The organism is uncultured Roseobacter sp. (assembly GCF_947492555.1).
GTDB lineage: Bacteria > Pseudomonadota > Alphaproteobacteria > Rhodobacterales > Rhodobacteraceae > Roseobacter.
The window spans coordinates 109,313-224,655 of the sequence record NZ_CANLNE010000001.1 but is presented as its reverse complement, the minus strand read 5'-3'; the positions used below and the strand labels follow the sequence as shown (position 1 = coordinate 224,655).

The window sequence follows — 115,343 nt, the reverse complement described above, 5'->3', positions numbered from 1 at the left end:
CGGCGCTGAATACCACGGCTTCAGTCGACCAAACGTCACCTCCACCTCTTTTCGGTATCTTGCAACGAATTGTTTTGCATCTTCCGATAGGGTCTTTCCGTCGGTGCCAAAAGACTGCTCAAGTTGCTCCGGCGGAAACTGCGATAGTTCGGTGCGGATCTGCTTCGACATTTCGTCGCGTTTTGCAAACAAGCGCGACATCCGCACTTTGTATTCATCACCCATTGGCGGGATTTCCGGTTCGTTCGGGCCAATGAACAGACCTCCGCCAATTTGCGTGAGTATTCAGAGAAAGCGAGCAACTTGTTCTGATTTGTCCATAATTCATGTGTCGTTGTTCAATGTCGGATCAACTTGACCTTAGTTCATCAACATATCCAGCCCACCAGTTTGAAAGTCTCATCCGCTCGTCCCAATGTGCGCCTCGTGCATACGCCCTGCGCACTTCGTTGCGTTCCTCATGTGCCAAAGCACGTTCGATTGCGTCGGGGTTCCAAAGGCCGCTTTCGTTGGCCAATGTTGAAAAAGGTGGCGGGGAATCCGTGAGCCGTCATTTCGTTGCCGGAATACCCCATGCGCCGGAGTGCCGCGTTCATGGTGTTTTCGCTCATCGGTCGGTGCCATGAGCGCAGGGAGGGGAAGAACTATTCGCTTGCGCCGGTCAGAGGGCGCAATTCATCAAGCAACTTGATCGCTTGATCCGCAAGAGGGACAAAGTGATCGCGGCGCATCTTCATTTTGCCAGCAGGGATGGCCCATACTTTTTCTGTTTCGTCGAACTCGCTCCATTTGGCATGCCGCAACTCTCCGGGGCGCTGGGCAAGTAACGCCAGAAGTTGAAGAGCAATGCGCGTTGTCGTCTGACCATCAAAGACGTCGATTTCACGCAAGAGTGCACCGAATGCTGTCGGATCCGTTATCGCGGAACGATGCTGGCGGGTTGGTCGGATCAGAGCATCGCGCAACGCATAGGTTGGGTCGGTTTCCGCAAGGCCACTTGCAACCGCATAGCGGAACACAGACCCAATGCGCGCGCGCAAGCGGTGCGCGGTCTCGTAGTTGCCCTTCGCTTCGACCTTTCGCAGAACTCGCAGGATCATCGGCGCGGTTATCGCAGTGATGGGTTTCTTCCCAAAATCGCGGTTGGCGAGCTTCAGATGATAAGCGGTTTTGTCGAGCGTGGCTTTTGACTTTCCTTCTTTGCGCTGCTTGGCCAAGAAGGCTGCACCTATCTTTTCGAAGGTTTGGCCACTGGCTTCCGCGCGACGCAGTTTTTCTTCCTGCTTCAGTTCTGATGGATCAAGGCCAGCGGCAAGGTTTGTTCGGGCGGCGTCCCGCAACTCACGGGCCTTGCTCAGGCCGACGGCAGGGTAGTCGCCGAACACAATGAGCTTTTCCTTACCGTCGATGCGGTACTTGAACCGCCATGACTTTGAGCCACTGACTTTGACCAGCACGAAAAGACCATCGAAGTCGCTTACTTTGTACGGCTTTGACTTGGATTTCAGGTTTCGAATCTTGGCGTCACTCAGAGGCATCTGGGGGTACGCTCCGCATCACGGGTTTCAGCGTACCCCCAAAATGACCCCCAATCTGGGGGTACGTCAGCGGACTGCAAAAAACTCAACTGGACAAACACTTTCATGAAACCCCTTATATACAGGGCCGAAATGGATGTCACTGGACTTTAAAATATGGTGAAATGGTGCCCCCACACGGACTCGAACCGCGGACCTACTGATTACAAATCAGTTGCTCTACCAGCTGAGCTATAGGGGCACTGCGCGGTCGTTTAGTCAGTTTGAGCGCGTCGCGCAAGAGGGGAAATGCGCCTTTGTTTGCGTTTGAACCCCAACGTTTCCCAAGCTAGTTTGACACCACGCAAATGCAATCGCGCGGAGCTTTATGCAACTGGTTTTTCACACGGGCGCACACTTCACTGAAGAAGAGCGACTCATGAAGTGTCTTTTGAAAAACAAGGAAGCTTTCGGAACGCGCGGCGTGGTTGTCCCGGGACCTGGCAAATATCGCAGATTACTGCGCGACACCATGGACGCTATGGACATCAGTGAACCGGCTGAAAACGCAAGGGAAATTCTGCTGGATGCCATATTGGACCACGCAAGCGCCGAGCGCGTTGTCATGTCGAACGGGCGATTTTTTGGCCCCGGCCGCCTGGCGGTACGGCGGGGGTTGATCTACCCGAAGGCCTCGAAACGAATGGTTCAGATGGCCCAGATATTTGAAACTGACCAGATCGAGCTCTTCATGGGGCTGCGCAACCCTGCGACCTTTTTGCCAGAAGCCTATCGGCGATCTTCGAAAGAGGGCCTTGCGGATTTCATGGGCGGGGTGGATCCGCGGGCGGTACGGTGGTCGGATACGCTGCTGCGGATACGGGAAGCGGTGCCAAAGATATCGATCACGGTGTGGTGCAATGAAGATGCCCCGCTGATCTGGCCAGAGATTCTCCGCGAGATTGGGGGGATGGATCACTGCGACGGTATAGAAGGGGAGTATGATCTCCTAAGCGAGATTATGGCACCCGAAGGCATGACCCGTTTTCTGGCCTATCTCGAAAAACATCCGACCATGACCGAAATTCAAAAGCGTCGCGTCATGGTGGCGTTTCTGGACAAGTTCGCAATCGAAGAGGCCATAGAGGAGGAGTTGGACATGCCCGGCTGGACAGAAGAACTGGTGGCCGAAATGACCCAGACCTACGACGAGGATGTTTTCGCCATCGCACGCATTCCGGGCGTGCAATTGATTTCCCCTTAGCCGACCCGGGTTACAATTCGACAGCAAGGCCGGTTTGCGCCGACTGTTGGGCCGCCATACCCAGTTCCACGGCGCGGAGACCATCTTCAAAGGTGACATCCGGCGTGTGCGACACGCCCCGGACCACATCCAGAAACCGCTGATGCTGATAAAAGGTGGACCCGTTGTGATCGCCTGCCGCCAGCAGTGCCGGGTCGACTGGAACAGCACGCATTTCAGGATGTTTGGGGGCGCGGGGGCTGATTTCCAGGATCGGCGTGGGCGCGGGTCCAAGGTCGTCCGGCCAGAAGCGGGTGGGGCCGGGAACGAAGGCTTCTATCTTTCCGGATGGGCCTATTGCCGCGATGGTTTCCTGATAGCGTGCGCCTTCGGCAAACATGCACAACTCCAGCATCGCACGGGCGCCACAGGCGAAATCGACGATCACGAACCCGTTGTCGAGGATGTCCGGCGTGGCCCCGTCATAGGTTTCTTCAAGGTGGTTCACGGATTGGCTGGCGCTGGCCATGACGCGGATCGGGTCACTGCCGATCATCAGGCGCATCAGGTCGAAGAAGTGGCAGCACTTCTCGACAAAGGTGCCGCCGGTCTGATGGTTGAACCGGTTCCAGTTGCCGACTTTCTGCAGGAAGGGGAAGCGATGTTCGCGGATGCTCAGCATCCTGATGCCGCCGGTGACGGTTTCGACATCGTCGAGCAAGGCGGCAATAGGCGGCATATACCGGTATTCCATGGCGACCCAGATCGGCGCGGGGTAGGCCGCCGCGATCTCCTTAAGGCGCGGGATGTCGGCAGGATTGGTCAGCAGCGGTTTTTCGACCAGCAGGGGCAGGGGATTGCGCGCCGCGATCTCTGCCATCTGATCGGCATGGCAGTGGTTCGGGCTGGTGACCACCAGACAGTCGAGCGCGCTTTCGGCCAGCAGGTCGTCCAGTGTCTCGGCAAAACGGGCGTTTGGCGCGAGGTCGGCGGCGACGGCGCGCATGGCAGCGTCCGGTTCATAGATCACCGTAACTGCGGTATCCGGCAAGAGGGCTATGTTTTTCAGATGCTCCTGGCCCATCATGCCGCACCCGATCATGCCATAGCGCGTTGTCTGTCCCATTTTTCTTCCTTACTTCAACCGCTGTACGTAGACAGATTTGTCCGTATCGAACCATGTACGGGAAAATTCAATAGGGTACGCGTCCGCGGCCCAGCTAAAGCGTTCGATGTAGCCGCAGGGCGTGCCTGCCGGGCCAAACCCGTCTGGCGTCCACGCGGGCAGGGCGCTGATGCTCACCCGATCCTCGGCGCGGGTGATCCAGAAATTCAGCTCTGACAGGTAGGTCTGATAGAGGGAATCACCCAGCATCTGGGGTGTCAGCACGCCCGCGCTGGCGTCGAGCCAGATTTCCTCCACGGCGATTGCTACATCATTGAGGTACCGTCTGCGGCGGATGCGTGTGGCCTGCGTGCTGCTGCCAAACGCAGGCAAATCCCGCGGCTTGTGCATGACGTCGACCTGCAGCACATCAGCCGTCGGCAGGCCGCCGCCCGACAGCAGCTCCAGCCGGAACATGGCATAGACGCCCATGGGTTTGCGCGGTTTGCGCACGTAGTTGCCGGACCCTTGCACACGATCCAGCAGCCCCTTTCTGTCCAGCTCCGCAAGTGCTTTGCGCAAGGTGCCGATGGAGGCACCCAGCGCCACGGCCATCTCGCGTTCGGGCGGCAGGCGTTCGCCATCAAGCAAGCGGCCCGCGTCGATGTCGCGGATCAGCAATTCGGTCAGCTGAATGTATTTTGGCAGCGCGGTGCTGCGGGAGGGTGGGTGCGTCATTCTCTCGGGCCGTATCGACATCAAAAATTGATACACCATTGATCTACTATTTTGACGGTGCTATTCAAGACAGAAATCACCGCTGCCTGACAAAGGGAATTCTATGACCGTTGTGCCCGTCACCTCCGCCGATCTCGATGCGGCCGAAGTCTCGTGGTTTTCCGCGCTGTGCTCGGATGACTACCAGTTTCTGGGTGTGCCGGAGGGCGATCTGCGCTCAAGCTGGGCGCATTGTTCGGACATTGTGAAGACGGCCGAGGCGCAGGGTTTCCGCAACATTCTTTGTCCGTCGTCTTATCAGGTCGGGCAGGACACGTTGAGTTTCGTGGCGGGCTGCGCGCCGATCACGTCTAAAATCAATCTGCTGGCCGCCGTGCGTTGCGGCGAGATGCAGCCCATCATGCTGGCGCGCACCATCGCGACACTCGATCACATGCTGGAAGGGCGGCTGACGGTGAACATCATCAGCTCGGATTTCCCGGGCGAGAAGGCGGATAGCAACTATCGCTATCAGCGATCCCGCGAAGTGGTGGAGATTCTCAAACAGGCCTGGACCCGAGATGAGATCAACTACGAAGGCGAGGTCTACAATTTTACCGGCCTGACCACCGATCCAGTCAAACCCTATCAGACCGGCGGGCCGCTGCTGTACTTCGGGGGTTACTCTCCTGCAGCGCTCGATCTCTGTGCGGAGCATTGCGACGTTTACCTGATGTGGCCCGAGCCCAAGGACGCTATTGCCGGGCGGATGCAGGCCGTTCATGAACGAGCAGCCGAGAAAGGCCGAACATTGGATTACGGGCTGCGCGTGCATATGATCGTGCGCGATACCGAGGCCGAGGCCAAGGAATACGCCGACTACATCGTCTCCAAGCTGGATGATGACTACGGGCGCAAGATCCGCGAACGGGCGCTCGATGCCACGTCGCTGGGCGTGTCTCACCAATCGAAGAACCGCGATATTGCCGATGAGTTCGGTTACGTCGAACCGCACCTCTGGACAGGAGTGGGCCGGGCGCGCTCGGGTTGTGGCGCGGCGTTGGTGGGCTCTGCCGATCAGGTGCTCTCGGAGATCGAAGCCTATCAGAAGATGGGCATCCGCGCGTTTATCTTCTCGGGCTATCCCCACATCGACGAGGCCGAACACTTCGGTCGCCTTGTGATGCCGCATCTGAAAACCTGTTCTATGCCCGAGGCCTATGGCCGCGTGCCGCAGAGCGCGCCGCTCACCCCTCTTGCCGCCGGAGACCGTCGCTGATGGACCGTGTTACCCTTTCAGACACCGTTGAGTTCAGCCGCATCGTCTATGGCATGTGGCGCTTGGCGGATGACGACGATACCTCGCCCGCGCATGTGCGGGCCAAGATTGACGCCTGCCTTGCGCAGGGTATCACCACGATGGATCAGGCCGACATCTATGGCGGCTACGCTGCCGAAGAGGTGCTGGGTGCGGCGCTCAAGGAAAGCCCCGGCCTGCGTGACCAGCTCGAGATTGTGACAAAATGCGACATCGTCGCGCCCTTCGGTAAGTATGCGGACCGGCGGGTTAAATACTATGACACCTCGGCGGCGCATATTCAGGCGAGCGTCGAGGCCTCTCTTAGCTACATGGGGATCGAGCAGATAGACCTGCTGCTGATCCACCGCCCCGACCCGATGATGGATGCGGCTGAGACCGGCGGCGCGCTGGATGCGCTGATCCAGAGCGGCAAGATCAAGGCAGCGGGTGTGTCGAACTTCCGCCCGTGGGACTGGGACCTGCTGCAATCGGCGATGACCAACCCGCTGGTCACCAACCAGATCGAGATCAGCCTCGCCGCCCGCGATTGCTTTACCAACGGCGATCTGGCGCATCTGCAGCAGCATCACATCAGCCCGATGGCCTGGTCGCCGCTGGGCGGCGGCAGCCTGATGACCGACGACAGTGCCGTCGCGCAAAAGATGGATGCCCTCGCGCAGGCACAGGGCGTCGATCGCGCCGCTGTCGCCGTGGCGTGGCTGCTAGCCCATCCGGCGGGCATCCTGCCGGTCATGGGCACCAACACCCTGTCGCGCATCGCCACATTCAGCGATGCGTTCAAGGTCGAGATGGACCGCCAGACGTGGTTCGAACTCTACGAGGCCGCAAACGGTCAGGAGGTGCCATGATGGCGGATGGAACACGGACACTGGCCCGGTTGAACAGCTTCATGCCGGGTCCGGACACGCAGAGACAGTTTCGCTCGGCCCTCGGGCAGTTCGGCACCGGGGTCACGGTGGTCACCGCGCAGACGCCGACCGGTCCCATCGGGATGACCGCGAATTCCTTCTCCAGCGTCTCCATGGAGCCGCCCCTGGTGCTGTGGTGCCCGGCGAAATCCTCCAGCCGCTATGCCCATTTCATCGCCGCCAAGCATTTTGCGGTCCATGTCATGGGGATCGAGCACGAAGAGATCGCCATGGGTTTCGCCAAATCCGGGCAGGCCTTTGACGGGCTCGATGTGACGCTCAATGCCGAAGGTGTGCCGCTGCTGGGCGATTGTCTTGCCCGCTTCGAATGCACCACCCACCAGATCCACGACGCGGGCGACCATTCGATTGTTCTGGGCCGCGTGCGCTCAGCTGCGTTCCGGGAGGGGGACGCGCTGATTTTTTGCCAAGGCCGGTTCAGACGGTTTGACAATCAGGCCTAAAAGGCCAACCAATGGAGCGTGTGGGGAAAACCCGCACGTCGTGACCCGGAATACCCGGGCACAAGGGAGGAGGCTCCGGAATGGGAGCATTGCTGGCGGTGATGACACCGCTCAGGCTGGTCAATGAGGCCGTGCTCAAACTGGGCAGGGGTCTCGGCGTGGTGGCAGTGGCTCTTATGGTCACGGCGATCCTCATTCAGGTGTTCTATCGTTACGTGCTGAACAATGCGCTGCCCTGGCCAGACGAGGCGGCGCGGTTCTGCATGTTGTGGATGACCGGTCTGATGGCGCCCACAGCCTTTCGTCGTGGCGGGTTTGTGGCGATCGACACGGTCGTGCGGTTGCTGCCCGCGCGGATCGGGGCGCTGATCTCGCTTCTTCTTCTGTTTGTCAGCCTCGGGGTTCTGATCGTCGCGATGCAGATCGGCTGGTCTGAAGTGACCGGTTTTGCAGGGAAATTCACGACTGCCTCGCTCTATCTGCCAACGGATCTGAGCTTTGAGGCGTGGTTCCGCGTACCGCGCAGCTGGATGATGGCCTCGCTGCTTTTTGGTGTGATCATGTTGATCTCGGTGAACATCGAGCTGATCCTGCGCGCGTTCGTCAAGATGATGGGCGGGGCAGATGCACTGCCACCCATTGCGCTCGAAGAACAAGTGGGGGCTGAATAATGCTGGTCTGGTTCCTTCCGCTGTTTCTGCTGTTCTTGATGATCGGTCTGCCGGTGTTCTTTGGCCTTCTGGCCGCGCCCGGTATCCTGCTCTGGCTGAACGGGCAGGAGCGCGACATCACGCTGCTTTATCGCAATCTCTACAACGGGATGGACAGCTTCCCGCTGATGGCGATCCCTTTCTTTATGCTTGCGGGCGAGCTGATGAACCGGGGCGGCATCACCATGCGGTTGGTCGAGTTTTCCCAGGCGATGATGGGCCATTTCCGGGGCGGCCTGGCGCATGTGAATATCCTGTCGTCGATGCTCTTTGCCGGGCTGTCGGGGTCGGCGGTGGCCGACACCTCGGCGCTGGGGTCGATGTTGATCCCCGCGATGGAAAAACAAGGCTACACCCGCCGCTTTGCCGCCGCCATCACGGCGGCCAGTTCGGTGATCGGGCCGATCATTCCGCCCTCGGGCATCATGATCATTTATGCCTATGTGATGGGCGAGAGCGTCGCGGCGCTGTTCCTTGCGGGGATTGTGCCGGGGGTTATGGTAGGCCTCGGTCTGATGCTGATGGTGAAATTCCAGGCGGATAAATACGACTTCCCGGTCGCCACGAAAAAGCATTCCTGGGGTGAACGCGGGCAGGCGAGCCTCAAGGCGTTCTTCCCGCTGCTGACGCCGGTGATCATCCTTGGTGGCATCCTCGCGGGGGTCTTTACGCCCACAGAAGCGGCGGCGGTGGCAGTGGCCTATGCGCTGGTCATTGGACTGTTTGTCATGCGCACGCTCAAGCTCAGCGACCTGCCGGATGTGCTGAACCGCGCAGGGATCACCTCTGCCGTGGTGCTGCTGTTGGTGGGGGCCGCGATGGCCTTCAAGACAGTCGTGAGCCTCAGCCACGCGCCCGAGACCATGGCCGAATTCGTCCTCAGCCTGACCAGCAACCCGCTGATCCTGCTGTTCCTGATCAACCTGCTGCTCTTCATCGTCGGCATGTTTCTCGATGCGGGCCCCGCGATCATCATCCTCGGCCCCATCCTTGGCCCGATCTTCGTGAGCCTCGGGGTCGATCCGATCCACTTTGCGATCATCATGAGCGTGAACCTGACCGTCGGCCTCGCGACACCGCCCATGGGGTTGGTGCTCTTTGTCGCCTCATCGGTCTCGGGCGAACGGGTCGAGACCATCTCCAAGGCGATCCTGCCGTTTCTGGCGGTTGAGATCCTCGTGATTTTCTTAATTACCTACATACCCGCCATATCCATGACGGTTCCGCGTCTGACGGGTTTTGCAAACTAAACGACATCCAATGGGAGGAAAAACATGATCAAAAATACCCTGAAATCGCTGACCGTGGCGGCGATGCTTGCGGGCACCGCGATGGCGGCGGCGGCGCAGGACTACACGCTGCGCGCAACGGCCAACTCAAATGAGAACGACGAGGATTACGATGGCCTTGTGGTCTTCAAGAACTACGTCGAGGCGGCCTCGAATGGCGCCATCGCGGTAGAGCTTTTCATCGGCACGCAACTTTGTGGCAACGGCGCGGAATGCCTGCAGGGTGTGGCCGATGGCACCGTCGATATTTTTGTGTCCACGTCCGGCGGCGCCTCGGGGATCTTCCCCTACGTACAGGTGCTCGATCTGCCCTATCTGATGGCCGACGACCGGATTGCCGAGCATGTTCTCTCGGGCGATTTTACCCGGAAAATGCGTGACATGGCGCTGGAAGATTCTGGCGACTCGATCCGCCTGATGACCATCGGCAACACAGGCGGATGGCGCAACTTTGCCAACACCAAGCGCCGCATCGCAGAGCCGTCGGATATGGAAGGCCTGAAGATCCGCACCGTCGTCGCCGACCTGCCGCAGGAACTGGTAAAAGCCTTGGGCGCGGCCCCCACGCCGATCCCATGGCCCGAGCTTTTCACCTCCTTCCAGACCGGTGTGGTTGAGGGTTCCAAGAACGGGATCACCGACATCATGGGCATGAAATTCCCGGATGCTGGCCTGAAATACGTCACGCTGGATGGCCACGCCTACATGGGCGCGCTCTGGTGGATGAACAACGCGCGTTTCACCGAGATGCCGGAAGACATGCGCCGCGTGGTGGTTGACGGTTTCTATGCACTGCAGCAGGCGACCTTTGCCTCGCCCAAGCGCAAATCCATCGAGGCGTATGAGCAGTTCGTGGCCGAAGGTGGGGACCTCTACGTGCCAACGCCCGAGCAGAAAGCTGCCTTCAAGGAAGGCGCTGCCCCGGTGTTCGACTGGTTCAAAGGCAACGTAGGCCGTGGCGAAGAGATTTTTGACGCGCTGGCCGCAGCCGTGGCCGAAGCCGAAGAAGAGATTGGGGCCGCCCGCGCCGCCGATCTTAACTGATACTCACAAAAGTCGGAGAAGGCCCGCACATCTGGGCCTTCTCCCTCTGCTTCATTGTTCCAAAAATATGCCCGGCGGTGCGGTCCTGTGCAGGTGCCACGATTGCGGTGCCAAACGTCAGGCGATCCTTACCGGAACGGATACATCCAAACCTTGTAGTCACCCACGAGAACATGCGCTTTTTCGATCTCCTCAGCGGTCATCTTCTTGACGACTTCCTCAAGGCTGATCGCAGCATCCGGGTCACCCCCAATCGCGGACAGCGTGTACCACATGTAGGCCCGCACCAGGTCAGGCGCAGGCATCCCGCGCCCAACTTCATAGTACCAGCCGACCCCGGACTGCGCTCCCGGATGTCCCTTCATCGCCGACCGCAGGTACCAGTCAAACGCCCGGATATCGTCACGGGGCACACCAAGGCCCATGGCATACATGACACCCATCAACTCCTCGGCATCCGCATTCCCGGACCGCGCGGCGGGCCAGAGCGCCTCGTAGGCCTCCTCAAAGCGGCCCTCTTCCATCATGTCGCGCGCCTCTTCGATTTCCGCAAAGACTGGGGACGCAAGAAACGCAAGCACAAGACATATGGCGCGCATGGGGTTCTTCTCTCCTGTTTCGCAACCGCCGCATTCGCGGGGGATTTGCCGCCGCCTCTGACGGCGACCGACTTTCCGGACTTCGACCGGGGTCAGGCCGCTCTGGGCCACTCCTTGTTCTACGATACCATCCTGTCGGGCAACCGGAATATCTCCTGTGCGCATTGTCACCACCCGGATTTTGGCACGGGGGACGGGCTTTCGCTTGGGATCGGAGAAGGCGGGCAGGGTCTGGGACCCGAGCGCACCCCCGGCATCGGCCTGTCCCGCATCGCCAAGCGCATCCCGCGCAATGCGCCGGGGCTGTGGAACCTCGGCGCGCGCGATCTGACGGTGATGTTTCACGACGGGCGGTTGAGCACGTCCGGTCTCTTTGGCAACGGTTTCAACTCTCCGGCGGAGGAGTGGCTGCCACAGGGGCTCAACTCCTTGCTGGCCGCGCAGGCGCTGTTTCCGTTGGTGGCGCAGTTCGAGATGGCGGGCAACCCGGGTGAGAACGAAGTGATCGGCGCGGTGCATGACCGGATCGACAACGCCTGGCCGATCCTGGCCAAACGGGTGCGTACGGAAACTGACTACGGCGCGCGCTTTGTCGCCGCGTTCGATCACATCGAGACACCGGAAGAGGTGACGATCGTCGAGATTGCCAACGCGCTGGCGGCCTTCATGACCATCGAATGGACCAGCATCGACAGCCCCTTTGATCAGTATCTCGCCGGGGACAGTGCCGCGCTGACGATGGACCAGAGGGCGGGCATGGATCTTTTCTACGGCAAGGCGGCGTGCAGCACGTGCCACGCCGGGGCGCTCATGAGTGATCAGGAATTCCATGCGCTGGGGCTGCCTGCCTTTGGGCCCGGCCGGACACGGGTCTTTGACCCCTATGCGCGTGACGTCGGGCGGATGGGCGAGAGCAATCGCCTCGAGGATGCCTATGCCTTCCGCACGCCGATGCTGCGCAATGTGGCGCTCACCGCGCCTTATGGGCACAACGGGGCCTATGCGACGCTGGAGCAGATGGTGCGTCATCATCTTGATCCGGCGGCGATGCGCGCCACGTGGCAACCGGTGGACGCAGCACTGCCAAAGGTGCCCTGGCTGGCGGCAACCGACTTCATCATCCAGTCGGACAGGCGCGAGATGGCGCGTCAGGCGCAGGTTGTACCGGCGCGTGGGCCCGACCTCAACGACATCGAAATTGCTCAGATCGTTGCGTTTCTGGAGAGCCTGACCGGCACATCGGTCGATACCCCGCCCTTCGGCGTGCCCGTGTGGTTCACGCCTTAAGCGCGTCGGCCAGCGCGTGATAAGACGCTTTCGGCGTCCGCTCCAAGGTCTCGAAATCCACATGGATCAGGCCAAAGCGTTTCTCGTACCCCAGCGCCCATTCGTAATTGTCCATCAGCGACCAGAAGGTGTAGCCCGCCAGCGGCACGCCTTCGGCCATCGCCTGCCGTGCCGCGGCGATATGGGCGTTCAGATAGTCGATGCGCGCCTGATCCGGCACGCCGACCTCATCCGGGTTGGCCATGCCGTTTTCGGTGACGTAGAGCGGCAGGCCCTGGGTGTAGGTCTCATGCACCCAGGTCAGGAAGTGATGCAGGCCTTTGGGAAAGATTTCCCATCCCATCTGCGTTTTCGGCAGGGGGCCGTCGACCTCCTCATGCGCGGGCCAGGGGCCGTCCACCGGCGCGATGCGCTTGCAGGTGTAGTAATTCAGCCCGCACCAATCCAGAGGTTGGCCGATCAGGTCGAAATCCTCTTCCCAACCCTTTGGCATATGGGGGGCGAGACCTTCCATCACGTCGCCGGGGTAGGCGCCCTTGAAGAGCCCCTCTAGGAAAAACCGGTTGTAATAGCCGTCATAAAGCTGTGCCGCCGCCGCCGCTTCGGGCGTGTCATCCACAGGGTGCGCATATTCGAAATTGCACACGGCCCCGAGGTTCTTCATCCCCAGCGCGCGCATCGCCTGAATGGCGCGGCCATGGCCCGTGAGCACGTGATGCATCGCATGGGCGGTGGCGCGAATGTCGCGGAGACCGGGCGCGTGATGGCCCATGAAATGCGACAGCCAGCCGACACACCACGGCTCGTTGATCGGGGCTGCGCTGAACACCCGGTCGCCGATGCGCTTCATGATGACGGTGGTGTAGTCCGCCAGCCAGTGCGAGATGTCCGGATTGCGCCAGCCGCCCAGATCGGCGAGCGGCACGGGCAGTTCCCAGTGGTACAGCGTCACCATCGGGTTCAGGCCCCGCGCCAGCAGCCCGTCGACCAGCCGGTCGTAGAAGTCCAGACCTTCCTCATTCGGCGTGCCACGACCCTCTGGCAGCACCCGCGCCCAGCTCGTGGAAAACCGATAGGCATCCAGCCCCAGCGCCTGCATCAGGTCAAGGTCTTCTTCCATCCGGTGATAGTGATCGCAGGCGATATCGCCATGCTCGGCCCGCACCACGTTGCCCGGCGTCGCGGCGAATGTGTCCCAATGGGTCTTCCCCGCCCCGCCAAAGCTATGACCTTCGATCTGGTAGCTTGAGGTGGCCGCGGCAAATTGGAAATCCACCGGGAAGTCCGATCTTTTGAAATCCATCTTATCTTCCTTTGGGGCAGGGGCCGGTAGAGCCGCCTATGATGAGTTCCGCGTCCCAGAGCTCTGTTGCCATGCCTTGTTGTGGTATCTTGATCTGGTCAATCAATAATTCTGCGCACCGGCGACCGGCTGCCCGCACCGACGAGCGCATCGCCGTGAAAACAGGCGTCGTTCGCCCGTTGGGAAGGTAGGAGATATCATCGTCGAAACACAGGATCGAGATGTCCCGTCCCATCACAAGGCCACGCTCTTCAATCGCGCGTCTGACACCAAGGGCGGATACGATGGAAGAGGCAACAAAAGCGGTGGGCGGTTCCGTGCTGTCCAGCATATCATGCGCGGAGGCATAGCCGTGGGGCTCGCTCATCTCGCCGGAGCGCATCAGGGCGGTCTCGGGTGTTATGCCTGCTGCTGTCAACGCCGCCAGATATCCGTCGCGCCGCCGCTGCGCAAAATCCATCCGTTCTTCGCCATTTATCAACCCGATACGGCGGTGATCAAGGTCCAGCAAATGGGCGGTGCCGGTTTCGATTGCGCGTTTGTTGTTCACGTCCAGCCATGAATAGGGCGTTGTCACCTCGGAGGCGCGCCCGTGCACAAGGAACGGGATGTCCAGATTGGAAAGAAAGGAAATCCGCGGATCATCGCGGGCAGGCGAGTGCACGATGATGCCATCGACTGCGCCCTTTTCGGCAACCCCCTGGTAAGCGTTGAGTTCATCCTCGTCCCGGACCAGCGAAAGGCTCATGCTATAGCCGTGCTGGGCGTAAATCTCCCCGGCACCGGCGATGAAATCCGCAAATACGATGTTCACCATTTCGTTCTGTTTTGAGAAGGGGATGATGTGCCCGATGGACATCGACCGACCTGTCGCCAGCGTTTGCGCCCGGATGTTGGGACGGTAGTTGAATTTGGCCGCCGCCGCTGCGACCCGCTTGCGGGTTTCCTCATTAACTTCCGGGTACCCGTTCAGCGCGCGGCTGACCGTGGTCTGGGACAGGTTCAGCCGTTCTGAAAGCTCGCGTAGATTCATAAGACCTGCAGTTTCATTTTTACTCTCAAACAGATCACAGCCTAGGCAGCCTGCTTCCGCAGGTCAAAGCGGAAACGTCGGGAAGAGGTGCCCACTCGGCTCAGAGCATTGAAAACTTGTCCAGAAACCCAACCGCGAGTTGACACATTTGACACCTTCCTCCAATTTTCAGACATCCAAAGCGCTTTGAAGTGATTCTTTGCGCCCAAAAAATGGTCAAGACGATGTCGAAACAGGCATTGCAACGGGAGGAACTCATGAAGGCACGTTTTTACGCGGGTGCTGCGGCACTGGCTCTTTTCGCTGGGACGGCCCATGCGGATGGGCACCAGCCCTTTGCCGTGGGCGAGGGCGATTTCAGCTGGGACAGCTACACTGAATTCGCTGACAAATACGACCTGAGCGGTCAGACGGTCGAGATCACCGGCCCCTGGACCGGCGATGAAAAGGAAAAGGTGGACAAGGCGTTTGCCTATTTTACCAGCGCCACGGGGGCCACGGTCAATTACTCCGGTTCTGACAGCTTTGAGCAGGACATCGTGATTTCCGCGCGCTCCGGCTCCGCGCCGAACCTCGCCGTCTTTCCGCAACCCGGCCTCGCCGCTGATATGGCCAGCCAGGGGCTGCTGACGCCGCTGCCCGATGGCATGTCCGACTGGGTGCGTGACAACTACGCGGCCGGTCAGTCCTGGGTCGATCTGGGCACCTATGCGGACCAGAACGGCGACGACCAGATGTACGGCATCTTTTACCGGGTCGATGTGAAATCTCTGGTCTGGTACTCGCCCGAAGCTTTTGACGAGGCGGGCTATGACATTCCCGAAACCATGGAAGAGCTGAAAGAGCTCACCGATCTGATCGTGGAAGAGGGCGGCACACCCTGGTGCATCGGTCTGGGATCCGGAGCTGCGACCGGCTGGCCGGCGACCGACTGGGTCGAAGAGATGATGCTGCGCACGCAGGCGCCTGAGGATTACGACGCCTGGGTGGCCAATGAGATGAAGTTCGACGACCCCAAGGTCATCGCGGCCATTGAGGAATTCGGTGCTTTTGCCCGCAACGATGATTACGTCGATGGCGGGGCCTCCGCGGTTGCCAACACCGACTTCCGCGACAGCCCGGCAGGTCTCTTCTCGATCCCGCCAAAATGCTACATGCACCGTCAGGCCTCCTTCATTCCGGCCTTCTTCCCGGAAGGGACAACCGTGGGCGACGATGTAGATTTCTTCTACTTCCCGGCCTATGCGGAAAAAGACCTGGGCAAGCCGGTGCTGGGCGCGGGCACGCTTTTCGCCATCACCAACCCGTCCGAAGCTGCCAACGCCTTCGTCGAGTTCCTGAAGACACCTATCGCACATGAACTGTGGATGGCGCAGGGTGGTTTCCTGACGGCCCATGCGGGCGTGAACACCGAGATGTATCTTGAGGACAGCCTCAAGGCGCAGGGCGACATTCTGCTGAATGCGACCACCTTCCGCTTTGATGCCTCCGACCTGATGCCGGGTGAGATCGGCGCGGGCGCCTTCTGGACCGGTATGGTGGATTACACCACCGGGGCCAGTGCCGAAGAGGTTGCCAAAGGCATTCAGGACCGCTGGGACACCATCCAGTAAGGCTCTTGCACATGGGTCCGGCGGTGTGTGCCGCCGGACCAAACCCGCACATGCGTCTTGGGAGGGATCGCCATGTCACCGCTGCTCCAGGGAATTATCACCGTTATCGTCGGGGTCGGCGGCTGCGTCGGCTATTTCTTCCTGTCCAACCTGATCCTTGACAAGGTCATCTTTCCGCCGCGCGCGGACAATCCGGGCCAGAACATCAACCGCGCCAATCTGGTGCGCCCGTGGCTGTTCCTGTTTCCGGCGATGGCCGCCCTGGGGCTCTATCTGGTCTACCCGGTGGTGGGCTCGTTCTACCGCTCGCTCTACAACCGCTCCGGCGACGAATTCATCGGCTTTGGCAACTACACGACCATGTTCGCTGACGATGGCTTTCAGATTGCTTTCTTCAACAACATGCTTTGGGTGCTCGTTGTGCCCGCAGCGGCAACCTTTCTCGGGCTGCTGGTGGCGCAGCTCACTGACCGGCTGAAATGGGGCAATATCGCCAAATCGCTGATCTTCATGCCGATGGCGATCTCCTTTGTGGGGGCTTCGCTGATCTGGAAATTCGTCTACGCCAACAATGCCGACATCGGGCTGATCAATGCGATCCGCGACTTCTTTGGCGCCTCCGAACCGCTTGACGTGCTGCAGGTGCGTTTCTGGAACAACTTCTTCCTGATGTTCATTCTGGTCTGGATCCAGACCGGTTTTGCCATGGTGATCCTCTCCGCCGCGCTGCGTGGCATTCCGGAAGAGACCATCGAGGCGGCGATCATTGACGGGGCCAACCCGTTTCAGGTCTTCTTCAAGATCAAGGTGCCGCAGATCATGGGCACTATCGTCGTTGTCTGGACCACGATCACCATCCTCGTGCTCAAGGTTTTCGACATCGTCTACACCATGACAGGGGGCAACTTCGGCACTGACATCCTGCCCAGTTACATGATGTCTTACATGTTCCGCGATGACGGGCGCGCCACGGCGGTGGCCTTCATCATCATGATCGTGGTGTTGCCGGTGATGATCTGGAACATCCGGCAGGCAAGGGCGGAGATGAGATAATGGACAATATCGCAGGCACAAAGTCTTCGCTCAGCTGGGCCGTCAACCTCTCGGTGATCTTCCTGGTGGTGCTCTGGCTCATCCCGACCGTCGGGCTGCTGGTGTCCTCCTTCCGGGACCGGGACCAGATTTCCGCCTCCGGCTGGTGGCTGTCGCCCTTCGCCGTGGAGCAGAACTTTCAGGCCAAGATCCCCGCCGGAGAAGTCCGGCAGGATGGGGAGTTCTTCGTCATCGAGGGCAACATCTTCTCGGGTGGCGAAGGCGAGGTGATCCGCTTTGGTGGCGCGCGCTCCAACCCAACGGTAGCGGCTGCTGGAGAAACAGCCGAACTGACCCGCGACAGATCCCTGACCGTGCAGGAGAATGGAGATTTCGTCTATCGCTCTCCGGCAGAGATCAAACGCGATCCGAGCGTCTATTACTCGACCGCGACGCCGCCGGATTTCTCGCTGGATAACTACCAGACGATTCTCTTTTCCAACAATATGGACATCGCCTTCATCAACACGCTGACGGTCACGATCCCCGCGACCATTATCCCCATCCTGATCGCGGCCTTTGCGGCTTATGCGCTGGCGTGGATGGACTTTGCGGGCAGGGGGTTGCTGATCGCGATGGTTGTCGGCCTCTTGGTGGTGCCCCTGCAACTGGCCCTCGTGCCGCTTTTGCAGTTCCACAACAAGATTGGCATCGGCCAAAGCTTCCTTGGCATCTGGATGGCGCATACCGGCTTCGGGTTACCGCTCGCGATCTACCTCTTGCGCAACTACATGGTCGGTCTGCCGCGCGACATTATTGAAAGCGCCAAGGTCGACGGGGCCACGGATTTTCAGGTCTTCACCAAGATCGTGCTGCCGCTGAGCTTCCCCGCATTGGCGTCTTTCGCGATCTTCCAGTTCCTCTGGACGTGGAATGATCTGCTGGTGGCCAAGGTTTTCCTGCCGTCGAATTCGGAAAGCTGGGTGATGACGGTCAAGATCGCTGATGATCTTTTGGGCTCACGCGGTGGCGATTGGGGTATTCTGGCCTCGGCGGCCTTCATCTCGATTGCCGTGCCGCTCATCGTCTTCTTTACAATGCAACGCTATCTGGTGCGCGGTCTGCTGGCCGGCTCCGTGAAATAGAAAGTTCAACAAGAATGACAAAGATGGAACACCATCTGCACCTGCCCGTGATCGACAAGGACTGGTGGCGTGGCGCGGTGATCTACCAGATCTACCCGCGCAGCTTTCAGGACAGCAACGGCGATGGGATCGGTGATCTGATCGGCATTTCGCAACGCATGAGCTACATCGCTTCTCTGGGGGTGGATGCGATCTGGATTTCACCCTTCTTCACCTCGCCGATGAAGGATTTCGGCTATGACGTGAGTGACTATTGCGACGTCGATCCGATGTTTGGCAGCCTCGCGGATTTCGACGTGGTGGTCGAGGCCGCGCATCAGCACGGGCTGAAGGTGATGATCGATCTGGTGCTGAGCCACACCTCGGATCAGCACCCGTGGTTCGTGGAAAGCCAGTCCGACCGCACGAATTCCAAGGCCGATTGGTATGTCTGGTCCGACCCTAAACCCGACGGCACCCCGCCCAACAACTGGTTGTCGATCTTCGGCGGGCCCGCGTGGCAATGGGATCCGGGGCGCGAGCAGTATTACCTGCACAACTTCCTGGTGGAGCAGCCCGACCTGAATTTCCACAACGAAGACGTGCAGAACGCGATTCTTGCCACCACGCGCTTTTGGCTGGATCGGGGCGTCGATGGCTTCCGCCTCGATACGATCAATTTCTACTATGCCGACAAGGAATTGCGCGACAACCCGGCGCTGCCGCCGGAGCGGCGCAACGCCAATATCGCGCCATCGGTGAACCCCTACAATCATCAGGAACACGTCCATTCCAAAAACCAGCCGGAGAATGTCGAATTCCTGAAACGGTTCCGGGCGCTGCTGGACGAATACCCCGCCGCCGCCTGTGTGGGCGAGGTCGGTGACGCGCAGCGGGGGCTTGAGCTCTTGGGGGAATACACCAAGGGCACCGACCGGGTGCACATGTGTTACGCCTTCGAGTTCCTCGCCAAGACGCCGCTGGATGCCACGCGTGTGGCCCAGGTTTTCGATGAGTTGGGTCGCGTGGCCAAACACGGCTGGCCCTGCTGGGCGTTTTCCAATCACGACGTGATGCGCCATGCGACCCGCTGGGATCTGCCGCCGGCGGCGCAGCGCATGTTCGCGACGCTGATCATGTGCCTGCGCGGGTCGGTTTGCCTGTATCAGGGCGAAGAGCTTGGGCTGCCGGAGGCAGACGTGGCTTTTGAGGACCTGCAAGACCCCTATGGCAAGCAGTTCTGGCCGGAGTTCAAGGGCCGCGACGGCTGCCGCACGCCGATGGTCTGGGAGCAGTCAAACCAGAACGGTGGCTTCTCCGAAGGGTTCCCGTGGCTGCCGGTCAGTCATGATCACCTCAACCGGTCGGTTGGGGTGCAAGAGGACGACCCGACGTCGATCCTGCACCACTATCGCCGGGCAATTGCCTTCCGCAAGGAGCACCCCTCGCTGATCAAGGGGGAGCATGGCGGTGTCTTTGCCTATGGCGATATTCTGCAATTTACCCGGACACATGGGGACGAGACGCTGTTTTGCGCTTTCAACCTGTCGGACACGCCGTCGCTGCACGGGATGCCGCCGGGCGACTGGAGCACAATAGGGCATGAGTTGGGCGGGGCCACCCCGTCACCGGATTTCAAACTACACCTGGGGCCGTGGCAAGTCTGCCTGGCCATCAAACAGGGTTAACCCGCGTCTTGGGAGGGACAAGGATATGGCCAATCTGAAACTGACGGATGTGGGCAAGGCCTATGGCGGCAACGTCGAGGTGCTCAAGCACATCGATCTGGACATCACCACGGGCGAGTTGATCGTCTTTGTCGGGCCGTCCGGCTGCGGCAAGTCGACCCTGCTGCGCATGATCGCGGGGCTGGAGAAGATCACCGCGGGTGAGCTGACCATCGACGGCGACCGTATGAACGACGTGCCCCCTGCACAGCGCGGTATCGCGATGGTCTTCCAGTCCTATGCGCTTTACCCGCATATGACCGTGCGCGACAACATGGCCTTTGCGCTGAAGCTGGCCAAGAAATCCCCGCAGGAGATCGACGAGGCGGTGGGCCGCGCGGCCAAGGTGCTGCAACTCGATGAATACCTGGACCGTCTGCCCAAGGCGCTCTCGGGCGGGCAGCGGCAGCGGGTGGCCATCGGCCGCTCCATCGTGCGTGACCCCAAGGTCTACCTCTTTGACGAACCGCTCTCGAACCTCGATGCCTCCCTGCGGGTGGCCACGCGGATCGAGATCGCGCAGCTCAAGGAGAGCATGCCGAATTCCACCATGATCTACGTGACCCACGACCAGGTGGAGGCGATGACGCTGGCCAGCCGCATCGTGGTGCTGGCCAACAAGGGCATTGCACAGGTGGGAAGCCCGCTGGAGCTCTACGAGAAGCCCGAGAATGAGTTCGTGGCGCAGTTCATCGGCTCTCCGGCGATGAACCTGCTGGCGGGTGAGATCGTGGAAACCGGTGAGGTCACCACCGTCTCCTGTCCGGAAGGGGGCGGCACCTTCCAGTCGAATGTACCGACGCAGCCTTCGGATAAGGGCATGAAGATCAACGTCGGCATTCGGCCCGAAGACATGATTGCCACCGATGGCGACAACTATGCCTTCGCCGACAAGGTCACCATTGTCGAAGCTCTGGGCGAGGTCACGCAACTGTACTTCGAAGCCCCGAGCTCTAGCCGGGACACGGACACGGTGATTGCCAAACTGGCCGGGATTCACACCAATATGCGCGGCCAGACCCTGAAATTGACCGCGGACCCGTCCAAAGTGCATCTTTTTGCCAATGGTAAGTCACTGCTTTATCGGACGTGACGGTTAGAATCCGCTCAATTTCGCCCGATCCGGCGACGTCCTGACAGGAAGATTTTTGCTCCTGCGCCGAGAAATGCAAATTTGCAGGGGCTTTTGGTAGATTGCCGGATTTACAGGTGATCCCCGCTGGCATTAGTGTCTGAGATGCCGGGGGTGAAAGGAAGATGTCTTGGTAGTGAGTTACAGCACACTGTTGATCCTGTTGTGCCTTTTACAAGTAAAACACATGCTGGCGGATTACTTCCTTCAGACAAAGATGATGCTGGATGGACGCGGGCAATACCTGCACCTTGGGCGGTTCCTGCATGCGGGCGTGCATGCCGTCGGATCGGTTGCGGCGTTTGCCTTGGTGGGCACGCCATTCGCCTTCATCATTCCCGTCGTGTTGCTGGAATGGGCTGTACACTTCCACATTGACTGGTGGAAAGGGCGCCATACTGAAGATTTGAAACTGACACCGGCGGATGCCGCCTATTGGCGTGCGTCGGGTGTGGATCAGGCTCTGCACCAGCTCACGTATGTCGGTATGATCTGGCTCTGGCTGATGGCCGCGGCTGCACCCTAACGGTTGCGCAGCGGAAAATTGCATCGAGCCACGCACCTGCAAATGCGGTCGGTTGCACGGCAGCTTTGGTCGCTCGTCACCGGTAAAACCCTGACAGATTGCTTTTTTGACCGAGTTGGTTAACGTAAGGTCATTGGTTTTAGTATTTTGTACGCGGGTGCGGGGGGCATGATCTTGAAACGAATGCGCAATTTTGTCTGTGCAGGTCTGGCTGTCTCGGTACTTGCCGGAACGGTTTCCGCCGAAGCTTTGTCTGACGCGGTGCGTTTTGCTGTCACCACGAACCCGACCATCAAGGCCTCGCAGGCTGAAATGCGTGCCTCGGCCTATGAGCTGATCCAATTGCGGGGCGAGTATGAACCGCGAGTGACCCTGTCAGGTGAAACCGGCTGGCAGCGGGTGAGTGACCCGAATTCCCTGTCCGTTTCGGACAATGACAACACCAAGGCTCGCAATCAGCTGGGGGTGCGGGCGGAACTGGTGCTGTTTGACGGGTTTCGGCGCGCCAATCTTGTCTATGCAAACGCGGCGCGCGTGGACGGTAGTATTTTCCGTCTGCTGGACGCATCCGAGACCATGGCTCTGAACGCCACCGAAGCCTACATTGATGTGCACAGGCACCGGCAATTGTTGACTGTGGCCGAGCGTAACGTCGCCAAACATGAGGAAATCGGGGCCCGCGTGCGGGACCTTGTGGAAGGTGGGCGTCTGCCGTTCAGTGACGAACTGACAATTGATGACAGGGTCCGCTCTGCTCAACTGGCACAGCTTGATGTGGAACGTGCACTGCGGGATGCAAATGCTCGTTATCAAAGGGTAATTGGCCGTCTACCAAGCGGTGCCATGAGCGTTCCACTGGCCAAGGCTCCGTCGTCCCTTGCGCAGCTTTCCAACACCGCCGAACGCAACAGTTATCGTGTTCAATTTGCCCGTACGCAGATCGATCAGACGCGCTTTCAGTCCGAAGTGACGCTCTCGGACCGCTACCCGGAATTGTCGCTGAATACCGGCGTCGTGCGCGATATCAATCGCAACGGCGTTTCCGGCACGCGCACGGATGAGACGGTGGGCATCGGACTGCGCTGGACGATTTATCAGGGTGGTCGACAGGCGGAACGGCGCGCGTTGGCCGAACGCAACAGCCGCGCGATGGCACTTCAGGCCGTCGCCGTGCGGGACGTGCGTGAACTGGCCGCCCGCACATGGAACTCCTACCGGACAAATGCCGACCGGGTGACACAGCTCAACGATCAGCTCCGCATCAACAGGCTGATCGTCGAGGTCTACGGTGACGAATTTCTGGCGGCAAAGCGCACCTTGCTGGACCTGCTGGAAGTCGAACGCGCCCGGTTCAACGTGGAGTTCGAAGCGGTTGGGGCGCGGGCCGGGCTTGCCTTCAGCACCTACCGTGCGCTGGCTGCACAAAGCCTGTTGGCGGCGCACTTTGGATTGGCCAAGGCCGATATTGCCCTGGAGCCGAGGTTTCAGGACCGCGTGAAGGGTAATCCAACCGCGATTTTCAACGTCGCGATCGAGCCGCTCGAATGAGATTGCAGGGCGGCACGGAGGCCGGTGCCGTACCGCTGCGCCCTGCGGGGGCCGACATGCCACCGAAGGATGGCGCTGCGCCGGATATGGCGATGATTGAATGGCTGGCGCGGGCTTTTGACCAACCGTTCTCGGCGGATGCTGTGCAGGCACGGCTTTCGCACGGGACCGCGCTCTCGAATCCGCACGACCTTGCCCGCGCGCTGGAGGCCATCGGGCTGGCATCCCGGCTTGTATTGCGCGACCCTACGGCGGTTGACGCGATTGCGCTGCCGTTTCTGGTTTGGCGCAAATCCGGGCAACCGCTGATCGTTCAAGACATAAGTGAAGGCGGCAAGACCGCACGCGTGGTCGATCCGGCGCAGGGCATCCTGGAGCAGGAAATTCCGTTGCGTAAGCTGCGCAAGGACATCCGCCCGGAGCTGATGATGGTCACCCGCAGCGCCGACCGGGCAGGGGCGATGCTGTCGCCCGACACCGCGCGGGACGGCCCGCGACCCGGGCATTGGTTCTGGGCGCCGGTGCGGGCAAACACGGGGAACTGGGCGCAGATTCTCGTCGCCGCTTTCCTGCTCAATCTGATGACGCTGGCGCTGCCGCTTTTTGTCATGAACGTTTATGACAAGGTGATCCCCAACCTCGCCTATGTGACGCTCTGGACGCTGGCCATCGGGGTCGGGATTGCGCTGCTGCTTGATCTGGTGATGCGCACGATCCGCGCGAATATCCTTGAAAACATTGGCCGGCGCGTGGATCTGAAAGTGGCGGCCACGTTGTTTCGGCAGGCGATGAATACCCGGCTGCTGGACCGCCCCGGCGGGGCGGCGGGCATCGCCAGCACGATCCGCGATTTCGAAGTCGTGCGCGAATTCTTTGCCTCCGCCACCTTTGTCGCGCTGATTGATCTGCTGTTCATTGGGATATTTGTGGCGGCGCTCTACCTCATCGTCGGGCCGATTGCGCTGGTGCCTTTGCTTGCCGTTCCCGTGGTCTTGTTGATCGCCATTGCTGCGCAATTGCCGCTGGGTCGCAGCGCGGGGCGCGCGCAGCAAATGGCCACGAAACGCCACGTGGTGCTGGTGGAGTCGCTGGCCGGGATTGAAACCATCAAGAGCCTGAACGCCGAACCCCTGATGCAGCGTGAGTGGGAAGCGGCGGTCGCGGCCTCCTCGCGGATCAACGGCCGCACCAAATTCTGGTCCAACGTCGCGACCAACGGCACGATGTTGGTGCAGCAACTGGTGTCGGTCCTGATCATCGTCTGGGGCGTTTTTCTGGTCTCGGACGGCGTAATCACCGTGGGCGGGTTGATCGCGGCGAACATCCTCGCTGGCCGGGTGCTGGCCCCCCTGGGCACCATCGCGCAGACGATTTTCCGCGCACAATATGCGTTTAAATCGCTGGCGGCGCTGAACCGGTTCATGGCGTTGCCGGTAGAACAAGGCTCTGCCGTGAAGAGTAACGCGCATGTCAAAGAGGGCGCGCTTGCGCTGGACACAGTGTCGCTCACCTATCCGAATGCTGCGCGCCCGGCGCTGAAAGACCTTAGCTTTACCGTGGCACCGGGGGAGTGCGTTGCCTTGCTGGGCCGGGTCGGGTCCGGCAAGACCACGGCGGGTAAGGTGCTGGCGGGGTTGCTTCGGCCCGACAGCGGCAAGGTGCTGGTGGACGGGATCGCCTTGTCGCAATACGAGCCTGCAGAGCTGCGCCGCGGCATCGGTTATCTGCCTCAAATTCCGGAACTTTTCACCGGCACCCTGCGGGAGAACCTTGTGATCGGCCAGCAGAATGCCAGTGATGAAGAGATTGCACGGGCGCTCTATTTCGCGGCGATGGATGAGTTTCTCGCTGAAGCGCCGGAAGGGCTCGACATGTTCATCGGCGAGCAGGGCAAGCATTTGTCGGGGGGGCAAAAGCAGGGCGTGGCGCTGGCCCGCCTGTTGCTGCGCCGCCCCAAGACGCTGTTTCTGGACGAACCGACCAACGCCATGGACCAGCGTATGCAGACGTTGATCATCGACCGACTGGCAGAGCTGAACAAGACAGGCGTTGGCATGGTCATCTGCACGCATCGGCAATCACTGGCCGCCATGGCAGAGCGGTTGATCGTGATGGATCAGGGGCGTGCCGTGCTGGATGGTCCGCGCAACGATGTATTGAACAAACTGCGGGCCATGGGTGCCGCGCGGGCAAAGGGGTAGTGGATGTTCGGCAACCGCATCGAAGATGAATTTGCCAATAACATCTCGGGCGCGCGCGCGGCTGTGCGCGATGGTGGTCCCTGGCGTCTGTTGTTGGCGATTGCTTTTGGCCTGGGTGCCTTTCTGCTCTGGGCGGCCACCTACAAGATTGAAGAGACGGCGCGCGCCTCGGGCCGCGTGATCCCCTCACAACAGGTGCAGGTGGTACAGAGCCTCGAGGGCGGCATCGTGCGTGACATCACGGTGCGCGAAGGCGATATCGTGGCTCCTGGGGACGTTCTGATGCGGATCGACGACACGCGTTTCGATGCCGAACGCGGGGAGTTGTTGGAGCGGGAAGCGGCAATTCTCGCTGAAGCCGCGCGGCTGACGGCGGAGGCGCAATTCGCGGCGGAACTTGATTTTCCGGCGCTGCTGCAAGGTCGTGCTCCTTTGGCCGTCGCGGCCGAGCAGGAGGTTTTCCTGTCCCGCCGTGAACAGCTCAAACGCGAACTACAGGTGCTGGAGGCACAGCTGCTGCAACGCCGGGGGGAGTTGAGCGAAATCAGGGCGCTGCGCGAAAGAACGGAAGGTATAATTGCGCCGCTGAGCGCGGAGATTGCCCTCACGCAGGACATGTTCGACCGCGGATTGGTGCCGCAGATCGAACTGCTGCGGTTGCAGTCGAAATTAGCTGAGCTCAACGGAGATATGGCGGTCAGCCGGGCGTCGGAACCGCGCATGCAGGCAGCAATTGCCGAGGCGGAAAACCAGATTGATGCCGCGCGCTCTGCCTATGTGCTGTCGGCGCGCCAGCGGTTGGCGATCCTGCAGTTGGAACTGGCGGTGGTGCAGGAAACCCTGCGCAGCGCCAATGACCGCGTCACCCGCGCACAGCTGCGCGCACCGGTGCGCGGGACGATTAACCGGGTGAATGCCACGACCATTGGTGCTGTGGTACAACCCGGCGCGCCTCTCGTGGAGATTGTGCCGATCGACGACAGTCTGCTGATCGAGGCGGACCTGGGCCCACGTGACATTGCCTTTGTCAGCCCGGGCGAGCCTGCGTCGGTGAAAATCTCTGCCTATGACTACGTGATTTATGGCGCGCTGGAGGGCGAGGTTGTGCGCATCGGCGCGGATACGATTGCCACCGAAGATGGGGCGGAGTTCTTCCGGGTGATCGTGCGCACCACAAAGTCCTACCTTGGGACCGAGGACAAACCACTGCCGATTACGCCGGGGATGATCGCCTCGGTCGATATCCAGACGGGGCAAAAGACCGTGCTGTCCTATCTGGCCAAACCGATCCTGCGCGCGCAGGCAGAGGCGCTGCGCGAACGCTGATCACTTGCGGGTTGACGAGAACACGCCATCCCAATCGGCGCCCGGCGGGTCGGCACGCAGATCGGTAATGCGTGTCGCGTACATGTCCAGATAGTCCTGCAGCGAAATATCCAACGCGGCAAGGGATGTGCGGACCTTTGCAAGGCGGGCTTCGGCCTGATCCCAGTTCTGGGCGCGATACGCAGCCAGCATGTCCTTGTTTATCGCCCAAAGCTGCTGAAACTGCGGGTCCTGTCGCAGGGCTTCGTCCCCCAGCAGGGCGTAGATCGTTTCCGGTACCTCCTTGCCCACGACGCGGATCACATCCAGTTCCAGCACCGCAAATTCATTCATGACTTCGCGCGCCGTGGCCTGTCCCAGAATAATCGCCGCCCCGTAGTAGCGCGATTGCCCTTCGAGCCGGGAGGCCACGTTCACCGGGTCCCCGAGGGCGGTGTAGTCGAACCGCGTGTCGCTGCCCATGTTGCCGACCACGCATTGACCGGTATTGATGCCGATCCCGACGTTGATCTTATGCACCGAGACCCAGGGCCGCCGTTTTTCGGTGCGCTGACGTTTTTGACCGACACGTTTGCGTTTCTGTGCTCTGAGCCGCTCTTTGTTGAAGCTCTGCACATCGGCGATCATTTTCAGGGCGGCGCGGCAGGCAGCGCGCGGGTGGTCGTGATTGTCCAGCGGCGCGTTCCAGAAGGCCATCACCGCGTCGCCCATGAATTTATCAATGGTGCCTTTCTGCTCCATGATGGCGTTGGACAGGATGGTCAGGAAGCGGTTCATCAAACCGGTCAGGGCCTCGGGGTCGTCGCGGAATTCCTCTGCAATCGCCGTGAACCCGCGCACATCGCTGAAGAGCAGGGTCAACTGTCGCGATTCACCGCCCAATGTCAGGCTGCCCTGATTGCGGCTGAGCTGATCCACCAGATCGGGCGAGACATACTGGCCAAAGGCGCTGCGGATTTCGCGGCGTTTCCGCTCTTCGCGCAGATAGTTCACAGTAGAAATCAGCATAACCGCCGTCGTTACGGCGACCACGGGGAAAGAGGGGTCGAGCAGGATGCGCTTGTCGTAAAAGAGATAGTAGGAGACCGCGACATAGCCGCCCAGCAGCAGCACGGACGAGGAAATGAGCAGCCGCGCGGAGAGGGCGGGCGCGAAGATGATGACCAAAAGGCAGAGGATCAGCGTTGTCACCAGTTCGACGGCGATGGTGTAATTCGGCCGGATCAGCAGGGTCTTGGCCATGATGTTTTCAAGCACCTGCGCATGTATCTCGACCCCGGCCATGGCGACACCCAGCGGGGTGGCGCGGAAGTCTTCCAGCCCGATGGCAGAGGTGCCGACCAGTACCAGATGCCCTGCCAATCGCCCGTCGGGCACCCGATCCCGGAGCAGGTCGGCAGCAGAGATATAGCGGCTCTGCGCGGAAGGGGTCAGGTAGGGCCAGACCGTGCCGTCCCGCGCGGTTGGGATCAGTTGGCGGGCCAGGACAACCCCCTCGATCCCCGCATCATTCGTGCGCACGGCAAAAGGATCGCCCCCCGTCGCCACGCGCAACAGCTCCGGTGTGAGACCAAGACGGATCTGGCCCTGCACACTCATCACCAGAGGCACGCGCCGATACACGCCGTCGGCATCAGGCCGGGTTGCGAACATCCCGCGGCCTGCGGCATTGGCTTCGAGCGCCGGCAGGTTTTGGACGATGTCGGGGAATTTCATCAGGTAGGGCATCGGATCGGGGCCGATGAGCGCGTGGGCTGCATCCGCCATTTCGCGCTTTTCCGCCCGGTTGCCCGCCACGTTACGCACGCTGGTCTGACCGACGATTACCCGGGCCCCGGCAAAGGCCTGCGCCAGCTTGGTGTCGTTGTCCGGTAACTGAGCCAGCCGCGTTGCAAGATCCCCGGGCATGTCGGGATTGTCTTCGGCGATTTGCGCGGGCGACAGTCTGTCCGGTTCGGAAAAGATGATGTCGAAACCGATGGCCACGGCGCCTTGTGCCGTCGCGCGGGTGACCAGTTCGGCGATGTAGCTGCGCGGCCACGGCCATTGCCCGATCTCCTCGATGCTGCGGTCATCCACATCCAGAATGGCCACGGGCATCGGCGTCAGATCGCGGGGTTTGGACTGGTGGTAAAAATCGAACGAGGCGTTGCGCAGCGTTGCCAGGGCGTGCGGGTCACCGATACGGATGATGAGGCCGAAAAACAGCCCCACCAGGGCGATCACGCGGACCCATCCAACCCATTTCGAAAACCACTGGTTCATCTCGGGGACCACCTGCCCGGTGCCAACAAACTACACAAACCGTGCAGGGCAGACCGGCGCTCCCGGTTGCTGTGCCCATACTGACCGAATCGGCAAATGGATCAAGCCGGGCAACAACCAGCGATTGTTCGCACTATGGGGATAATCAAGGATTTTCTTAACCGTCGGCAAGAATATGACATTTTTCAGGCCTAAAATGGGCAAAATGTGGTGTGGATCACATACGGCTGCGCATTTTTCGGTTAATCATCGGTTAACTTAACTTTTTTTGAGGGTGGTGTGGTGTCCCTGTTCCACGAGGCACAAAATGAAGACCCGGATGAGGTAGTTACCCTATGGGGTGACACTTCTGGGGTGGTCGCCGTGCCGGACAGCGCTCTTCTTTTCAATGGCGATTTCTTCCGGGTCGGGCCGGACCTTTACATCGCAAATGACGGGGCGGCGAATTTCCGCGTACCGGACTATTTTCGGCAATCCAAGGCTGCAGATCTTCACGATCCCAACGGGGCCGTGCTGCGCGGCGATCTGGTTGAACTGCTTGCTGGCCCGTTGGCACCCGGCCAATACGCGCAGGTTGGTAACGCTGCGGCGGCCAGCCCAATCGGACAGGTCGAGACGGTAGAGGGTGCCACATCGGTCCAGCGCGTCGATGGCACGGTTGAGGCCCTGCAGGTGGGCTCGAAAATCTACCAGAACGATGTGATTGCCACGTCCGACGATGCCGCTGTTTCGGTCACCTTTGTGGATGGCACAATCTTCACACTGGCGGCCGCGTCCCGCATGGTGATCGACGAACTGATTTATGATCCCGGCGCAACGGATAACTCGGGCAGCTTCAGCCTGATCCAGGGCAGTTTTGTCTTCATTGCGGGGCAGGTCGCCAAAACCGGCGGCATGGATGTGAATACGCCGTCCTCGACGATGGGCATTCGCGGCACAACCGTGGTGGTTCAGGTCGGAACGGTAAATGGCGTCGACACCACCGAGGTGACCCTCACCAACGACCCTGACGGGGACACCGGGCGGGTGGAGCTTCGTGATATCGAGGGCAACCTCGTTGCTTTGATCGACCAGACCAACACCAAGTGGATTGTCTCTGCTGCAACAGGTGAAACCCGCGAGGTTGACCGCACGTTACAGGATGACGCCGAGGATAATCTGCTGATCGCCGAGGCCTTTGCGGCCTTCCGTTCCGCGGTGTCTCGTGTTGATGCTGGCGACACCTTCGTCTCCCTGTCGGATACAGGTGGTGGCGGCATTGGCACAGAGTCTCAAGGGCAGTCGCCCACCGATCTGGAAGTGGATTCCATCGATGAGCCCGGTGCCGTCGAGGCCCCGCCCGAAGTGGATGACCAGGAAGGCGAAGACAGCGAAACCTTTGACGAAGGGCTGCTCGTGCCGGATGAGGATGCCCCGGTGGTTGTGGTCAGCGGCCCGGAGGACGCAGGCGAGGAGGACGCCATCAGCGGCGACATCGTGGTGCCGGGAAGCACCGCAGCCACGGTTTTCACACTCTCCAGCGGCCCGTCAAACGGCGATGTCGCGGTCGCCACTGATGGTCAGTTCGACTATGTGCCCGATCCGAACTTCAATGGCACCGACAGTTTCACATACACAGCGACCGATCCGGACGGGCAAGCGGTACAAGGCACCGTGATCGTGCGGGTCCTGCCCGTGAACGATCTCCCCCAGGCGGAAGATGGAACGGCGACGGTTGTCGAGGACGGCATTGTCACGGGCATTATTATCGCCAGCGATATCGACGGTGACGTCCTGAGCTATGCCATCGGCGCGACACCTGACAACGGGGAGGTCTTGCTCTTTCCCGATGGGACTTATTCCTATCGGCCTGATGTGAATTTTGAGGGTACTGACAGTTTCAGCGTTGTCGTCTCTGACCCTTCGGGTGAGACTGCGGAGGCAACGATCAGCGTCACCATATCCGGCGAAAACGATGCGCCGATCATCACGACAGCAATCGGCGCGAATTTCGGCAGTGTGGTGGAAGGTGATGAGCAGGCCGACACCGGCGGTCAGCTGAGTGCGGATGACCCCGAGGATAATGCCGTCACATGGAGCGGCACCTCCACAGCCCTTTTCGGCGTTTTTGCGATTTCCGGCACCGGCGCCTGGACCTATGTTTTGAACAACGATGCCGCCGACAGCATCTCCGAGGGTGAAACTGTCGTCGAAACCTTTACGGCTGTTGCTACGGATGAATTCGGAGCGACAGTTACACAAACCGTCGAGGTGACACTGACGGGCACAAACGACGCGCCGACCGTCACGCGCAATACCGTGTTCGAGATCGATCAGGATGGGGTGCTGACCAACCAGCTGACGGCCACGGATGTGGACAGCAGCGGCCCGTTGAGTTTCGCCCTGGGCGACGACGGCCCGGACAACGGCACTGTCACGGTCAACGCAGATGGCAGTTTCACATACACGCCCAATGCGGGTTTTCTGGGCGCGGACCGCTTTAGCTACACGGTCACGGACGCGCAGGGCGGTGTTTCGACCGGTCGGGTCACGGCGGCCGTCGAAAGCACGTCTGGCGGCGAAGGAGACCAGTCGGTCACCCTATCTCTCAACGTGGATGCAACCGCCGAAACAGCGGCGGGTGCCGTGGCCATTGATGCGCAATCGGTGGAGGCGCAATCGGTCAATCTGGTCATCGCCATGGATAGTTCCGGCAGTATCGGGTCGGCGGATTGGGCCGTGCAGCGCGCGGCGGTGAAAGATGCCGTGGCGCTGCTGAGCGATCAGTTCGACGGGTCGACAACTTCCGTCGATGTTCAGATCATCACCTACTCGGGAATTACCTCCACCATCGGGCCGTTCGATCTGCAAGATCCGGACTTGCCATCGGAAATTCTCGCACTTCCTTTTCTGGGCGGCGCCACGGCCTGGAACTTGGCGCTGGATGAGGCCAATGACTTTCTGACCGGGCAGCCGGCCGGAGAAGCCAATTTTCTCCTCTTCATCACCGATGGCGTGCCGTCGAATGGTGCGTGGCGTGAGTCTCTGGAGGCCTTGACCAACCCGCCCGGAGGGGCCTTCACCGTGGACATCGCGGCCTTTGGCATTGGCGATGACTACAATCCGACCTTTCTGCAGGAGATCGATCCCGACCCGGCCCTTCTGCTGACTGCCGACGACCTCGCGGCGGCGTTGACGCAAACACCCGTCTTTGCGCCCACGCTGATCTCGCTCGATGTCTCGCTCGAGGCTGACGGCGCGGATCCGGTCACCATCGCCACGCAAGACAGCGATGCATTGATCGTCGAAGGGATCGACTACGAACTGCCGCTTGCCAGTATCGAAAACATCGAAATGCTGCTGGGTGAGAGCAACCGGATCAGCGTGACCGCGCGCTTTGATCTGGATGGGGATGACAGCACCGCCGAGATCGAGCTCTTTTCCAGCGATGTGATTGGCAAGGCGGATACGGCGCAGAGTACCGCTGGCCTCGAGGCGGCGGACCTGCTCTTTGGCAGCGATCTGGCGGATGATATCGCAGGCGGCGCCGGTAGTGACCTGATCCTCGGGTTTGACGGGGCGGACACACTGGATGGTGGTGCCGATGCGGATATCGTGCTGGCGGGGGGTGGTGATGATGTGTTGCGCGTCTCCGAAGCGCCGACGGCAGGTGTTGATCTGCTGGACGGCGGTGCCGGGCGCGACGTGCTTGAAATCGATGTTGGGGGCAATCTGACGGAGGATCTGATCCCGTCGCTGGAGATCAGGGATATCGAAGCCATCGACATGGAGAACGGCCAGGCCAACAGCTTGGAAATCACGCTGGAGGATGTCATCGATATGTCCTCGACCAGCGACAGCCAGTTGGAAGCCTTGCTGGACGCGGCCCTGCCCGAAAGTGCCGTGATCTACGGCGATGCGACCGACAGTCTGACGCTGGTTTCGGGCCCGGCAGGCGGGTTCCAGAAGGTATCTGACACGCCGGTGGAGGACGGCAACGGCAACACGCTGGACATCTATGCCTATGTCGAGGGCGGTAACGTGCTGGCCACGCTGGGCGTTGACAGCGATATCGACGTCTCGGGCGCCGTGCCGGTGGGCTGACGCCGACGGATTGATGTCACTCCAATTCCTGAAACAACTCAGGCATCGGCCATTTCCTTGCGCGCTATCGCCGCGCTGAACTGCCGTTCCTGCTCTGCTCCCCATGCCGCGACGGAGTATTTGCCGACCACGCGGCGCAGTTCCTTCATCCGGTCGCGCCGTTCCTTTTCCGGCATCTCCAGCGCCTGCAGGATCGCCTGATCCATGGAGCGGTGCGAGAACGGGTTGGTGATGACGGCCGAGTTCAATTCCACCGCCGCCCCGGCAAATTCGGAGAGCACAAGCACCCCGTCACCGTCCGTGCGCGCGGCCACGAATTCCTTGCAGACAAGGTTCATGCCATCGACCAGTGGCGTGATCCAGGCCACATCCGCCGCCAGATAGTATTTGATCAGATCGTCAAAGGGGATCGCCCGCGAAATCAGGGCTATCGGCTGCCAGTCGAGCGTGCCGTAGCGCCCGTTGATGCGCCCGGCGGTCTCTTCGATCCCGGTCTGGGTCAGCGCATAGGCGGACATGTTGCGGTTCGCGCTCACCGAGACATGCATCAGTTTGACCTTGCCGCGCAGGTCGGGGTTGTCCGCCAGCACGCGCTCAAAGCTTTCCAGCTGGTCGACGCCGCCCTTGGTGTAATCGGTGCGCCCCACGGAAAGGATCAGGCGGCGATGTCCCTGTCCCTTGCGGATTTCCCTGGCATCCGCCTGTACCTGCGGGTCGGTGGCGCGCTCTTCGATGAAATCCACGGCGACCCCGACGCTGGCAGAGCTGACCGCAACCTGCCGCCCCTCGAAAGACAGCAGGGTCGGGGCCGATCGTTCGCTGAGCGCGGTACCGTCCGAAACGAGTTCTGCCGCCACCGTTTCCCGTTTCACCACGTCCACGTCAAAGAGGCTGCGCGCGACCGAGACGAAATTCGCGGCGTAGCGCGGAATGTGAAAGCCCACGATGTCACATTCCAGCAGGCTTTTCACGATTTCACGCCGCCACGGCAGCACGTTGAACATATCCGCCGCCGGGAAGGGCGTGTGGTGGAAAAACGAGATGGTGACGTCGGAGCGCAGCTGCCGCAGGTAGCCGGGCACGAGCCAGAGATTGTAGTCATGTATCCAGACCCGCGCGCCCTGCGCCGCCTCGCGCGCGGTGGCTTCGGCAAAGGCCCAGTTCACTTCGCGAAAGGTGGGCCAGTCCACGGGGTCGTAGTTAAACTTTTCCTTGAAGCTGTGCAGGATCGGCCAGAAGGCTTCTTTTGATGACACGTGATAAAAGCTGCTGACCTGTTCGTGGGTCAGCGGCAGGCGGGATACGGAATAGGTGCCATGGGCATCGCTGATCTCCACCACTTTTTCGAAGTCCGGATTGGCCGGGTCGTCCGCCAGTTTCCAGGCGATCCATGAGGCGTGCTCTGCGGTGCCGAAAAAACTCTTGAGCGTGGGGACAATACCGTTGGGGCTCTTGTTTTCACGCAGGACCGTTTGGCCGTTTTCCTCCACTTCCTCATAGGGTTGGCGGTGGTAGACGATCACGAGATCAGACGGCATGGATCAGACCCTTTCCGGAGTTGGGTGCAAATCAAAATGGGCGATAGCCTCGAAGATGCCCGCAGTGCCGATGCCGTCCGCGCGGTAGATATGGGCGGCGTCGGACAGGGCGCGTAGCAGGGGCGGTTCGGAGCCGCCGACGGCGACGGCGGGCGTGCCCGCGACCAGCATGGACAGATCGTTCAGGGTATCGCCGGCAGCCAGCACCTGGGCTTGCGGGATGTTCAGATGATCGAGCAGACGCAGCAGAGAGGGGCCCTTGCTGACGCCCTGGGGCAGCACGTCAAAGAACCGGTTGTCCGAAATCAGTACGTCAAAGCCCATCGCCTCGACCTTTTTGGTCGTTGCGGGGTCGAACTGATCCGGATCGTAATCATAGCTCACGCGGTAGCGGAACTCTGTGGGTTGCAAGGTCAGTCCCGGCGCGTTCTCCAGTGTCGACTTGACCGTATCGCCGCTGTTTTGCCAGCGCTCTGCAATCTGGGCTTCCAGATCCGCAATCGGCACGATGGTTCGGTCCGCTGTGACATTTGCAATCGTTGTGCCGACATCGCCAATCACATATTCGGGCCATGGCACGTCACCGCTGCCACAAAGCTGGTGAATGAAGGCCGGGTCGCGTCCGCTGACAAAGACCAATCCGACAGACGCGCGATGCGCTTCGATCCAGTCGTAGAGGGCCTGCCGGTCTGCCGAACTGCCGCCAAGGAAGGTGCCATCAAGGTCCGTGGCCAGCACGAATTGCCGCTCGGAAAGGGTGTTATTCACTGCGCGTCTCCTCGGGTTTTTGAACTTGGGAGACCGCCTTGCCAATGAAATTCGGGATATTTGAGAACAATGCTGCAGCGTTCGTCATCGACAGCAGCCACCGGCGCTGCCCGCGATGGTCCTGTACGGGCGCGGATATCATGCAGGAGGCAGGGCAAATTTTCACGCGGGCGTTCGCTCGCCAAGGCGATCCGGCGGGCATTTTTTTTGACACGTTAAATAGCATTGCCGTGTCAGGTAACGGGATTGTGCCCGGCTTCAACCCCATGGTCCATTTGCGACATCGATGCGGCGGCTTTTTTGCTGGAATGCTTAAAAAATAGGCAAATACTCGGGATTTGGTGCGTGGAATTCCACCAAATCCAGAAGGTGCGTACAAGTGCCACCCGTCATATGACTTTAAGAAAAAGACACAGCATATTGATTAACATAGATTTCATGGTGATTTAACTAGGTTTCGCAGTAACATTCAAATCCGACCCAAGCGGAGCCGTGGTGCTTTTCGATGTCGACCATCGTAGATGTCGTTTTTGACACTTTGCAGTCCCGGTAACGGTAGCCCCGATCCAACAGCATACTGATGCAGGGCGCTTGGGTCGTAAAATACCTCGGGTTTTCCCGCTCAAGCGGCGCACCGGTCACCTGTCCATTTGCAGATCGCAGTCTATTTCCGTTAGAACGAGCAAAAGAGGTAGTTCACGCATCCACGAAACGCTGCCGTTGTGGATGATATGGACGCACCGATCAGGGGGAAATTGTGCAGGTAACCATTATGGGCAGGGGTCTTCCGGGTCGTGGTCTTGTCAGTGCGATCAGTCTGGCCGCACTTATGTCGCAGCCCGCGCAGGCGCTGGATGTGACCTTGCAGGGCGCGTTGGGTGATGATCTGCGCGGCGATCTCGAAGGCGGCTCGCTGCTGATCGAACAGGAGTTATCCGAGACAGACGTTTCCCCACAGGAAATCGTCTCCATTGCACAGGCGGATTACAAGCGCCTGCTCGCCGTGCTCTATGACTACGGATATTATGGCGCGGTCATTCGCATCATGCTGGACGGGCGCGAGGCATCCTCGATCAAATCCGTGGCACCGCCCAGCAGCGTGTCGCGGGCCGAGATCGCGATTACACCCGGAAATCAATTTCGTTTTGGGACGGCGGAGATTGGCCCGCTGGCACCCGGTACCACCTTGCCGGATGGGTTTCGATCCGGTGAAACAGCCCGGCTGAGCCTGCTGCGCGAAGCCGCCGGTGCCGCCACGGACGGCTGGCGCGATGTGGGCCATGCCAAGGCTGAGCTTGAAAGCCAGCGCGTCACTGCACGGCACAGCGACGCAATGCTGAACGCAAAGCTGCGCGTCGACCCAGGGCCCAAGCTGCGTTTTGGGGCGCTGAGCGTGCAGGGCAATGAGGCGGTGCGCACGGAACGCATTCTCGAGATCGCCGGGTTGCCCGTGGGCACCACATATTCACCACAGGAGTTGGAACAGGCTGCCGCCCGTTTGCGGCGCACCGGCACCTTCAGTTCCGTCGCAATGATCGAGGCGCAGGAGCCCGGGCCGGGCGACACCCTCGCGATCACCGCGCGCGTGGCCGAAGAAAAACCGCGCCGGTTCGGCTTTGGCGGTGAAATCTCGACCGTGGAGGGGTTGTCCGTCAGCACGTTCTGGATTCACCGCAACCTCTTTGGCGGTGCAGAGCGGCTGCGTCTGGACGCAGAGATCGAGGGGATCGGTGGCGATACCGGTGGGACGGACTTTTTGTTGCGTGCGCTCTACCAGCGCCCTGCCACCTTCAATGAAGACACCGGCCTCTACGTGCTGGGCGAGATTGAGCAGCAGGACGAGATCAACTTTTTCTCGCGCCAGGGCACTATAGGTGCAGGCATCGAACGGATCGCATCGGACCAGCGCAGTTACCGCTTTGGGCTGGCGGTCCGGCGCGCGACCACCCGCGACGCCTTTGGGGAAAACGACTACACGCTGCTGCTCGCGCCGGCGGGCGCGACCTTTGACTACCGCGACCGGGTGCTGGATGCGCGGCGCGGCTATTTTCTGGATGCGGAGGTGGCCCCGTTTCTGGCGGCCTCGGGCGCGGACAACGGGCTGCTGACAAAAGTCGATTTGCGCGGTTACCGGACATTCGGCGAGGCGCGTCCCACAACCATTGCCCTGCGTGGGCAGCTTGGGTCGCTGATCGGGCCGACGCTCTCCGTGGCACCGGCTGATTTCCTGTTCTATTCCGGCGGCAGTGACACGGTGCGTGGCCATGAATACCAATCGCTTGGCGTCGATCTGGGGGGTGGCCAGACTGTCGGGGGCCGGTCCTTCCTTGGGCTCTCCGCCGAGATACGTATGCGCACGGCTGGCAGCCTGGGGTATGTCGGGTTTCTGGACGTGGGCTACATCGGCGAGGAAGTTTTCCCCGACGGGTCCGGCGAATGGCACAGCGGGGCAGGCGTGGGCCTGCGGTATGCCACGCCCATCGGGCCCATCCGGCTGGACCTGGCGGTGCCTACATCAGGCGACGACGAGGGGTCGGCGTTCCAGGTTTACATCGGCATAGGGCAGGCATTCTGATGCGGGTTTGGGTAAAATTGCTGGCCGTTCTTCTATTGCTCTGGGGCGTTACTCATGCGCAGGCGCAGAGCGATGAGGATGACGGCGGCTTTCTGACCCGCACGCTCGAAGACCTGCTCTCAGGCGCGGGGCGCGAGGTCAACATCGAAGGCTTTGCCGGGGCGCTGAGCTCCGAGGCGTCTTTTGACCGCATGACAATTGCCGATGATCAGGGCATCTGGCTGACACTCGAAGACGTGAAGCTGAACTGGAGCAGGCTGGCCCTGCTGCGCGGACGGCTTGAAGTGGACAACCTGAGCGCTGCCGTGCTGGACTTGCCGCGCTTGCCGGAGGTCGAGGAAACAACGGAAGTGCCCGCCGCCGAGGCCACCGAGTTTGCGCTGCCGGACCTGCCGGTGTCGGTGAACATCCAGCAGTTTGAGGTTTCCCGTATCGCTCTGGGGGAACCGGTTCTCGGCGCCGCCGCCGTTCTGGATGTCAAGGCCAGCGCGCGGTTGGATGACGCGGGCGCCTTTGTCGATCTGACGGCAAACCGGGTGGACAACACGGCGGGCACCTATGTGGTGCAGGGCAGTTTTGCGCGGGAGACGTCAAAGATTTCGGTGCAGATGGAACTGGACGAAGCTGCGGGCGGGCTGGTGGGGCGGGTGATGAACCTGCCGGGGCAGCCCTCTATCGATCTGACCGTGGCCGGCACCGGACCGCTGGATGATTTCACCGCCGATATCGCGCTGGCCACCGACGGGCAGGACCGTGTCGCGGGGCAGGTGGTGTTGAGTACGCTGCCGGTTGAGGTCGAGGGCGCTGTGCCCGACCGCCGCGTGCGGGCTAACCTTGGCGGCGATATCACCGCCCTGGTCGCACCGCAGTCGCGGGATTTCTTCGGCACCGACGTGCGGATCGCGGCGGATGCGGTTTTGGCCGCTGATGGCGCCGTTGATGTCTCAGACTTCAGCCTTGATGCGCAGTCGGCCCAGTTGAGCGGCGCGGTGCGGCTCAACAGTGAGGCCTGGCCGGTGTTCATAGACATCAATGGACAGATCGCGCGGTCTGATCAGCGGTCCGTTGTCTTGCCCGGATCGGATGTGGAAACCACGGTGCAGGCTGTGACGCTGAGCGTGGATTTCGATGCCGCGGATGGTGATGCGTTTCGGGGTGATTTCGACATCGTGGACCTTGAACGCCAGGACGTCCGTTTCGCCGAGGCCGCATTGGTGCTTGATGGGACGCTGGAAAGTGCCGCGGGCACAGTCGGTCGGTTTCTGGGCGATCTTGACCTGACGACGGAAGGGCTGGAATTGTCCGATCCGCAGGCTGCACAGGCATTGGGGCAGGACCTGCAGGGCAGGGCCAATATCGACTATGTCGAAGGCCAGCCAATCCGGATTACCGGTCTGGAACTCAGGGGCGAAGACTATGGCTTGAGGGGCGATGTGATCATCGACGGGCTGGCGGGCGGTTTCCCGACCGAGCTGGACCTGAGTGTGCAGGCCCGGGAGCTGGCGCGCTTTGCCGGGATATCCGGTCAGCCGCTGACGGGCGGCGCGCAGTTGGACATCCAAGGGAACGTCACGCCCCTCAGCAGCATGTTTGACCTCGCGATCCGGGGCACAACCAACGATCTGACAGTGGGCATTCCGCAGGCGGATGCGGTGCTGGCGGGCGAAACGGCGCTGACCCTGCAGGCGCGGCGCGATGTGTCGGGGACCTTTGTTGAGGATCTGATCCTGCGCAATGATGCGCTCGACGTGGCCGGTGATTTTGAACTGCGCACGGATGACAGCGTCGTCTCCGCCCGCGCGACCCTCAGCGATATCGCATTGGTGCTGCCGCAATATCAGGGGCCGGTCAGTGTGGTGGCCGACGCCACACAGGACAGCCTTGGCTGGCAGGTCGATCTGACGGCGGATGCGCCTTATGACAGCGCGCTCAGCGTCAAGGGGCGTGCGACCGGGCCGCAAACCGACGTGGTTTTTGATCTTTCCGTGCCTGAGGTCAAACCGCTGGTGCCCACCGTGCAGGGACCGCTCAAGGCCGCCGGACGCATCTGGCTGACGGATCAAGGCTATAACGTGGATGTGGATGCGGGCGGGCCCTACCAATCGGATGTCAGCGTCGCGGGGCTCGCCACCGGGCCAGATGCCGCCGTCACCTTCTCCGCAGCACTCCCGGACATCAGCGTTTTTGTGCCCAACATCCGGGGTCCGTTCTCCATTGCCGGGGATGCAGATCGCACCACCGGCGGCTGGCAGATCGATACGGTTGCTCAAGGACCCGCAGGGACGGATGCCACGATCGCGGGGCTTGTGCGGGAAGACGGCACACTCGACCTCGATGTTGCGGGCGCGCTGCCTTTGGGATTATCGGAACCATTTCTGGCGCCGCGCAGCCTGCAGGGACAGGCACGGTTTGACCTGGCCGTGAATGGGGCGCCTGCGCTTGGCTCTGTTTCCGGGCGTATCACGACAGACGGCGCCAGCTTTGCCGCACCCAATCTGCGGCTTGCGTTGACCGATCTTGACACAACCCTTGATCTGGCGGGCGGGTCGCTGCGCATCGACGCGCAAAGTGCCGTTGAAAGCGGTGGCAACATGGTGGCGTCCGGCTTTCTGAACCTGACAAACCTGTCCACTGATCTGCTGGTGACCCTGAACAGCGTTGGCTTTGTCGACCCACGCCTGTTTTCCACCGTGCTGGATGGTGCGGTTGCCGTTACGGGTCCGTTGGACGGCGGCGCCCGGATTGCCGGGGAAATCAACGTGGGCGAGACCCTTGTAACCGTGCCGTCCTCCGGATTGACCAGTATTGGCGAAATCCCCGACATCACCCATGTGGGCGCGCCGGTGGCGGTGACCCTCACCCGTGACCGCGCAGGGGTGATCCCCAAGCCGCAGTCTGCCGGCGCGTCCGGCGCAGCGGCGTACCGCCTTGGCATTCAGATCAATGCGCCGCGCAGGATTTTCGTGCGTGGACGCGGCATTGATGCGGAACTGGGCGGCGGGCTGGAGATTACCGGGACCACGGCGCGGGTAATCTCCGCCGGTCAATTCGATCTGGTGCGCGGGCGGCTCGATATCCTTGGTAAACGGTTCGATCTGGTCGAAGGATCTATCCAGTTTCAGGGGGATCTTGTGCCCTACATTCGCTTCGTGACCTCCTCGAGTACGGAAAACGGCACCGCCGGGATCGTGCTGGACGGACCGGCGTCGACGCCGGATGTGTCCTTTGTTTCAACGCCCGATGCGCCCCAGGATCAGGTGCTGGCGCAACTGCTCTTCGGGCGCAATATTGACGAGATATCGGCTTTTCAGGCGCTGCAATTGGCGAATGCGGTGGCCGAGCTGGCCGGGCGGCAGGGGTCCGATGTCATTGGCAATCTCAGAGAGGGTTTCGGTCTGGATGATTTCGACGTGACCACCACCGATGACGGCGAGGCGGCGGTGCGGGCGGGCAAATACATCTCCGACAACATCTACACGGATGTGACCACGGGCGGCGGGGAGACGGAATTGTCGATCAACCTTGAATTGACCGAATCTCTGAAAGCCAAGGGCACGCTGGAGCAGGACGGGAATACCGCCCTGGGCATCTTCTTTGAGCGGGATTACTGATCTGGCGCTGTGGAACCCGGTGTGAACTGGCCAAACCGCCCCCGATCGAACAGCAGCCCCGGTGCTTCAGATGTGCCCTGCGCCACGTGGCGCACTTCGCCCACGATCAGCGAGTGATCGCCCGCCGGATGCACCGCATGGGTCGTGCAGAAAAACGCGGCAAGACATCCTGCGAGATGCGGGGTGCCCAGCGGGCCTGCCTCCCACACCAGTGTTTCGAACCCCTCCCCGCTGCTTGCGAAATGGTGGGCGAGGTCGAGCTGATCAGCCCCCAGGACATGAATGCAAAAGCTGTCTGCCCCGGTGAAGGCGTCGTGACGGCGGGAGGATACTGCGGGCGACCACAGCACCAGCGGTGGGGATAGCGAGACAGAAGAGAATGAATTCGCCGTCATCCCGAGCGGCCCCGTGGGCGTCTGCGTTGTGATCACCGTCACACCGGTGCCGTAGCAGCCGAAAGCACGCCGGAGGTCCTGCAGGCGGTCGGGATCGGGGGAAAACAGCGCCGTATCAGAGGGCATTCGGGCGTCCGCTGGCCTTGCTTGTTTCAGAATGGATCATCGCACCTCGCCCGGTCAGTCTTGAGAGGCCATGTATGGCATGAACCGCGCAGGGCAAGGCCGCCAGTGACGCCCCCCCGGCGAAGGCCGGTACGCGCGGTACCGGCCCATCGGGTCCGTTGGCTTCAGCCTTTGTTCATCCGGTTTTCGATCAAATCCTCGACCACCGAGGGATCGGCCAGCGTGGACGTGTCGCCCAGGGCACCGAAATCATCCTCGGCAATCTTGCGCAGAATACGCCGCATGATCTTGCCCGAGCGGGTCTTGGGCAGACCCGGCGCCCATTGGATGAGATCGGGGCTGGCAATCGGACCAATCTCCGTACGGACCCAAGTGCGCAACTCCTTGCGCAGCTCCTCGGTAGGTTCCTCGCCGCTCATCAGGGTGACGTAGCAGTAAATACCCTGGCCCTTGATATCATGCGGATAGCCGACCACCGCCGCCTCGGCCACTTTGGCATGCGCCACCAGCGCGCTTTCCACCTCTGCGGTGCCCATCCGGTGGCCGGAGACGTTGATCACGTCATCGACCCGGCCGGTGATCCAGTAATCGCCATCCGCATCGCGTTTGCAGCCGTCGCCGGTAAAGTAGTAGCCTTTGTAATCGGCGAAATAGGTCTTCTCGAACCGCGCGTGATCGCCCCAGACCGACCGCATCTGCCCGGGCCAGCTGTCGGCGATGCACAGCACCCCTTCGACGTCATTGCCCTCAATCACCTCGCCGGTTGTCGGCTCCAGCACAACCGGCTTGATCCCGAAGAAAGGCTTCATAGCGGAGCCCGGTTTCATCGCATGGGCGCCGGGCAGGGGGGTCATCAGGTGCCCGCCGGTTTCCGTCTGCCACCAGGTGTCCACGATGGGGCATTTGCCCTTGCCCACGACGTCGTTGTACCAGTTCCAGGCTTCGGGGTTGATCGGTTCGCCTACGGTGCCCAGCAGCTTGAGGCTGCTCAGATCGCAGGCCTCGACAAACTGGTTGCCCTGACCCATCAGCGCGCGGATCGCGGTGGGGGCGGTGTAAAACTGGTTCACCTTGTGCTTTTCACAGACCTGCCAGAAGCGGCTGGCATCGGGGTAGGTGGGCACGCCCTCGAACATCAGCGTGGTGGCCCCGTTGGCAAGCGGCCCGTAGACGATATAGCTGTGCCCGGTGACCCAGCCGACATCCGCCGTGCACCAGTAGATATCACCATCGTGGTAATCGAAGGTGATTTCATGTGTCATTGCCGCATAGACGAGGTAGCCGCCGGTGGTGTGCACCACGCCCTTCGGCTGCCCGGTCGAGCCGGAGGTGTAGAGGATGAACAGCGGGTCCTCCGCCCCCATTTCTTCGGGGGCGCAGTCCCCGGACGCCTCGGCGGCCAGCGCGTTATAGTCGAAATCGCGCCCGTCAATCCACGTGGTCTGGCCCCCGGTGCGCTTGACCACCAACAGCTTCACATCGTCCGCCGTGTGCAGCAGCGCCTGATCCGCGTTGGATTTCAGCGGTGTGTCGCGCCCGCCGCGCGGCGCGTGGTCGGCGGTGATCACCACCTTGGCGTCGGAACCGTTTACGCGCGCCGCCAGCGCATCCGGTGAAAACCCGGCAAAAACAATCGAATGGATGGCGCCGATGCGGGCACAGGCGAGCATAGCATAAGCCGCCTCCGGGATCATAGGCATGTAGATGATCACCCGGTCCCCCTTGCTGACGCCGAGGTCTTTCAGCACATTCGCCATCTTGCAGACCGCACTGTGCAGTTCGCTGTAAGTGATGTGCATCGCCTCGTCGTCGGGGCTGTCGGGTTCCCAGATGATCGCGGTCTGATCGCCGCGTGTCGCCAGATGCCGATCGACACAATTCGCAGAGACGTTCAGCGTGCCATCGGCAAACCAGTTGATGGAGACATTGCCCAGCGTGTAGTCGACATCCTTGACCTGGGTGAAGGGTTTCATCCAGTCGACACGCGCCGCTTCCTTGCGCCAGAAAGCCTCCGGATCCTTGACCGATGCCGCGTACATGGCCGCGTAGCTGTCGGCGTCCACATGGGCGTTGGCGGCCATATCGGGCGATGGCGGATAGGTTTTGGCGGCTGTGGCGGTGTCGGACATGAAGGCTCCTCCCTTGGGTCGTAACAGTGCGAAAGAACGGCATGCGGGTGCGTCCGCCCGCGTGGTCCGTCCTCTCCTCCGAGGCGGATCATAGCGTGATCGGAAAAGAAGGGAATAAGCTTCGGAAACACGAGGTTTTTGAAGCCTGCGTTTTTCAAGGCCCAAGGTACGACTTGCAATTCGAGGCGTCAGCGCGTCAGTTTCGAGCGTCGTTCGCCCGGAATGCGGCATGCTTGTGTATCGGACGCAAGTCACCGGACACGCTGGTTTGTCCCCGAGAGCCTGTGTGGTGTTGAAAGCTGCCCAATTTGCCAGAATCGATGGGGAAGGGCCCGGCGGGCATTCTGTGCTTGGCAGCCAGCGCCAGCTTGGGTAGCCTCGCCCTAATCGTACCCCATGTGAGGTGCGTAAAAAGGGAGAAACACATGAACAAATATCTGTCCGGCGCCGCCGTCGCCGCCATCAGCTTTGCTTTCGTCTCGGAGGCCGCCGCCACGGAATGGAACGTATCCGTCTGGGGCAAGCGCCGCGCCTTTACCGAGCACGTTGAAAAACTAGCTGAACTTGTGTCCGAAAAGACAAACGGTGAGTTCACCATGAACATCAGCTATGGTGGCCTGTCGAAAAATCGCGAAAACCTCGATGGCATCTCCATCGGGGCCTTTGAGATGGCGCAGTTCTGCGCGGGCTACCACCGCGACAAGAACCGCGTAATCACCGTGCTGGAACTGCCGTTCCTGGGCGTTGAGAACCTGGAACAGGAGGTTGCCGTCTCTTCGGCCGTTTACGCACACCCCGCCGCGACCGAGGAAATGGCGCAGTGGAATGCGAAACTGCTGATGACCTCGCCCATGCCGCAATACAACATCGTCGGCACCGGCGAGCCGCGGGATGAACTGGCCGAGTTTGACGGCATGCGGGTGCGCGCCACTGGCGGGCTCGGTGAAGCGTTCAAGGCGGTAGGGGGCGTGCCCACATCCGTGACGGCGACCGAGGCCTATCAGGCGATGGAAGGCGGCGTTGTCGATACCGTGGCCTTTGCCCAGCACGCGCATCTGAGCTTCGGCACGATCAACCAGGCGGATTGGTGGACGGCCAACCTCAACCCAGGCACCGTGAACTGCCCGGTGGTGGTGAACATCGACGCCTATGAATCCCTGAGCGATGCGGAACGCGAAGCGCTCGACAGTTCCGTCTCCGAAGCGCTGGATCACTACCTTGCCAACTACGGCGAATTGCTCAAGCGCTGGGATTCCGTGCTGGAAGAGAAGGGCGTGCAGAAGGTCGATATCGCACCGGAAGTGATCGAGGAATTCCGCGCCAAGGCCGCAGACCCGATCCGCGATCAGTGGATCAAGGACATGGAAGCGCAGGGCCTGCCGGGCCAGGAGCTCTATGATCTGGTCGTGACGACGCTCGAAGAAGCCAAAGGCGGCAGCTGATATGATCGGGCCGCGCCTTCGGGGGCGGCCCCACCTATAACAACCGGGGGGCAGAGCGATGGCGGGATCCGCTGCGGTGCTCGAAGATTCCAGTCTGCTGAGCCGACTGGATCGTACACTTTTACCAATCGAACGATTTTGCGCACTGCTGAGCGGGCTGGCGATTTTCTCGCTGATGTTCCTGGCGGCCTATTCGGTCACCGGGCGCAAATTCTTTGCCTCGCCGCTGGCGGGCTACGTGGATTACATCGAAGCGGCCATGCCGATCATCGCGATCATGGGCGTGTCCTACGTGCAGCGGGACGGCACCCATGTGCGCATGGATATGCTGGTCAGCGCTTTGCGCGGGCGGGTGCTGTGGTTTTTCGAGCTGATCTCCGTTCTGTTGATCCTCGTGCTGATCGTGGCGCTGACATGGGGCGCCTGGGATCATTTTGACCGCTCCTTCGACTGTGCGCGCCCTTTGTGCAGCCGCGACAGCTCCATCGATATCGGCCTGCCGATCTGGCCCTCGAAGCTTGTAGTGCCCATTGCCTTTGGTGTGCTGTGCCTGCGGCTTTTGCTGCAGGCCTGGGGCTATGGGCGGGCGCTGGTGCTGGGGCTTGAAAGCCCCGTGGCGGTGCCGCTGAACCTCTCCGTGGCCGAACAGGCGCGGCTCGAGGCCGAAGCGCTGGATGGGGCGGATTGATGGAACCCATTGAAATCGGATTGTGGGTCAGCGGTGGCCTTCTGGTCTTTGTCGTCCTCGGCATGCGCGTGGCTTTCGCGGCAGGGTTGGCTGGGTTTGTCGGGCTTGTCTGGTTGCGTTGGAACGGGTTTGACTACGACCCGGAACGGTTCTGGAAAGCGGTCGAGATCAGCGTGAAAATCGCAGGCCTCACCCCGCATTCCAAAGTCTCCGCACAGGTGCTGAGCCTGATCCCGGTCTTCATCCTAATCGGCTATCTGGCTTATTACGCCAAGCTCACGACAGCCCTCTTTGTCGCGGCAAAACGCTGGATCGCCTGGGTGCCGGGGGGGCTGGCCGTCTCCACAGTCTTTGCCACGGCGGGGTTTGCGGCGGTCTCGGGCGCGTCAGTTGCAACGGCGGCGGTCTTTGCGCGCATCGCCATCCCGGAGATGCTCAAGATCGGCTACAATAAGCAGTTCGCAGCCGGTGTCGTGGCGGCGGGCGGCACACTGGCCTCGCTGATCCCACCCTCGGCAATCCTCGTGATCTACGCGATCATCGTGGAACAGGACGTGGGCAAACTGCTGCTGGCGGGATTCCTGCCCGGCATGTTTTCCGCCGTGGTCTATGCCACCCTGATCATCGGCATCGCCGTGATTTTCAAAACCGTGGGCCCCCCCGTCGGCGGGTTCTCCTGGCGCGAACGCTTTGAAGCGCTGCCCCCCGCGCTGCCCATTCTGGCGGTGGTCGTGATCATCATCTTCTTTGTCTACAATCCCTTTGGCGATGCCTGGGGCACCCCGACCGAAGGCGGCGCCATCGGGGCCTTCATCATCTTCCTGATGGCGCTTTATCGGGGCATGCGGTGGGCTCAGCTCAAGGACGCCCTGCTGGACACCGCCAAGCTGACCGTCATGATCTTTTCCATCATCTGGGGGGTGCTGATCTACGTGCGGTTCCTGGGCTTTGCCGAACTGCCGGAGGCCTTTGCCGATTGGATCACCTCGCTGGAAATGTCGCCGATGCTGATCCTGGTCTGCATCCTGCTGGCCTACGCGGTGCTGGGCATGTTCATGGATGCCATCGGCATGCTGCTGTTGACACTGCCCGTGGTCTACCCCGCGGTGATGGCTTTGAATGGCGGCGAGTTCGTCAGCGCGGCAGACAGTGCCTTTGGCATGTCGGGGCCGATGTGCGCGATCTGGTTTGGTATTCTGGTGGTCAAGATGGCGGAGTTCTGTCTGATCACGCCGCCTATTGGTCTCAACTGTTTCGTGGTGGCGGGCGTACGCGATGACCTGACCGTGCAGGATGTGTTCAAAGGCGTGACACCCTTCTTCGTGGCGGATGCGGTGACCATTGCGCTGTTGGTCGCCTTCCCGGGCATCGTGCTCTTCCTGCCCGCGCTGGCCGGTTAATAGGGTAGGCCCACGTAGTTTTCGGCAAGGGCTTTCTGCGCGGCATCGCTGCTGCGCAGGAATTCCAGTTCGGCACGTTGCATGCGCAGATCAAACTCGGACTGGTCAGGGTAGCGGTGCATGAGCGAAGAGAACCACCAGCTGAACCGCTCGGCCTTCCACACCCGCGCCAGCGCCTTTTCCGAATACTGATCCAGCCCCTCGTCCGTTTTGTCGAGGTAGTGCTGGCACAATCCGGTAAAGAGGTAATGCACATCCGAGGCGGCAGTGTTGAGGCCCTTGGCCCCGGTGGGCGGCACGATATGGGCGGCATCGCCGCAGAGAAAGAGCCGCCCCCAGCGCATCGGTTCGGTCACGAAAGACCGCAGGGGGGCAATGGATTTCTCGATTGAGGGGCCGGTAATCAGCTGCGCCGCCTGATCCTGCGGGATGCGGCGTTTCAGCTCCTGCCAGAAGGCGTCATCCGACCAGTCCTGCGGTTTGTCCGCCATGCTGCATTGGATATAGTAGCGCGACAGCTGGTCGTTGCGCATGGAGCAGAGGGCAAAGCCGCGCTCCGAATTGGCGTAGATGATCTCATCGTTCACGGGCGGCGTTTCACTCAGCACACCCAGCCAGCCAAAGGGATAGACCTTTTCGAATTCGCGCCGCGACGTCTGTGGAATGGAATTGCGGCTGACGCCGTGAAACCCGTCACAGCCGGCGATAAAGTCGCAGTCGATGCGGCGTTCCTGGCCCCCGACCGTGTAGGTGACATAAGGCGCATCGCGATCGGCGTCGTGGATGGTAACGCCCTCCACCTCAAATTCGATCTGTCCGCCATGGGCTTCGCGGGCGGCATAGAGATCCTGTGTCACTTCGGTCTGGCCATAGACCATGACCGAGGTGCCGGTGTGTTTTTGAAAATCGATGCGAAAGAGCGTGTTATCATAGGAGATCAGCGTGCCATGATGGGCGATACCCTTGGCCTTCATGCGGGTGTCGACCCCGGCCTCGGCCATCAGCGCCATCATCCCTTGTTCCAGCACGCCCGCGCGGATGCGGCCCAGTACGTGGTCGCGGGTCTGGCGTTCCAGCACAATACTGTCGATCCCCTTGGTATAGAGCAGCTGTGACAGCAAGAGCCCTGACGGCCCGCCACCGATGATGACAACCTGTGTACGCATGATCCCGGTTCCTCTCCCCCGCGTCGCACAGGATAGAGGAGCATCAGACAATGGCAAATGGGGAGAGGGGGAAAACGGCACCGCGCCGCGGCGTTTTCTTCAGGAGGCTTTGCTGTCGGAGCTGCTGTCGAATATCTTGAGCATCTCTTCGCGGTTCATCGGACGACCAAAGTAAAAACCCTGCACGGAATCACAGCGTTCCGATCGCAGGAAGGTCAACTCATCCTCAATCTCAACGCCCTCGGCCAGAACCGGGATTTTAAGCGCGGCCCCCAAGAGCAGGGTCGACCGCACGATGGCGGCACGCTGCTGATCCAGGTGCACATTCTGGACAAAGCTGCGATCAATCTTGATCTTGTCGAAAGGGAAGGTCTGTAAGGTTGCGAGCGAGGAGTAGCCGGTGCCAAAGTCGTCCATCGCAATGCGAATGCCCATTTCCTTGAGGCCGTGCATCACTCTTAGCGTGTGGGCCTGATCGTCGATGATGCTGGCTTCGGTCACCTCCAGTTCCAGCCGTTCCGGTGGCAGGCGGCTCTCGAACAGGATGTCAGACACATGTTCCAGGAAGGAGGGTTGTACCAGTTGCTGTGGGGCCACGTTGACGGCGATGCTGTAGGGCTTCGGCCACTGCGACGCCTCGAAACATGCCGTCCGCAAGACCCAGAGCCCGATCTGGCGGATCAGGCCAGTCTCTTCCGCGATAGGAATGAATTCACCGGGCGAAACACGCCCCTTTGTCGGGTGGTTCCAGCGCAACAAGACCTCGAAGCCGACAGGTGCCAAGGACTGGATGTCATTTTGCAGCTGGTAGGCCAGTTCGAACTCACCGTTGGCACAGGCCTGACGTAAATCACTGATCATGACCTTCTTTTCACGGCTCTGCTGGTCCATTTCCGCGTTGTAGTGGCAAATATGGCGCTCGGGCTCCATCTTGGCGCGGTACATGGCAAGATCGGACTTATGCAGCAGGTCATGGAGCTCCCGACCGTCTTCGATGGTCGAGGCAATGCCGATGGAGGCTCCGATCATGACAGAGGCCTGATCGATGTTGATCGGTTCGACCACCAGGGCATGCAGTCTTTCGGCAAAGGCGGTCACCTGATCAAGGCGGCGAAAGCCGCGCTTGAGGGCAACGAATTCATCGCCTCCTGCGCGGGCCACGAACTCATCCGACTGAAGCGCCTGCGACAGGCGTTTTCCCACCGTTGACAGGACGGTATCGCCCGCCGTGTGGCCATAGACGTCATTCACCTCCTTGAAGAGGTTCAGGTCAATGGTCAGAACGGCGGCGCGTTCCGTCTCGTTCTGATCCAATCGCGCGGAAAACTGGGTCATCTTCTGGTTCAGATGCATCCGGTTCGGCAGACCGGTGAGCGGGTCATGCAGAGCCGCGCGTTGCAACTGATCGCGCGCTTCATCTTCGATGTTGGTTTCAATGCTGACGGAGGCGAAACCAACCAGCAAGACCACGGCCATTACCCCCATGATGATGATCCCCAGCGTCTCATCCGAGACGACCTGCGGTGGGACCTGATAGAGAGGGCTCAATTCGATGGTGATCGCACTCATGCCCGTGAAATGCATGGCGCAGATCGCGAGGACCATCAGCAGAGAGCCCCCAAGCCAGCAATACCGTGTCACCGGAAAAACCACGCGGTGATAGGCGCCTGAACCCAGTACCGCGCCAAGCAGGACCGAAACCGCAACGGCGGACTGTTGCCAGATGATCGATCCCGGCAAGAGATACGCGGACATCCCGATGTAATGCATCGCTGACACGGTGAGACCAAAGACGGCACCGGCGATCAGTGTGTAGACCCCCGCGGGCGCGTAGGCGAGAATGCCATTTGCCACCAGCAGCCCGAGTACAGCCACCAGCAACGACAGCCCGGTTGCGACGGGTTCGTAGCCATGTTCGTACCCCGGATCATAGGCCAGCATTGCGATGAAATGTGTCGACCAGATTGTCGAGCCGGCAATCAGGCTGCTAAGAGCCAGCTGAACCGCCTTACGTGGCCCTTGGGAGTTGATCAGCCGCCGCGCCAGCAGGATAGACAGGCAACTGCCGATGACGCAAATGAATGCGGCAAGCGCAACCAACCCGTGGTTATGTTCCTGAGTAAGGCATTCAATAAAGCGGTTCATCGTCGTCCTGGCGCTCGCCGAAGCATGGATGCGACGGGATCACACGGAACCGGTAAACACATTGATACGATAGCGGAAAATAAGCCGGAGCATTTAGTTCATATTGCGTCTAATTCCGCGTGTCGTGGTGCAGCTTGCTGTCTTCGGGTGCCTCGGCCCGGTCTTCCATGCCATAGTCGCGGATGACGCTGGCAATGCGCAAACGGTAGCCGTCGAAGATGCCGTCGCGACCCGCGCTTTGCGCCGCGCGATGCGCGCTCAGCCTGCGCCAGCGGGCAATGGCGTCTTCGTCCTCAAAGAAGGACAGCGACAGGATTTTCTTTGGATCGGTCAGGCTTTGGAAACGCTCCACGGAGATAAATCCTTCGACCTCATCGATCATCGGACGCATTTTCGCCGCGATATCCAGGTAGTCTTCCTTGCGCCCGTCGGCGGGTTCCACTTCGAAAATAACGGCAATCACGTGGGCTCTCCATGTGGCGCTGAGGCCAGTGTCAAAAAGGTTCGGTCTTCGCGCAGCAGGAATTTTTCCGACTGGGCAAAGGCGTAGTTCTCGCACCCCAGTGGATCGTCCGCAAGCCGCGCGCGATACTCCTCATAGGCGGCAAGGCTGGGGATGTTGTAAAGGCCATAAGCCAGGGTTGATGATCCTTCATGCGGCGCAAAATATCCAATCAGATCGGCGCCACAGCGCGGGATCGCCTGGCCCCAGTTGCGCGCGTATCTGATAAAATGGTCACGTTTGGTCGGGTCAATCTGATAGCGAATGATGCAGGTCAGCATGTCAATCTCCTTTGATGCACATCTGTGTCATACAGAATTGATTATCGCAGATGGTTCGATTAGGGTCGAACTATGAAAGAAGGACCGGATATCGCCCGTGTGGCCGCGCTGATCGGAGATCCAGCACGCGCCAATATGCTGACCGCGCTGATGACCGGCAAGGCGTTGACGGCCACGGAACTGGCGGCAGAGGCGGGCGTCACCAGCCAGACGGCCAGCACGCATCTGGCCAAGCTGGACGGCGGCAACCTGCTGCGCGTGCGTAAACAGGGGCGGCACAAGTATTTCTCGCTGGCGACGGATGATGTCGCCGCGGTCTTGGAAGGGTTGATGGGGCTCGCGGCCAAGAGCGGCCATTTGCGCACCCGCACCGGACCCCGAGATGCATCGCTGCGCAAGGCGCGGGTCTGTTACAATCATCTTGCCGGTGACATGGGCATCCGGATGTTCGACAGCTTTCACGGGCGTGGATTTCTGGTGCTGGAGGGCGAGGCATTGCGGCTCACCTCCGAGGGCGCGGAGTTCGTGGCAGGGTTCGGGATTGATCTGGACAAGCTGACCGCGCAGAAATCGCCGTTGTGCAAGGAGTGTCTGGATTGGAGCGCGCGGCGCTCTCACCTTGCGGGCAGCCTGGGGCGGGCATTGCTGTCGCGGATTGAAACCCTGGGCTGGGCCAAACGGGATCCGGACAGCCGCGCGGTGATCTTCACGCAGCGGGGAGAGGCCGCCTTTGCAAGGCAACTCGCGGTTGCCACGGTTTGATCTCTCGGCCTGTGTTTCGACGCGGCAAGCTTGCACGGTCTGCGTGACAGGGGCGTTGGCCTGCCAGATGAATGGAGCAGGTCGGCGACCACCCCGCAGACGACAATGACCTCTTTTCCCGCACGTAGGCTCTCTGTTGCGCCGACGATTAGTTGGGCAATTTCTCTATTTTCTCAAAGTATTAGAACGCTGCGTGTGCAGAGTGTTTTCATGCTTTGCTCGCACCGTGTCTGTTTTTCGCCTGGTTGCCTACATAGTCACTGAAGCTTTTGAGTGTTTCATCCAAATGAACTGAGCTTATGCCACGCTGTCTCCGAGGTCGGCCCTGAGTCCAAAACGGACTTGCGCCAAGTGCGCTGCAAGCGGTGTTATGCAGGGCATGCTTCTGTCCCGGGGTCATGTGCCGCTTTGTCGGTGGAGACCGCAGCGATTAAAATGACCAATAGGGATGCAAGCGTCGACCGTGCGCTTTTGCACCCCGGGCTGCTTTTCCTCGACACAGGAAAAGAACGGCGTTCCACAGTAGCGGGCGCAGATTTGTTGCGGTCACTCACTTTCCCTGGCGAGGAAACCGCCAACAAGCAAGTTGAACACCTCCGGCATTTCAAGGTGCACCGCGTGCGCACAGTTCGGCACGACGGCGAGGTTCGATCGAGGGATCGTCTCCCAAAGCTGGTGCGCTTGTTGCCATTGATAGGTGCGATCCCCGTCTCCCCACAGGACAAGTGTTTCGGGGGTGATGGAGGGCAAGAAATCATCCCCCCGCCACGCTTGCATGGCATCCAGACCCGCCTGAATGGCGTCTGGAGAGGCGTTTTCGGCAATGGCGGCGCAGCTTTCAAAGGCGGGGTCCTGTTGGTGGTCGAGAAACCATGTTGCCGTGATCCGGCGCGCGGTGGCCTGTGCGCCATCCGCCAGCGCACGGGCTTTGCTTTGTTCGATTGTTTCAAAACGGCCCGGCAAGACACCGATGGCGCCCGTGCCATATAGAACAAGGCGATCGATATTGTCCTGATCCTTGCGCGTCATTTCCTGTACGATCATGCCGCCCATGGAATGGCCCAGCAGGTGATATCGTTTGATGCCGTTGCGCCGAAGTTCGCCAATCACCCAATCGGCAAAGGCGGAAATGGAGTGAAGGACCGGCAGATGCCGGTTCGCGCCAAAGCCGGGCAGGTCAGGTGCGAAGACGTTGTAGCGATCTCCAAAATGGGCCGCCTGCGCGTCCCACTGTGCGCTGCCGCCCATGAACCCATGGACCAGCACCAGCGTTTTCACTTGCGCTGGCCCTGCACAATCCGGTCAAGGATCATGGCGCAGAACAGGATGGCAAACCCGGCCAGGATGCCCTGTCCGACATTGGCATATTGCAGCGCCTCAAGCACATCCTCGCCCAGGCCCTTGGCCCCGATGAGCGATGCGACGACAACCATGGCGAGCGACAACATGATGGTCTGGTTGACCCCGGCCCGGATCGACGGGCCCGCCAGGGGCAAGTCGACGCGGCTCAGCAGGTACCATTTGTTCGCACCAAACGAGATTGCGGCCTCGCGCACGCTCTCAGGGACACCCCGCAGGCCCAGAACGGTCAGGCGCACCACAGGTGTGCCGCCGAAAATCATCGTCACAATAACGGCCGCGGGCTTGCCAACCCCAAAGAACGCAATAACCGGGACCATGAAGACAAAAGCGGGCATGGTTTGCATAAAGTCCATAATGGGTTGGATAAAGGCGTAAAACCGTGGCCGGTGCGCGGCGAACATCCCCAGCGGAATGCCGATCACGATCGACAGACACGCCGCAGTACCAAGAAGGGCCAGCGTGGTCATTGCGGCCTCCCAAAAGCCCAAGAGGCCCATATATGCCAAGAAGGCGCCGGAATAGATCGCAGTGCGGATGCCGGCCGTCAGCCACGTCAACAGCACAATGAGGCTTGCGATCACGATCCAAGGGGTTTGCACCAATATCACTTCAAGAGCGTCAAGAATGGAGCGGATACCTATGGTCAGCCCATCAAAGAACGCCTCGCTGTTGCGCACGCAGAACGCGATCAGTTCCTCGACCCACGCGATGCCCGTGCGGCGGATGTCGGGGTCGGTCGGGAATTCGCTGAGAACGGTGTACCGCCCCGGAAAACTGTAGTGGACCATTGCCACGACCACGATAACCACCATAAAGGCCGCGCTGAAAACGATCTGATCCACCGGCAGACCGGAGCGTATAGTACGGTCCGACAGCCATTCCGAAAACCGCGCTTCAAGCGCCCAGTTGGCCGTCACCGCCTGCACGGCCTTGACGAGGGCCAGGATCACAATGCCCGTCAGCACAATGCTCGGACCTTGCTGGGCCAACGCCTCGGCTTCGGCGCGTATGCCGCCGATATTGGCCTCAAGCCCGTCGACTGCGCGCTGAAAGGCGTCCACCCTGTCCGATCCGCTCTCGATGGCGGCGGCCAGTTGTTGGCGACGCAGATCCAGCGTGCCTTCGATTGATGCGATGCGCGCCATGGCGTCTGAAGCCAGATCGCCAAACAGGCCCCGTGCAATCTGAACGAATGCGACGGCCTCGATGACCAAAAAGACCAGGGCCCAAGACCACAGTCCCCGCGCGCCAAACCAGATGGGACCAAAAAGCCCCGCCATGGTGTTGAACGTCGGCGTAAAGCGGGCAGAGGCGCCGACCTTATCGAAGTTTGCGATGTAATAGTCCGGACTGGTGCGCACAAAGGTGCGGATGTTTTCCTTGCGCTCTTCAGCGTAAGCAACGGCCGCTGCACTTTCTGTATCTTCCAGCGGATTGACCTCTTCGTCTCTCATGACATTTCCGTCCCTTCGACTACGGTGCGCAAAAGATCAGCCCGTGTAATGACACCGACATCGGCGCCATCGTGCTTTACCAAAATCGGTTTGTCGTCATTTATGGCCAGCGTAATGAGGTTGCTGAGGGTTTCGGTGCCCGCCACACCGGGCGCATCCGATGGCACTGTGCCACCCTTGGATTTGAAGGCATCCAACGGCTGCATGACAGCATCTGCATGCACCACCTTGAGCCGCGATATCCCCGCCACAAAGTCGGCCACGTAGTCGTCTGCCGGGTGCATCACAATGTCCTCGGCTGTGCCCATCTGTACCATCTTACCGTCCCGCATGATCGCAATGCGGTCGCCGATGCGCACTGCTTCATCAAGGTCATGGGTGATGAACACAGTTGTTTTCTTGAGGATCTTGGACAGGCGAATGAATTCATCCTGCAACTGCCGTCGGATCAGCGGATCAAGCGCCGAAAAAGGCTCGTCCATAAGCAAAACATCAGGGTTTGCGGCCAGAGCACGCGCCAGCCCAACCCTTTGTTGCATCCCGCCTGACAGCTCGTGGGCGAATTTGGCGCCCCATGCGCCAAGCTCAACGATATCAAGGATCGCTGCGGCCTGACGCATCCGCTCGTTCTTGGCGATCTGCCGGATTTCAAGCGGCATGGCCACATTGTCCAGCACAGACCTGTGCGGCATCAGCGCGAAGTTCTGGAACACCATCCCGATCTTCTGATTGCGGAACTGCTGAAGCTCACGTGGACCCAATGCCATGACATCGGTGCCCTGGATCTCGATCTTTCCGGCCGTCGGCTCCAACAAGCGGTTAAAGTGTCGGACAAGTGTGGATTTTCCGCTGCCTGACAGGCCCATGATGCAAAAAATCTCACCACGGTTCACAGACAAACTGACATCAGCCACACCTACGACTGCGTTGAATTCCTTCAAGACTTCCGGCTTGGTAAGCCCCCGATCGCGGATCGCCTTCAGCGCTTCCTCGGGGCGGGCGCCGAAAATCTTCCAGACGTTTGAAATCTCAATGACTGTTTCGTGGTTCATACCAGATAACGCTCCATCGCCGCAGTCGGTGCCCTTGTTGGGGGGGGCAGGTCGCGCGGGGACCCCCGCGCGCACCGTTGTCAAATAGGGTTTCGGATCACAGACCCAACCAGGCGTCGACACGCTCGGGGTTGGCTTCAACCCACTCACGCGCAACCTCAGCAGGATCACGGCCTTTGCCGCTGATCTCAAAGGCAAAGCTGCTGACATCATCGGCGGTCAGTGCAAAGTTGCTGAAGAAATCAGCGATGGCTGGCGACCGGTCCGGCAGGGTGTTGGACCATGCGATCTGGACTTCTTTCAGTGCGTCCTTGGTGGCCACGTTGGATTTTTCAAACCAGTCCGCATCATCGGACGGCTGAACCATCACGTATTTGGCCGGATCGAATGTCGGCTCGGTCAGCATTTCCACGTCAAACATGAACCAGACGGCATGGGGCTTGTAGCAATAAAAGGCATAGCCTTCGCCCTTGGCGATGGAGTCCTTGATGCGCGCTGTCTTCACACTTTCTTCGGCGCGGATGGGCTCGATAAAGTCCATCAGACCGTAGTCGCGGGTCTTGACCTCGTTCACGTTCGCAGAGGCCCAGCCCGGCGCACCGATCCACATCTCGCCTTTGCCATTGCCGTCGCTGTCCATCAACGCGGCAACGTCCGGGCGTCCCAGATCGGTAATATCGGAAATGTCGTTAGCTGCAGCAAAATCCTTGGAGACGCAGAAGCCCTGATTGCCCTCATAGGGGTTGGACGACAACGTCACGGTGCCAGCCTCATCCACGTATTTCTTGGTAAAGCTTTCCTGGTTTGGCAGCCAGACGTCGGGGTGTACATCGATGTCGCCCTTGCCCTGGTCCATGGCCTGGAAAATCGTGGCGTTGTTGCCGGGCACATATTCGACGGTGCCGCCGATGCGCATCTCAACAACAGCTCCCAGCAGGTGGGCGATGGCTTGCGCGCCTGTCCAGGTCGGGACGCCGATCTTGACGCTTTCAGCGAATGCTGGCGTGCACAGTGCGCTGATCAGAGCAGCTGACAGTACGTTGGATTTAAGTGACATAGGTGGTCTCCTTGTTGGTCTTTTCTTGGTTTTTACTCTTTGTAGCCGGGCAAACCGAACGTATCGGGATACCCAAATAATGCAGCGCTTCCGCCGGTATGCAAGAAAACAACATTGTCCATACCGTCGAAATATCCCTTCTGGACTTGGTCGATCAGACCATCCAGCCCTTTTCCGGAATAGACCGGGTCAAACAACAGGCCTTCGGTTTGCGCCAGTAACTTCAGCGCGCCAATCATACCATCCGTCGGCAGACCATATCCCGGCCCCACGTAGTCGCAATTGGCCCGCACGGCGCTGCGCTGAATTATCTGGCCGGTGCCAAGATGGTCGGCTGTCTTCTGAGCAAGATCAAACACCATCTGCTCCTGCTTTTCCTGAGGCGCGCGCACACCGATGCCCAGTAGATGTATATCACTCTGGATCGCGGCCAGCCCGGTCACCAGGCCTGCCTGTGTGCCGGAACTGCCAGTGGCGTGCACCAGGGCGTCTATACGCAACCCTGTGCCCGCCGCCTGTTCGGCTAATTCACGTGCGCAATTCACATAGCCCAAAGCCCCGATGGCGTTTGATCCACCGCCCGGAATAACATAGGGCGTCCTGCCCTCAGCCAGCAGCGTCTCGGCCAGGGCCTGCATTTCGGCGTTCATGTCAGTGCCGCCGCCGCGTTTGGAAATGGTTGCACCGTGCAGTTGGTCGAGCAGGACATTGCCGTTCAGAATGTAGCTCGGGTCATTTGACCCGGTGCGGTCTTCCAGCAGGATGTGACACTCCATGCCCAGCTTGGCCGCAGCGGCCGTTGTCTGGCGTGCATGGTTGGATTGCGTCGCCCCTTGCGTGATGATCGTATCGGCACCATGCTTTTGCGCATCCGCCATCAGGTATTCCAGCTTGCGGGTCTTGTTGCCGCCAGACGAAAGCCCGGTGCAATCATCTCTTTTCACCCACAGGCGCGGTCCACCCAGTTTTTCACTCAGCCGGTCCATCGGCTCAAGAGGTGTTGGAAAATGCCCGAGGCGCACTTTGGGAAACCTGGCCATCGCAATCGCAAGTTCCTTGCAAAGGCTTGTCGTCAATTCTGGAAAGACCCGCGCCTTTTGCTCAATCGTCTGATCGGTTTCAGTCACGCTTGTTCTCCTGCTCAAACAGTTAAGACAGAGGATCACCAATAGACTGGCCCAAAAATAATGCTTTTTTCTTGGCCTGCCCATACATAGGCTTTGGGCAAGGGGCCACACGCGATAGATGCGCAATGGTTTGACGGCGCTCTGGTGCTCCTGAACGAACGTGATCTGACCCGTGCCGCCGCACGCCGGAACAGTAATCAGCCTGCGTTTTCAAGGCGCATTTGCAGTCTTGAAGAGTGGCTCGGTTTGAATGTCGTGGACCGGCGAAGCAACCGCATCGACATCCGCGCGTTCGTCACCCGCAATCGCGCGTTGCGCACAGAAATTACGCATTTTGATCTGGCCAGTTCTACCATTTCCATCGCCGCGCAGCGCGCACCGATATTTTCGATTTTTCAGATAGGGCGCTGCACGCAAAAACCGGTCTGCCGACGCTGAAGCTTCGCATGCGCGCAGGCAATTTAAGCGACTGTACCTTGATGTTCTTGTGCGGCGATACGTCCTTGTTGCGGTGCTAGACGTCAGAAGCTCAGGGGTCTTTGCGTTTCAGTTGAAGCTCAATGCGGACAAGAGCGTGTTGAGCGCAGAGATAAAGGGTTAGGCTTCAAGCGGACGGGCGCAAGAGCGGGGCGCAATAGACCCGGTTACACAAACCGAAATGCCATTTGCCGAGGACGTCAGAGGCCGCAAGCAACCACACATGCGCTTGCATGCCTTTCGCGACCTTGCACACATCGGCTATATGAAGGTCGACGAGGCGGCTAAAGGTTTTGAGGTGGGAAACGGACGACCTGTTCGGTGCCCACCCTTGATCCACCCGGGTTTCCGCCTGGCGGGCCCAGCGATGGGTGTCGTCGCGGCGGAGGAAAGTCTCGCTCGCGTGGCGGCCCTTTCACCTGATCTGGACCCGGTAGACACCGGAAGGGAGTTTGGTAGTGAAAGCCATTTTTGTGTGTGCTGTGTGTGCAAGGAATCGTCGCAGACGGGCAAATTCGGGGGTATTGGGGTGCATTCCAGCGTATCAGCATCCGCCGCCAACAGTTTGAAAGTACAAAGATGGAAATAAATCAACACACTAGGCTGTCGATTGCCCCCATGATGGATTGGACAGATCGGCACTGCCGCTATCTGCACCGCCTGCTGAGCACGCGCACGCTGCTTTACACGGAAATGGTGACGTCTGCGGCGCTGGTGCGCGGGCAGGCGTTGCACCTGCTGGAGTATTCGCAAGCCGAACACCCGGTGGCGCTGCAGCTTGGTGGGTCTGATCCGAAGGAATTGGCCATCGCGGCGCGGTTGGGGGCCGAGGCTGGTTATTGCGAGATCAACCTGAACGTCGGCTGCCCGTCGGACCGGGTCCAGTCTGGCTGTTTCGGGGCGGTGCTGATGGAACAACCGGCGCTGGTGGCGAAGTGCTTTGCCGCCATGCAGCAGGCTGTGTCTGTCCCGGTGACGGTGAAATGCCGGATCGGCGTGGACGATCAGGTGCCCGAGGAGGTTCTGCCCGAATTTCTGGCACGCATTGTCGGTGCGGGCTGCGAACGGGTCAGCATCCATGCCCGCAAGGCGTGGCTGCAGGGGCTGAGCCCCAAGGAAAACCGCGATATTCCCCCTCTGGACTACGATCTGGTGATGCGCATGAAGGGGCTGTTCCCGAACCTGCACATCTCGATCAACGGCGGCATTACATCACTCGATCAGGCAGAAGCGTTTCTGGAGGCGGGGCTGGACGGTGTGATGATCGGGCGCGCGGCCTATCATGACCCGGCTGCGATTCTCTGCGCGGCCGATCCGCGTATCTTTGGCACCGGCACGGTCACCCGACCCGAGGACGCAATCACCCAGATGCTGCCCTATATCGAGGGGCATCTGACGGCGGGCGGCAAGCTGGGGCAGATCACGCGGCACATGCTGGGGCTCTTCACCGGGCGGCCTGGCGCGCGGATGTGGCGGCGCGTCCTGTCGGAAGGCGCGCATCGCCCCGGTGCGGGACCGGAACTGGTGCTTGAGGCGCTGCAGCAGATCGTGTCGCGCGACGACTTGCAACAGGTCGGCTGATCGCGCAGAACACCCCGATGCAAGACCCCATCCTTCTGCTCCAGATGCTTGTGCTGCTCCTTGTGATCGGGGCCTTTGCCGGTGTGCTCGCAGGCCTGCTGGGCGTCGGCGGCGGAATCGTGCTTGTGCCTGCGTTTTTCTATGCGTTCCAGACGCTTGGCTATGCAGGGCCAGAGCTGATGCAGCTCTGTGTGGCGACGTCGCTGTCGACGATACTGGTTACCTCCACCCGCTCGGTGCTGAGCCACAACAAGAAAGGCGCCGTGGATTGGGCGATCCTGCGGGCCTGGGCGCCGGGCATCATGCTGGGCGCGCTGATCGGGATGCTGATCGTGGCGCAGCTGCGCACGGTAGCTCTGCAGTTCATCTTTGGGGCGCTGGCGATGACAGTGGGTCTTTACATGGCCTTCGGGCGGTCGGAGTGGCGGTTGGGTGCTGCAATGCCGAGCGGTCTGTTGCGGCTCCTCTTGTCGCCCTTTGTCGGCTTTCTCTCTGTTTTGATGGGCGTGGGCGGGGGCAGTTTTGGCGTGCCGCTGATGAGCCTTTTCGCCGTGCCGATTCACCGGGCCGTGGCGACGGCTGCAGGTTTTGGCCTGCTGATCGCCCTCCCGTCGGTTGCGGGCTTCCTGTTCCTGCCCATGGCTGCAGACACACGTCCACCTGCCACGCTGGGGTCGATCAATCTCATTGCCTTTGGCATCACCATTTCGATGACCTTACTGACAGCCCCTCTGGGCGCGCGTCTTGCCCACGCGCTTGACCCCAAACCGCTCCGGCGCGTCTTTGCGGTGTTCCTGTTGCTGGTGGCCGCGAATATGATCCGCAAGGCCGCTGGATGGTAGAGGGTTTTTTCACCAGAGGGTGGGCCGTTTTCCCGTCCGAACCTGCGGTGACGGAGTGGGCGGGTCACGCCGCAGTTCATGCACAGAAGGCCGTCCAGAACCCTGAAAATAAACATCTATTGCAATGCGAAGATACATGGTTTGTCGGGCTGGATGCCTTGCCGAATGACGCCGCGGGCCGTGTCGCTGGTAGCGCTCCGCTCAGTGGTGCTGCGGTTGATTTTGCAACAGAACACTGTGGTGGCTGGCCTGCCTTGCATCGCGCGCAGCTTTCCGTGGTCTACCCGGGCTATCCACGTCCTCGCGAAGGGGAGAGCGATGCAGGCTTTCGCTACAGGCGCGACCGGGATGCCGCCCATGTGGACGGGATCATCGGTGTGGGAACCCCCAAGCGGCGCTTTGTGCAGGAACCCCACGGCTTTGTTCTGGGCGTGCCCCTAACGCAGGCTGACCCGGAGGCCGCGCCGCTGGTGGTCTGGGAAGGCAGCCATCGCATCCTGAAAAACGCCCTGCAGCAGGCGATGCAGGGGCAGGCGGACGGCCTCCTGTCCGAGGTCGATGTAACCGAGATTTATCAATCCACCCGGCGGGAGATCTTTGCCACCTGTCCACGCATTCTGCTGCCGGGTCCGGTGGGCTCCGTCAGCTTGTTGCACCGGATGACCCTGCACGGCGTTGCGCCCTGGGCCGAGGGCGCAGGCGCGGCCCCCGAGGGTCGGATGATCGCGTATTTCCGCCCGGAACTGGCGGGCGGTGTCGCGGCATGGCTGACGGACCCCTGACATGTATCAAGCCATTGCACCTGCTGCATCGCTGCCATGTGCGCCCATCGTTCGACCCCCCTTGGCAAGGCCGCGCCCAGCACTTATACGCGCAGCCTGATCCCCCCTCAGGAGCCCCACAAAATGGTTGGCAGCGCAAATCTCAATATCATGATCAAAGCCGCCCGCCGCGCCGGGCGTTCGCTGGTCAAGGACTTCCGCGAAGTGGAGAACCTTCAGGTCTCCATGAAAGGCGCGGGAGACTTCGTCAGCCGGGCGGATATCAACGCCGAAAAGATCATCAAGGAAGACCTGATGGGCGCCCGTCCGACTTATGGCTGGCTGGGCGAAGAGGGGGGCGGCGAAGAGGGGCAGGACCCCACGCGACGCTGGATCGTCGATCCGCTGGATGGCACCACCAACTTCCTGCACGGCCTGCCGCATTGGGCGGTTTCCATCGCGCTGGAGCACAAGGGCCAGATTGTCGCGGGTGTGGTCTTCGATCCGGCCAAGGACGAGATGTTCTTTGCCGAAAAGGGCACCGGCGCCTGGATGAACGAAAGCCGCCTGCGTGTTTCCGGCCGCATCAAGATGATCGAGGGGCTGTTCTCAACCGGGTTGCCCTTTGGCGGTCGGTCCGATCTGCCCGATACGCTGAAAGAGATGGCGCGGGTTGCCCCGGCCTGTTCCGGTGTGCGGCGCTGGGGTGCGGCAGCGCTGGATCTCGCCTATGTGGCGGCGGGCCGCTATGACGGGTACTGGGAACGGCGGCTCAATGCGTGGGACATCGCGGCGGGGCTTGTGATCGTGCGCGAGGCCGGGGGGTTGGCAGAACCGATCGATCCGGCAGGCAATATCGTCGAGGACGGCAGTATCATCTGCGCCAACGAGGCGCTCTTTTCACCGCTGGCGAAACTGGTGCGCGGCTGATCAGGTCCAGGGGCCCCTGCCTTTGCCGGGGCGGCGCCTGCTGATTTTTGGAATGCTGCTTCTGGCCACTCTATAGCGCGCCTCGGGGTGCGGTGGGTGGCCATCGGTCCGGGTCCAGAACGCAGGCCCGCCGCGCCGCATCCAGATCGGTACGGCCAACATCAGCCCGGCAACAAAGCCCCCGGCATGCGCCCAGTAAGCGACGCCACCGGCGTCCGGGTCCGACCCGACGCCACCCAGAAATTGCAGGGCAAACCAGACTGCCAGCATGATCCACGCGGGGATCGGGAAGATGCGAAAAAACACGATGAAGATGATCAGTATGTCGACCTTGGCCTTGGGAAAGAGCAGCAGGTAGCCTCCCATGACCCCGGCAATGGCACCGGACGCCCCGACCATGGGCACGGTCGATCCCGGCGCGGAAAGATACTGCATCCACCCGGCGGCGATACCGGCGGCGCCGTAGAAGAGCAGGTAGCCCAGATGGCCCATCTCATCCTCGATATTGTCGCCGAAGATGTATAAAAACAGCATGTTACCCGCCAGATGCATCCAGCCACCGTGCAGGAACATCGATGAGACAAGGGTATAGCCGCCCTGACCGGCCTCCAGCCGCGCGGGGATCAGTGCCCAATCCAGCCAGAAGGCGTTGATCAGGCGCACATCCTGCAGGATGCCCACGTAGCTGAGGAAAATGCCGATATTGGCCGCCATCAGGATGTAGGTGACATAGGGCGTGCGGCCGGACGGGTTGTGATCACGGATCGGAAACATGGGCCCACGCTGGGCGATCCACGGGGTGAGGTCAAGGCACCCCGGCGCTCAGGGCGCCGGGAGGTCAGATCAGGTCGAAGCGCCCAGCAGTGCCGCGTTGCCGCCCGAGGCGGTGGTATCCACGCAGACATGGCGTTCCGCACGCACGCGGGCGGTATCGGGGCGTCCCGGGATCAGCGGGATGATCGGGCCGCTGCGTCGCGACAGCGCAACCTCGATGGCGCGTCCGGTGTCCTCGTCTCCCCACCACAGCACGCCACCATAGGCAGGCCCGTCCACCAGCGCATCCGGATCCAGCGTACCGGTTGCCATGACTGCCGCGCCACCAAGCGCTTCGACAGCGCGGGCCTGTGCTGCTGCCACCTCCGCGCCCGGACCCGCGCAGAGTAAAGCCGCGCGAGGCAGGGTGCTGAGCCGGTTGGATTCGCCTGTGGGCCCCGGCAGACTTTGCGCGGTCTGTGGCATGGGCCGCGCATCGCGCAGCGCGGGCAGCTGTGCCATCGGGCTGTCCCAGCTTGCATCGCGCATGTCACGATCCGGTTCCGAGAACCGTGGCAGATAGTTGGGACCGCCCGCCTTGGGGCCGGTGCCGGAGAGCCCCTCGCCGCCAAAGGGCTGGCTGCCGACAATCGCGCCGATCTGGTTGCGGTTCACATAGATGTTGCCCGCCTCGATCCGTTCAGAGATATGCTGCACTCGGTCATCGATCCGCGTGTGCAGACCGAAGGTCAGCCCGTATCCCGTGTGGTTGATGGCGTCGATCACCGCGTCAAGCTCTTGCGACTTGAACTTGGCCAGATGCAGCACAGGACCAAAGATTTCCCGCTCCAGCGCACCAATCCCGTCCACGCTGATCAGCGTTGGCGCGATGAAGGTGCCGTGATCCGGCGTAGCAAGCTCGGCCATGACGCGGCCCTCTGCGCGGGCGGCGGCGACGTGGTCGGTGATCCCCTTGCGCGCGGCCTCATCAATCACCGGCCCCACGTCAGTGGCGAGGTCCCAAGGGTTGCCCAGCCGCAGCGCCTGCATCGCCCCGATCAGCATCTTCGTGAAGTCTTCGGCAATATCCTCCTGCACATAAACGCAACGCAGGGCGGAGCAGCGCTGGCCCGCGGATTGAAAGGCGCTTTCGATGATCGATTGCACGGCCTGTTCGGGCAGCGCGGTGCTGTCCACGATCATCGCGTTCAAGCCGCCGGTTTCCGCGATCAGCGGGGTGCCGGGGGCGCAGTTTTCCGCCATGGCGGCGCGGATGCGCAGGGCCGTGGCAGTCGACCCGGTGAAGGCCACGCCACCTACGCGCGCGTCCAAGGTCAGCAGGCCACCGATGTCGCCGCCGCCGGGCAGCAATTGCAGCGCGCTGCGCGGCACACCGGCCTCATGCAGAATCGAGACGGCCAGATAGGCGGCCAGCGGGGTTTGCTCCGCCGGTTTGGCCAGCACCGCATTGCCCGCCGCCAATGCCGCCGTCACCTGACCGCAGAAGATGGCAAAGGGGAAGTTCCACGGTGAGATACAGGTGAAGATGCCCGCCGGGGGCGTGTTTGTGGCCTGCGCCGCATAGTAGCGCAGGAAATCGACCGCCTCGCGCAGCTCCGCCACGCAATCGGGCAGGCCTTTGCCCGCCTCACGGGCCAGCAGGGCAAAGACCTCGCCAAAGCGGTCCTCCATCATCCCGGCGGCTCTCTGAAGCACCGCGCGGCGTTCGGCGAGGGGTGCGGACCAGGGTGCGGCAGTGTCGAAGGCCGTCGCGACATCGGCAGCGGTGGCCTGCTGGACGGTGCCCGGCCTGTCGTCTGGATTGGCCGGGTTGGTTACCGGCGTGGTGGTCCCCTGCGGGTCCACGTCACCAGCCAGCAGCGGCGCTGCCGTCCAGGCGTGCGCGGCAAAGGGCGTGCGCGCCGCGTCGATGGCTTCCAGCGTCTGGGTATGCGCGAGATCGAAGCCCCGCGCGTTGTCCCGCAGCGGCAGGAACAGCGCGGGCCCTTTCGCAATGTCGGGCGCAGGTCCCGTGGCCAAAAGCTCAAAGGGATCGGCGGCGACGACTTCGGGCGGCACATCCTCGTCCACGATCTGGTTCACAAAGCTGGAATTGGCCCCGTTTTCCAGCAAGCGCCGCACAAGATAGGCCAGCAGGTCGCGATGCGCGCCGACCGGCGCATAGATGCGGCAGCGTGTTTTGTTTTGCTCCATCACCAGCCCGTGCAGGGTCTCCCCCATGCCGTGCAAGCGCTGGAATTCGAAGGTTGCAGGATCATCCGCCATGTGCAGGATGGCCGCCACCGTATGCGCATTATGGGTGGCGAACTGCGGGTAGATTCGGTCGGTCATGCCCAGCAGAGCCTTGGCGTTGCAGATGTAGGAGACATCGGTGGCCGCCTTCTGCGTAAACACCGGGAATCCATCGATGCCTTCAACCTGCGCGCGTTTGATTTCGGTGTCCCAATAGGCGCCCTTGACCAACCGCACCATGATCTTGCGATCGTGACGGACGGCCATATCATAGAGCGCCTGCACCACGGTGCCCGCGCGCGGGCCGTAGGCCTGCACCACGATACCAAAGCCGTCCCAACCGGCAAGCGCGGGTTCCGCCATCACCCGGTCGATCACCTCCAGCGACAGCGCCAGGCGGTCCGCCTCTTCGGCGTCCACGTTCAGCCCCATGCCCGCGGATTTCGCCAGCAGCGCCAGCGCGCGCAGACGCGGCACCAGATCGGTCATCACCGCTTCTTCCTGCGCCACCTCATAGCGTGGATGCAGGGCGGAGAGCTTGACCGAAATGCCGGGGTTCTTGCGGATGTCATCCGACGTGCAGGCAGTCGCAATCGCTGAGATCGCGCGCGAATAGCTCAGGTGGTAGCGTTTTGCATCGGCCTCCGTCCGGGCAGCCTCTCCAAGCATATCGTAGGAATAGGTGAACCCCTTTTTCTCCATGTTTGCCGCGCGTTCCATGGCGTTATTGATGTCCTCGCCCAGCACGAACTGGCGGCCCATTTCCTTCATCGCCCGGCTGACGGCAGTGCGGATCACCGGCTCGCCCAACCGCTTGATGGCGGCCCGCAGGTGACGCACGGGCCCGGGCTGTTCGTCATCCAGCACACGACCGGTCAGCATCAGCGCCCAGGTCGAGGCGTTCACAAGGCTGGAGGTGGAATGGCCCAGATGGCGGCCCCAGTCGGAGGGGGCGATCTTGTCTTCGATCAGCGCATCAATCGTATCGGCATCGGGCACGCGCAGCAGGGCCTCGGCCAGACACATGAGGGCCACGCCTTCATCCGTCGACAGGCCGTATTCGGCAAGGAAAACCTCCATCATCCCGGGGGCGCTGGTGCCGCGGATGTCGCGCACCAACTGCGCTGCCGCTGCACTGATTTCGGAGCGCGCCGTGGCGGTCAGATCGGCGGCTGCAATGAGATCGGGCAGCACATTGTCTGGATCGGCATAGGTGCCTGCGTCGATCAGGTGGCGCAGGGAAGGGAATACATCTCGGGCCATTTGGCATCTCCGGTGAAGGTTTGGCCTAGTATACCTGCAATTGAGAAGCCATACTGACTGAAGATCTTATTCCTGGAGGGCGAAGTGGTAAAAATTTTGACGGAAGATGAGAAAAGCGAGCAGATGAACCTCGACCGGTTTGACCGCGCGATTCTATCGGTGCTTGCAGAAGATGGGCGCATTAGCATCACCGATCTGGCCAAGCGGATCGGGCTGTCCAAATCGCCGACGCAGGCGCGGCTGCGGCGGCTGGAACAGACAGGCGTGATCATCGGATACCGGGCACTGCTGGATCCCATTCAGCTGGGCCTCGATCACGTCGCTTTCGTCGAGGTGCGTTTGAGTGACACGCGGGAGGCCGCGCTGACGGCGTTCAACCTTGCGGTGGCAAAGGTGCCGGAGATCGAACAGGCCCATATGATCGCGGGTAATTTCGACTACCTGCTCAAGGTGCGCACCCGCGATATGTCGCGCTATCGCCAGTTTCTGGGCGAGACGATTTCAGCCCTGCCGCATGTGGCGGGAACCTCCACCTATGTGGCCATGGAGGCGGTCAAGGAGACGATGCTGGCAGACACGGCTTGACCTGAGGGCCCGTCGCGGCGACGCTGAAGGATATGAAACACTTGTGCATGATCCTGGCCGTTCTGGCCGCGCCCGTGGTTGCGGCATGCCCGGCACCGCCCGATGTGGCCAACGAGCTCGAAGGGCTCTTTGAAGAGGCACGTGCCGCGCCCAACGATCAGGCGGGGCGCCTGGTGTCCAACCAGATGTGGGAAGTGTGGTTGCGCGCCCCGGACGCTGCGGCGCAAGAGGTTCTGGAGCGGGGGATGCGCAAGCGAGATGTTTACGATTTCGCTGGTGCGCTGAAGGATTTTGACCGGCTTGCGGAGTATTGCCCGCTCTATGCCGAAGGGTTCAACCAACGCGCCTACATCCACTTTCTGAGGGAAGACTATCGCTTGGCACTTGTTGATCTGGACAAGGCGCTCAGTCTGCAACCGCGGCATGTTGCGGCCCAATCGGGCAGGGCGCTGACACTCATGAGGCTTGACCGTATCGACGAAGCGCGTGAACAACTAAAGCAGGCGCTGGCGAACAACCCCTGGCTATCGGAGCGCTTCTTGATGTCGGAGGGTGGTCCGTTGGCACCGTCAGGAAAAGATATCTGATCCGGTGTGTCCGACAGGGATGTGAGAAAGCGTGCTGGTTCGCCCCCTTTGCGATCCTTCAACAACCAGTGTGCGCATCATTGGATACCTGTTATGGCATAACCTGATGAGGTGATTGCCTAATCTTTTCCGAACGTGCACTGGAAAACCCTGCTTTACGGGTGGGGTTTGTGACAAAACGACGGGCGCAGAAACCCAAATTTCTGGTGTTCCACCGCAATACGCATTGCTGTCATGGCTTTGTGGCCGTATTGAGTTTCCTAGGCTGGAATAGGTCTGGCGCGTCGTGCGGGCGTGATGGAATGGTAGACATATCAGACTTAAAATCTGAAGGGCGTACGCCCGTGTGGGTTCGAGTCCCACCGCCCGCACCAAAATCTCCTTTGACTTAAAATCTCGCTAAAATCTGAGATGGTTAGGGTGGCGCAGTTTTCTAACCTCGGCTCTCAGCAATCACTCAAAAGCCGGTTGGGGCAATTTGTAACGGTTTCAAACTTTGTTCTAAGGGCGTTACGGCAGAAAACCAGTGTACGCTCAAGGGCCTGCACGTCATTGACCGTTGGCAGGTGGAGCGCTCACTCGCGGTGACTTGCTGAAAGTCTCAAGGTAATGTGACGCAGGTTGAGGCCCGCGGCGGGCATCACACCAGTCTCTCGTTGTCCTCAAAGACAGTTCTGGCGCCTTCCTTGCATGCAATGGCGAAGGAATGGCCTGGCTTCAAGAATTTGTATTGGTTTGGAGCCATGGAAAGCTTGATGCAGGTCGGCCTCAAGGCGGCCAGGTGGTCCAAAAACCTACCGGTGATGGTTGGTGTTAAGTGCTCCGTAAGAACTCAATTGTAGATAAGGCATTTGAAACCTGTCTGCCCCTCCAAGAACAACAGCGGACGGCACGGTAAGACCACGCACAAAGGGACCCGGCGATGTCAATTTTGAAACCCTCCACGCTGCAGACAAACCCACTCAACAGCCTCTTTATCAAATGTACCTTCATGGTTGTCGTATGTGTCGTCGCCGTTGTCGCCGCCGTCGCCCTGATGAGTAACAACATGAAAGAGGAGTTGACCTCCGAAGCGCTCAGTCAACGTGCGTCAGAAGTGACCGGGCTGCTGGCCATGCAGATGGGAGGCGCCATCAAGTTCGGGAACGCCAATGCGGTTGAGCAGATCGTGGATGGTGTCATCGCCTCCGCAAAACCTGATGCCACCGGCGCGCTTGTGGTCAGCGCTACCGGTGCGGCGCTGTACAACAAAGGGATTGAGAGCTTCGATGCCGAGATGGCAACGGAATTGGCCCAACAGGCTTTGGATCAAGAGCAAATTGTTGTTTCCGGGGATGGTCTTTCGGTCGCCTATCCAGCGGTTTTCGGGGACGGTGATGCAATTTCCGGTGTTGTTGTGACGAGCTGGAGCGACGCGAGCCAATTGGCGCGTCTTGAGGCGCTTCAGAAAAGAGCCCTGACGACGGGTCTGGTTGTCATGATCGTTGCAGTGACGTTGGCGGGTTACTTTCTCCGCAGCCAGATGTCGCAACCACTTGTACGTCTCACCTCGGCGATGGGCGATGTGGAAAAGGCAAATTATGACATTGAAATTCCCTATACCAGCCGTGGGGATGAAGTCGGGCAAATGGCCCGCCGCCTTGACACCTTCCGCAGTGCCTTGAGTGTTGCCAAAGAGGCGGAGCGCGAAAGCGCTTTCAAGAGTGCGGCATTCGTCGGCTCGACTGCACCGATGATGATGGTTGACGAGCATCTGAAAGTGATTTTCCTCAATCCTACCTGTGACGCGCTTTTGCAGGATATTGCGGTCGATTTGCAAAAAAGCTGGCCGGATTTGAAAACCGGAAGTGCCCTGGGGGCGAATTTGGTAAACTTCCAGCAGCTGCAAAGCCATGCACAGGAGATCGTCACCCGTGGCGTGGAGGCCTTGCCGCTGTCGCACACCGCCAAAATCGGGGATGCTCTGATCGAGATTAATCTGAATGCCGCTTTGGATGAAGCAGGGGAGATGATCGGCGCCGTCATTGAGTGGGCGGACAACACGGAAGCGGCACGCAATTCCGCCCTATTGGAGACCATCGATCACAGCCAGTTGCGCATTGAATTCGACGCTGGCGGACAGGTGATCGGAACGAATCCAAACATGGTTTCGCTGCTGGCAGTGCAGGAAGATGCCATCCATTCCAACACCTTCTCCGACGTCTTTACTGGTTCGGCGGAAGGGGATATCAGCGCAGAGGAATTGAAGCGTCGCGTATTGAGAAGCGATTTGGGCGGTGATGCGGTCTTTGGGCGCTTTGAGGTCAATCGCGCATCTGACGGCAAGACCATGATACTCGAAGGTAATTTTGCTTCAGTTCCGTCGCCTGACGGCAAGTTGGAGCGCGCGATCTTCCTCGGTACCGACGTAACACAAAGCGCTGAAGCCGTTCGTTTGGCTGATGAAGAGCGCGCGCGCGTTACAGAACAGCAGCAGACCGTGGTTCAGGCACTTGGTGTTGGGTTGCAGAGCCTGTCTGAAGGGGATCTGACAAGTGAAATCGCGACGGCCTTCCCCGAAGATTACGAAAAGCTGCGCAGCAACTTCAATGCGGCCGTGCGGGCGTTGAAAGAGGCTGTCGGCGCCGTGATGCAAAACTCGGAATCCATCCGGAACGAGACGTCCGAGATCACAACAGCCGCGGATGACCTGTCGCGCCGCACCGAAAAGCAAGCGGCGACCTTGGAAGAAACGGCGGCGGCACTTGATGAATTGACCAGCTCCGTAAGGTCGGCTGCGGAGGGTGCCGATGAAGCATCGTCGATGTCCGCTGACGCACAAGCGAACGCCGAAAAAGGTGGCGAGATTGCGCGCAAGGCCGTTGAGGCAATGGATGGTATCAAAACCTCGTCGCAGGAGATCTCGAAAATCACTTCGGTGATTGATGATATCGCCTTTCAGACAAACCTGCTGGCACTGAACGCAGGGGTGGAAGCTGCACGTGCAGGAGAGGCCGGCCGCGGGTTTGCGGTTGTTGCAACGGAAGTCCGCGCGCTGGCGCAACGGTCTTCGGATGCAGCGCGAGAGATTAACGCATTGATTTCCAGTTCCGGAGACCAGGTTGAGCAGGGGGTCGATCTGGTCGACAAGACCGGCAGCGCACTTGCGTCCATTGTCAGTTCAGTGTCGGAGATTTCGAAACGTGTTTCCACCATTGCTACCTCGTCGAGAGAGCAGTCTGCGGGGCTCAATGAAATTAATACTGCGGTGAACGAATTGGATCATGTGACGCAGCAGAATGCAGCCATGTTTGAAGAAACCACTGCCGCCAGTCATGCCCTTACGGGGGAGGCGGATGCATTGGCTGCAGCTGTGGCGCGCTTCAAGCTTGACTTTGCCCAAGTAGCGAAACCAACGGCGCCAGTTAAATCCAAACCATCAAATGCGGAACCCGCTGCTGCATCTGCTGGCGCGACACAAGGCAATGCCGCCCTCAAAGTGGAAATGGAAGAAGAATTGGACCTGGACTCTGGGTGGGAAGAATTCTGATTTCCCCCTCGAGGACCGGGCAAGCGGCGTTTGCCAATGCATATTTTTTGCATGGCGGTTGTTCAGTTTTCTCGAACGCCTGAAAATCGTGCCTTCCACTCCTCGCATTGCTCATCGGTAACTTTTGCGAACAACACGTCTGGCACTTCGAAGGCGTGTCCTTTCGTAAGCTGTGACAGGAATACCGATTGGTCCCTTGGCCAGATGGCTTCCTTGATCTTCAGGCTCCCCAGGATTTTTGTGCTGGCATCGGGCAGGAACGGCGCTGATAAAACTGCAAAGAGATGGGCGAGATTCAAACCAAGACGGGTTTGCATCGCTGCCGTATCCGGATCAGTTTTATAGGTTGTCCAGGGTGCGACGCTTTGCAGGTATTCGTTGCCGCAGACCCAGATGGCACGCAATTCCTGAGCAGATTTGCGCACTTCCATTGCGTCCATCTGCGTTGCATAGCGCTCAATTCGGACGGAAAGATCGGCAATCAAGGCGTCTTCGGTCGGACCATATGGGCTTCCGCCAGGAACGAATTCACCAAACTTGGACCGGCAGAATTTGGTAATCCGGCTGACGAAGTTGCCCAGAACATCCGCGAGGTCCTTGTTCACTGAACCTTGAAAGTTCTCCCAGGTAAATTCGGAATCGCTGCTTTCAGGCGCATGGCTAAGCAACCACCACCGCCAATAATCGGCGGGTAGCAATTCCAGCGCCTGATCCATGAAAATACCACGGCCTTGAGACGTGGAAAACTGACCACCATCGTAATTCAGGTAGTTGAAGGATTTCAGGTGGTCCACCATCTTCCATGGCTCGCCCGATCCGATCAGGGTCGCGGGAAAGCTCAACGTATGGAAGGGTACATTGTCCTTGCCCATGAACTGCGTGTAGCGAACATCGTCCGCTCCTTTATCGGTGCGCCACCACCTGTGCCAATCGGTGTCATCCAACCCATGCGCTTCTGCCCATTCACCTGCACAGGCAATGTACTCTATCGGCGCATCAAACCAGACATAGAAGACTTTGCCCTCCATTCCTGGCCACTCCTCAGTGCCCTTGCGAACCGGAATACCCCAGTCCAGGTCACGTGTGATCCCCCGGTCACGCAACCCGTCACCATCATGCAGCCATTTCTTTGCGATGGAGGTGGTCAGAACAGGCCAGTCGGTTTTGGACTCGATCCAAGCATCGAGTTCATCCTTCAGCGCCGATTGGCGAAGATAAAGATGCTTGGTTTCGCGCACTTCCAGATCCGTCGATCCGGAAATCGCGGATCGTGCGTCAATCAGGTCGGTTGGGTCGAGCTGTTTGGTGCAGTTTTCACATTGATCGCCGCGCGCCTTATCATATCCGCAATTCGGGCAGGTACCTTCGATATAGCGATCGGGTAAAAACCGGGCATCGGCATGAGAATAAACCTGCTTCTCGCTGACTTCGCTGATCAGACCAGCCTCGGCCAGCCGACCGGCAAAGTGTTGGGTCAATGCATGGTTCTGCCGGCTTGACGAGCGCCCGAAGTGATCAAAGGACAGCCGAAATCCGCGGGCAATTTCAGCCTGAACCGCGTGCATTTCGGCACAGTACTCCGCGACAGGCTTTCCCGCCTTGGCTGCCGCAAGCTCCGCCGGGGTGCCGTGCTCATCCGTGGCGCAGAGAAAGAGCACTTCGTTGCCGCGCGCGCGCTGGTAGCGTGCAAAGAGGTCGGCCGGCAGTTGGCTGCCCACCAGATTTCCCAGGTGCTTGATCCCGTTGATGTACGGGATTGCGGATGTGATAAGATGGCGCGCCATGGGGGAAGCCTCGTGAATTCTGACCTGTCCGCCTCATCTAACGCAGGTTTCACGCAAGGGCTACGGCGAATTCGCGTCGCACATACGCCAATGTCAGTCGTCAGACCGGGTCCGGGCGCGGCGGATCAGGCGCCCGACCGTGAAGGATGTGCGGGGCGCATAGGTGTATCGCGTGCGATCAGATGGCGCCGGGCGCGCGCGCATGCGGGTTAGCCCAAAGACCACCAGCAGGATGTGACCGGCGGCAATCATCACGAAGAGAGCTTTGGGACCAAACCCGTCAATCAGCATGGAGGCCACATAGGGTGCTGCGATTGCGCCCAAGGCGAAATAGAACATCAACGCGGCTGAAAGTTCGACACGTTCATCATCATTTGCAAAATCATGTGCATGTGCGGCGGCGACGGAATAGATGGGGAAGGTCGTCAACCCGAAGAGCCCGGCCGTCAGCATGATGCCCAACGTGCCAAGATCGGCGGCAAGAATGGTGATGGCCGAACTGGCAACGGCAGAAATGGACAGCCAGATCAGCACCCGCCGTCGATCAAATTTATCCGCAAGCCAACCAATGGGCAGCTGACCCAAGGCGCCCCCCAAAACGAAGGCCGTCAGAAAATAGGCGATCTGATCGTTGCTCAGGCCGACTTCCTGCCCATAGACAGGACCCACCATACGGAAGGACGCGCTGGACAGGGCTGCGACCAGAACGGCGGCGGCTGCGAGAGGAGAGCGTTCGTGCGCCAGACGCGGGCGCAGCCGGGGCGATGCGGGCGTTTCGGGCTGGCGGACGGTGGTCAGGGTCAGCGGCAGCAGCGCGGCACAGCACACAATGGCAAGCAGGTTGTAGGAGACGTAGCTCGCGGGTTCCAAAACGCCGATGATCATCTGCGCGGCCATCGACCCGGTCATATCAACCACCCGATAAACACCCATGGTGCGTCCGCGCGTTTCATTGGTGACCTTGGCCTGCAACCAGGCTTCGATGACGGTGTAGCACCCGGCGACGCACATGCCCGAGGCCACCCGCATCAGCGCCCATGCATAAGGATCGATCACCAGCATGTGGCTCATTAATCCGATGGCCCCTGCGGCGGTGAAGGCGGCGAAGGCGCGCGAATGGCCGACGCTGCCCATGAGGCGCGGCGCCCACCAGCACCCTATGAAAAACCCGAGAAAATGCGCGGACCCCAGCAGGCCGATGTCCTGTTTGGTAAACCCCAGTGCCAGGCCGGACAGCGCGTCGAGTGGGCCAACACCGCCAGAGGAAAGTTGCAGGAGCAGAACCGAGAGGAAGAGGGCGGCAAAGGAGATGAGCAGGCGCATAGTGACCAAAGCCATAGCAGCTTAGGCATCGCGCCCTATCGGTTATTCGACAAAGCGCGTCGTTTTCAGCCGCTGCGCCGGATTTCTGCGCTGATGTCGAGATTGACCGGATCGTCGACCAGTTTTGGATAGCCGGTTGCCCCGAAAGCGGCGCGGCTCAGCATCCCGGTCAAGCGGATGTTCAGGACGGACAGATCATCCGGCGCGGTGCCGGCAGGTCGCGTCAGGCTGGCTGCCAATTGCAACGGGCGGGTCACGCCGCGCAATGTCAGCTCCCCGTCGATCCTTGCCCCGTCGGAGATGCGACCGGCGCGACCAAGCGTGATCCTGGTGGATTTGTACCGCACAATCGGGTGGTTTTCAGCGTCGAGAACTGACGGGCTGAGCAGGGCCTGCGTCACGAAGAGCATCCCGGCCCTGGCACTTCGGATATCGGCGGTGACATCGGCGCTGGACCGGGCGAGGTTGCGCGTATCTACGCGGATATCGGCGGAGCGGATGGGCACGGTGCCGGTCTGGCTGGCACCGCTGACTGCGAAAATGAAGGCGACACGAGAGCGTTCCCGCACCAATTCGTAGCGTTGCGAGGCCGCCAACCCGGCCGTTGCCCAACTGGCCAGACCAGCGGTGATCAGCAGGCGTCTTGAAAGCTGCAGCGACATGTGAGCGCCTCCTTGAAGCTCTTCATATAGATAGCTTTTTCCGCGCGCTTGCCAGTCTTTTCACGCTGTCTTGATCTGTGGGGGCGCTTTTCGTGTCGGGCGGTGAACGTCCCATGTTTTTTGGGGCGCGGCCCGCGCCCGCATGCGGGCCAGCCTCCATCCCTCGGGACCTCTGGTGTGGGCAGGGGAGAGGTGCCAGCGGGTCTCCACTCCCGCAGCGCCTCCGATGCCGGGCGTCAGCAACAGACCCAGCGGCGCGCAGTGTCCCGTACCGGCCCCGGTCTCGGCGGCCAGGTGCATGCGCCGCACCTGCGTCAATCCCGGCAGGCCGGGCAGATCCGCGACCGTCAGCGCCACGACCCCGGCGCGCAACACTTCTTCCATGGTCCAAAGCACATCATCCGGGCGGCGCGGCTGGATGAAGGTGAGCCGCGCAGGGTCGATCCAGTCGGCCACACCCGCACAATGCAGCTGTTCCTGCGCCCAGGAAGGGGCAATCCAGATCACCGGTCCTTCGGTCTGTGCGGCGACCCACAGGGCCAGAGTGCGCCGGGCCAGGCCACAGGCTTCATGCACCCGCGCCTGCGCCAGATGAAATTCGGTTGCAGGGAAAAGCGGCACGGCGGATCCCTTGCGTGCAGGCCGCCGACTTAGAAGAGGATGCGGGACAGACATGGCGCAACTATATTTTGTTCTTTTTTTGTTCTCAATCATTTTCCGTGATTTTAAAGAAGTTTCCGCAGGTAAATCAGCTTGCAGCCACGGCGATGCGGGGTAGTGTGACGCCCGACACGCGATAAAGAGGATGCCGCGATGAAAATGAACAGGCTCGGACGTACGAAGATCGAGGTTTCCGAGTTTTGTCTGGGCTCCATGACCTGGGGTACGCAGAACAGCGCGGAGGAAGCCCACGACCAGATCGACCGGGCGCTTGATGCGGGCATCAATTTCATCGACACGGCAGAAATGTACCCGGTAAACCCGGTCAGCGCAGAGACCATCGGCCGGACGGAGCGCATCATTGGCCTGTGGTTTGAGCGCGACATGCGCCGCGAGGATGTGGTTCTTGCGACCAAGCATTCCGGGGAAGGGCTGGCCGCCGTACGCGAAGGCGCGCCGATTTCGTCGGAGACAATTCCCGAAGCTATCGAAGGGTCGCTGCGCCGTCTCAAGACGGATTACATCGATCTTTACCAGTTTCATTGGCCCAATCGCGGCAGCTACATGTTCCGCAAGAACTGGTCCTATGATCCCACCAGCCAGCTGATGCTGGACACGCAGGAACACATGGTGGATGCGCTGGGGGCGCTGCAGGAGGAGGTCAAGCGTGGCACCATCCGCGCCTTTGGCCTTAGCAATGAAAGCGCCTGGGGCACCACGAAATGGTTGGAGGCCGCCGAAGAGATGGGCGGGCCGCGCGTCGCGTCGGTGCAGAACGAATATTCGCTGCTTTGCCGTCTTTATGACACTGACATGGCCGAGATGAGTGTGCAGGAAGACGTCCCGCTTTTGGCTTTCTCACCGCTGGCTGCGGGGTTGTTGACAGGCAAATACCAAAACGGCGCGGTGCCGGAGAAATCCCGTATGTCGCTGAACGCCGATCTGGGTGGACGCAAGAGCGAACGGGCCTTTGCCGCCGTGGATGCCTATCTCGATATCGCGCAGCGTCATGGTCTCGATCCGGCCCAGATGGCACTGGCGTGGTGCAAAAACCGGCCTTTCATGGGGTCGATCATCTTTGGCTCCACCACGATGGAACAGCTGGAAACCTGTCTGGGCGCCATTGATCTGACGCTGAGCGATGAGGTTATAAAGGAGATCGATGCGGCGCATCGTCAGCATCCGATGCCCTATTGATCCTGTCCATTGACGCTCTGCGTTGCCGAGCGGATGTCTCAAAATGATGCCGGTACGCGCGCGCAAAGCTCGATTGTGATCCAAACCCTGTGCGCAGGGCCACATCCTGCAAGGGCAGGACCGTCTGTGTCACCAATCTGTCCGCTTCCGCTAGGCGCAGCCCGAGGTAATGCGCCTGTGGGGTCCGGTCCAGACGCGTGCGAAACTGCAATTGCAGCGCCCTGACGCTCAGCCCGAGTTGTTGCGCAATGGAGGCAATCGCGACGGGGTCCTCCAGGTGCGCCTGCATGATGTCATGCGCCCGCGCGGTCACCGGCGAATGATGCATCCCAAGCTGCTGCCGTCCTTGCGGTCGCGCCGGTGTCGAACTGATGTCGTAGATAAAGCTGCCTGCCACGCGGTCGGCCAGTGCAGCACCGTTCTGCACCGCGATCAGGTGCAGCATCATTTCAATGGCCGGTGCGGCACCGCCGCTGGTCATCCGCGGGCCGCTCTCCACGAAACGGGCGTCGAGGGTGATCACGTCGGGAAACTGCTGGGTAAATTCCTGAAGATCTTCCCAATGGGTGGTGGCTTTGTATCCGTCCAGCAAACCGGCGCGTGCCATGACCCAGGGCCCACCATCAATGCCCGCCACGATGCGGGCGGTTGCCGCGAGGCGGCGCAGGCTGGCACATAAGGCAGGCGTGGCCTTGGCGTCCGGATCGAAGCCAGCAACAACGATCAGCAGGTCGCAGGGTGACGCGCGGTTTAGGGGGGCGGCGGGGACAACCAACCCGCTGGTCAGCGCCACATCGCGGTTCGTCGGTGTTGCGAACTGCCAGGTGAAAACCGGGCGATGCGCATGCCGGTTCGCCGCGCGCATCGGGTCGACCGCGGCGGCGAAGGTCAAGGTGTTGGTTTCCTCCAGCACCAGCACGGTTGTCCGCATGAGATGTACGGATTTCATCAAATTCACTTCGCATTACAGCAAGTATTGCGGTTGTTTCTCGGTCATGCTGGCCGCAGAGACAAGGGAGATTCCGGATGCCGCTGACCATGAACAACGAGGTTTTCATCACCTGTGCCGTAACCGGCTCTGGCAGCACGCAGGATCGCAGCCCGCATGTGCCGCGGTCGCCCAAGGAAATCGCCACCAGTGCGATTGCAGCCGCCAAGGCCGGGGCGGCGGTGGTGCACTGTCACGTACGCGACCCGGAAACCGGCGCGCCGAGCCGGAAACTTGAATACTACCGGGAGGTTACAGACCGCATTCGCGACGCTGACGTGGATATTGTGCTGAACCTGACGGCGGGGATGGGGGGCGACATGGTGTTTGGTGATACCGAAAACCCGCTGCCGCTGAAGCAGGAGGGGACCGATATGATCGGCGCTGCGGCGCGTGTGGCGCATGTGGCTGAGTGCCTGCCGGAGATATGCACGCTCGATTGCGGCACGATGAATTTCGCCGAAGCCGATTACGTGATGACAAACACGCCCGGCATGTTGGCCGCAATGGGCCGCATGATGACGGAATTGGGCGTGAAGCCTGAGATCGAGGCCTTTGACACCGGCCATCTGTGGTACGCAAAGCAGCTGGTGGCAGAGGGCGTGCTGGAGGCGCCCGCGCTGGTGCAGCTCTGCATGGGGGTGCCCTGGGGTGCGCCCAATGATCTCAATACCTTTATGGCGATGGTCAATAATGTGCCACAGGATTGGACCTTCTCGGCCTTTTCGCTGGGGCGCAACCAGATGGCTTATGTCGCCGCAGCGGTGCTGGCGGGGGGGCATGTGCGGGTCGGGCTGGAGGACAATCTCTGGCTCGACAAGGGCGTGCTGGCGGAGAACTGGCAGTTGGTCGAACGCGCAGGCACGATCATCGAGAACATGGGTGCGCGGGTCATTGGTGCCGCCGAGGTGCGGGAGAAGCTGGGGCTGGTCAAACGGGCACCGCACTCATGAACGATGCCTCCATTTCCAGGAAATTCATCGCATTGGCTTCGCGTCTTTTCGCTGATGTGCGGCACAGGATATGGCTGGGGATGCTTTGCGCTGGCGCGGCCCTGATCACCGCCTGTGCGCCGCCGCCGGACCCAGGATTTCGCGATCAATCCGTGCCGATCACGGCCACAACCCGTTTCACGCCGCAGAATTTCGACGGCGTCTGGTACGTTGCCGCAGCCTATCCCACAGATTTTTTCCCGGCCTGCCTCGATCAGCGCTGGCAAGCGGAAACGGCTCATACGGCACCTCGGCTTGCGGTGTTCTGCGGTGTTGGTGCTGCGGCTCTTGATGTGCCCTTGGCGGTGAACCCGCGTGGGGTCTTGCAGGCGCAAAGCGCTGATCTGGACGTATCCGCACGCGCCCTCTGGGTGATGTGGATGGATGAGGACGCGCAAACAGCAGTGATCGGCACACCCTCGGGTGAAATGGGCTGGATTCTCAACAGGTCGCACGGGCTGCGCGCTGACAGATTTGCTGCGGCGCGCGAGATCATGGCGTTCAACGGCTACGACGTCAGTCGGTTGCAGGAGGGGATCAAATGACAACAGCGGCGATCATTGGGGGGGGCGTGATCGGCGGTGGCTGGGCCGCGCGCTTTTTGTTGAACGGCTGGGACGTGCAGGTCTACGACCCCGACGCCGAGGCGCAGCGCAAGATCGGCGCGGTGTTGGGCAACGCCCGGCGGTCGCTGCCGGGGCTGCTGGACATGGCGCTGCCCGCCGAAGGCGCGCTGTCCTTTCACGACACGATCGAAAGCGCCGTAGCGGGCGCAGAGTGGATACAGGAAAGCGTGCCGGAACGGCTCGAGGTCAAACACCAGACCTTTGCCGCGATACAGGCGACCTGCGATCCCGGTGCGGTGATCGGCTCGTCGACCTCCGGGTTCAAGCCATCGAAGTTGCAGGCGACGGCGCTGCGGCCGGGGCAGATCATGGTCTGCCACCCGTTCAATCCCGTTTATTTGTTGCCCTTGGTCGAGGTCGTGACCACCGATGCCACAGATCCGGGCCTGCTGGGGGCGGCCAAGAGCATGCTGACCAGGATCGGCATGCATCCGCTGCATCTGAAAAAGGAAATCGACGCCCATGTGGCGGACCGGTTTCTGGAGGCCGTCTGGCGCGAGGCGCTGTGGCTGGTCAAGGACGGCATCGCCACCACGGAGGAAATCGACGACGCGATCCGCTATGGGTTCGGCATCCGCTGGGCACAGATGGGGCTTTTCGAGACCTACCGCGTGGCCGGGGGCGAGGCGGGGATGAAACACTTCATGGCGCAATTCGGCCCCGCGCTGAAATGGCCGTGGACCAAGCTGATGGATGTGCCGGAGTTCACCGACGAATTGGTCGATCTGATCGCAGGCCAGTCGGACGCGCAATCAGGGCACCACTCGATCCGCGATCTGGAACGCATTCGGGACAATAATCTCGTGGCCATGATGCGGGCGCTGAAGGCACAGGATTGGGGGGCGGGCGCCTTGTTGCAGGCGCAGGAACGCCAGCTGCGGCAGGATACGGCGCTGGGACAGCGCGCCGCGGATGTCGATGATCCGGCGGCCCCGATTTTGACGATCCGCCGCGCGGTGCCGCTCGACTGGACCGACTACAACGGTCACATGAACGAGGCAAAATACCTGCAGGCTTTCGGGGATGCCACCGACCGGTTCATGGAGTTGATCGGCTGTGACGCGGCCTACATTGCCTCGGGTGGTAGCTATTTCACCGCAGAGACACATATCCGGCACCTCGACGAGGTGCATGCGGGCGCTGTGATCGAGGTCCATACGCGTGTGCTGGCGGGCGGTGGCAAGAAGATGCACCTGTGGCACGAGATGGTGGAGGGGGGTCGTTTGCTGGCCACGGGGGAACACTTCCTGCTGCACGTGAGCCTCGAGACGCGCCGCCCGGCCGAGCCAAGTGCGGAGATCGACGCGGCACTGCGTCGCTTTGCCGAGGCACAACAGCACCTGCCGCGCCCCGCGGGGGCAGGTCGCGCGGTGGGCGCGCCGCGGTAGCAACCCCACAGGTTTGGGCCGCAGGCACCGGATGGTGCGCGCGCGCTTCGTAAGTCGCTGGTTTTTCCTGTCTTTATGGGGCAAGAGGAGGCATGAGCTTTGCCTCCCCTCATCTTTGGATTCTCGTGGCCTTCGCCGCTGCAGCCTTTCAGACCCTGCGCTTCATGCTGCAAAAGGTGCTCGTCACAGCGACACTCTCCCCGACCGGTGCGACCTTCGCGCGGTTTTTCTACTCCGCCCCCTTGGTGTCACTGCTGTTGGTGGTCTACCTGCAGGTCACCGGGCAGATGCTGCCCTCTCTGGACGCGCGTTTCTGGGCCTATGCCTTGAGCGGCGGTCTGGCGCAGGTTGTTGCAACCGTCTGCGTTGTCAGCCTTTTTAAGCTGCGCAATTTCGCTGTTGGCGTGACGCTGATGAAAACCGAAGTCATCCTGTCCGTCGTGGTGGGACTGGTCCTGTTGCGCGAGGGCGTGAGCTGGGCTGCGTTCGGGGCGATTGGTCTGGGGTTGGTTGGTGTCCTGATGCTGTCCACGCCGCCAGATGTCACCGGCTGGGGTGGGCGCGCTATCTGGAACCGTGGGATCGGGTTGGGCCTCGCCTCCGGCGTGCTCTTTGCCGTCTCCGCCGTGTGCTATCGTGGCGCGTCGCTGGAGCTCGCATCGACGGACCCGGTGCTGCGCGCGGGCGTGACATTGGCGGCGGTGACCGGGTCGCAGATGATCGGCATGGCGCTGTGGCTGGCGTGGTGCGATGCAGCGCAGATCGGGGCTGTCTGGGGCGCGCGCCGGGTGGCGGGATGGCTGGGGATGCTGTCGATGGCAGGGTCGTTCTGCTGGTTTCTGGCCTTCACGCTGCAGACCGCCGCCTATGTCAAGGCTGTGGGCCAGGTGGAGCTGGTGATGAGCCTGCTCGCGTCGGTCTTCTTTTTCAAGGAGCGCTCGAGCCTGCGGGAGCTGGGCGGTATGGCCGTGCTGTGCCTGTCGATCCTGATGCTGGTTCTGTTTCTCTAGCGTCACCCGGACATCGGCACGCCCCGCAGCCGCAGAAACAGGCTTTCTTCATCATTGTTCTTGAAGAAGGGGATGCTGGCGGGCGGGGCTTTGTCCGTCGCACGGGCCTGGATCTCGGAGAGGACGACTTCGGTGATGAACGGCATGTCGAAGGAGCGTGCATCGCGCAGGCTGACCCATTGCAGATGTGACAGCTCGTCGCTGGCGGCGGAAAAATCATCGGGATCATTCGCGATGTCTCCGGCATCCACAAGAAAGAAACGCGCGTCAAAGCGGCGGGGTCGTCCCGGCGGCGTGAGTGCACGAAAAACGAATTGCATCCCCGCGGCCGAGGGGAGATACCCTCTCGCTGCAAAGCCTTGCCAGTCATCGGGGACCTTGTCGGGCCACGCGCCGGATGCGCCCAGCACAAGGCCCGTTTCTTCCCAAAGTTCACGAATCGCGGCGACTGCCAAGGCGTGCGGGGTCGCGGCGCGGGCATCTTCGGCCAAACGGGTGGCGCAGAGCGCTGGCAGTGCGCCCGCCAGCGGAACCTTTGCGTCACCCACATCCACCGCACCGCCGGGAAAGACGAATTTGTTTGGCATGAAGGCGGCCCGCGCGCCCCGCTGGCCCATCAGGATTTTCGGATGCGTTTCACGATCCCGCAGCACGATGACCGTCGCCGCATGTCGTATGGCAGATTTATCCGGTGTGCGTGTCTCTGGCATGCGCTGCCCCCTTGGGTTCTGGGGGCTCACCGCGTGTAGCTAGAGCGATTTGCCAAACCCACCCATGCCGCGCGCCCATTGGTAGCCGACAATGGCCCCCTTCAGTCGTGGCAAAAGGTAAAGCGACAGGCCGACACAGCCAACCGCAAAAATGGTAAATAGAGTCATTGGTTCCGGCCGCCATTTTACAAAGACCAGATGCAGCAACGGCGCCATCAGGTGGCCGACAAAGAGGATCGTCAAATATGCGGGCCCATCGTCGGCGCGGTGGTGGTGCAATTCCTCGCGGCACACCGAACAGCTGTCGTTGACCTTGAGATAGGATTTCAGCAAGGGACCGCTGCCGCAATTCGGGCATTTACGGCTCCATCCCCGCAGCATGGCACGCTTGGTGTCGCGCTCTTCCTGATGCACCTCGGCACTGCTTGAGGACAGGCTGGAGGGGGCTTGCGAGATGTCTGACATGAACCGGATCCTTTCACATCCGTTCCTAATGCGCCTTTAACGCGGCAAATAAAAGACACGGCGTTGTCGCTGCGGCGGGATGTCGCGAAGACCTGCTGAAAAATTTTGCGACGGGAAATGGACACGCCTCCGTAAAATGACTGTCCAACCCCGCAAAGAGGGTCGCAAACGGACATAACCTTTTGGAGTATCGAGATGAAAAATACAGTATTTATCGGCCTGATCGCGGCCACTGCCATCGCTGTTGCAGGTGGGGCTGTCTATGCCCGCGGCGGGCACCATGGCGCCCCGATCGATTTTGAGACGCTGGATAGCAACAGCGATGGTCAGATCACCAAGGAAGAGATGCAGGCGCGCGGTGCTGCCCGCATGGCAAGCGCCGACACCGACGGCGATGGTTTCCTGACCCAGGAAGAGCTCGAAGCAGCGGGGGCAGAACGTGCCCGTGCCTTTGCCAGCCGAATGATCGAACGGCTGGATACGAATGCGGACGGCAAGCTTTCCGCTGAAGAGATGCAGAAGCCAGACCGCGCAGAGCGGGCAGAGCGCCGGTTCGACCGGGTCGACACAGATGGTAACGGCACCATTTCGGAGGCAGAATTCGATGCGGCGCGGGCCAATATGAAAGGGCACCGCAAGGGACGCGCGCCCGCCGAGTAACGTCTCAGATCAAGGCAATGGGCTGCGGCGTGACTTGATTGCACGTCCGCAGCCACTTATCGATGCTCGGAATGGATATGCCGCCGGACGACCCAGCTTCTGCGACGGATGATGCGCTTTTGGTGCTCTATGCCAACGGCGATCCCACGGCGGCCCGCACGTTGACGGCGCGGCTCCTGCCGCGTGTCTTTGGGCATGCCCTGCGCCTGCTTGGTGACGGGGCCGAAGCGGAGGACGTGGCACAGGAGGCGATGGTGCGGTTGTGGCGGATGGCTCCGGACTGGCGGCAGGGTGAAGCGCAGGTGACGACGTGGCTCTACCGCGTCACGGCCAACCTCTGCACAGACCGGTTGCGCAAGCGGCGCGGTGTTGGCCTCGACGAGATCGCCGAACCGGAGGATCCGAAACCCGGCGCGGTGGAGCAGATACAGAACAGGGCGCGCCATGATGCGCTTCAGGGTGCGCTGGATCAGCTGCCGGCGCGGCAACGGCAGGCGGTGGTGCTGCGTCATATCGAGGGGCTGTCGAACCCCGAGATTGCGCAGGTGATGGAGATCGGTCCGCGCGCGGTGGAAAGCCTGACGGCGCGGGGCAAACGCGCGCTGATCGACCTCTTGGCCGGACGGCGTGCAGAATTGGGATATGAAGATGAAAAAGCAGGATAATGACGCGGAAACGGAGGCGCTGGACGCCTTGTTTGACGCTGCCCGAGCCCATCCGCCGGAGGTGACAGAGGCGCTGATGGCACAGGTGCTGGCGGATGCGGATGTCCTGCAACCGACTCAAGACCGACACGATGTGGTGCGCCCGGGGCTGCGGGCATGGGTTGCTGATCTCCTCGGGGGCTGGCAGGGCATGGGGGGGCTGGTGGCGGCTGCCACGGCAGGCGTGTGGATCGGGTGGAGCCCGCCCGAGACCTTGCCCGATGCAGGCGCATTGATTCTGGGATACGAGAGTGCGGAGGTCATGAGTACGACCGCGGAACTGACCAGCTTCGGCTGGGATCTGGACGGAGACTGAGCCATGCAGGACACCCCCCCGAAACGACCGCGGATATCGCGCCGGATCAAGGTAATCCTTGGGCTGTCCCTGGCGCTGAACCTTGCTGTCGTAGGGCTGATCGCCGGCACTGCGTTGCGGCACGGTGATGAAAAAAGAGGCGGCCCGCGTTCTGCCGGGTTCGGGGCGTATGGATTACCTTACATGATTGCCTTGCCACGGGAGGAACGCCGGTCCGTGATCCAGGCGGTCCGTGCGGGAAAGAAGGGCGATCTGCCGGACCGTACGGCGCGGCGCGCGCTCTATCTCGAAACGCTGGCAACGTTGCGCGCCTCTCCCTTTGATGCACAGGCCTTGTCCGATGTTGTGACCCGTCAGGCGCAAACCGCGATCAGAGTGCAGCAGGTTGCCCAGGACGCGTGGCTGGAAGTTGTCGCGAATATGAGCGATGCAGAGCGCGCGGCCTATGCCGAAGAGATCGAAGAGGTTCTGCGGCGCGGCCTGAAGTCGCGGAAACCACATCAATAAAACGGTATAAAGTATTGAAATTGCTCAGGCTGCGGGCCGATTGAGGTTGACCTGATTGCGGCCCTGCAGCTTGGCCGCATAGAGCGCCTTGTCCGCTGCGTCGAGCAGCATGTTGGCGTCCTGCTGCTCTTTGGCTTCATGTTTGGCTCGCATGCCGCCGATGGTGACGCCGATGGAGACGGTGACCTTGATCGGTTCGTCCGCGCCGGGCACGGTGAACCCACGCCCGCCGATCTTGCGGCACAGTCGGCTTGCCGCGGCACGCGCTTCTGACAGCGGGGTCGCGGGCATCACGATCAGGAATTCTTCACCACCGATCCGGGCGATCAGGTCGACGCCGCGCAGATTGTCGCGCAACCGACGGGCGGTTTCAACGAGCACCGCATCGCCCGAAGCATGGCCGTAAAGGTCGTTGATCCGTTTGAAATGATCCAGATCAGCCACCATCACGGCAAAGCTGCGTCCCGTTGCAGCAGAGTGTTCCGCCACGCGGGCCAGATGTGGCATCGCATAACGCCGATTGTGCAGCCCGGTGAGCGGGTCGGACACAGCCGCCTGCAGGCCGGTGCGCACGGTGGCGCGCAACTGGTCGGCAATCCGCTTGCGGCGCAGCATCGCCTTAACCCGCAGGGTCAGCTCGGCCACGTCGAAGCCGTCGGTCATCAAATCGTCGGCCCCCAGATCGAGCGCATAGGCCCCCAATCCGGGATCGGGACGTGACTGCAGTACCAGGATCCCTGAATGGCGGGTGATTGCCGTGGCGCGGATTGCAGCCAGCAGGCGCAGGACATCGCTGGTATTGTTGTCGTCCTCCGCCAGGGTCAGGATGAAGACGTCCGGCACCTTGCCCGGTGAGAGATCCCGCAAGGCGGTCTCGGGCGTGCTGAAATCCAGGCTGGTGCGCAGATGCGGGCGGAGCAGGGTCATCCAGTTGTGGGCCGTAGCGGCGTCCGACCCGACCAGCACGGCGCGGCCCGGAGGCCCGAATTCCATCGATTCCTCAGCAAAGCCCAGGGCGCGGGACGTATCATCGCGCATCTGCCATTCCGCTGCCGAATTATGGGCGCGGATCAGACTGCGGACACGGGCCAGCAGCAGTGTGTCATCGATGGGTTTCAACATCACGTCCTGAACACCGGCCTCAAGCGCCTTGAGCCGTGTGTCTGCGTCGGGACGGCATCCCACCACCATCATCGGGATGGCACGGGTCTGGGGGCTGCGTTTGAGCCTGTTGCAAAGCTCTGCCGCGTCGCAATCAGGCAGGGCCATTGCGGAAATGATCAGATCAGGATCGTGTCGCAACGCTGCAACGCAGGCCTCATCGGCCGTTGCAGCCTGAATCACCTCATAGAAGGCAGAGGCGAGTTTGACCTTTAAAACAATACGATTTGTCGAGATCGCATCCACGATGAGAATTTTGCCCTGCACGCGCTCTGCGTCCTTTCGAGGGTTAATTTCCGATGATCGACATTGCGCTGAATTTGGTTAACAAAGGGTTTCGAATGAGAGGCAATCTGCAGGCAAACCATCATGTACACGCGGGAATCCGCCGAAGTCTTTGGGATCAGGCTGTTGGGCTGGCTGGCGGGGAATGAAGAGCTTCTGCCGGTGTTTCTGGGGGCAACGGGGGCTGCGGAATCCGATCTGCGGGCCGGGGCCACGGACCCGGTGTTTCTGGTGTCGGTCATGGATTTCGTCATGATGGATGACACTTGGGTGGTTCAGGCCTGCGATACGCTCGGTGTAGGTTATGACAGCGTGATGCGCGCCCGACAGGTGCTTCCAGGCGGCGAGGAGGTCAACTGGACATGACGGCGGTGCGCGGTGCGCTTTTCGACAAGGACGGGACACTCTTTGATTTCGCCGCGACATGGGAGACCTGGGCGGCCAGCTTTCTCGAGGGCGTGACGTCTGATGCGCAAGGCGCGGAGGACCTGGGCGCGATCATCGGATTTGACTACGCGCAACGACGATTTCAGCCCGACAGCGTCGTTATTGCAGGCACACCTGGGGAGGTGGCGGAAATCTTGTTGCCGCATATGCAGGGGCATTCAATGACCAGCCTGCTGGATTTCCTGAACACGGAGGCCGAGCGGGCGCCGCAGGTGGAGGCGGTGCCGCTGATCCCCTTCCTCAGCGGTTTACGGCAAAATGGTCTGCGTCTGGGCGTGGCGACCAACGATGCCGAAGCGCCTGCCCGGACACATCTGGCACGCGCAGGCGTAACCGAGTTTCTCGATTTCATCGTTGGCTTTGACAGCGGCCATGGTGGCAAACCCGCGCCGGGGCAGCTTCTGGCCTTTGCTCAGGCCGTCGATTTGCCGGTGGAGCAGATTGTCATGGTCGGCGACAGCACCCATGATCTGCAGGCCGGGCGGGCCGCTGGCATGCGCTGTGTCGGCGTGCTGACCGGGCTTGCCGGGCGCGATGTGCTAACGCCGCTCGCGGATGCGGTTTTTGATGATATCTCCGCGCTTCCCGACTGGATTGCCGCGCAGGACCCGTGACCGCTGTCAGAGAACGCGCATAAAAACGACTGAATCCGTCGCGAACAAGACGGCTGCCTGCCAGCGCCTCTGCCCTTTATGAAGACAGAGGTGCGAGGAGGGCAACCGCATGGGCATGTCAACAACCAAACGCAGAACACGCGGCGGCGGGCGGGCAGGTGCCGCGACACGCCGCGGAAGCGCCGTGATCGAGCAGATGCCGTGGAACCCGCCGGTCAACACGGACGCACCGACCGAGCCGCTCTCGCCCGAGGGGGTCGCGGCCATTCACGATGGTGCCATGCGCATTCTCGAAGAAATCGGCGTCGAGTTTCTGAACCACGAAGCCCTGGACATCCTGCGCAAGGCAGGGTGCACCATCAACGGCGAGAATGTCCGCATGGGCCGGGACTTCGTGATGGAGTGGATCGCCAAGGCGCCGTCGGAATTCACCCTGACCCCGCGCAATCTCGACCGCACGATCACCGTCGGTGGGCGCAACCTGCTCTTTGGCAACGTCTCATCGCCGCCCAACTATTGGGATATGGAGCGGGGCACCAAGGTGCCTGGCACGCGTGAGATGTGTCGGAACCTGCTAAAGTTGACCCAGTATTTCAACTGCATCCACTTTGCCGGCGGCTATCCGGTGGAGCCTGTGGATCTACACGCATCGATCCGTCATCTGGACGTTGTCTATGACAAACTGACGCTCACGGACAAGGTGATGCACGCCTATTCGCTGGGTAAAGAGCGTGTCGAAGATGTGATGGAAATGGTGCGTATCGCGGGCGGTCTGTCACATGAAGAATTCGATGCAAGCCCCAGAATGTACACGAATATCAACTCTACCTCACCGCTCAAGCACGACATTCCGATGCTGGATGGGTGGATGCGCATGGCCCGGCGCGGACAGGGGTTGGTGGTCACGCCCTTTACCTTGGCCGGTGCCATGGCGCCCGTCACCATGGCCGGGGCCGTGGCACAATCCCTGGCCGAGGCGCTCTGTGCGGTGGTGCTCGCGCAAATCATCAAACCGGGCTGCCCCGTGGCCATCGGGACCTTTACCTCGAATGTGGATATGAAATCGGGCGCGCCAGCGTTCGGCACCCCGGAATACATGCGCGCCACGCAGATGACTGGGCAGCTGTGCCGGTTTTATGGCCTGCCGATGCGGTCGAGCGGGGTCTGCGCCGCCAATGTGCCCGACGGGCAGGCGATGTGGGAAACCTCCAACAGCCTCTGGGCCGCCGTGCAATCGGGCACGAACATGGTTTACCACGCGGCGGGTTGGCTAGAGGGGGGGCTGATCGCGAGCCCGGAGAAATTCATCATGGATTGCGAAATCCTGCAGCAAATTCAACGCTATATGGATCCGCAAATCACGGCGACCGGCCCTGATGAGATCGCGCTGGAGGCCATTAAATCTGTTGGCAACGCGGGACATTTTTTCGGCATCCAGCATACGCAGGACAGATACACGACCGCCTTCTATCAACCCTTTCTGAGTGACTGGAAAAACTACGAAGGCTGGGAGGTGGCAGGCGCCGTCTGGACTCCGGAGCGCGCGCATCTGATGTTCAAGGAGATCATCGGCAGTTTTGAGGCCCCACCCATGGAGGACGCCATCCGCGAAGAACTGGCTGACTTCGTTGACCGTCGCAAAGCTGAAGGGGGCGCTCCGACGGACTTCTAGCATGCAGTTGGCCTGAAATTATCTGTACAATTGGCGATGTTGGCTCTTTGTTAACTGCTAGGCTTCATTGTCCGGCCTGTTACGGAAATGAGGCAATCATGCATGGGCTTGTGAACAGAGCTATTCAACGGTTTGTCGTTGACAGCTACGGCAATGCACAATGGGCTGCCGTTGCGCGCAATGCGGATCTGGGGTTCGTCGAGTTCGAGGCGATGTGGACCTATGAAGACAGCCTGACACCGCGTGTTCTGGCTGCCGTCTGTGACGTGCTCGACCGCCCCTACGATGAGTTGATGGAAGACATCGGCACCTATCTTGTTTCGCACCCCAATCTGGAGGCCTTGCGCAGGTTGCTGCGCTTTGGTGGTGTCAATTTCCTGGATTTCCTGCATTCGCTGGATGATTTGCCCGACCGCGCCCGACTGGCCGTGGCCGATCTGGTTTTGCCACGGATTGAGCTTCGGGAACATAATCCGCATCAGTTCAGCTTGAATTGCGAAGGCGACATTCCCGGCTGTGGGCACCTTTTCACCGGGGTGCTGCGGGCGATGGCAGATGACTACGGCGCGCTTGTGTTTCTGGAGCATCAGGGGGTTGAGGAAGGTGTCGAGACCGTCGCGATCGCCCTGCTCGAGGCGGATTTTGCGGAAGGTCGCGGGTTCGAATTGGGGGTAAGTGTCTGATGAGCGGCGCCACCCTGTGTTACCAAATGCTGAACGTGATGTGCCCGATGCATGTCATCCTCAACCGCAATGGCGATATCGGGTTCGCGGGACCGACAGCGCAGAAATTGCTGCCGGATCAGAGCCTTGTGGGTCGACCCTTTCTTGATGTGTTCGAAATTAAAAGACCCAGAGAAATCAAGTCAATCAGCGCGCTGCGCGAGAAGGCAGGTATGAAATTGCATATGCAGTTTCGCGATCCTCCGCACCGTGAACTCAAGGGCGTTTTGATGGAAGGTCCCGAAGTCGGACAGATGATTGTCAATCTTTCCTTTGGCATTTCGGTTGTGGACGCGGTGCAGGAATACAAGCTTACGGCAGCGGATTTTGCCCCCACTGACTTGACGATCGAGATGCTCTATCTGGTGGAGGCAAAGTCGGCGGCGATGGAGGCATCGCGCCAGTTGAACAGCAGGTTGCAGGGCGCGCGCATTGCTGCGGAAGAGCAGGCGCTGACCGACACGCTGACCGGTTTGAAGAACCGACGTGCCATGGATCAGATCCTGGCGGATTTGATTGTCGAGGGAGAGAGTTTTGCCCTGATGCACATGGACCTCGACTACTTCAAGGTGGTCAATGACACGATGGGCCATGCCGCAGGCGATCATGTGCTGCAACAGGTCTCAAAGATCATGTTGAACGAAGTACGTAGCCGGGACACGGTAGCCCGCGTGGGGGGGGATGAGTTTGTTTTGCTGTTGCGCGATGTGGAGGAGCCTGAAATCATCGAACAAATTGCAAAGCGCATTATTAAAAAGTTGAGCGAACCCATCCATTTCGAAGGAGAACGCTGCGAGGTTTCAGGGAGTGCAGGCACAACATTATCGCGCAACTACCCTGTGCTAACTGCGGACAAGTTGTTGGGGGATGCGGATGTTGCACTCTACGAATCCAAACATCGCGGACGGGGACGGCACACGTTCTTTTCCGAAGAACTGCGCGAGAAGGAGCGAGATCCCGCGCAAGCAACGTCACGCGAGCCAATTGTAAAACACGCCTAAAGCGGAACGGGGTGTGGCAGCAGGACCGATAGAATGTGACGGTATTCGGATCGAATTTCAGTGTAAATTCTGAGCGCAATGGATTTAACTTAAGGGTTGCTCCCTTGTTGGAGGCTTGTTTCCCAGTTTGCATGGAACTCCCCACCGAACATCGATCTAAAAGCCTTTATTAAAGCGGTCGCACGCGAGGTGTTGGCCATAGCAATTGGCGTTCGAATGGCGAGTGGATCCAGACGCCACGTTCTGGTCGCAGGTTCGCTCTAAGGCGGCACGCACGTGCGATCCATTGCGCAATAACCCTTCGCGACATGTTTGTTCTGGTCGCCAGTTGGATGTCGGCAACTGCACAAACGGACTTCCATTGAGTCAAATCAGCTGTCGAATGGGGCAAACGAGGACGCGCAACAGATCGTTAGGCGCGAAGCACCCCTCTTTAGGGACGGTTGTCGTACTTCAGGCGCGTGCAATCTTGGGTGGGTCGGTTGCCGGTATCAAAGGCCTGCGAAGGCGTGGGCGTCGATTGATCCCCAATTAAAGTGACACGAAACCTATTGCCCTACCGGGATCGTGCCAAGCTTGAGGGCTCTTCTCGAGCGAAGGCAGCGTAAACCTTGGAAGCTTGGTGATCACTTACGCCTCAATGAGAGGCGCAGCCCGCACAACCTGTGGATTTCAAGCCCCAAGGCGCATGCTTCTGAACTGCCGTATGTGTCATATCTCGACGTTTTGTTGCGCCAAGCCTCTGGTTGGTAGTAACAATTGCAAAGGGAGGCGCGAATTGGAACAGATCAGTCTTACTTTTGAAATGTCGGTGGTTCTCGGTCTGCTGGCATTCACCGTCTTCTTGTTTGTCTCTGAAATTGTCCGAATAGACCTGGCCGCGATCATGGTCATGGTCCTGCTGGGTCTGCTCAGTCAATTGCCTGGTCTCGGATCGCTGGCGGACGTCAGCAACCTGTTCAACGGCCTTGCCTCCAACGCGGTTGTCTCGATCATTGCGGTGATGATCATCGGCGCGGGGTTGGACAAAACCGGCTTGATGAGCAAGGTGGCTTCCCTGATCCTGAAACACGGTGGGAAAACAGAAACCAGGATCATCCCGATTGTCTCCGGCACGGTCGGCGTGATTTCCTCCTTCATGCAGAATGTGGGGGCCGCCGCTCTTTTCCTGCCCGTGGTCAGCCGGATTTCGGTACGCACAGAACTGCCGCTCAGCCGCTTGCTGATGCCTATGGGATTCTGCGCCATTCTGGGCGGGACGATGACAATGGTGGGCTCCTCACCGTTGATCCTGCTGAATGATTTGCTGTTAAGCGCCAATCAATCGCTGCCCGCAGACCAGCAGATGGCGACCTTCAGCCTGTTTTCCGTAACGCCGGTAGGCATCTGCCTTGTCGCGACAGGTATCCTCTATTTCACACTTTTGGGTCGCTGGGTTCTGCCAAAGGGCAGGAAGACCGGGGATGGTACCAGCGGCCAGTCCCTGAAGGATTATCTGAAAAACATATACGGCTTGAAGACAGACATTTTTGAGATCTCGATCCCGGAAGGGCATGATTGTGTGGGCGAAACCTTCGATGACGTGATGCAGCGCTACCACGTCTACATCATCGGCAGCGCCTATCAGGGCAAGCGCTGGTTTGCGCCCGTCATCCAGACGCAGATCACCGCCCCCTGTCGCATTGCCGTGCTTGGGCGCGAGAAGGTCATTCACCGCATGGTCGAGGAAGGCGGGTACATCCTGCACAACGCCCTCGAGGTGTTTGCCGAGGATTACGCCGCCACCAAATCCGGGGTGGCAGAGATGGTCGTGCCGCCCGGCTCTTCGGTTATCGGCAAATGCGCGCATGATCTGGTCTTTCGCAAAACCTACGGGGCCAGCCTGCTGGCGATCCACCGCGATGAAGAAACGATGAGTTACGTGGAGACAGAAGACCACGCTCCTACGGCCGTCGGGGAGGTGCCGTTTCACGCAGGGGACACCCTGGTCATCCACAGCACCTGGGAAGCCTTGACCCGGCTGACGCGCGACCGAGATTTCGTGGTGGTCACCACGGATTTCCCCCAGGAAGAACTGCGCCCCAAAAAAGTCGGGTGGGCGCTGCTCTTCTTCATCATTTCAATCTCCCTGATCCTCTTCACGGATCTGCGCCTGTCCCTGTGCCTGCTGACGGGCGCTGTGGGCATGATCCTGACGGGTGTGCTGGACATCGACGATGCCTATGAAGCCGTCAGCTGGAGCACCGTTTTCCTTTTGGCCAGTCTGATCCCGCTTGGGCAGGCGGTGCAGACTACAGGCACGGCGGCCTGGATTGCCGACCAGATCCTGTCCCTGCTGAACGGCTGGCCGCTCTGGTCCCTGCAGGCCGGGGTTGCGGTGCTGGCCACGGTGTTCACGCTGATCATGTCGAATGTCGGGGCCACGGTGCTGCTGGTCCCCCTGGCGGTGTCGATCGCCGTCGCGGCGGGGGGCGATCCGGCCATTTTTGCCCTGACCGTCGCGATATCGACCTCCAATTCCTTTCTTATTCCCACCCATCAGGTCAATGCCCTGATCATGGGGCCGGCCGGCTACCGGGTGACCGACTTCATCAAAAGCGGTGGCGTCATGACGATCCTCTTTCTCGTTGTGTCGTTGCTGGTCATGAATGTTGTGTTCTGACGCGGCCAGTCTGCTTGGCCGAGCCGGTGAATGGACGAGGCGCGGTTTGGGCTGCTAGGGTGTGATGCAATTGACGCGTGAAACGTGGTCCGGAATGGAAAAGGCGGCGCATGCAGGTATGAAAAACGCAAGAGTGACGCGTGCAGCCGGACGGCTGCTGTTATGGACGTTTTGCCTCGCTTTTGGCATCGGTCCAAATCTGCTTTTGGCGCAGGACTCATTCATCCTTGAAGGGCATGGCGGGCCGGTTAAAGGCATCAGCGTGCGCGCTGATGGCGCCATTCTGACGGCCAGCTTTGATAATTCTGTGGGCCTGTGGCAGGACGGCGTCCCAATCTGGTTGGAAGGGCACGAGGCTGCGGTGAATACCGTTGCCCCGGTGGCTGGGGGTAGGGTGGTGTCTGGCGGTGACGACTATTCCGTACGCCTCTGGGACCCGAGGGATGGGTCGACGCGTGAGCTTGGCCGGCACAGCGCCAAGGTCATCCGTCTCGCCGTCTCTCCCGATGGGCTGCGCGTTGCCTCCGCCAGTTGGGATCGCACCGTGCGCCTCTGGTCTTTGGAGGGGGGCGCACCGGTCGAGCTTGCAGGCCACGCAAACACGGTCAGTGATGTCGCGTTCTCTGCTGATGGCGGTCAGGTTTATACGGCCTCGGCAGATGGCACCATAAGGCTTTGGGACGGGCGCACAGGTGAATTCCTTCGGCGTCTGGTGCAGCACGGCTTCGGGATCAATGCGCTGCTGGTCGCACCCGATGACAGTTGGCTGGCCTATGGCGCCGTTGATGGCGGCACCCGGGTGGTCGCGCTGCCGGAGGCAACGGAAATAGGAGACTTCACAGCGGACAGGCGGCCCATTCTCGCGATGGCCTATCAGCCCGACATCGGGCGGATCGCTGTGGGCGATGCCCAGGGCTATATCATGATGATCGACAGCCGCGCCTGGCGGATTGCCGAGGATTTTCGCGCAACGGCGTCGGGGCCGGTCTGGGCGCTGGCGTTCTCGCCGGATGGCAGGAACCTTCACGCGGGCGGGATTGCGGATGCAGTCTACAGCTGGCCAACGGACGGTCTGGCCGATGCCACACAGATGACGGGTACCGAACGATCCTTCCTGAAAGACCCGGAGGAGATGTCCAACGGGGAGCGCCAGTTCCAACGTAAATGCTCCATTTGCCACACGCTGGAGCCGGATGGAAAGCGCCGGGCGGGGCCGTCGCTGCACGGGCTTTTTGGTCGACCTGCGGGCAGTGTCGCCGGATATGCGTATTCACCAACCCTTGCAGAGGCGCAGATCATCTGGAGCGCGCAGACAATTGATTTGCTGTTCGATCTTGGGCCCGATCACTACATTCCGGGATCAAAGATGCCGATGCAGCGGATCACCAAGGCACAAGACCGCGAAGACCTGATTGGTTTCCTGCAAACCGCAACTGTTCCGGATTGAAGGGTCTGGATACCTGAACGAAAGATGCGGGTTTTGCCGGGTATTTCCGTTTGGTTCGCTTCCAAGTGGCCTCTGTAAGGGCAATCTGCCGCCCTGACCTGCACCTCACGCCGCTTGGTCCCCAATGCTCCGGGACAGCCACACGCAAGTCAGATGCAAATTCCCACGTGTAGATTTTCAAAGTGATAGGGTGAAGCAGTGTTGCCGACGTCTAAAACCTTCGACAACATTCAATTGACGGCGCCGCTCTTAGAAGTAACCTCCGATTGAAGCCTTAGGTGAGGATGCTTGATGGCCACGCGGTACGATAGCTCCAAAACTGGCGTAGGGCATTCATCGCGCGCAAAAACCGCATCGGTTATGATGGCGCTCTTGCTTCAACACGCGCCTGCCGCCGCCAATGAAGACGTCTGCGCGCTGTTTCACACCGAAACAGATATGGTCTCACAGACCCTCTACATGCATCAGGAAGACGTCTCTCATGAGTTAGTTTTCCCTAGGATCTACTTCGAAGATGCCTGGGATCGGCGTGATGACCAGATCCATGAGGCCCAGTTGTTTCGCGTGATGATTGATGACTTCTCTCCGGTCACCCGATCTGAGACCGCCGGGCTTCTGAAATCACGTCCAGCGCGTTTCATGACGTTCGTCATCCATGACTTGGTGGGTCTAGATCGCCTTACGGAGATTGTTCTGAGCGACGCGGCACCACAAGCGAAGCGAGGACTTTCCGATTTTCAGGTAACATCAGCCAACTATGGGCTGCAGAGTTTCGCGCCTTTTGGTGGACAGACAATGTATCGCGACGTGTTTGTGAAATTCGATACGGCTGGCACCGTGCAAACCGTCATTAGCTGCGGCCAAGCTGGTGACGTTCTCAATCCAAGCTGTACCCAAGATTTTCGAACGGCGGATGTCGATGTGAGAATTAACTACGCCCGTGCGCATTTGCCTGAGTGGTCTGTAATCGAAGGTAAAATTGAACGCTTTTTAGGCTGCGCACGCGGTGCTTCCGACACGAGAGACGAATAATGGTTTTCACCCGTCGTCAACTCGCCATTGCAACATGCAAGCGTGGGCAGGCGATCGTGAGACCGCGAATGGGTTACCCCCCGCTCAAGGTCCAATGACGCCTGCACGCGCACGTCAAGTCGCTAGAAATTGTCGGATGGCGGCTTAGAATGACTGAGAAAAATTCCAGCCCTTCGCAGAAACTGAACGGTGATGAGGCGAAATCACATCAAAACAATATTTCATTTGGAAATGTGGCAGCCCGTAGGGCTGATATCCCAGAGTCCTGCTTGTTCCGCTGGGTTCCGTGCAACCTACTGAAACAAATTGATTTCTCTTTCTTCTTGTCCATGTGATTCCGCCATGGTCTACTCTGTTCCACGCTCAGGTTGGGGGCGGGATAGGGGGCGCCAAATGGTGGCGATAGGTCGGTAGTCACCGATCAGGGAGACTTACAGTGATGGAGAAGAGGATAAGGAAACCGCGCCAAAGCCTAACAGCGAGGCAGGTCGATGCTCTAAAAACACCGGGAAAATACTATGACGGCCATGGTCTGATGCTACGCATCAATGCATCAGGTTCCAAGCAATGGCTCCAGCGAATTACAATCAGGGGAAAGCAAAGAGAGCTGGGCCTTGGTAGCCCGCCGGTAATCACGCTGGCTATGGCCCGACAAAAGGCTTTGGAGAACCGGCGCTGCGCCGTCATGGGGGGAACCCCATATTTGAAAAGCGGGCAGCGAAAGCAAAGTGCAAGCCGCTCACTTTCGCCGAATGTGTGGGTTTATACGCCAAAATGAAGTTGTCGGAGTTCAGCAGCGACAAGCATGGTAGAGAATGGATCCGATCGCTTGAGAGGCTCGCATTTCCTGCATTGGGAGAAATGCAGGTTCGGGACATCCAAACTCGGGACGTTTTTCTCATGCTTGAACCACATTGGACAGAACGGACTATGACAGCGGAGAAGCTGCGAGGCCGCGTAGAGGCAGTCCTCAGTTGGGCCACGGTTGCAGGCCATCGTGAAGGCAGCAATCCTGCAGCATGGCAAGGCAACCTCAAAGAGCTACTCCCATCGCCGGGCAAGATTGCTAGAACAAACCATCACGGCGCAATCTCCTTAAGTGATGCGCCCCGCTGGTGGTCCGAAGTATCAAAGCGAGAGGGTATGGCTTGTCACGCTTTGCGATTTGCCGCGCTTACTGTTGCGCGATCGGGCGAGGTTAGGGGTGCGAAATGGGACGAAATCGATTTTAGAGCGTCGATTTGGACTATTGAAGCGTCCCGTATGAAGGCGAGGCGAGAACACCGAGTCCCACTTTCAGCTGACGCCATTGATTTGCTCAATAAACTGCCGCGCTTTGAAGGAAATTCTTACATCTTTTTCGCGGCGCGCGGCGGCCCGCTTTCGGACATGAGCATGAGCGCAGTGATGCGGCGCATGCAAGAGGCTGAGGTTAAGTTGGGTCGAGCCGGTTTCGTAGATCCGCGAAGCAATCGACCGGCTGTTCTGCACGGACTTAGATCTACTTTCAGACAATGGACAGCGGAGCAAGGTTGTCCTCGTGACATGGCTGAAATCGCTCTAGCACATAACGTCGGCTCAGAAGTAGAAAGAGCTTATCAGCGCAGCGACATGCTGGAACGGCGCCGTGAATTGATGGAAGACTGGGCATCATTTTTACGAGGTAATTTCGTATATCAACCCCATTTGCCGCGCGTGGGCGCAGTTTAGTGATGGATGAAGAAGCGAAGATCACGGATCCTAGATGCCCTCGGCCGGAAAATGCAAAACTGTGGGGGACACCGTTGCTGTGGTGGGAAAAAGACAGCTATCCAGACGCAGAATCTTGGAATTTCGATGATTGGCTATGGCAATTTGTGCGCCGGAACCGGGAGTATCGCGAAATTTTTGACCAGCTGGCACCACGCTTCGCATCCGTAGAACATGGCGTTGCCCCAAATAGCGGTGGGAATCTAGGAAAGGTTGAGGGCATTGAGCCTTTGTCTCATGGTCCGGGTTCTTTCACGAAAGTACAGCAGGCTAAACTACTCGCTGCAGGACTAAAGTATTGGCCATTTATTCATTCCGCGTGTCGCCGGTGGTCCATGTCAGCATTTTACGATCCTCGAATATCACATTGGTTTGGCGAAGGACCAACGTGGCATAGTGGCGATCGTGGGACAGGGTTGCGTCAACTTGATCCCAAAAATTTGTCTCCTTGGGGGTTTCACCTCAAAGGATTTCTTTTTGATAAAGAACGTCCGATCGGCCCGCAAATCAAGGAAGCAAAAGCGGCTTTAGAGTACGAGCAAAGCAGAATGGAACGCACGATAACACCAAGGCGTCACGAGGCCGGGCTTCCGAAGAAATCGAGCGAAAACATGAAGAAATGGCCAACCTACCTACAAGCGATTGATGCGCGAAGTGTTGGCGCTACGAATGCCACTATTGCTTACAACATGCTACGCAATGTCGATGAAGAAACGGCAGGACAACGCGGCGCTCAACTCGTCAATCAAGCGGAAGGTGTTTGCCGCCGGTTAACGGAAGTGTGAAACAACTTCCGTTAATGGACGACGCTATGCAGCTCCGGCTAGGTCTGATCAAAGATGATTAGATCCGAAGGGTAGCGTTATGACCGAAATTCTTCTTCGTCGAAAAGAGGTGTAGGCTCAAACAGGTCTCAGCCGATCCACAATATATTGTTGGATGGGTCGAGGTAAGTTCCCTACGCCCGTAAGGTTGGGCGGGCGATCAGTTGCATGGCGCAAAAGCGACATCCAGAACTGGATCGAAACTCGGGTCCAGATCGATTCATAGCAGTTTCTGTTGTTAATGATGCCCGCTTAATGCGGGAGACTGCGCAACGGACGGTATGATGACGGTGGCGTGTGCAGGTTTTGCTTACCACGGGGTTGGAGCCACAAGCAAAGGGCAGTCCGAAAGGTTGAAGCCCGGCTCCCGGCGCAGCGTTCAAGGCGTCGCAAGTAGCAACCGACTTTCCAGCATTTACGCGTGACTGGAAGGGCTCTAAGCGGCGGTCCGGCTCCGGCCAAGAGACAAGATCGTTACGGGCGTAGGGACTGGCCTCGGCCGATTTTGGCTGGGGTTAGTCGTCCTATGCCCGTCACAACGGCCCTCTCCACCCAACAGAACAGGGTTAAACATGCTGGGAGTTAGGAAAAAGATGAACACAGCGAAGGAGTTAAAGAATGTACCAGCCAAACGCAGAGTCACTCTCATGACAGGTACGGAGCTGAAGCGCCTGCGCAAACAGCTAGGTCTATCGAGACCGGTGCTGGCGCGCCTTTGTGGCGTTGATAAGTACACAATTCGTTATTGGGAGCGGAAGAGCCAAGTCGCGCAGCGTGGTTACGCGCCGGGCCGCATCCTCGGTGTGCTACGCGGTCTGAAAGCAGGAAACAACGATAACGAAATACCCAGTATGCAAATCCGGAAAAATCAGGTTGATTTGGCCGCGGGCCAAGGGGTTTTACAAAATCCGAGGGTATTTTGCGGACAAAAACGCCAGTGTGGAGCGCAGACTAGGCTAGGTCGCCCGCGTCGAGCAATGCCCATTCGTGGTAAATCACGTTGCAGAAACCACGGAGGCTATTCGACTGGTCCAAAAACGGCGCTGGGGCGAGCAAGAATCGCGGAGGCACAACGACGCCGATGGGCGAAGTGGAGGCGGGCTATAACAGTCGACTAAGCACAGTGACCGTATTTGGGAGCTGATCTTGCGCTGGACCCATTTCAATACAACGGATAGCTTTGGGGAATATAAAAAAATTTGACTCAGCGGGGCAGTGCTTTGGAACATATCGGCAAACTGGAGCGGCGACTGTGGACCTCAGCGGACTCGCTTCGGGCGAACTCGAACTTTGCGAGCAACGAATACTTCATGCCCGTCATGGGGCTGATCTTCCTCCGTCATGCATATTCCCGTTTCCTCAAAGTCCGCGAAGAGATCATCCCAACGCTGCCTTCCCGTGGCGGCAAAGTCCGCGACCTGACCAAAGCCGACTTTTCAAGCCGCAGCGCAATCTTCCTGCGCAATGAGGCTCAGTTCGATTATCTCGTCAGCTTGCCGGAAGATCAAAGCGCGTCTGCCGCCGTCGTCCGCGCAATGGAGACCATTGAAGAGGACTATGAAAGCCTCGCAGGCCTGCTGCCCAAGCAGGAATATGAAGAGCTGGACGATGATGCCCTGCGGCAGGTTCTGCGCATCTTCAACGACCCGGCGCTTCAAAAGGCCGATGGCGACGTGTTCGGTCGCATATATGAGTATTTCCTGACTCAGTTCGCCGACCAAAAGGCCCACGACAACGGCGAGTTCTTCACTCCGATCAGTATCGTTGAAACCATCGTCAACGTGATCGAGCCCACACGCGGGAAGGTGATCGACCCCGCCTGCGGCTCGGGCGGCATGTTCGTGCAGTCGGCGCACTTCGTCGAAGCGATGAAAGCCAACCCGAACGAACGCCTGACGTTCTACGGGATGGAGAAGAACCCGACCACATTGCGCCTCGCCAAGATGAACCTCGCTGTCCACGGGCTTGAAGGGGATATTCAGAAGGCAATCAGCTACTACGAAGACCCGCACAGGGATCAAGGGCCGTTCGATTATGTGATGGCCAACCCGCCTTTCAACGTCGACGAGATCGACGCTGAAAAGATGAAGGATGATCCGCGCCTGTCCTTCGGCCTTCCGGGGGTAAACAAGGGCGGCAAGGTGTCCAATGGCAACTACGTCTGGATGTCCTTCTTCCATTCTTACTTATCCGACCGGGGCAGAGCGGGCATCGTCATGTCGTCGCAGTCATCATCGGCGGGCGGGCAGGAAGCCAAGGTGCGCGAAGCCCTCGTCAAGACGGGCGACGTTGACATCATGCTCGCGATCCGGGGCAACTTTTTCTACACCCGCGCCGTGCCCTGTGAGCTGTGGTTCTTTGACAAGGGCAAGCCCGAGCATCTGCGCGACAAGGTCCTGATGCTCGATGCGCGGCATGTCTTCCGCAAGGTGACACGCAAAATTTACGACTTTGCGCCCGAGCAGGAACGCAACATCACGGCCATCGTCTGGCTCTATCGCGGGCAGAACGACCGCTTTGCAGGGCTGGCGCAGGAGTATCTGTCGACAGCGCGGGACGAGGCGTGCGAAACGGACTTTACGGCGCTTGTGGCGGCGTTTGACGCCGCCCGTGCGTATTTCGCAAAGCATGGCGACACCGAAGAGCTGCAAGCGGGCATCGATAAGCTGAAGGAAGATGCCGCCGCTTTCATAGCCAGTGCCGCGGCGCTCTCGGCTCCTTCGTCTGAAGTTGCAGACCTCACGGCGGTCTGGACCGCGATGCAGCCTGTAGCCGATCAGGCCAAGGCGCTAATCAAGGAAATCGACCATTTGGCCAAGCTTGCCCAGAAGTCGCAGGAGGCGACGGTCGAGGCAGGCCAAAAGGCGGCAGAGGGCAAAAAGCTGCTGGCGGCGATTGCCGAGGCGCGGGTGCCGTTGACCGGCGATCCTGATGTGCATCTGACGCCGACCGGCAGTTTGAAGCGGTTCCGGTATTTCGAAGGGCAGGCAGACTGGCTGTTGTCGCGTTTCCCTGAAGGCAAGCTGCGCGATGTCGAGGGGCTGGTCAAACTGGTGGATCAGGAGGAACTCGCCGCAAACGATTACAGCCTGACGCCGGGGCGCTATGTGGGCGTAGCACCAGAAGAGGATGATGAAGACTTCGATTTCGAAGAGGCGATCAAGGAAATCCACGACGAAATCGAGACGCTAAACGCCGAAGCCGCAGAGCTGGCGGAGGCCGTCGCCAAGAACTTCGAAGAGTTAATCGTATGAGTGTAGCTGAAGTCAAACTTGGCGAACTCGGCGAGCTTCGCAACGGCCTGAACTATTCCAAAGCAAACGCCGGTACCGGCTTAAAGGTGATCTCAGTCAAAAATTTTGGCGACCTACGCACTCCGAACTACTCAGAACTTGACGAAATCAACCCAGATGGCATCAACGCCAAGGATTCCCTTCTTAAAGCAGGAGATGTCATTTTTGTCCGCTCCAACGGGAACAAAGACCTTATTGGTCGGTCGATGTTTATCGAAGAAGACCAAACCGATGTATCCTTCTCTGGTTTCTGCATCCGATTTCGAAACACGTCAAATCGCGCGCGCTCCAAATATCTTGCATACTTCTTTAGGTCCCCAGTATTTCGGCGAACGCTCTCAAACCTTGGCGGTGGAGTTAACATAAACAACCTAAACCAAAAGGTTTTGGCAAATTTTCCAATTCCGCTCCCTGAGTTGGACGCTCAGGATCACATCCTATCCGTCATTTCGGCCTACGACGACCTGATCGAGAACAATCGGCGGCGGATTGCGTTGTTGGAGCAGGCGGCGCGGCTGCTCTATCGCGAATGGTTCGTCCATTTCCGCTTCCCCGGCCATGAGACCGCAACTTTCGTCGATGGCCTGCCGGAGGGATGGGTGCAGACAACTCTCGGCGAACACTGCCCCTTCGTATACGGAAAGGCATTAAAGGCTGACGCACGAGTTGAAGGTGACGTAGACGTTTATGGTTCAAGCGGAATTGTGGGGTCTCACAACAAACTGCTCGTTGAAGGCAAGTCGATCGTAGTTGGCCGCAAAGGCAATGTCGGCAGTGTCTTTTGGGCGGGGCGCGATTTTTGGCCTATTGATACGGTCTATTATATCTCTCCCGCGAACAGTGATTATTTCACTTTCTATGCTTTGAAAAATGTGAGCTTCATTAGCACTGATGTTGCGGTTCCGGGACTAAATCGCGACTTTGCACATAGCCGAAAGCTCATAATTCCCGATCAAGATTTGCTTGATGAGTTCAATACAAAAGCATCCACCTTCCTCAGGCAGTCCGAACTGCTCATAGACCAAAACACAAAGCTCACCGTAGCCCGCGACCTTCTCCTTCCCCGCCTGATGGATGGACGCCTTCCCGTTGATGTGTAGTGTTTGCCTATGAATGATTTTACGGAAGACCAATTGGTTCAAACGACCATGGCCGACTACCTGCACGATGTGCATGGCTGGCGCTCCGTCATGGCGTGGAACAAGGAGGTCTTTGGCGCTCAGGGCACGCTTGGCCGCAAGTCCGACAAGGACGTGGTGCTGACCCGCTTTTTGTCCGAGGCGCTGGTCAAGCTGAACCCCGGCCTGCCTGATGTGGCCTATAAACAGGCGCTGCGTGAGATCACCGACATCTTCGGCTCCCAATCCCTGATCCGCATCAATCAGGACAAATACGCCCTGATCCGCGATGGGGTGAAGGTGAAGTTCCGGCAGGACGGGGAGCAGAAAGTCGAACGGCTGCGTGTCTTTGACTATGAAACGCCCGAGAACAACGATTTCCTTTGTGTGCGCGAGCTTTGGATGCGCGGCTATGCGCACCGGCGGCGGGCGGACATCGTGGGCTTCGTCAACGGGTTGCCGCTCATGTTCTGCGAGCTGAAACGCCCCGACAAGAACCTGCGCCGCGCCTATGATGAGAACCTGAGCGATTACAAAGACACAGTTCCGCACCTCTTCCACTTCAACGCCTTCGTCATCCTCGGCAATGGCGAAGAGGCGCGGATGGGCTCGGTCAGTGCCGATTACGAGCATTTCTCGGAATGGCTGAAGCTCGACGAGCGGGACCGGCGCGGCGACATGCTGCCAATGGAGGCGCTGCTCAAGATCGTTTGCGACAAACGGCGGTTTCTGGATCTCTTTGAGAATTTCATCCTGTTTGCGGATACGGCAAACGGTCCCGCAAAGATCCTCGCCAAGAACCACCAATACCTTGGGGTCAACCGTGCGGTGGACGCGGTGGAGCGGCGTGATGACCTGAACCGAAAGCTGGGCGTGTTCTGGCACACCCAAGGCTCCGGTAAATCGTTCTCGATGGCGTTCTTTACGCAAAAGGTCCATCGCAAGTTGGGCGGTGACTACACCTTCCTTGTGCTGACCGACCGCACTGATCTGGATAACCAAATTTATAAGGCATTTGCGTCGGTAGGAATTGCAAACAACGACAAAGACCCGTGCCGCGCTGCGTCGGCCAAGAATCTGCGAGAGCTGCTTGGTCAGCAGAAGAAGGTCGTTTTTGCTATGATCCAGAAATTCACCGAGGAGGAGGCCAAGAACGGAATCTACTCCGACCGGGACAACGTTATTGTTGTGACTGACGAGGCGCATAGAACACAGTACGGATCGTTGGCGCTGAACATGCGCAAGGGTCTGCCAAATGCGAGCTTCATCGGCTTTACAGGCACGCCTCTCTTCGCCGACGATGAGATCACCAAGCAGGTATTCGGCGCGTATCTTTCCACTTACGACTTTCAGGACGCTATCGAGGATGGCGCAACTCTGCCGCTGTTCTATGATGCGCGGGGCGACAAGCTGCAGGTTTCAGGAAACGGCCTGAACGAAAAACTGGCCGAGGCGATTGCCGAAGCTGAAATCGACGATCCCGACGTGGCTGCCAAGCTCTCTGATGACCTGAAACGCGAGTACCATGTGGTTACGGCCGAGCCGCGCCTCCGGCATGTGGCTGAGGATTTCGCGTGGCATTTTTCGACAAACTGGGAAAGCGGCAAGGCAATGTTTGTGGCCATCGACAAGGTCACCGCTGTCCGGATGCATGATTACATTCAAAAGGCATGGCTAGCCCGTATAGCGGCGCTTGAGGCTGATTTGACATCTGTCGCTGACGATCAGGAACGCTTTATTCGCGAGCAACAGCTTGCGTGGATGCGTGAAACCCAGATGGCTGTGGTTGTCAGCGATGAGCAGAACGAGGTGAAAAAGTTCAAAGACTGGGATCTGGACATCATTCCGCATCGCAAGCGGATGAAGGACGGTTTCACAGTCAAGGAGATCGTCGGCGGGCGTGAAATTGAAAAGCGCCTCGATGTTGAAACTGCGTTCAAACGCGACGACCATCCGTTCCGCATCGTCATCGTCTGCGCCATGTGGCTGACGGGCTTTGACGTGCCGTCTTTGTCGACTCTTTATCTCGACAAACCACTGCAGGAACACACGCTCATGCAGGCCATTGCCCGGGCAAATCGGGTGAAGGAGGGCAAAAACAACGGTTTGATTGTCGACTATTGCGGCATTCTTAAGAACCTCCGAAAAGCACTGGCTACCTTCGCAGGACATACTGGCGGCGGGCCTATTGGCGGTGGCGAAGGCGAGGGACCTGAAGTCGACCCGCTCAATCCCGGAGACAAGCTGCTTGGCGAGCTTGCCGAGGCGATTGCATTGGTGCACGAACGCTTGAGTGACGAGGGCTACGACTTGGAGCGTATGAAGCTTGCAACGAGTTTCGATAAGATCAAGGCCCTTAAAGAGGCCAAGGAAACGATCAACAAAAATGACGAAACGCGGAAGGGATTTGAGATTGCTGCTCGTGCGGTGTTTCGCAAATACAAAGCCTGCCTGACTTTCGCTCGAGTCGAGACCTACAAGGCTGATTATCAAGCGATCAACTACATTTACGGTTCATTACAAAAGGACAAGGCCGAGGCCGATACAACCGCGATTATCAAGAAGCTGAACGAGATCGTCGCAAATGCTATCGACATCACTCCTGATACAGACGAGGAACGCATTTTTGATATTTCGAAAGTAAATTTCGAGCTCTTGCGTAAGGAGTTCAGCAGGAGCGAACGCAAAGCCAGTGACGTGCAGGATCTGCGGATGGTTTTACAAGAGCGGCTGGCCAAGATGCTTGCTGCGAACCCCACATTGAACGATTTCCAAGAACGCTTCGATAAGATTGTTGCGGAATACAACAAGGAAAAAGACAAGAATACCATCGAAGCCACCTTCGAAGCTTTGATGCGGCTTACTGCCGAAATGGAGGCCGAAGCGCAGGCGCATGTGGCTCTTGGCCTGACTCGGGAACAGAAGCCAATCTTCGATCTGTTGGTTCGTGAAGACCTGACCAAAGAAGAGATCCGACAGATTAAGTCGGCATCCGTTGAGCTGCTGAAAGCCATCCGACGAAAAATCGAAAAAGTGCAGGACGTCTTCCAGAAGCAAAGTACAAGAGACGGACTTAGGCAAGAGATTTACGACCTGCTTTATGATGAACGAACCGGCCTTCCCGCGTCCAAGTACGATGACGATGCACTGGACGAGAAAACAGCGGAGCTCTTTCAGTTCTTTGAAAACAGCTATGAAATAAGTGACGGCATATCGGCGATCGCCTAACCAAATGTGAGAAAACCGAAAAGCTGCTTTTGTAGCAAATGGAGGTCCTTTGGAAGATCAACTACCCGCCCCGCCAAGATGGGCTGAGAAAGCACTGCAAGGCATTGCTTTTTGGATAGGTCATCGTCGTTCTATCTATGAAGGATACGACTTAAGTGAGGGTGCGATTGTCGCAGAAATCTGCAATATCGTTTACGCGCATTTGAGCGATGGCCAAATTTTGAGGTGCGAAGTTCCCCTCTCAGAAATTTCACCCAGTTCAATAAACATTCCATCGCGAGGGCGCCCGCCAAGCGCAGACATTGTGATACAAAGGAAAACTAGCGGTGCAAGCATAAAGGGAACCACGAGCAATAAATACACCACTGAATACGTTGTTGAGGTCAAACGTGCCTCCGCGCAAAAGAACGATATTAACAAAGACATAGAGCGCCTTGCTGATGTGAAAGCTTGCAATCCCGAGATCGGGGCTTTTCTCATTATTGTTTCGGAAGCAAGAAGACCGGACAGGTTCGTAACCCAATCAGGCAACGCAAGACGGAAGCGAGAAAAGATCGAAGAAAAAAGCCAACTATATATACCACGTAGAGCCAAAAAAGCCGGGCATAGCTTTAGTCGCATCGAAAAGGCTCACTTCGCTTGCCTCGTGGAAGTGATCAATCCGCCGTCACATGAGGTGGCAGCAATGTAGTCTGCCGGGAAATGCTTTTGCCCAGCTGCCGCGCTTTCTTTTTAATGCTATGAGCAACAAACGAGCCTAATACAAAATGCCAAACGAACTGCCGTTAGATTTCAGCCAAGCCCTCAATTTGCCAAACGAAGACTTGGACGTCGAGTTCAAGCGTTCCCTCCCATTGAATGATAATGTTGGCAAAGCAAAGCTCGCTAAGGAAATTTGCGCACTGGCAAATCATGGAGGTGGTTGGATCGTATTGGGGCGCGAAGACGATGGAAGCTACCCTGAAACACTTCCAGATGAAATTGTAGGCGTCGACCAAGATCAGATTAACCAAATTGCGGCTGCATACTTGCAACCATCACCGCACTGCACCGTCAGTATGCAACAACCAAATGGAGTAGAGTTTTCAGTTCCAGTCATCTGGGTTCCTTCGTGTGGAACGTCACCGGTTTGTGGAAAGAAAAATGGCCCGAATGACGAACGCGGGCGTACACAAGGCGTCGCCAAGGGTGTTCACTACATTCGCAAGGCAGGCCCTGTTTCTGCGCCCATTGAAACGCCGGACGAATGGCAAGACGTGATAAGACGCTGTGTGTTAAGTGATAAGACGTCATTGCTTGGTGCCTTATCGACGATGATCGAGGAACCTCGACCAGTACTTGAAGCCGAAGGGCCAAACCTATTTGACGCGGACTTTGAGCACATGGTCGAGCTGTGGAAGAAAGAGGCTCAGGAGCATCCTTATGAGGTTGATCTCACAGATTGCTTTGTCGCCTATGGTTTCCAACTAATTGATGCTGAACCGGTTACGACGGATCAGCTAACAGAGTGCTTACGCCATCGTCGGCGAGACGCGCGGGGCGGGCATGTCTTTTTTGAAAATGACTACAACTCACCCTACCGTCCTTTTGTCATGGAAGTTGCGAATCATGACGGCCTTGAAGTTCATGTTAATACCGCGGACTTCGATCATCGCGCAATTTGGCGGCTTAGTGAGTGCTTGAGCGGAACAGAAATCATCTCTTACTGGGAAGACACTGCGTGGATTAAGCGTGCAGTAGAGGACAGGTCAACACTCACATGGAGTAGAGGCCAGCATATTTGGATCAAGCAGCAAATTGCCTATGCAAACAGTTTCCTCGCGACCGTGAAACATATCGCAGACTACTTCAACTTTACCGGTGATGTCCGCGTCCAAGTGCTTTTTAGTGGATTAAACGGAAGAAATCTAAACTCCACCGACATCAGCGTTTACTACAGCATGGACTACCGGGCGCGCCAGAATACGAAGCAAGTCGATTTTGTAGTGAATGCTGGAGATCTGTCGGTTGAAACCCGGAGCGCAACCATTGCGTCGATCATCCAACCGATGAACAAACTGACCCAAGGACCGGCAATTACCGCAGACAGTGTCGTTCGCGCTCTCCGAAATTAATGACTCCGCAGAAGAATTTGGTCATTGGTTCTCCATGCCAAAAGTAGAACATTCTACGGGTATTTTGCCCGACCTGAAAAGAAACTCGGGCATTGCGCCGATTCCGTCTAATTTTGGCTGGTGATAAAAGCTACCGTTGAGGCGGGCGTCATTGCAGTCACCAAGCGTAGTCTGCTTTAGGTTGGGGGCAGGTATGGGGGCGGCTTCACCTAAGAGTGAAAAAAATATATTATAATCAAAAGATTAGGTGGGTATTGTGGCAGCCCGTAGGGGAATCGAACCCCTCTTTCCAGGTTGAAAACCTGGCGTCCTAACCGATAGACGAACGGGCCACTTGGTCGTGAGCGGTTGATTAGGCAATCCGCGCCCGGCGCGCAAGCGGAAATTTCGCGTCTGACAAAGAAACTTTGCCGCAGTCAGTGTTCAACTGGTGCCGCGTCTTCGAGCCGCAACTGAACGCTTTGCCGCCCCCGCCATGTGTTGATGTCCAGGCGTCCGGCGAGGTGAAAATGCGCGCCGCCGTGGTTTTCCAGAGCCGGACCCAGAGGGCCGTCAAAGGCCCCGAAACAAATGGCATCCAGCGGTGTGCTGCCCGGCGCTGCAAAGCTGATCTTGAGGTGGTTCTCGCCGACGCGTTTCGCAAAGCGGATCGCCATATCGGCAAAGACGTAGCGCGGGGCAGGGGCGCTGGCTCCGAACGGGCCCGCCTGTTCAATTAGCTCCGCCAGTTCGACCGTGGCGGCGGCCGGCATGAGCATCCCGTCAAGCTTCAGATCGGCAGCTCCCGCCAGATGCGCGCCCTGCTTTTCCAAAAGCTCTGACAGGCGTGCCATGGCCTCTTCCAGCTTGCCCTCGGCGACCGTCAGGCCGGCCGCCATCTTGTGACCGCCGCCTTTCAGCAGATACCCTTCGGTGGTCAGACGCTGGATCGGCTGGCCAAGGTCAATGCCGGATATCGAGCGCCCGGAGCCTTTGCCAATACCGTCCTCCAGCCCGATCACAATGCTGGGCCTGCCGGAGGCTTCCTTGAGCCGCGAGGCCACGATCCCCACCACGCCCGGGTGCCAGCCGGGGCCCGCGGCCCAGACCAATGCTTTGTCGAGCCCTCTGGTTTCCGCCTGCGCCAGCGCAGCGGCGCGCACGCTGGCCTCTATCTCGCGCCGTTCGGTGTTCAACACGTCCAGGCGCTCTGCCAAGGCCGCGGCCTCATGCGGGTCGTCGGTGGCCAGAAGCCGCGCGCCCAGATCGGCGGCCCCGATGCGCCCACCGGCATTGACCCGGGGGCCGAGAAGGAAACCAAGGTGGTAGGCCGTGGGGGCGGTATCCATCCGCGCGACATCCGCCAATGCCGCCAGACCGGGCCGCTCCCGCCGGGCCATGACGCGCAGCCCCTGCCGGACAAAGGCGCGGTTCACCCCGACAAGCGGTGCGACATCGGCGACCGTGGCGAGGGCTACGAGGTCCAGCATCTCCATCAGGTCCGGCCCGGACTGTCCGGCGCTGCGCAGCTGACGACCCAGCTCGACCAGCAGCAGGAACACAACGCCTGCCGCACAGAGGTGTGCCAGATCGCCGGTCTCATCCTGCCGGTTGGGGTTCACCACGGCGCAGGCATCGGGCAGGGATTCCGCGCCCAGGTGGTGATCCAGCACCATGACATCGGCGCCGACAGCCGCGGCGATGGGGCCATGGGAGAGGGTGCCGCAATCGACACAGACGATCAGATCATGCATTCGGGCGAGATCGGCCATCGCCTCTTCGTTGGGGCCATAGCCTTCGTCAATCCGGTCGGGAATGTAGAGCGTGGCCTGCTGCCCCATCTGCCGCAACCAGACCAGCAGCAGGGCAGCGGAGGCGCCCCCATCCACGTCATAATCGGCAAAAATCGCGATTTTCTCCTTGCGCTGAACAGCCTGCAGGAACCGCGACGCCGCTTTTTCCATGTCCTTCAAAGCATGGGGGTCCGGCAACAGATCGCGCAACGATGGGGCGAGAAAGCCCTTGGCCTCGGCAGGGGGCACGGCCCGCCGCGCCAGCACCTGTGCCACAGCATCAGGCAGGTCACTTTGCTGGGCGATGGCTTCGGCAGCACGAGAGATGTCAACGGGTGGACCGATCCAGCGCCGCCCGGTCAGGCTCTGCTCTACGCCGAGAAAGCTCACTGCGTTTTCTCCCTCAAGAGCGCAGGCACCAGCGCCACTGCGGAGGTCTCAGGCCTCAACCGGCGTGCGATAGTTGATCCGGCGGACGGACCCGGTCTTGGACCGCATGATCAGCGTTTCGGTCGTCATCCAGCCCGGCTCGCGCTTGACGGCGGGCAGGATGTTGCCGTCGGTCACGCCGGTGGCGGCAAAGATCACGTCTTCGGTCACCATGTCGTCGCGGCTGTAGATGCGGTCGAAATCGGTGATCCCGGCCTTGCTGGCGCGGCCCTTTTCGTCGTCGTTGCGAAAGAGCAGGCGGCCGTACATCTGCCCGCCCATGCATTTCAACGCCGCAGCGGCGAGCACACCTTCGGGTGCGCCGCCCGCGCCCATATACATGTCGATGCCGGTGCCCGGCTCGGCGCAATGCATGACTCCAGCGACGTCACCATCGGTGATCAGACGGATGGAGGCACCGGTCTTGCGTACCTCGGCAATCATCTCCTCGTGCCGGGGACGTTCCAGAATGCACAGCGTGATGTCAGAGGCGCTACAGCCTTTGGCCTTGGCGAGGGCCGCGACCCGTTCGGCGGGGCTCATGTCCAGTGTCACCACATCCTTTGCATAGCCTGGCCCGATGGCGAGCTTGTCCATATAGACGTCCGGCGCGTGCAGCATGGAACCGCGTGGCCCCATGGCGATGACGGTCAGCGCGTTGGGCATGTCCTTGGCGGTCAGCGTGGTGCCTTCCAGCGGGTCAAGCGCGATGTCGACGCCGGGGCCATTGCCGGTGCCGACCTCTTCGCCAATGTAGAGCATTGGGGCCTCGTCCCGTTCGCCTTCGCCGATCACCACGACGCCCGCGATATCCAGCATGTTGAGCTGTTCACGCATGGCGTTGACCGCCGCCTGGTCGGCCGCTTTTTCATCGCCGTTGCCCACCAGCCGGGCAGAGGCCAGCGCCGCCGCCTCGGAGACGCGGGCAAGGCCGAGTGAAAGCATACGGTCCTGAAATTGAGCGTTGGCTGGCATGAAACTGTCCTTTTTGGGCATTAATTATGGGTAGGTGTATCGTTTGAGCGTGAGGCGTACAACCGCCGGTCAGACCGCTTCAATGCGCAGAGCGACAGGTGCGCCGGAGAGCACATTGGTGGTTTCCATGGCCGCCAGCGCCGCGTTCAGGGCATCGGGCGTGGTCTTGTGGGTCACGATCAGCACCGGCGCCGAGGTGTCTTCATGGCCATACTGGCGCATCCGATCAATGGAGACGCCCGCGTCGCCCAGTACCGTGGCGATCTTGGCCAGCGCGCCGGGTTTATCCTCAAGTGACATGCGCAGGTAATAGGGTGCGGGCAGTTCCGCACGGGCCGGGTTTGCCGTCGTCAGGCTGTCGGCGGGAAGGCCAAACACCGGTCCGCGCATCCCCTTTGCGATGTCACAGACGTCGGCCATGACAGCACTGGCAGTGGGGCCTTCGCCCGCACCCGGACCGCGCAGGACGATCTGACCCACCGCGTCGCCATCCAGAACCACCATGTTGGTACCACCCTCAAGCTGTCCCAGCGGCGAGGTGTCGGGCACGAGGCAGGGCTGCATGCGCTGCTCCAACCCGCGTCCGGTTTTCTGTGCCACGCCCAGCAGTTTGATCTTGTACCCCATGTCGGCAGCGGCGTGGATGTCATCGATGCTCACCCGGTCGATCCCTTCCAGCGTGATGCCGTCGAAATGCACCTTGGTGCCAAAGGCGAGCGAGGCCAGGATGGCGAGCTTATGCGCCGCATCGATACCGCCCACGTCAAGCTGCGGATCGGCCTCCAGATAGCCCAGCCCGTCAGCCTCGGCAAAGACCTCTTCATAGCTGAGGCCCGCGCTTTCCATGCGGGTCAGGATGTAGTTGCACGACCCGTTCATCACCCCCATGACCCGGGTGATTTCATTGCCCGCAAGCCCTTCGGTCAGCGATTTGATGACCGGGATGCCCCCCGCAACCGCTGCCTCGTAGCGCAGGGCACGCCCGGCGCCTTCGGCCTGTTCCGCCAGCGCCTGACCGTGGATCGCCAGCAATGCTTTGTTGGCGGTCACCACGTCCTTGCCCGCCGTCAGCGCCGCCTCGACGGCCTGCCTGGCCGGGCCCTCATCGCCGCCAATCAGTTCGACAAAGACATCCACGTCATCGCGTGTCGCCAGATCGACTGGGTCATTTTCCCAGGCGTAGTGGTCCAGCGGCACACCGCGATCCTTGGCCCGGTCGCGGGCAGAGACGGCGGAAATGACGATCTCTCGCCCGCTGCGCGCGGCCAGCAGGGCGGCGTGTTGCCGAATGATGCGCAGAACGCCGATTCCAACCGTGCCCAGACCAGCAATTCCAAGACGCAGCGGCGCAGACATAACGGCAATTCCTTTGATTTTCAGGGCGAAGCGGTTGTTTTTCGCCATGTAGCGGGTTCGGCAGCGACGTGCAACGCGCTTGGTGCTATTGCACCTCATCCTCCAGCCGGTTCCGTTCTTCTCCGCTGAGCACCGATCCGCGCAGCCCTGCGGCGCGCGCCTGCAGGCCGCTGACCCGTGCTTCAAGCTGCGCTTGTGTCTCCTCGGTCTTGCTCTGCCGGGTCTCGGTCGAGGTCAGCAAGGGATCAAAGGGAATCAGGTCCGGAAAATCCGCCTCCCGCGCGGCCTGTCCCGTTGCGTCTTCGATCTCAGGAAACTGCACGCAACCGACAACACCGAGGATGAGGATCAGGAAGGCGGCAAGGCGCATAAAGGAGCTCCGATTGGTCGTAATTGTTGTGCCTCAAGCGCCCGACGCGCGCAAGGAGGGTTTGTTTTGAACATTTGTTCAGATATCCTTGGCCATCATGGCTCGTACCGCAGGTTCACATTCAGACATTACCGGCCCGCGCGTGCGTGCGGCAGCGCTAAAGCTCTTTGCACGTCAGGGCTTTGCGGCGGTTTCAATGCGCGAAATCGCGCGCGAGGTCGGGGTGCAGGTCGGCGCGCTTTACAACTACACCCCGGACAAACAAAGCTTGCTTTTTGATCTGATGAAGAGCCACCTGGACGCTCTGCTGGCCGCGTTTCAGGACGACGCCGATGCAGATCCGGTGGCTCGGTTGAAACACTTTGTGCAGTTTCACATCCACTTCCACCATGACCGGCCAGACGCGGTGTTCATCGCCTATATGGAATTGCGCAACCTGACGCCTGCAAATTTCGTGCAGATCGAAACCCTGCGCCGGGCCTATGAAGACCGGTTGGAGGCTATATTGCGGGCGGGCGTGATTACCGGTGATTTTGCCGTGGCCGATACCAAGATCGCGATGCGTGCGGTGATCGCCATGCTGACCGGTATTAACACGTGGTTCCGCGCGGATGGCAGGCTGTCGCTTGACGATGTCACCGCACAGTATTGGCAGATGGTGTGCAAGGCGGTGTCCGCATCGGACGGGTCGAGCCCATAGCGTAAACCATCACATTATGTGATGTATATCATGTCATATATTCGTTTTCATTATTTTCTATGCGCCCCTATATCCTCAGAGGCCCCATAGCGGGCTCGGCTGAAAGGAGGCTCAGATGGTTT

The 115,343-nt window shown here is 59.9% G+C and carries 97 protein-coding genes, 3 tRNA genes and 1 pseudogene (2 of these 101 running past the window's edge); 64 read left to right on the top strand and 37 right to left on the bottom strand.

Going from position 1 to position 115,343, the window contains the following annotated elements; all coding sequences use genetic code 11:
- From Q1A07_RS01090 to Q1A07_RS01080, 3 genes are all read right to left on the bottom strand, one after another.
- A protein-coding gene (locus Q1A07_RS01090) for a hypothetical protein (protein WP_299777012.1) crosses the window boundary here: on the bottom strand, nt 1-225 show its start. The gene continues 591 nt to the left of window position 1, outside the view; 225 of the gene's 816 nt are visible here — the first part of the coding sequence; the start codon lies at nt 223-225; its stop codon lies beyond the left edge, outside the window.
- Nucleotides 226-644: 419 nt separating this feature from the next.
- Entirely contained in the window at nt 645-1,538 is an 894-nt protein-coding gene (locus tag Q1A07_RS01085) for an integrase arm-type DNA-binding domain-containing protein (RefSeq protein ID WP_299777011.1), read from the bottom strand.
- Between the two features lie 165 nt (nt 1,539-1,703).
- Nucleotides 1,704-1,779, bottom strand: a tRNA-Thr gene (locus tag Q1A07_RS01080).
- Nucleotides 1,780-1,956: 177 nt separating this feature from the next.
- On the opposite strand from Q1A07_RS01080, the gene Q1A07_RS01075 reads away from it, so the two are divergent.
- On the top strand, nt 1,957-2,781 hold the full coding sequence (locus Q1A07_RS01075; protein ID WP_299777009.1) for a hypothetical protein: 825 nt from the start codon (nt 1,957-1,959) through the stop codon (nt 2,779-2,781).
- A 10-nt stretch (nt 2,782-2,791) separates the two neighbouring features.
- Here Q1A07_RS01075 and Q1A07_RS01070 read toward each other — a convergent pair whose 3' ends face one another.
- Nucleotides 2,792-3,886, bottom strand: a complete 1,095-nt coding sequence (locus Q1A07_RS01070) for a Gfo/Idh/MocA family oxidoreductase (protein WP_299777007.1) — start codon at nt 3,884-3,886, stop codon at nt 2,792-2,794.
- Between the two features lie 9 nt (nt 3,887-3,895).
- Nucleotides 3,896-4,603 (bottom strand): GntR family transcriptional regulator, encoded by a 708-nt coding sequence (locus tag Q1A07_RS01065; protein ID WP_299777005.1) that lies wholly within the window; start codon nt 4,601-4,603, stop codon nt 3,896-3,898.
- A 103-nt stretch (nt 4,604-4,706) separates the two neighbouring features.
- Here Q1A07_RS01065 and Q1A07_RS01060 point away from each other — a divergent pair, with 103 nt between their 5' ends.
- The 6 genes from Q1A07_RS01060 (at nt 4,707) to dctP (Q1A07_RS01035) (ending at nt 10,318) form a co-directional block, all read left to right on the top strand.
- Nucleotides 4,707-5,861, top strand: a complete 1,155-nt coding sequence (locus Q1A07_RS01060) for an LLM class flavin-dependent oxidoreductase (protein ID WP_299777003.1) — start codon at nt 4,707-4,709, stop codon at nt 5,859-5,861.
- A complete protein-coding gene (locus tag Q1A07_RS01055; protein ID WP_299777001.1) occupies nt 5,861-6,751 on the top strand; it encodes an aldo/keto reductase family oxidoreductase in 891 nt (296 codons plus the stop codon). Before Q1A07_RS01060 ends, Q1A07_RS01055 begins: the two co-directional genes overlap by 1 nt.
- On the top strand, nt 6,751-7,275 hold the full coding sequence (locus Q1A07_RS01050) for a flavin reductase family protein (protein ID WP_299776999.1): 525 nt from the start codon (nt 6,751-6,753) through the stop codon (nt 7,273-7,275). Before Q1A07_RS01055 ends, Q1A07_RS01050 begins: the two co-directional genes overlap by 1 nt.
- 80 nt (nt 7,276-7,355) lie before the next feature.
- The gene (locus tag Q1A07_RS01045; protein WP_299776997.1) at nt 7,356-7,946 is read left to right on the top strand and encodes a TRAP transporter small permease subunit; all 591 of its coding nucleotides are present in this window, start codon (nt 7,356-7,358) and stop codon (nt 7,944-7,946) included.
- Complete coding sequence (locus Q1A07_RS01040) at nt 7,946-9,235, top strand: TRAP transporter large permease (RefSeq protein ID WP_299776995.1); 1,290 nt, start codon at nt 7,946-7,948, stop codon at nt 9,233-9,235. The genes Q1A07_RS01045 and Q1A07_RS01040 overlap by 1 nt, the downstream gene beginning before the upstream one ends.
- Before the next feature lie 24 nt (nt 9,236-9,259).
- Nucleotides 9,260-10,318, top strand: a complete 1,059-nt coding sequence (dctP, locus tag Q1A07_RS01035; RefSeq protein ID WP_299776993.1) for a TRAP transporter substrate-binding protein DctP — start codon at nt 9,260-9,262, stop codon at nt 10,316-10,318.
- A gap of 128 nt (nt 10,319-10,446) precedes the next feature.
- On the opposite strand, the gene Q1A07_RS01030 is transcribed toward dctP (Q1A07_RS01035), so the two are convergent.
- Nucleotides 10,447-10,917, bottom strand: a complete 471-nt coding sequence (locus tag Q1A07_RS01030; RefSeq protein WP_299776991.1) for a tetratricopeptide repeat protein — start codon at nt 10,915-10,917, stop codon at nt 10,447-10,449.
- Nucleotides 10,918-10,962: 45 nt separating this feature from the next.
- Between Q1A07_RS01030 and Q1A07_RS01025 the strand changes: the two genes are divergently transcribed.
- The gene (locus tag Q1A07_RS01025) at nt 10,963-12,204 is read left to right on the top strand and encodes a cytochrome c peroxidase (protein WP_299776989.1); all 1,242 of its coding nucleotides are present in this window, start codon (nt 10,963-10,965) and stop codon (nt 12,202-12,204) included.
- On the opposite strand, the gene Q1A07_RS01020 is transcribed toward Q1A07_RS01025, so the two are convergent.
- Entirely contained in the window at nt 12,194-13,507 is a 1,314-nt protein-coding gene (locus Q1A07_RS01020; protein ID WP_299776987.1) for a GH1 family beta-glucosidase, read from the bottom strand. The genes Q1A07_RS01025 and Q1A07_RS01020 overlap by 11 nt on opposite strands.
- A gap of 1 nt (nt 13,508) precedes the next feature.
- Nucleotides 13,509-14,540: a substrate-binding domain-containing protein gene (locus Q1A07_RS01015; RefSeq protein WP_299776985.1), complete on the bottom strand. Its 1,032-nt coding sequence runs from the start codon at nt 14,538-14,540 to the stop codon at nt 13,509-13,511.
- A gap of 257 nt (nt 14,541-14,797) precedes the next feature.
- Between Q1A07_RS01015 and Q1A07_RS01010 the strand changes: the two genes are divergently transcribed.
- From Q1A07_RS01010 to Q1A07_RS00970, 9 genes are all read left to right on the top strand, one after another.
- A complete protein-coding gene (locus Q1A07_RS01010) occupies nt 14,798-16,153 on the top strand; it encodes an ABC transporter substrate-binding protein (protein WP_299776983.1) in 1,356 nt (451 codons plus the stop codon).
- Nucleotides 16,154-16,225: 72 nt separating this feature from the next.
- A complete protein-coding gene (locus Q1A07_RS01005) occupies nt 16,226-17,206 on the top strand; it encodes a carbohydrate ABC transporter permease (protein WP_299776981.1) in 981 nt (326 codons plus the stop codon).
- The gene (locus tag Q1A07_RS01000; protein WP_299776979.1) at nt 17,206-18,330 is read left to right on the top strand and encodes a carbohydrate ABC transporter permease; all 1,125 of its coding nucleotides are present in this window, start codon (nt 17,206-17,208) and stop codon (nt 18,328-18,330) included. The genes Q1A07_RS01005 and Q1A07_RS01000 overlap by 1 nt, the downstream gene beginning before the upstream one ends.
- Nucleotides 18,331-18,344: 14 nt before the next feature.
- Nucleotides 18,345-19,997 (top strand): alpha-glucosidase, encoded by a 1,653-nt coding sequence (locus Q1A07_RS00995; protein ID WP_299776977.1) that lies wholly within the window; start codon nt 18,345-18,347, stop codon nt 19,995-19,997.
- 25 nt (nt 19,998-20,022) lie between these two features.
- On the top strand, nt 20,023-21,129 hold the full coding sequence (ugpC, locus tag Q1A07_RS00990; RefSeq protein ID WP_299776975.1) for a sn-glycerol-3-phosphate ABC transporter ATP-binding protein UgpC: 1,107 nt from the start codon (nt 20,023-20,025) through the stop codon (nt 21,127-21,129).
- A 175-nt stretch (nt 21,130-21,304) separates the two neighbouring features.
- Complete coding sequence (locus Q1A07_RS00985) at nt 21,305-21,694, top strand: DUF3307 domain-containing protein (RefSeq protein ID WP_366944006.1); 390 nt, start codon at nt 21,305-21,307, stop codon at nt 21,692-21,694.
- Nucleotides 21,695-21,862: 168 nt separating this feature from the next.
- Nucleotides 21,863-23,242, top strand: coding sequence for a TolC family protein (locus Q1A07_RS00980; protein ID WP_299776971.1), 1,380 nt, complete (start codon nt 21,863-21,865; stop codon nt 23,240-23,242).
- The gene (locus Q1A07_RS00975) at nt 23,239-25,443 is read left to right on the top strand and encodes a type I secretion system permease/ATPase (protein ID WP_299776969.1); all 2,205 of its coding nucleotides are present in this window, start codon (nt 23,239-23,241) and stop codon (nt 25,441-25,443) included. The genes Q1A07_RS00980 and Q1A07_RS00975 overlap by 4 nt, the downstream gene beginning before the upstream one ends.
- Before the next feature lie 3 nt (nt 25,444-25,446).
- The gene (locus Q1A07_RS00970; protein ID WP_299776967.1) at nt 25,447-26,769 is read left to right on the top strand and encodes an HlyD family type I secretion periplasmic adaptor subunit; all 1,323 of its coding nucleotides are present in this window, start codon (nt 25,447-25,449) and stop codon (nt 26,767-26,769) included.
- Here Q1A07_RS00970 and Q1A07_RS00965 read toward each other — a convergent pair whose 3' ends face one another.
- Nucleotides 26,770-29,034 carry a CHASE2 domain-containing protein gene (locus tag Q1A07_RS00965; RefSeq protein ID WP_299776965.1) on the bottom strand — a complete coding sequence of 755 codons (2,265 nt, stop codon included), beginning with the start codon at nt 29,032-29,034 and terminating at the stop codon, nt 26,770-26,772.
- Between the two features lie 282 nt (nt 29,035-29,316).
- On the opposite strand from Q1A07_RS00965, the gene Q1A07_RS00960 reads away from it, so the two are divergent.
- Nucleotides 29,317-33,117, top strand: a complete 3,801-nt coding sequence (locus Q1A07_RS00960) for a tandem-95 repeat protein (RefSeq protein WP_299776963.1) — start codon at nt 29,317-29,319, stop codon at nt 33,115-33,117.
- Between the two features lie 38 nt (nt 33,118-33,155).
- Here Q1A07_RS00960 and ggpS read toward each other — a convergent pair whose 3' ends face one another.
- Complete coding sequence (gene ggpS, locus Q1A07_RS00955) at nt 33,156-34,655, bottom strand: glucosylglycerol-phosphate synthase (protein ID WP_299776961.1); 1,500 nt, start codon at nt 34,653-34,655, stop codon at nt 33,156-33,158.
- A 3-nt stretch (nt 34,656-34,658) separates the two neighbouring features.
- Nucleotides 34,659-35,423, bottom strand: coding sequence for an HAD-IIB family hydrolase (locus Q1A07_RS00950; protein ID WP_299776959.1), 765 nt, complete (start codon nt 35,421-35,423; stop codon nt 34,659-34,661).
- A gap of 38 nt (nt 35,424-35,461) precedes the next feature.
- On the opposite strand from Q1A07_RS00950, the gene Q1A07_RS00945 reads away from it, so the two are divergent.
- The 3 genes from Q1A07_RS00945 to Q1A07_RS00935 all read left to right on the top strand — a co-directional run bounded on the left by Q1A07_RS00945 (nt 35,462) and on the right by Q1A07_RS00935 (nt 41,609).
- The gene (locus Q1A07_RS00945; RefSeq protein ID WP_299776957.1) at nt 35,462-35,746 is read left to right on the top strand and encodes a hypothetical protein; all 285 of its coding nucleotides are present in this window, start codon (nt 35,462-35,464) and stop codon (nt 35,744-35,746) included.
- A gap of 449 nt (nt 35,747-36,195) precedes the next feature.
- Entirely contained in the window at nt 36,196-37,998 is a 1,803-nt protein-coding gene (locus Q1A07_RS00940) for a BamA/TamA family outer membrane protein (protein WP_299776955.1), read from the top strand.
- Nucleotides 37,998-41,609 (top strand): translocation/assembly module TamB domain-containing protein, encoded by a 3,612-nt coding sequence (locus Q1A07_RS00935; protein WP_299776953.1) that lies wholly within the window; start codon nt 37,998-38,000, stop codon nt 41,607-41,609. The genes Q1A07_RS00940 and Q1A07_RS00935 overlap by 1 nt, the downstream gene beginning before the upstream one ends.
- On the opposite strand, the gene Q1A07_RS00930 is transcribed toward Q1A07_RS00935, so the two are convergent.
- Nucleotides 41,603-42,130: a flavin reductase family protein gene (locus Q1A07_RS00930; protein WP_299776951.1), complete on the bottom strand. Its 528-nt coding sequence runs from the start codon at nt 42,128-42,130 to the stop codon at nt 41,603-41,605. The two genes, Q1A07_RS00935 and Q1A07_RS00930, sit on opposite strands and share 7 nt — an antisense overlap.
- 164 nt (nt 42,131-42,294) lie before the next feature.
- Entirely contained in the window at nt 42,295-44,259 is a 1,965-nt protein-coding gene (gene acs, locus Q1A07_RS00925) for an acetate--CoA ligase (protein ID WP_299776949.1), read from the bottom strand.
- 425 nt (nt 44,260-44,684) lie between these two features.
- On the opposite strand from acs, the gene dctP (Q1A07_RS00920) reads away from it, so the two are divergent.
- The 3 genes from dctP (Q1A07_RS00920) to Q1A07_RS00910 are packed head-to-tail and all read left to right on the top strand — an operon-like array spanning nt 44,685 to nt 47,789.
- Complete coding sequence (gene dctP / locus Q1A07_RS00920; protein WP_195819227.1) at nt 44,685-45,701, top strand: TRAP transporter substrate-binding protein DctP; 1,017 nt, start codon at nt 44,685-44,687, stop codon at nt 45,699-45,701.
- Between the two features lie 58 nt (nt 45,702-45,759).
- Nucleotides 45,760-46,389, top strand: coding sequence for a TRAP transporter small permease subunit (locus tag Q1A07_RS00915; RefSeq protein ID WP_299776945.1), 630 nt, complete (start codon nt 45,760-45,762; stop codon nt 46,387-46,389).
- A complete protein-coding gene (locus Q1A07_RS00910) occupies nt 46,389-47,789 on the top strand; it encodes a TRAP transporter large permease (protein WP_299776943.1) in 1,401 nt (466 codons plus the stop codon). Before Q1A07_RS00915 ends, Q1A07_RS00910 begins: the two co-directional genes overlap by 1 nt.
- Here Q1A07_RS00910 and pobA read toward each other — a convergent pair.
- The 4 genes from pobA to Q1A07_RS00890 all read right to left on the bottom strand — a co-directional run bounded on the left by pobA (nt 47,786) and on the right by Q1A07_RS00890 (nt 51,883).
- On the bottom strand, nt 47,786-48,955 hold the full coding sequence (gene pobA / locus Q1A07_RS00905; protein WP_299776941.1) for a 4-hydroxybenzoate 3-monooxygenase: 1,170 nt from the start codon (nt 48,953-48,955) through the stop codon (nt 47,786-47,788). The two genes, Q1A07_RS00910 and pobA, sit on opposite strands and share 4 nt — an antisense overlap.
- A gap of 99 nt (nt 48,956-49,054) precedes the next feature.
- Complete coding sequence (locus Q1A07_RS00900; RefSeq protein WP_299776939.1) at nt 49,055-51,100, bottom strand: EAL domain-containing protein; 2,046 nt, start codon at nt 51,098-51,100, stop codon at nt 49,055-49,057.
- A 109-nt stretch (nt 51,101-51,209) separates the two neighbouring features.
- A complete protein-coding gene (locus tag Q1A07_RS00895; protein ID WP_299776937.1) occupies nt 51,210-51,563 on the bottom strand; it encodes an antibiotic biosynthesis monooxygenase in 354 nt (117 codons plus the stop codon).
- On the bottom strand, nt 51,560-51,883 hold the full coding sequence (locus tag Q1A07_RS00890; RefSeq protein ID WP_299776935.1) for an NIPSNAP family protein: 324 nt from the start codon (nt 51,881-51,883) through the stop codon (nt 51,560-51,562). The genes Q1A07_RS00895 and Q1A07_RS00890 overlap by 4 nt, the downstream gene beginning before the upstream one ends.
- 72 nt (nt 51,884-51,955) lie before the next feature.
- Between Q1A07_RS00890 and Q1A07_RS00885 the strand changes: the two genes are divergently transcribed.
- Nucleotides 51,956-52,645: a winged helix-turn-helix domain-containing protein gene (locus Q1A07_RS00885; protein ID WP_299776933.1), complete on the top strand. Its 690-nt coding sequence runs from the start codon at nt 51,956-51,958 to the stop codon at nt 52,643-52,645.
- A gap of 546 nt (nt 52,646-53,191) precedes the next feature.
- On the opposite strand, the gene Q1A07_RS00880 is transcribed toward Q1A07_RS00885, so the two are convergent.
- The 5 genes from Q1A07_RS00880 to Q1A07_RS00860 form a co-directional block, all read right to left on the bottom strand.
- Nucleotides 53,192-53,923, bottom strand: coding sequence for an alpha/beta fold hydrolase (locus Q1A07_RS00880; protein ID WP_299776931.1), 732 nt, complete (start codon nt 53,921-53,923; stop codon nt 53,192-53,194).
- Nucleotides 53,920-55,461: an ABC transporter permease subunit gene (locus tag Q1A07_RS00875; RefSeq protein WP_299776929.1), complete on the bottom strand. Its 1,542-nt coding sequence runs from the start codon at nt 55,459-55,461 to the stop codon at nt 53,920-53,922. The genes Q1A07_RS00880 and Q1A07_RS00875 overlap by 4 nt, the downstream gene beginning before the upstream one ends.
- Nucleotides 55,458-56,513 carry a glycine betaine/L-proline ABC transporter ATP-binding protein gene (locus Q1A07_RS00870; protein ID WP_299776927.1) on the bottom strand — a complete coding sequence of 352 codons (1,056 nt, stop codon included), beginning with the start codon at nt 56,511-56,513 and terminating at the stop codon, nt 55,458-55,460. Before Q1A07_RS00870 ends, Q1A07_RS00875 begins: the two co-directional genes overlap by 4 nt.
- A gap of 97 nt (nt 56,514-56,610) precedes the next feature.
- Nucleotides 56,611-57,570 carry a glycine betaine ABC transporter substrate-binding protein gene (locus tag Q1A07_RS00865; RefSeq protein ID WP_299776925.1) on the bottom strand — a complete coding sequence of 320 codons (960 nt, stop codon included), beginning with the start codon at nt 57,568-57,570 and terminating at the stop codon, nt 56,611-56,613.
- 32 nt (nt 57,571-57,602) lie between these two features.
- On the bottom strand, nt 57,603-58,610 hold the full coding sequence (locus tag Q1A07_RS00860; RefSeq protein ID WP_299779099.1) for a D-cysteine desulfhydrase: 1,008 nt from the start codon (nt 58,608-58,610) through the stop codon (nt 57,603-57,605).
- Between the two features lie 231 nt (nt 58,611-58,841).
- Here Q1A07_RS00860 and Q1A07_RS00855 point away from each other — a divergent pair, with 231 nt between their 5' ends.
- The 6 genes from Q1A07_RS00855 (at nt 58,842) to Q1A07_RS00830 (ending at nt 63,288) form a co-directional block, all read left to right on the top strand.
- Nucleotides 58,842-59,135: a LysR family transcriptional regulator gene (locus tag Q1A07_RS00855; protein ID WP_299776923.1), complete on the top strand. Its 294-nt coding sequence runs from the start codon at nt 58,842-58,844 to the stop codon at nt 59,133-59,135.
- A gap of 262 nt (nt 59,136-59,397) precedes the next feature.
- Complete coding sequence (locus Q1A07_RS00850) at nt 59,398-59,763, top strand: hypothetical protein (RefSeq protein ID WP_299776921.1); 366 nt, start codon at nt 59,398-59,400, stop codon at nt 59,761-59,763.
- On the top strand, nt 59,754-60,755 hold the full coding sequence (dusA, locus tag Q1A07_RS00845; RefSeq protein WP_299776919.1) for a tRNA dihydrouridine(20/20a) synthase DusA: 1,002 nt from the start codon (nt 59,754-59,756) through the stop codon (nt 60,753-60,755). The genes Q1A07_RS00850 and dusA overlap by 10 nt, the downstream gene beginning before the upstream one ends.
- A gap of 17 nt (nt 60,756-60,772) precedes the next feature.
- Nucleotides 60,773-61,597, top strand: a complete 825-nt coding sequence (locus Q1A07_RS00840) for a sulfite exporter TauE/SafE family protein (protein WP_299776917.1) — start codon at nt 60,773-60,775, stop codon at nt 61,595-61,597.
- A gap of 119 nt (nt 61,598-61,716) precedes the next feature.
- Nucleotides 61,717-62,379 carry a hypothetical protein gene (locus Q1A07_RS00835; protein WP_366944005.1) on the top strand — a complete coding sequence of 221 codons (663 nt, stop codon included), beginning with the start codon at nt 61,717-61,719 and terminating at the stop codon, nt 62,377-62,379.
- 123 nt (nt 62,380-62,502) lie between these two features.
- On the top strand, nt 62,503-63,288 hold the full coding sequence (locus Q1A07_RS00830; protein ID WP_299776913.1) for an inositol monophosphatase family protein: 786 nt from the start codon (nt 62,503-62,505) through the stop codon (nt 63,286-63,288).
- On the opposite strand, the gene Q1A07_RS00825 is transcribed toward Q1A07_RS00830, so the two are convergent.
- Nucleotides 63,289-64,062, bottom strand: coding sequence for a rhomboid family intramembrane serine protease (locus Q1A07_RS00825; RefSeq protein ID WP_299776911.1), 774 nt, complete (start codon nt 64,060-64,062; stop codon nt 63,289-63,291).
- Between the two features lie 69 nt (nt 64,063-64,131).
- The gene (gene putA / locus Q1A07_RS00820) at nt 64,132-67,557 is read right to left on the bottom strand and encodes a bifunctional proline dehydrogenase/L-glutamate gamma-semialdehyde dehydrogenase PutA (RefSeq protein ID WP_299776909.1); all 3,426 of its coding nucleotides are present in this window, start codon (nt 67,555-67,557) and stop codon (nt 64,132-64,134) included.
- Between the two features lie 123 nt (nt 67,558-67,680).
- Here putA and Q1A07_RS00815 point away from each other — a divergent pair, with 123 nt between their 5' ends.
- The 4 genes from Q1A07_RS00815 (at nt 67,681) to Q1A07_RS00800 (ending at nt 72,258) form a co-directional block, all read left to right on the top strand.
- The gene (locus Q1A07_RS00815; RefSeq protein ID WP_195822577.1) at nt 67,681-68,142 is read left to right on the top strand and encodes an Lrp/AsnC ligand binding domain-containing protein; all 462 of its coding nucleotides are present in this window, start codon (nt 67,681-67,683) and stop codon (nt 68,140-68,142) included.
- A 32-nt stretch (nt 68,143-68,174) separates the two neighbouring features.
- Nucleotides 68,175-68,729 carry a tetratricopeptide repeat protein gene (locus Q1A07_RS00810; RefSeq protein WP_299776907.1) on the top strand — a complete coding sequence of 185 codons (555 nt, stop codon included), beginning with the start codon at nt 68,175-68,177 and terminating at the stop codon, nt 68,727-68,729.
- Between the two features lie 288 nt (nt 68,730-69,017).
- Nucleotides 69,018-69,103, top strand: a tRNA-Leu gene (locus Q1A07_RS00805).
- A gap of 722 nt (nt 69,104-69,825) precedes the next feature.
- Nucleotides 69,826-72,258 (top strand): methyl-accepting chemotaxis protein, encoded by a 2,433-nt coding sequence (locus tag Q1A07_RS00800; RefSeq protein ID WP_366944004.1) that lies wholly within the window; start codon nt 69,826-69,828, stop codon nt 72,256-72,258.
- A 62-nt stretch (nt 72,259-72,320) separates the two neighbouring features.
- Here the strand turns inward: Q1A07_RS00800 and metG are convergent, their stop codons facing one another.
- From metG to Q1A07_RS00780, 4 genes are all read right to left on the bottom strand, one after another.
- On the bottom strand, nt 72,321-74,042 hold the full coding sequence (gene metG, locus Q1A07_RS00795) for a methionine--tRNA ligase (protein WP_299776903.1): 1,722 nt from the start codon (nt 74,040-74,042) through the stop codon (nt 72,321-72,323).
- Nucleotides 74,043-74,135: 93 nt separating this feature from the next.
- The gene (locus Q1A07_RS00790) at nt 74,136-75,365 is read right to left on the bottom strand and encodes an MFS transporter (RefSeq protein ID WP_299779094.1); all 1,230 of its coding nucleotides are present in this window, start codon (nt 75,363-75,365) and stop codon (nt 74,136-74,138) included.
- A gap of 65 nt (nt 75,366-75,430) precedes the next feature.
- Nucleotides 75,431-76,027 carry a YceI family protein gene (locus tag Q1A07_RS00785; RefSeq protein WP_299776901.1) on the bottom strand — a complete coding sequence of 199 codons (597 nt, stop codon included), beginning with the start codon at nt 76,025-76,027 and terminating at the stop codon, nt 75,431-75,433.
- 60 nt (nt 76,028-76,087) lie between these two features.
- Nucleotides 76,088-76,702, bottom strand: a complete 615-nt coding sequence (locus Q1A07_RS00780) for a hypothetical protein (RefSeq protein ID WP_299776899.1) — start codon at nt 76,700-76,702, stop codon at nt 76,088-76,090.
- Nucleotides 76,703-76,840: 138 nt separating this feature from the next.
- Between Q1A07_RS00780 and Q1A07_RS00775 the strand changes: the two genes are divergently transcribed.
- Nucleotides 76,841-77,884 (top strand): aldo/keto reductase, encoded by a 1,044-nt coding sequence (locus tag Q1A07_RS00775; protein WP_299776897.1) that lies wholly within the window; start codon nt 76,841-76,843, stop codon nt 77,882-77,884.
- Here Q1A07_RS00775 and Q1A07_RS00770 read toward each other — a convergent pair.
- Nucleotides 77,835-78,833, bottom strand: a complete 999-nt coding sequence (locus Q1A07_RS00770; RefSeq protein ID WP_299776895.1) for a helix-turn-helix domain-containing protein — start codon at nt 78,831-78,833, stop codon at nt 77,835-77,837. The genes Q1A07_RS00775 and Q1A07_RS00770 overlap by 50 nt on opposite strands.
- Nucleotides 78,834-78,910: 77 nt before the next feature.
- On the opposite strand from Q1A07_RS00770, the gene Q1A07_RS00765 reads away from it, so the two are divergent.
- The 4 genes from Q1A07_RS00765 (at nt 78,911) to Q1A07_RS00750 (ending at nt 82,888) form a co-directional block, all read left to right on the top strand.
- On the top strand, nt 78,911-79,825 hold the full coding sequence (locus tag Q1A07_RS00765; RefSeq protein ID WP_299776893.1) for a 3-keto-5-aminohexanoate cleavage protein: 915 nt from the start codon (nt 78,911-78,913) through the stop codon (nt 79,823-79,825).
- Nucleotides 79,822-80,409, top strand: a complete 588-nt coding sequence (locus tag Q1A07_RS00760) for a lipocalin family protein (RefSeq protein ID WP_299776891.1) — start codon at nt 79,822-79,824, stop codon at nt 80,407-80,409. The genes Q1A07_RS00765 and Q1A07_RS00760 overlap by 4 nt, the downstream gene beginning before the upstream one ends.
- Entirely contained in the window at nt 80,406-81,878 is a 1,473-nt protein-coding gene (locus tag Q1A07_RS00755) for a carnitine 3-dehydrogenase (RefSeq protein ID WP_299776889.1), read from the top strand. The genes Q1A07_RS00760 and Q1A07_RS00755 overlap by 4 nt, the downstream gene beginning before the upstream one ends.
- A gap of 92 nt (nt 81,879-81,970) precedes the next feature.
- Nucleotides 81,971-82,888, top strand: coding sequence for a DMT family transporter (locus Q1A07_RS00750; RefSeq protein ID WP_299776887.1), 918 nt, complete (start codon nt 81,971-81,973; stop codon nt 82,886-82,888).
- Nucleotides 82,889-82,890: 2 nt separating this feature from the next.
- Here the strand turns inward: Q1A07_RS00750 and Q1A07_RS00745 are convergent, their stop codons facing one another.
- Together Q1A07_RS00745 and Q1A07_RS00740 are read right to left on the bottom strand one after the other, a co-directional pair.
- Entirely contained in the window at nt 82,891-83,598 is a 708-nt protein-coding gene (locus tag Q1A07_RS00745; RefSeq protein ID WP_299776885.1) for an NUDIX hydrolase, read from the bottom strand.
- Nucleotides 83,599-83,637: 39 nt separating this feature from the next.
- Nucleotides 83,638-84,063: a DUF983 domain-containing protein gene (locus tag Q1A07_RS00740; protein WP_299776883.1), complete on the bottom strand. Its 426-nt coding sequence runs from the start codon at nt 84,061-84,063 to the stop codon at nt 83,638-83,640.
- A 195-nt stretch (nt 84,064-84,258) separates the two neighbouring features.
- Between Q1A07_RS00740 and Q1A07_RS00735 the strand changes: the two genes are divergently transcribed.
- The 4 genes from Q1A07_RS00735 (at nt 84,259) to Q1A07_RS00720 (ending at nt 86,250) form a co-directional block, all read left to right on the top strand.
- Nucleotides 84,259-84,723, top strand: coding sequence for an EF-hand domain-containing protein (locus tag Q1A07_RS00735; protein ID WP_299776881.1), 465 nt, complete (start codon nt 84,259-84,261; stop codon nt 84,721-84,723).
- A gap of 71 nt (nt 84,724-84,794) precedes the next feature.
- The gene (locus Q1A07_RS00730) at nt 84,795-85,388 is read left to right on the top strand and encodes an RNA polymerase sigma factor (RefSeq protein WP_299776879.1); all 594 of its coding nucleotides are present in this window, start codon (nt 84,795-84,797) and stop codon (nt 85,386-85,388) included.
- Nucleotides 85,372-85,743, top strand: coding sequence for a hypothetical protein (locus Q1A07_RS00725; RefSeq protein WP_299776877.1), 372 nt, complete (start codon nt 85,372-85,374; stop codon nt 85,741-85,743). The genes Q1A07_RS00730 and Q1A07_RS00725 overlap by 17 nt, the downstream gene beginning before the upstream one ends.
- Before the next feature lie 3 nt (nt 85,744-85,746).
- Nucleotides 85,747-86,250 carry a periplasmic heavy metal sensor gene (locus Q1A07_RS00720; protein ID WP_299776875.1) on the top strand — a complete coding sequence of 168 codons (504 nt, stop codon included), beginning with the start codon at nt 85,747-85,749 and terminating at the stop codon, nt 86,248-86,250.
- 24 nt (nt 86,251-86,274) lie between these two features.
- On the opposite strand, the gene Q1A07_RS00715 is transcribed toward Q1A07_RS00720, so the two are convergent.
- On the bottom strand, nt 86,275-87,678 hold the full coding sequence (locus Q1A07_RS00715; protein WP_299776873.1) for a diguanylate cyclase: 1,404 nt from the start codon (nt 87,676-87,678) through the stop codon (nt 86,275-86,277).
- A 99-nt stretch (nt 87,679-87,777) separates the two neighbouring features.
- Here Q1A07_RS00715 and Q1A07_RS00710 point away from each other — a divergent pair, with 99 nt between their 5' ends.
- From Q1A07_RS00710 to Q1A07_RS00625, 18 genes and pseudogenes are all read left to right on the top strand, one after another.
- Complete coding sequence (locus Q1A07_RS00710; protein ID WP_299779092.1) at nt 87,778-88,062, top strand: DUF3572 domain-containing protein; 285 nt, start codon at nt 87,778-87,780, stop codon at nt 88,060-88,062.
- Complete coding sequence (locus Q1A07_RS00705) at nt 88,059-88,757, top strand: HAD family hydrolase (protein ID WP_299776871.1); 699 nt, start codon at nt 88,059-88,061, stop codon at nt 88,755-88,757. The genes Q1A07_RS00710 and Q1A07_RS00705 overlap by 4 nt, the downstream gene beginning before the upstream one ends.
- Before the next feature lie 115 nt (nt 88,758-88,872).
- Nucleotides 88,873-90,429, top strand: a complete 1,557-nt coding sequence (locus Q1A07_RS00700) for a trimethylamine methyltransferase family protein (protein ID WP_299779090.1) — start codon at nt 88,873-88,875, stop codon at nt 90,427-90,429.
- 98 nt (nt 90,430-90,527) lie between these two features.
- Nucleotides 90,528-91,112, top strand: a complete 585-nt coding sequence (locus tag Q1A07_RS00695; RefSeq protein WP_299776869.1) for a heme NO-binding domain-containing protein — start codon at nt 90,528-90,530, stop codon at nt 91,110-91,112.
- The gene (locus tag Q1A07_RS00690; protein ID WP_299776867.1) at nt 91,112-92,152 is read left to right on the top strand and encodes a diguanylate cyclase; all 1,041 of its coding nucleotides are present in this window, start codon (nt 91,112-91,114) and stop codon (nt 92,150-92,152) included. Before Q1A07_RS00695 ends, Q1A07_RS00690 begins: the two co-directional genes overlap by 1 nt.
- Before the next feature lie 778 nt (nt 92,153-92,930).
- A complete protein-coding gene (locus tag Q1A07_RS00685) occupies nt 92,931-94,814 on the top strand; it encodes an SLC13 family permease (protein ID WP_299776865.1) in 1,884 nt (627 codons plus the stop codon).
- A gap of 118 nt (nt 94,815-94,932) precedes the next feature.
- Nucleotides 94,933-96,261 carry a c-type cytochrome gene (locus tag Q1A07_RS00680; protein ID WP_299776863.1) on the top strand — a complete coding sequence of 443 codons (1,329 nt, stop codon included), beginning with the start codon at nt 94,933-94,935 and terminating at the stop codon, nt 96,259-96,261.
- Nucleotides 96,262-96,552: 291 nt separating this feature from the next.
- Nucleotides 96,553-97,293, top strand: a complete 741-nt coding sequence (locus tag Q1A07_RS00675; protein ID WP_299776861.1) for a hypothetical protein — start codon at nt 96,553-96,555, stop codon at nt 97,291-97,293.
- A gap of 439 nt (nt 97,294-97,732) precedes the next feature.
- Nucleotides 97,733-98,071, top strand: a complete 339-nt coding sequence (locus Q1A07_RS00670) for an Arm DNA-binding domain-containing protein (protein ID WP_299776860.1) — start codon at nt 97,733-97,735, stop codon at nt 98,069-98,071.
- A 152-nt stretch (nt 98,072-98,223) separates the two neighbouring features.
- Entirely contained in the window at nt 98,224-99,003 is a 780-nt protein-coding gene (locus tag Q1A07_RS00665) for a site-specific integrase (protein WP_299776858.1), read from the top strand.
- Between the two features lie 2 nt (nt 99,004-99,005).
- Entirely contained in the window at nt 99,006-99,827 is an 822-nt protein-coding gene (locus tag Q1A07_RS00660) for a hypothetical protein (RefSeq protein ID WP_299776856.1), read from the top strand.
- A gap of 130 nt (nt 99,828-99,957) precedes the next feature.
- A pseudogene (locus Q1A07_RS00655) lies at nt 99,958-100,092 on the top strand (AlpA family phage regulatory protein); the annotation flags it as partial.
- A 346-nt stretch (nt 100,093-100,438) separates the two neighbouring features.
- Nucleotides 100,439-100,984, top strand: coding sequence for an HGGxSTG domain-containing protein (locus Q1A07_RS21885; RefSeq protein WP_366944003.1), 546 nt, complete (start codon nt 100,439-100,441; stop codon nt 100,982-100,984).
- Nucleotides 100,985-101,086: 102 nt separating this feature from the next.
- Nucleotides 101,087-103,120 carry an N-6 DNA methylase gene (locus tag Q1A07_RS00645; RefSeq protein WP_299776855.1) on the top strand — a complete coding sequence of 678 codons (2,034 nt, stop codon included), beginning with the start codon at nt 101,087-101,089 and terminating at the stop codon, nt 103,118-103,120.
- Nucleotides 103,117-104,259, top strand: coding sequence for a restriction endonuclease subunit S (locus Q1A07_RS00640; protein ID WP_299776854.1), 1,143 nt, complete (start codon nt 103,117-103,119; stop codon nt 104,257-104,259). Before Q1A07_RS00645 ends, Q1A07_RS00640 begins: the two co-directional genes overlap by 4 nt.
- Before the next feature lie 9 nt (nt 104,260-104,268).
- A complete protein-coding gene (locus Q1A07_RS00635) occupies nt 104,269-107,505 on the top strand; it encodes a type I restriction endonuclease subunit R (protein ID WP_299776853.1) in 3,237 nt (1,078 codons plus the stop codon).
- 49 nt (nt 107,506-107,554) lie between these two features.
- Nucleotides 107,555-108,196: a hypothetical protein gene (locus tag Q1A07_RS00630; RefSeq protein ID WP_299776852.1), complete on the top strand. Its 642-nt coding sequence runs from the start codon at nt 107,555-107,557 to the stop codon at nt 108,194-108,196.
- A gap of 76 nt (nt 108,197-108,272) precedes the next feature.
- Nucleotides 108,273-109,619, top strand: a complete 1,347-nt coding sequence (locus tag Q1A07_RS00625; RefSeq protein ID WP_299776851.1) for a helix-turn-helix domain-containing protein — start codon at nt 108,273-108,275, stop codon at nt 109,617-109,619.
- Nucleotides 109,620-109,876: 257 nt separating this feature from the next.
- Here Q1A07_RS00625 and Q1A07_RS00620 read toward each other — a convergent pair.
- From Q1A07_RS00620 to Q1A07_RS00600, 5 genes are all read right to left on the bottom strand, one after another.
- Nucleotides 109,877-109,951: transfer RNA gene (locus Q1A07_RS00620), tRNA-Glu, on the bottom strand.
- Nucleotides 109,952-110,035: 84 nt separating this feature from the next.
- A complete protein-coding gene (recJ, locus tag Q1A07_RS00615; RefSeq protein WP_299776849.1) occupies nt 110,036-111,781 on the bottom strand; it encodes a single-stranded-DNA-specific exonuclease RecJ in 1,746 nt (581 codons plus the stop codon).
- Nucleotides 111,782-111,829: 48 nt separating this feature from the next.
- Entirely contained in the window at nt 111,830-112,795 is a 966-nt protein-coding gene (glpX, locus tag Q1A07_RS00610; protein ID WP_299776847.1) for a class II fructose-bisphosphatase, read from the bottom strand.
- A 69-nt stretch (nt 112,796-112,864) separates the two neighbouring features.
- The gene (locus Q1A07_RS00605) at nt 112,865-114,151 is read right to left on the bottom strand and encodes a homoserine dehydrogenase (RefSeq protein WP_299776845.1); all 1,287 of its coding nucleotides are present in this window, start codon (nt 114,149-114,151) and stop codon (nt 112,865-112,867) included.
- Between the two features lie 85 nt (nt 114,152-114,236).
- Nucleotides 114,237-114,521, bottom strand: coding sequence for a hypothetical protein (locus Q1A07_RS00600; RefSeq protein WP_299776842.1), 285 nt, complete (start codon nt 114,519-114,521; stop codon nt 114,237-114,239).
- A gap of 97 nt (nt 114,522-114,618) precedes the next feature.
- Between Q1A07_RS00600 and Q1A07_RS00595 the strand changes: the two genes are divergently transcribed.
- Both Q1A07_RS00595 and Q1A07_RS00590 read left to right on the top strand, forming a co-directional pair.
- Nucleotides 114,619-115,221, top strand: coding sequence for a TetR/AcrR family transcriptional regulator (locus tag Q1A07_RS00595; RefSeq protein WP_299776840.1), 603 nt, complete (start codon nt 114,619-114,621; stop codon nt 115,219-115,221).
- A 115-nt stretch (nt 115,222-115,336) separates the two neighbouring features.
- Nucleotides 115,337-115,343, top strand: the start of a protein-coding gene (locus tag Q1A07_RS00590) for a hypothetical protein (RefSeq protein ID WP_299776838.1). It continues 203 nt past the right edge of the window; only the first 7 of its 210 coding nucleotides appear in the window; it begins with the start codon at nt 115,337-115,339; its stop codon lies beyond the right edge, outside the window.

Coding starts and splice junctions, on each gene's coding strand:
- Q1A07_RS01085 (WP_299777011.1), bottom strand. CDS start 1,538: ATGCCTCTGAGTGACGCCAAGATTCGAAACCTGAAATCCAAGTCAAAG.
- Q1A07_RS01075 (WP_299777009.1), top strand. CDS start 1,957: ATGAAGTGTCTTTTGAAAAACAAGGAAGCTTTCGGAACGCGCGGCGTG.
- Q1A07_RS01070 (WP_299777007.1), bottom strand. CDS start 3,886: ATGGGACAGACAACGCGCTATGGCATGATCGGGTGCGGCATGATGGGC.
- Q1A07_RS01065 (WP_299777005.1), bottom strand. CDS start 4,603: ATGACGCACCCACCCTCCCGCAGCACCGCGCTGCCAAAATACATTCAG.
- Q1A07_RS01060 (WP_299777003.1), top strand. CDS start 4,707: ATGACCGTTGTGCCCGTCACCTCCGCCGATCTCGATGCGGCCGAAGTC.
- Q1A07_RS01055 (WP_299777001.1), top strand. CDS start 5,861: ATGGACCGTGTTACCCTTTCAGACACCGTTGAGTTCAGCCGCATCGTC.
- Q1A07_RS01050 (WP_299776999.1), top strand. CDS start 6,751: ATGGCGGATGGAACACGGACACTGGCCCGGTTGAACAGCTTCATGCCG.
- Q1A07_RS01045 (WP_299776997.1), top strand. CDS start 7,356: ATGGGAGCATTGCTGGCGGTGATGACACCGCTCAGGCTGGTCAATGAG.
- Q1A07_RS01040 (WP_299776995.1), top strand. CDS start 7,946: ATGCTGGTCTGGTTCCTTCCGCTGTTTCTGCTGTTCTTGATGATCGGT.
- dctP (WP_299776993.1), top strand. CDS start 9,260: ATGATCAAAAATACCCTGAAATCGCTGACCGTGGCGGCGATGCTTGCG.
- Q1A07_RS01030 (WP_299776991.1), bottom strand. CDS start 10,917: ATGCGCGCCATATGTCTTGTGCTTGCGTTTCTTGCGTCCCCAGTCTTT.
- Q1A07_RS01020 (WP_299776987.1), bottom strand. CDS start 13,507: ATGGATTTCAAAAGATCGGACTTCCCGGTGGATTTCCAATTTGCCGCG.
- Q1A07_RS01015 (WP_299776985.1), bottom strand. CDS start 14,540: ATGAATCTACGCGAGCTTTCAGAACGGCTGAACCTGTCCCAGACCACG.
- Q1A07_RS01010 (WP_299776983.1), top strand. CDS start 14,798: ATGAAGGCACGTTTTTACGCGGGTGCTGCGGCACTGGCTCTTTTCGCT.
- Q1A07_RS01005 (WP_299776981.1), top strand. CDS start 16,226: ATGTCACCGCTGCTCCAGGGAATTATCACCGTTATCGTCGGGGTCGGC.
- Q1A07_RS01000 (WP_299776979.1), top strand. CDS start 17,206: ATGGACAATATCGCAGGCACAAAGTCTTCGCTCAGCTGGGCCGTCAAC.
- Q1A07_RS00995 (WP_299776977.1), top strand. CDS start 18,345: ATGACAAAGATGGAACACCATCTGCACCTGCCCGTGATCGACAAGGAC.
- ugpC (WP_299776975.1), top strand. CDS start 20,023: ATGGCCAATCTGAAACTGACGGATGTGGGCAAGGCCTATGGCGGCAAC.
- Q1A07_RS00980 (WP_299776971.1), top strand. CDS start 21,863: ATGATCTTGAAACGAATGCGCAATTTTGTCTGTGCAGGTCTGGCTGTC.
- Q1A07_RS00975 (WP_299776969.1), top strand. CDS start 23,239: ATGAGATTGCAGGGCGGCACGGAGGCCGGTGCCGTACCGCTGCGCCCT.
- Q1A07_RS00970 (WP_299776967.1), top strand. CDS start 25,447: ATGTTCGGCAACCGCATCGAAGATGAATTTGCCAATAACATCTCGGGC.
- Q1A07_RS00965 (WP_299776965.1), bottom strand. CDS start 29,034: ATGAACCAGTGGTTTTCGAAATGGGTTGGATGGGTCCGCGTGATCGCC.
- ggpS (WP_299776961.1), bottom strand. CDS start 34,655: ATGCCGTCTGATCTCGTGATCGTCTACCACCGCCAACCCTATGAGGAA.
- Q1A07_RS00940 (WP_299776955.1), top strand. CDS start 36,196: ATGGGCAGGGGTCTTCCGGGTCGTGGTCTTGTCAGTGCGATCAGTCTG.
- Q1A07_RS00935 (WP_299776953.1), top strand. CDS start 37,998: ATGCGGGTTTGGGTAAAATTGCTGGCCGTTCTTCTATTGCTCTGGGGC.
- Q1A07_RS00930 (WP_299776951.1), bottom strand. CDS start 42,130: ATGCCCTCTGATACGGCGCTGTTTTCCCCCGATCCCGACCGCCTGCAG.
- acs (WP_299776949.1), bottom strand. CDS start 44,259: ATGTCCGACACCGCCACAGCCGCCAAAACCTATCCGCCATCGCCCGAT.
- dctP (WP_195819227.1), top strand. CDS start 44,685: ATGAACAAATATCTGTCCGGCGCCGCCGTCGCCGCCATCAGCTTTGCT.
- Q1A07_RS00915 (WP_299776945.1), top strand. CDS start 45,760: ATGGCGGGATCCGCTGCGGTGCTCGAAGATTCCAGTCTGCTGAGCCGA.
- Q1A07_RS00910 (WP_299776943.1), top strand. CDS start 46,389: ATGGAACCCATTGAAATCGGATTGTGGGTCAGCGGTGGCCTTCTGGTC.
- pobA (WP_299776941.1), bottom strand. CDS start 48,955: ATGCGTACACAGGTTGTCATCATCGGTGGCGGGCCGTCAGGGCTCTTG.
- Q1A07_RS00900 (WP_299776939.1), bottom strand. CDS start 51,100: ATGAACCGCTTTATTGAATGCCTTACTCAGGAACATAACCACGGGTTG.
- Q1A07_RS00890 (WP_299776935.1), bottom strand. CDS start 51,883: ATGCTGACCTGCATCATTCGCTATCAGATTGACCCGACCAAACGTGAC.
- Q1A07_RS00885 (WP_299776933.1), top strand. CDS start 51,956: ATGAAAGAAGGACCGGATATCGCCCGTGTGGCCGCGCTGATCGGAGAT.
- Q1A07_RS00875 (WP_299776929.1), bottom strand. CDS start 55,461: ATGAGAGACGAAGAGGTCAATCCGCTGGAAGATACAGAAAGTGCAGCG.
- Q1A07_RS00870 (WP_299776927.1), bottom strand. CDS start 56,513: ATGAACCACGAAACAGTCATTGAGATTTCAAACGTCTGGAAGATTTTC.
- Q1A07_RS00865 (WP_299776925.1), bottom strand. CDS start 57,570: ATGTCACTTAAATCCAACGTACTGTCAGCTGCTCTGATCAGCGCACTG.
- Q1A07_RS00860 (WP_299779099.1), bottom strand. CDS start 58,610: ATGGCCAGGTTTCCCAAAGTGCGCCTCGGGCATTTTCCAACACCTCTT.
- Q1A07_RS00850 (WP_299776921.1), top strand. CDS start 59,398: ATGCGCTTGCATGCCTTTCGCGACCTTGCACACATCGGCTATATGAAG.
- dusA (WP_299776919.1), top strand. CDS start 59,754: ATGGAAATAAATCAACACACTAGGCTGTCGATTGCCCCCATGATGGAT.
- Q1A07_RS00840 (WP_299776917.1), top strand. CDS start 60,773: ATGCAAGACCCCATCCTTCTGCTCCAGATGCTTGTGCTGCTCCTTGTG.
- Q1A07_RS00830 (WP_299776913.1), top strand. CDS start 62,503: ATGGTTGGCAGCGCAAATCTCAATATCATGATCAAAGCCGCCCGCCGC.
- Q1A07_RS00825 (WP_299776911.1), bottom strand. CDS start 64,062: ATGTTTCCGATCCGTGATCACAACCCGTCCGGCCGCACGCCCTATGTC.
- putA (WP_299776909.1), bottom strand. CDS start 67,557: ATGGCCCGAGATGTATTCCCTTCCCTGCGCCACCTGATCGACGCAGGC.
- Q1A07_RS00815 (WP_195822577.1), top strand. CDS start 67,681: ATGAACCTCGACCGGTTTGACCGCGCGATTCTATCGGTGCTTGCAGAA.
- Q1A07_RS00810 (WP_299776907.1), top strand. CDS start 68,175: ATGAAACACTTGTGCATGATCCTGGCCGTTCTGGCCGCGCCCGTGGTT.
- metG (WP_299776903.1), bottom strand. CDS start 74,042: ATGGCGCGCCATCTTATCACATCCGCAATCCCGTACATCAACGGGATC.
- Q1A07_RS00790 (WP_299779094.1), bottom strand. CDS start 75,365: ATGCGCCTGCTCATCTCCTTTGCCGCCCTCTTCCTCTCGGTTCTGCTC.
- Q1A07_RS00785 (WP_299776901.1), bottom strand. CDS start 76,027: ATGTCGCTGCAGCTTTCAAGACGCCTGCTGATCACCGCTGGTCTGGCC.
- Q1A07_RS00780 (WP_299776899.1), bottom strand. CDS start 76,702: ATGTCTGTCCCGCATCCTCTTCTAAGTCGGCGGCCTGCACGCAAGGGA.
- Q1A07_RS00775 (WP_299776897.1), top strand. CDS start 76,841: ATGAAAATGAACAGGCTCGGACGTACGAAGATCGAGGTTTCCGAGTTT.
- Q1A07_RS00770 (WP_299776895.1), bottom strand. CDS start 78,833: ATGAAATCCGTACATCTCATGCGGACAACCGTGCTGGTGCTGGAGGAA.
- Q1A07_RS00765 (WP_299776893.1), top strand. CDS start 78,911: ATGCCGCTGACCATGAACAACGAGGTTTTCATCACCTGTGCCGTAACC.
- Q1A07_RS00760 (WP_299776891.1), top strand. CDS start 79,822: ATGAACGATGCCTCCATTTCCAGGAAATTCATCGCATTGGCTTCGCGT.
- Q1A07_RS00755 (WP_299776889.1), top strand. CDS start 80,406: ATGACAACAGCGGCGATCATTGGGGGGGGCGTGATCGGCGGTGGCTGG.
- Q1A07_RS00750 (WP_299776887.1), top strand. CDS start 81,971: ATGAGCTTTGCCTCCCCTCATCTTTGGATTCTCGTGGCCTTCGCCGCT.
- Q1A07_RS00745 (WP_299776885.1), bottom strand. CDS start 83,598: ATGCCAGAGACACGCACACCGGATAAATCTGCCATACGACATGCGGCG.
- Q1A07_RS00740 (WP_299776883.1), bottom strand. CDS start 84,063: ATGTCAGACATCTCGCAAGCCCCCTCCAGCCTGTCCTCAAGCAGTGCC.
- Q1A07_RS00735 (WP_299776881.1), top strand. CDS start 84,259: ATGAAAAATACAGTATTTATCGGCCTGATCGCGGCCACTGCCATCGCT.
- Q1A07_RS00730 (WP_299776879.1), top strand. CDS start 84,795: ATGGATATGCCGCCGGACGACCCAGCTTCTGCGACGGATGATGCGCTT.
- Q1A07_RS00725 (WP_299776877.1), top strand. CDS start 85,372: ATGAAAAAGCAGGATAATGACGCGGAAACGGAGGCGCTGGACGCCTTG.
- Q1A07_RS00720 (WP_299776875.1), top strand. CDS start 85,747: ATGCAGGACACCCCCCCGAAACGACCGCGGATATCGCGCCGGATCAAG.
- Q1A07_RS00705 (WP_299776871.1), top strand. CDS start 88,059: ATGACGGCGGTGCGCGGTGCGCTTTTCGACAAGGACGGGACACTCTTT.
- Q1A07_RS00700 (WP_299779090.1), top strand. CDS start 88,873: ATGTCAACAACCAAACGCAGAACACGCGGCGGCGGGCGGGCAGGTGCC.
- Q1A07_RS00695 (WP_299776869.1), top strand. CDS start 90,528: ATGCATGGGCTTGTGAACAGAGCTATTCAACGGTTTGTCGTTGACAGC.
- Q1A07_RS00690 (WP_299776867.1), top strand. CDS start 91,112: ATGAGCGGCGCCACCCTGTGTTACCAAATGCTGAACGTGATGTGCCCG.
- Q1A07_RS00680 (WP_299776863.1), top strand. CDS start 94,933: ATGAAAAACGCAAGAGTGACGCGTGCAGCCGGACGGCTGCTGTTATGG.
- Q1A07_RS00675 (WP_299776861.1), top strand. CDS start 96,553: ATGGCCACGCGGTACGATAGCTCCAAAACTGGCGTAGGGCATTCATCG.
- Q1A07_RS00670 (WP_299776860.1), top strand. CDS start 97,733: ATGGAGAAGAGGATAAGGAAACCGCGCCAAAGCCTAACAGCGAGGCAG.
- Q1A07_RS00665 (WP_299776858.1), top strand. CDS start 98,224: ATGACAGCGGAGAAGCTGCGAGGCCGCGTAGAGGCAGTCCTCAGTTGG.
- Q1A07_RS00660 (WP_299776856.1), top strand. CDS start 99,006: ATGGATGAAGAAGCGAAGATCACGGATCCTAGATGCCCTCGGCCGGAA.
- Q1A07_RS21885 (WP_366944003.1), top strand. CDS start 100,439: ATGCTGGGAGTTAGGAAAAAGATGAACACAGCGAAGGAGTTAAAGAAT.
- Q1A07_RS00640 (WP_299776854.1), top strand. CDS start 103,117: ATGAGTGTAGCTGAAGTCAAACTTGGCGAACTCGGCGAGCTTCGCAAC.
- Q1A07_RS00635 (WP_299776853.1), top strand. CDS start 104,269: ATGAATGATTTTACGGAAGACCAATTGGTTCAAACGACCATGGCCGAC.
- Q1A07_RS00625 (WP_299776851.1), top strand. CDS start 108,273: ATGCCAAACGAACTGCCGTTAGATTTCAGCCAAGCCCTCAATTTGCCA.
- glpX (WP_299776847.1), bottom strand. CDS start 112,795: ATGCCAGCCAACGCTCAATTTCAGGACCGTATGCTTTCACTCGGCCTT.
- Q1A07_RS00605 (WP_299776845.1), bottom strand. CDS start 114,151: ATGTCTGCGCCGCTGCGTCTTGGAATTGCTGGTCTGGGCACGGTTGGA.
- Q1A07_RS00600 (WP_299776842.1), bottom strand. CDS start 114,521: ATGCGCCTTGCCGCCTTCCTGATCCTCATCCTCGGTGTTGTCGGTTGC.
- Q1A07_RS00595 (WP_299776840.1), top strand. CDS start 114,619: ATGGCTCGTACCGCAGGTTCACATTCAGACATTACCGGCCCGCGCGTG.